The sequence below is a fragment of the Ruegeria sp. AB10 genome, assembly GCF_056542745.1.
In genome coordinates this window covers 335069-446875 of record NZ_JBQGAI010000002.1, presented here as the reverse complement: position 1 = coordinate 446875, position 111807 = coordinate 335069, and the positions used below count along the sequence as shown (strand labels likewise).

The window sequence follows — 111807 nt, the reverse complement described above, 5'->3', positions numbered from 1 at the left end:
CTCGGCTGTTTTGCCAGCATAGGTCAGGGCCGGACCCGCGAACAGGGTCAGCATGACAAGGCCCAGCACCAGCCCGAAGACGGACGTGAAGGCCAACCCTGCGTTGGGTTCGGGCGCGGGTTGGGCGGGAGCTTCTTCTTCGGCTTCTGGCGTTGGGTTGTGTTGCGCGTCGTGGCTTTTCCAGAAGATCAGTGAGCCCGCGCGTGCCAGCCCGACGATGGTGACAAACGACCCGATCAGGACAACGGCCCAGATCGCGTTTGCATCCGGCGCGTTGCGGGATGCGTCTAGCACCAGCAGCTTGCCGATGAAGCCCGACAGCGGTGGCATCCCCGCCAGCGCGATGGCGCCGACAAAAAACAGGGCCGAGATCAGACCGCTCTGCGGCATTGGCGCCTTGGGTTCGATTGCGCCACCCCGGCGCTCCATCACCAGATCGGCGACAAGGAACAGCAGTGCCGTCGCAAGGGTCGAGTGATAGATGTAGTAGAGCGCCGCAGCGGTGGCCGTTTCCGTGAACAGCGAAATCGCAATCAACAGCGTGCCCATCGACGCAATGGCGCAAAAGGCGACCATCCGCGCGATGTGCTGCGTTCCCAGAATGCCGATAACTCCAACGGCCAGCGTCACCAGCGCCGCCGGTTGCAGCCAAGCGCCCACCAGACCTTGCGTCGCCTCAACCTCGGGTCCGAAGCCCAGCGTATACATCCGCACGATCGAGTAGGCGCCGACCTTGGTCATGATGGCGAACAGCGCGGCCACGGGCAGGGGCGCGTTGGCATAACTGGCGGGCAGCCAGAAATGCAGCGGCAGCACGGCGGCCTTAATGCAGAACACCAGCAGCAACAGCACCGCGCCGACGCGCAGCAGCGCCGTATCGTCGGCGGGCAGTTCCGCCACGCGCATTGCCATATCCGCCATGTTCAGCGTCCCAGTCACCGCATAAAGCGTCCCCAGCGCAAAAAGGAACAGGGTCGAACCAATCAGGTTATAGGCCACATACTGAACGCCTGCCTTCAGGCGCACCGCCCCACCGCCATGTGTCATCAGGCCGTAAGATGCGATCAGCAGAACCTCGAAGAACACGAACAGGTTGAATGCGTCGCCGGTCAGGAAGGCGCCGCAGACCCCCATGAGCTGAAAATGGAACAGTGCGTGGAAGTGCTTGCCCCGGTCGTCCCAGCCTGACGCAATGGCGTAAAGCACTATGGGCAGGGCCAGCAGCGCGGTCAGCAGAACCATCATGGCCGACAGGCGGTCCAGCACCATCACGATGCCGAAGGGCGCAGGCCAGTTGCCCAGCTCATAGACCTGAATATCGCCGCCAGAGGCCTGCGCGGTGATGGTCAGGGCGATCCCCAACAGACCCACAACTCCGGCGACCGAGAAGATGCGCTGCAGGTCCAGGTGGTATCGCAGGACCATGATGATGAACGGGGCCAGGATCGCGGGCAGGACGATCGGCGCTACGATCCAGTGGTTCATGCGTCTTCTCCCGGCGCGTCCACGCTGTCCTGCGCGGTCATGTCGATATGGTCATCCTTCGAGGACAGATAGGCCGAAAGTGCGATCATCACGATCACCGCTGTCATCCCGAACGAGATCACGATGGCCGTCAGCACCAGCGCCTGTGGCAGCGGGTCGGTATAGGGCACCTCTTCGTATTTGTTCAAAACGGCGGGCGCATCCAGCGCCAGCCGCCCCGTGGCGAACAGAAACACGTTCACCGCATAGGTGATCAGCGACAGGCCCAAGATCACGGGAAATGTCCGGCGGCGCAGGATCAGGAAAATCCCGGCAGCGGTCAGAATGCCTACGGCTGAGGCTACGAGCGCTTCCATCAGGCCTGCTCCTTCTCTTGTTCTTCGCCCGGAGGATCGTCCCGCAGCGGGTTGATATCCATCGGGAATTCCTGTGCCATGCCCGGCTGCCACGCGAAGCGCGACAGACTGTCCAGCGCCAGCATCACCGCGCCCAGAACCGCAAGGAACACGCCGGTGTCAAACAGGATAGCGGTGGCCCATTCGAATTCTTCTAACGGTGGCCAGTGGATATAGCCGAAGTCGCTGGTCAGGAACGGACGTTCGTTGAACCACGCGCCCAGACCGGTCGCGGCGGCGATCAGCACACCCCAGCCGATTGTGCCGTGGTAGTAGAACCTCTGCCGTTCGATGGCCCAAGTATAGCCGCTGGCCATGTATTGCATCAGATAGGCAATGGCCACGATCAGACCGGCGATGAACCCTCCCCCCGGTTGGTTATGTCCGCGGAAAAAGATGTAGGCACCAACCATCAGCGCAATCGGCATCATCACGCGGGTCGCCACCACCATCATCAGCGGATGCGAGTCCCCCGATTGTGGCCAATGCGGTTTGCGGTTCAGCAGATAGGCGCGGACGTTCGAGCCCAGAACAGCTTCGGTCAGGGCAAAGATGATCAACGCGGCGATGCCCAGAACGATGATCTCGCCAAAGGTATCAAAACCCCGGAAGTCCACCAGGATCACGTTGACCACATTGGTACCGCCACCGCCTTTGTACGAGTTCGCCAGATGGAACTCGGAGATCGTCGGGAAGGCAAAGTCCCGCAGCATCAGCGCATAGATCAGCCCGCCAGAACCAAGACCTGCCACAACCGAGATCGCTGCATCGCGCCAGCGTCGTGCTGCGCTGCTGTCCCACGGTGTGTCCGTAGGCAGGAAGTTCAGCGACAGCAGCAGCAGGATCATCGTCACCACCTCAACCGAGATCTGCGTCAGTGCCAGATCAGGTGCCGAGAGATAGTTGAACGCCATTGAGACGATCAGGCCAACCACGCCGATCAGTACCAGCGACAGCAGGCGGTTACGGTGGAACCACATGATCGCCAGCGTTGCGCCGACCAGACAGATCCAACCGATGAACGGGATGATCTGTATCGGCAGGGGCTCGCGCGTCTCCGGGCCAATCGTGCCGGTCGTATAGGCGTAGTAGCCAAGCCCGACGGTGAACGCGATCAGGATAATCGCATAGCGGCTGATCACGCCGTTATGCAGCGTATCGGTCACCCAGCGGCTGAGCGCGGTCAGAGCGCCGATCACGGCGTCAAAGATCGTCTTGGCCTCGGGGCGGGGCAGGGCGTTCCACAGCGCCTCTCCCCGTCGGTGCAGCGCCAGCAGGAACAGGCCGCCAAGCGTTGCTACAGCCGACATATACAGCGCGGGCGTGAACCCATGCCACAGTTTCAGCGAGTAATAGGGCAGTTTCTCACCACCGATCACGGCGCTGGACACAACCGCAACCAAAGGCCCGACGATCGCTGCCGATTGCAGCCCGATCAGCACCACCAGCACCACAAGGAAGGCCGGGGCCAGCCACAGCCCGACAGGTGGGTCATGCGGGTGATGCGGATAATCGGTGCGCTGGGGGCCAAGGAACACATGGCTGACGAAACGGAAGGAATAGGCCGCCGAGAACAGTGCGGCCAGCAGCGCCAACCCCGGCACCAGATAGTGCGAATGCAGCCACGTGGTGTGGACCGTTTCCTCCAGCATCATTTCTTTGGACAGGAAGCCGTTCAACGGCGGCAGGCCTGCCATGGATAGGGCGGCAATCGTGCCGATGGTAAAGGTGATCGGCATCAGCTGCCGCAGCCCGCCCAGACGTTTGATATCGCGGGTTCCGGCCTCGTGATCAACGATCCCGGCGGTCATGAACAGCGCAGCCTTGAAGGTCGCGTGGTTGATGATGTGGAAAATGGCGGCCACGGCGGCAATCTTGGTGCCAAAGCCCAGCAGCATGGTCACCAGACCAAGATGCGATACCGTCGAAAACGCCAGCAGCGCCTTGAGGTCATCCTTGAACAGCGCAATGCAGGCGCCGATCAGCATGGTGACCAGACCGGTGGTCGCAACGATATAGAACCACGCATCGGTGCCTGCCAGAACCGGCCACATCCGCGCCATCAGGAACAGCCCGGCCTTCACCATCGTGGCCGAGTGCAGATAGGCCGACACCGGCGTTGGCGCGGCCATCGCGTGCGGCAGCCAGAAGTGGAACGGGAATTGCGCCGATTTGGTGAAACAGCCCAGCAGGATCAGGATCAGCGCGGGCATGTAATAGGGCGAGGCCTGGATCAGCTCTTTGTTCTGCAGGATCACGCTCAGGTCATACGACCCTACGATATTGCCCAGGATCAGCATCCCCGCAATCATCGCCAACCCGCCGGAACCGGTCACGGCCAGCGCCATACGGGCGCCCTGGCGGCCCTCGGGCAGGTGTTTCCAATACCCGATCAGCAGGAATGAGCTAAGCGATGTAAGCTCCCAGAAAATAAGCAGAAGAAGGATGTTGTCCGACAGAACGATACCGACCATCGCGCCCTGAAACAGCAGCAGATAGGTGTAGAACTGCCCCATCGGGTCCTCGCGCGACAGGTAGAACCGCGCGTAGAGGATGATCAGCAGCCCGATCCCCAGGATCAGCAGGGCAAACAGGAACCCCAGACCGTCCAGCATGAAATTCGCATTCAGGCCCAGCGCGGGTATCCATTCAAACCGGGCGGTCACAACCTCGCCGCGCATGACTGCGGGGATGTGGATCAACAGCCCCATGAGCGCCAGGAATGTGGTCAGGCCCGCCGCCGAGGCGGCTGCGTTTCGTCCTGCCCGGATCAGAAGGGCTGGGAATACAGCTCCGAGGAAGGGAAGGGCCGCGATGAGGAATAGGGACAAGTGCGATACTCCGGTCTGAGCGGTCAAAAGTAGTCCTGATTTTGTAAGGATAATTTTCTGACTGTCCAGCTATTGCAAGTATTTCGCTGCATTCTAGGGGGATGAAACAGGCGGCTGGTCAGGTGCGGATTAATGACGCGAACTTGATCTGCGGGCCGAATTTCACCACAGCGCCGACCTGGCGAGTATGGTAAAAACGGCCTGTCTGCGCAGGAGGACACTGTATGACAGAGACGGTGAACCGGACCCGAAGGTGGGTTTTGCTGGGCGGGGGCGCAGCCCTTGCCACCGGTTTCGCCGTTCGTGAATATCGCTTGATTCCTCCGGATTATGCGGGCGGCCAACTGAACGTTGCGGACGCGCACGCGCAGGCGTTGTCGGGCGATATCCTGCTGGTGGACATCCGGACTCCGCGGGAGTGGCGGGCCACTGGTGTCGGCGAAGGGGCGTACCCTTTGGATATGCGCCGCGATGATTTCGAACAAGCGCTGGCGCATCTGACCGGCGGAGATCGCAGCGCCCCGGTCGCGTTGATCTGCGCCCGTGGGGTGCGGTCGGCCCGTCTGAGCAACCGGTTGACCGAAGCCGGGTTTACAAATGTCCTGGACGTACCCGAGGGTATGTTGGGGTCGGCCGCAGGACCGGGATGGGTGCGCGCCGGATTGCCGGTTCAACGCAAAACGGGAGAGACTGGATGATCCGTGAATTGACGCTGGCCACCGGGTTGACGCTGGCGGCGCAAGCTGGCCTTGCCGCGTGTGCTGATCAGGACGGTATGTGCGGAACTGCTTCGGGCGGCTATCACATCGAACTGCCCGAGGCGGACAACCCGCCGCTGGTGGTGTTTCTGCACGGCTATGGCGGCACGGCTATCGGCACAATGAAAAACCGCAGCATGGTCGAGCCCTTGTTGGCGCGGGGTTACGCTGTGATGGCGCCGGAAGGGTCCGAGCGCAATGGCCGCCAAAGTTGGAATTTCTTTCCGGGATGGGAGGGGCGCGATGAAGCGGCTTTTCTGACTGAGGTTGTTCAGGACGCCTCGGACCGGTTCGGGGTGGATACGGGCCGGGTGGTGCTGGGCGGGTTTTCGGCGGGTGCGTTCATGGTCTATTACCTCGCCTGCGCCGCGCCGGATACGTTTTCAGCCTATGTGCCTGTCTCGGGAGGGTTCTGGCGTCCGCACCCCGAGGCTTGTGACGGCCCGGTGCGGATGTTCCATACCCATGGCTGGACCGACAACGTAGTGCCGCTTGAGGGGCGGCTGCTGGGCGGCGGCCGGTTCCATCAGGGCGACATCTTTGCCGGTCTGGAGATCTGGCGCGTTGCCAACGAATGCGCCGACACCAAACCCAGCGGCTTTTCCACCACCGGCCAATTCATGCGCCGCTATTGGACCGGATGCGCCGAAGGCAGCGCGTTGGAATTCGCGCTGTTCCCCGGCGGTCACGGAGTGCCCAAGGGATGGGCGGACATGATGGTGGATTGGTACGAAGGTCTGCCCGGCGGTTGATCCAAGCGCTTTGCGTATGACTTGCATCGAAATACGCTGCCTCTCCCTGCGGTCGAACGCGCATTTCGATACGAAACTCAAATGAAACGCAAGGCGCATTACTCCGCCGGGGTCATTGTGCCTTTGCCCTCGATCAAACGCTTTAGTTCTTTCCGATGGCGCCGGGCCGAACGGGTGATCGCGGGTTCGCGGAAATCTTCTTTCATCCCGACCATACGCCGTGCCGCACCAGCCGAGACACCGCTGAGCGCGGACAGTGGGATGGCCAGCGCAAGGCTGATCGCGATCGGGGCCAGCCAGACCGAGACGAGGCCGGACAGGATGCCAACGCTCAGCGCGACGCCGCTGATGGTTTCCAGCGTGTGGCACAGGATCAGGGTGCGCAGGCTGTAGGTGCCGCCGTCGCGTGCCTGCGGGGACCAGCCCTTTTGGATGCCGAGCGCGGTGCGGAACACCGCAATCATCTGCTGCACCATCAGGATCGGGGCATAGAGGATCGACAGGATCACCTCGGCCAGGAAAGAGGTCAGGAACTTGGACCCGCCGCCGAACTCGGCATAGCGCACCCCGCTCAGGGGCAGGGCCAGAACGCCCAGCACTTTGGGCGCCAGCAGCATCGCGTACATCACCAGAATGATCAGCACGTGGCGGGTTTCCGACATCTCGGGCCATTGCGGGAACATCGGGTTGTCGGGGCTGAAATAATGCAGGACCGACGCGTCCTCACCCTGACCAATCAGCGCCCACATCACCAGCAGCGCGAACCACAGCGGCGACATCAGATATCCGACCGCGCCGTGGAACATGTGAAAGCGCGACACGGCCCGGAACCCGGCAGACCCCAGCAGTTTCAGGTGCTGCAGGTTGCCCTGGCACCAACGGCGGTCCCGCAGGGCATGGTCGATCAGCGTGGGTGGAGTTTCCTCGTAAGAGCCACGAATACGTGGCAGGAAGCGCACGCCCCAACCGGCGCGGCGCAGCAGGCCGGCCTCGACGAAATCGTGGCTCATGATCAGCTTTTCCTGACCGTTATAGGCCCGCAGCTTCGGCAGACCCGCGCTTGTGGCAAAGGCCCGGGTGCGGATAATAGCGTTGTGGCCCCAATAGTTGCCTTCCTGCCCGCACCAGCGCGCAAGACCTTCGGCAAACGCAATTCCATAGACGCCATTGGCGAATTGCTGCATCCGGGCAAAGACTGACTGCGCGCCGATCAGTTGCGGGTAGCTTTGGATCAGGCCCGCACCGGGATCACGCGCCAGCGAATCCGTCAGTCGCAGGATGGCGCGCCCGGTCATCAGGCTGTCGGCATCCAGTACCAGCATCGCGTCCCAATCGGCGCCCCAGCGGCTGACCCAGTCGGCGATATTGCCAACTTTGCGGTCGGTGTTTTCCTCACGGCGACGGTAATACAGCTCAAGACCGGGGGCGAGGGTGGTGCGCAGCGCCTCGACACTGGCCTGTTCCTGCGCCGCGATCTCGGGGTCGCGGGTGTCGGACAGGATGAACATGGCATAGTGGTGCTGTCCGCCTCGCGCACGCAGGTCCTCGAGCATGGTGCGGGCGTTGCCCAGCACGTTCCACGGCACCTCGTTGTAGACTGGCGTCAGCAGCGCCACGCGCAGCGGCTGCGGGCGGGTTTCGCGTTTCGGCTGTTCCTGCCGCGACAGGGACACCATGCCCAGCAAGACGGTGCAAACTGTGAAAGAGATCCAGAAGAAGTTGAAAGAGATCAGAGCCAGCAGGATAGCTTCGATCAGGTTGATCCCTTCGGCGCCGAACCAATCGCTCATGACCCACAACAAGCCCAGTGTGGCCGCCATGGCCGGAGAAAACGCCAGCGTACGCCAGAACCCGGCCGAGGGGCGCTGACTCGCGGGCACCTGCGCATCCCGGAAATCCGCGCTGAAATCCTGCGCAGGCATGGCCAAAGGCGCCTCGGGGGGCATGATATGAAGGTCCTGGGTCATGCGGTCCAACGATAAAGCCAGACCTCAGAGGCCGGTTGTTTGTCTTTCAGCAACTGCGCGCGCAGTTCCACGTGGTTGCGGTCGCCCGGCTGGAACGAAAATGCCAGCCGCAGGCCGCCGGTATCCGGGTTGCGCTGCAGCACACCCTCGGAGGTTTCGGCATGGGGCGAGTCGACAAAGATCGTCATCGCCTCGGGGTTGTCGAACAGTTCGCTTTCCTCAAAGTCGATGACGGCCAGACGACCGTCGCCAAAGGTATTGTCGCCCATCGCCGTGTTGATCACGCGTGGCATCGGCGTGCGCTGCGGTTCCTCACCCCAAATCAGGCGATAGGACAGATCGACCTGGCTGCCCGCCGCGTAGGGTTCCATCGGGCGCCAATAGGCGACGATGTTGTCATAGATTTCCTGATCGGCCGGAATCTCGACCAGCGTGACGGCCCCTTTGCCCCAATCGCCATTGGGTTCGACCCACAGGCCCGGGCGCTTGTGGTAGTTGGCCTCAAGATCGGCGTAGTCCGAGAATTCACGTTTCCGCTGCATCAGGCCAAACCCGCGCGGGTTCATGTCGACGAAGGACGAGAATTGCAGCCGCGTGGGGTTGGCCAGCGGCCGCCACAGCACCTCTCCGGCGCCGTTGCGGATCAGCAGGCCGTCGCTGTCATGCACTGCAGGGCGGAAATCGTCGAACCGGCTGTGATTGGTCTGGTCGAACAGGAACATTGACGTACCCGGCGCGATGCCGACATGGGTCAGCTCTTCGCGCGGGAACAGAGTGGCCTCGATATCCATCACGCAATCCGCGCCGGCGGTGACGTTGAAGCGATAGGCTCCGGTCACGCTGGGGCTGTCCATCAGCGCGTGGACGACCATGTCGCGCCGGCCGGGTTTCGGGCGTTCCAGCCAAAAGCGGATGAACTCGGGAAACTCCTCACCATCCGGGTCGCCGGTTTTCAGCGCCAGTCCGCGGGCGGACAGGCCGTAGACCTCGTGCAGGCCGATGGCGCGGAAATAGCTGGCCCCTTGCCAGACGCAGAACTCGTCGGTCTTGCCGGGGCGGTGCATCTCGGTGCGCAGGCGCAGGCCGGAAAAGCCCAGCGTGTCGTCGACCGGCAGTTCCGGCACATCCTCGGATTTGTCGAACATGCCAAGGTCAAAGGCGACCGGCGCGGCCATGCCGTTTTCGACCGTCATCACTTTAACCGTGCGCGGGAAGTACAAGCCGGGCGTAAAGAAATCGACGTTGAAAGGCGTCTCGGTCTCATACCAAAGCGCGCGGTCCAGACGGAACCGGATCGAGCGGTACTGCTGATATGTCAGGTCCTGCCATTCCTGCGGCACCATCTCGCGTTCGGCATAAGGCTGGCTGGCCAATTCCCGGGCCATCGCGATGACGTCATTGCGGTCAAACGGGGTTTCCCCGCCCGTGGCAAAGGTGGCCGGCGCAAAGGCAAGCGCCGAAGTCGAGGCCAGAAATGCGCGACGTGTAAAATTCATTTTTTCGACTTCCAGGGTTGTGACTTGAACCAAGCGGCCATGTAAGCAACGCCGATGATCATGGCAAAGCCAATCATGTTTGCGATGAACACACTGGCAACATCCCGCCCACTCAGGTCCAGTCCGACGCCGATAAGCCGTGCTGCTGCCATGGAAAATACGAACACTGCCAGCGATTGCTGCCCGACCTTGGTGATCACGGTCAGCAGGAATTGCCAGACTTTGGCCGCAGCGCCGTGTCCGGTGGCGATCAGGCGGTGGCCGTGCTCACCTGCGATGACCCAGCCCAGATAGGCCAGCGACAGGAAGTGCAGGTAACGGAACAGGCCAAAGTCGGTCTTGTCGCGGAGCTCCTTGGTAATGGGCCAGACCTTGCGGATTTCCTCAGCCAGATCGGGGGCTGCCGCGTTGATCCAGGTGAACACTTTCCACGAACCGAACGGCATCGAGAAGATCAGGAACAGCGCCGCCGCCCAGATCAGCGTCTTCGACACCGGAGGCGCCGGTATCCAGCCGCGCATAAAGGCAAAGCCGGTAAAGAACAGCAGCTGCCAGCCGAAGGGGTTGAAGAACCACTGACGGTCCGACCACGGTTCGGCCGGCAGGTCCAGAACGTCGGTCTGTGCCACCAGCCACAGCGCGACCGAGGCCAGTGCAACCGCCCAGAAGCCGATCCGCGACAGGCCCATGACCAGCGGCATCATCGCAAGAACCACCAGATACATCGGCAGGATGTCGAAATAGTTCGGCACATACGTCAGCGTGAACATCCCGACGATCTGCGGTGCCGGGTCGTTGAAGAAGTGTTGCAGGTTCAGTGACGAGATATAGCTTTTCTCGAACAGCCCGCTCTGATCCAGCGCTGCCATGGTCATGGCAACAAAGAAGAACAGCGCGATATGCGCCCAGTAAACCTGCCAGATGCGGAAGCAGACACGGGCCGTGCCCATCCACCAACCCTTGCGCAGGAACGCCCCGCCGAATGCGATGGCCGAGGCCATGCCCGAGCAGAACACGAAAATTTCGGTCGCGTCCGAAAACCCGAACCGGGCCGGTATCCACTTGGCCCATGGGTCGTTAGGGATATGCGCGATCAAGATGATGAACATCGCGATGCCGCGATAGAAATCCAGCCGCGGGTCGCGCGTACGCGCAGGGGCGGCCGTCGAGGCCACCACAGGCGCAAAATCAGAAGCGGGCGAAGCTGTCGCCATACGTATTCTGTCCTTCTTGGTCTTTTTTGTTTTGTTATTCAGCCGGGACGCTTTGTGCATCCCGGTCATCGCGGGCCGCGTCTATCAATGCGCGGCGCGCCAGAGCGTAATTGTCCTCGCCTCCGGCGCGTTTGGCGCGGCGATCGTCCAGAATGCGCTCGACAGCATCCAGACGGCCCGCGCGCAGGCCGGAATCAATTGTGATGCGCTCGAAAACATCACGTTGGGCGTGGCTGCCCCCTGCCAGTTGCATACCACTGCGCGCGTTCGATAAAAAGTCGAATGCGGCGCCGTAGAGGCCTTCGCCAAAGGCCTCAAGCCCCTTGGCGGCTGCAATGCCTGGATCAGACATGCGGATCGGGGTGTCCCCCTGATTGCGCTGTGCATCCTTTTGAATGCGCTGCAACATCTTGTTGGTCGCGTCACTGCGGTTGTCGCCGGTCAGGGCCAGAAGATAGTGCAGATCGGCAAAGATCAGGCAGCCATCTTCGGTCCGTGCGGCGCTGAGGTCTGCCAGTTCTTCCCAGCGATTGCCGACATTGACGCCCTCAAGCTCAAGCCGTGACAGCAGAGACGTCGCGTTCGAGATATCGCGGTAATCGTCGGTTTTGTCCTGACGGATATAGTTGTCATACAGCTCCATCACCTGATCGACCTGACCCAGATCCAGATGCATCAACGCCTTGTGCCACCAGACGTGATAACGGAAGTTGTTGCAGTGGGTCCAGGCGTCCTCGCGCCCTGCCAGCCAGTCCAGGCCCAGCTGCGCGTTGCCTGTCATTTCATGCACGTGGGCCACCGCGTGCAGACCCCAGGCGTCGTCCGATACCATCCACAGCGCCTGGCGTCCGGCAATCTCGGCCTTTTCATAGGCGCCGGTTTCCTCCAGCGCGAAGGAATGGCAGCCCAGCAGATAGCCGCGTCCGGGATGATCGGGCGCATAGGCGGGCATCACCCGTTCGATCGAGCGGCGCATTCCGGCCGGGTCGCCCAGAACGAATCGGGTCGCGTGGCTGAGCTTCATCGCCAGCGTGTCCTGCGGATGGGCGCGCAGAATCTCTTCGAATTTCTGGATGGCCTGCGAGGGCAGGTCGGCCAGATACAAACCCAGCGCGTCGATATACAATTGTTCGCGCGCGGAAACCGGCTGCCGCTCTGCCGCGGCATTTGCGTCTGCCAGCGCCTCGACCGCAACCGCCGTCATCTCACGCCGACCCAGCAGAACCATGAACAGACCTTTGATCGCGTGACCCAGGGCAAAGTCGGGCTCAAGCTCAAGCACTTTGCCCAAATGCTGCGGGGTGCTGGCCGAATGCGCCATGAAGCCAAGCAGAACACCATTCCACGCCTCGACGCTTGCGGGCTGGCTCAGGGTGTTCATCTGTCCGAAAACATCTTGTTTCATGCGTGCGATCCGATCCAATTATGAATTTCTACAATATTCGATTTAGCAGAGGTTTTGGCGGCGTCGTATCAGTATCGCCGCTGCTCTCGAATTGGTGAAATGCCGTGTGTGGAAAACGTGAAAAAAACCGCCGATTCAACGGCATGTTTCAGCAACTTGCCGCCGAAATAGGCGCCGTGTTTCAATCTTCGAATGGATTTTCAGCGTTCAGAACAGCCTGAGTGTCCGCCCCGAACACCGGCGGAGCACTGCGATATGTTACAGGCGTGCGGGACAATTTCAGCGGATTCCCGATCAATCTCACCTCACCAGGTGCGGCCTGCATGGCGATCTGCATCTGCCGCGCGGCGACCTGTTTCGTGGCGAAAACCTGATCCAGCGTCTGCACCGGGCCGACCGGCACCTTGCGGGTTTCAAGCTCGGCGATAACCGTTGCAGTGGCGTGGTTCTGCACCGCCGGGCGCAGCACCGCGTTCAGGGCGTCCCGGTTTTCCAGCCGCGCCGGGTTGGTGGCAAAGCGCGGATCGTCGGCAAGCTCCGGGTGGCCGATGAACTCGCAAAAGCGGCGGAACTGGCCGTCATTACCTACGGCCAGAATGACGTGACCATCGGCGGTTTCGTAGACGTCATAGGGCACGATATTGGGGTGACCGTTGCCGCGCCGTTGGGGCACTTCGCCCGAGGTCAGGTAATTCACACCCTCATTGATCAGCCACGACACCTGCGTGTCGACCAGTGCCAGATCAATCTGCTGGCCTTCGCCGGTCTGATCGCGGTGGCGCAGCGCGGCCAGAATGCCGACCGTCGCGTACATTCCGCACATCACGTCAGAGATGCCGACGCCCACCTTCATCGGGGCCCCTTCAGGATCGCCGGTCAGCGACATGATCCCGCCATAGCCCTGCGCCATCAAATCGTAGCCGGGCTTGGACGCGTTCGGCCCGGTCTGGCCGTAGCCCGAGATCGAGCAATAGACGAGGCTGGGAAACTCTGGCGACAGGGTTGCGTAATCCAGCCCGTATTTTGCCAGACCACCGGGCTTGAAATTCTCGATCAGGATATCCGCGTGCGCGGCCAGCCGCTTGATCTGCGCCTGACCCTCGGGCGTGGTGATGTCAATGGCCACCGATTTCTTGTTACGGTTGGTCGACATGAAGTAAGCGCTCAGGTCCGAGCGGTTGCCGTCTGCGTCCTCAACATAAGGAGGACCCCATTGCCGCGTGTCGTCCCCGCCCGTCGCCGGGTTTTCGATCTTGATGACGCTGGCACCCAAATCGCCCAGCAACTGAGTGCAGGTCGGGCCAGCCAGAATGCGGGACAGGTCCAGTACTTTGACGCCCTTCAGCGGTCCCTCAGATGCGGCCATCATATCCTCCACGATCAATCTCGGCAGCGATCACGGTGAATGTGTCGGCCTTGACGGCTGCATTCAACGCGGCGCGCAATTCTTCCCGGTTGCGCACGGTGTGGCCGTTGCCGCCAAAGGCGCGGCCCATAGCGGCAAAGTCGTGGCGGTCGAAATCGACGCCCTTATTGCCCATCTGCCGCTGCCGCTGTTTCAACTCGATCAACGCAAGACTGGCATCGACAAAGACCAGAAAGATCGGGTTGCCGCCCATTTCGGCGGCGGTCGACAACTCTCCGGCGACCATAAGGAACCCGGCATCGCCCGAAAAGCTGATCACCGGGCGGTCCGGCTCGGCCAGTTTCAGGCCAATTGCCATCGGCACCGCGCAGCCCATGGTGCACAGCGCCGAGGATTGGATCAGCCCGCGTTCTTCATGGCAATCCCACATCTGGCTCAGCAGGATGCGATGCGCGCCGCTGTCGGCGGTTGCCAGCGTTTCGGCGGGCAGGGTGGCGCGGGTCTCGGCGATCACGGCGGCAGGGCCCCAGTCGTCGTCGGTGGGAAAGGCCTGCGCCAGGGCGGCCTTGACCCGCGCAGGCTCACCACCCGGCCATGTTGCGCGCGCGGGGTTGCCTTTGGCGATGGATTCCAGCGTGGCGCCTGTATGGGCGACCAGATGCAGCCCGGCCTGATGCATATAGTGGTCATTGACCACGGCAGAGATATCGATGACGCGCTTTTCCTCGGGATCCCAGATCTCGCGCCAGCCGGGGCGCATCTCGATCGGGTCATAACCCAGACACAGCACCAGATCGGATTGTTCGACCAGCGGCACCAGATGCTTGTCGGCCAGCGGTGACAGACCCGCGCCGCCAAGGCACAGGGGGTGATCCTCGGGCACCACACCCTTGGCCTTGTAGGTGGTCACGAACGGGATACTGAAATGTTCCAGAAACGCCTGCACCACATTGCGCGAGTCGTCATAGAGCACGTCCAGACCCACGATTGCGATGGGCCGCTCGGCCTCGGCCACCCAGCGGCGGGCTTTTTCAACGCAATTCCCCTCGGGTGCGACGGCGGCGGGCTTGGTGAGGCGGCGGCGTTTCACTCCGGATACGCGCGTATCCGCGACCGAGATCGGCACGTCGATATGCACCGGACCGGGACGCGGCTGGTTGGCCAGCGACACCGCCTTGTCGGCCACAATATCCGCCCCTTGCGCGGTCAGGGTGAACGTCCCCTTGGTGATCGAGCGATAGACCTGCGCATGATCCATGACCTGATGGGTATAGGTCAGCGCCTCATCCGCATCGACGCAGCCGGTCAGTGCGATCATCGGCACCCGGTCTTGCAGCGCGTTGGCGACCACGTTGATCCCGTTCATCGCACCGGGGCCTAGGGTCGCCACCAGAATCGCAGGCGCGCCGTCGCGGTGATGTACGGCCTCGGCCATGAACCCGGCGGCGTTTTCGTGTTTGGTCAGGTGAAAGGTAATCCCCGCCTGTTCCAGCGCATCCACCAGCGTCAGAACTTCTCCGCCCGGCATGCCAAAGGCGTGGCGGCATCCGGCCTCGTAGAGACGTTGGGCCAAAAGGTCAGCCGCGCGGGGGGACAGGTCCTGCATCAGTCAAGCTCCGAAATCGTGTTTCACAGGAGATTGCGGAGGACGCGCCCGGACGCAAGCGGGTTCACGTCAGTGTGACTATTTGACTGCGGATTCCGCAACCGCCTGAAACTTTGTGTCCAGTTCGGCGGCAATGTCGCTCAGCGGCTCGCCGCCCTCATATACGTAAGGCGCAAACAAAAAGCTGGGTGTTTTGTAGGACAGGGTCGCGGTGCCGTCCTCATTTTCAGTGATGTAAAACCGGATCGGGGCTTCGATCATCGCCTGAACCGAGGTTTCCAACACCCGCACGGCGTAGTCGTTGTTAAAGGCGCCGATCACCAGATTGCCGGGAATGATGATGCCCCGCGCAGCCGCGGCCTTGGTCGGCCCGGCCTGAGTGACCACGATCAGCCCGTTTTCCTTCACCGCAGATTTGGTATCGGCCACGAGGTCTTCGTAGCTTTTGTCCGTCGGATAAATCGCCCAACCGGACAGGGGTTCTTCGGCCCAGGCAGGCACGACCAAACAGCAAAGCAGAGCCCATAGAAAGCGCATTCTTGACACCTCCATCACCACGATTGGCTTTATTGATGACAGAGAACCGGGTGTGGTGCACTCACAATCCTGTGCGTTTTTGCAGCAGATAGATATCCATGATCCAGCCATGATCGGCACGTGCGCGGGCGCGGCTGTCCAGAATCTGCTGCGCCACGTCGGCCAGAGGCCCCCTGACCAGCAGTTCCTCTTTCATGCCTACATAAGCGCCCCACCAGATGTCATAGTCCTGCATCTCAAGGCTTTGGAACGAGCATTCACCGTCCAGCATAACCGCCACTTTCGAGGCGTTTACCGGCCAACCCTCATCCCGGATACGCCGGCCAGTGGTGACAACATAAGGCGCGCCCAGATCGTTGATCGGAATCGCGTGGGCCGCTGTCAGCGCCTGCAGCGCTGTGATGCCCGGTACCACGCGGGTTTTCGGCTGAGGGTTCAGTCGCGAGGCGATCCGCAGCGAGCTGTCGTATAGCGACGGGTCGCCCCAGATCAGCAAGGCCACATGTTGCGCCTCTGGGTGGGCTTGGATCGCCGCGTGCCAGCGCAGGGCAATCGCGTCGTGCCATTCGTCCACGCCACGCAGGTAACCATCGTCCGAACGGCGCTTGGGAATGTCAAAGTATGCAATCCGGGGCGGCGTGTCGGTCACGGCCCCGATGATCTCTTCGCGCAGCCCGGCCAGATCGGCCTTGTTCTCACCTTTGCGGGGGATCAGGATCAGATCCGCATCGCGGATCGCCTGCGCGCCCTGAAAGGTCACGTGATCCGGGTTGCCGGTGCCAATGCCGATCAGGGTCAGGTCAAACATCTTCAAACTCTGCCAGCGGGCCATAAAGGATCAGCGCCGGGGCGTTGCCGACCTCGTTTGCCAGTTTTTCCGACAATGCGCCGATGGTCGCACGATGCAGTTTCTGGTCAGGGGTCGAAACAGATTCAGCCATCAACGCGGGCGTGTCCAATGGCAGGCCATACCCGTGCAAGGTCTTTACCAACAGGGGGAACGTCCGCTTGCCCATGAACACTACGGTTGTCGCATCCGGATCGGCCAGCGCGGGCAGGTTCAGGTCTTCGGGCAGTTGGCCGCTGACATCATGGCCAGTGACGAATTGCACCCGGCGGGCGGTCAGGCGCCGCGTTAGCGGAATGCCTGCCGCTGCCGCTGCGGCCACGGCCGAGGGGATGCCGGGGATGATCTCGTAGTCTATCCCGGCTTCACGCAGGGCGACCAGTTCTTCCTCAAGCCGGCCGAACAGCCCGCCATCGCCGGATTTCAGCCGCACGACGCGCGCGCCCGTCTTGGCATAGTCTACCAGCAGGCGACTGACATGATCCTGCTTGGGCGAGGGCCGCCCGGCGCGTTTGCCCACGCCCACCAGATCCGAATCTTTGCGCGCGTGCTCCAGAATTGGGCCGCTGCTCAGGTCGTCAAAAAGAACTGCATCGGCCTTTTGCATCCGGTCGACGGCTTTCAGCGTCAGCAGTTCCGGGTCGCCGGGGCCAGAGCCGATAAAGGAAACGAAGCCGCTCATGCCGTGGCCTCCGCAATCAGGTGAAAGAATGTGCCGGTGACGTTGCCACGCACCGATCCGGTCTGCGGACCCTCGGCCCCCTCGGCGTCGAAAACCCGCGCCAGCGGCGCATCCGGTTGCTCGACAATCGAGGAATAGTGGAACTCATGCCCGCGCAGAGCCGCACCGGACGCATAGCCGGGCATCGGCGCCAACAGTTCCGCCTTGCGATAGCCAAGGTTGAACTTGCGCTTCTCATACGAGGTCACCAGCCCCAACAGGCCAGCCATCTGGTGCTGAACCCCTTCTTTGTCGATCAGAGCCTGACCCAGAGCCATATACCCGCCGCATTCTCCGTGAACGGGTTTGGTTTCGGCGTGTTTGCGCAGCCCGTTCCGGAATGTCTCTGCCGCGGCAAGCGTACCGGCGTGCAACTCGGGGTATCCACCGGGCAACCAAATCAGATCGGCATCCTCTGCCGGGGCTTCATTGGCCAGCGGCGAAAACGGCAGAATCTCGGCTCCTGCGGCGCGCCAGCCTTCCAGCAAATGAGGATAGGTAAAGGAAAACGCGGCATCCCGGGCCAGCGCGATCCGTTGCGCCGGAGGGCGCGGCAGCGCGGCTGACGATGGCCCCATAGGGCCTGAGGAAGCCGCTGTCTTGATCGCTTCCAGGTCCACATGTTCGCGCAGAAACGCCGCGTAACCGGCAATCGCGCTTTCCAGATCGGGGTGCTCGATCGCCTGAATCAGGCCCAGATGGCGTTCCGGCAGGGTCAGGTCTCCACGGCGGGGCAACACACCCAGAACCGGCAGGCCCGCACGCTCCATCCCCAGCCGCGTCAGGCGTTCATGCCGGGGGCTGGCGCAGCGGTTCAGGATCACACCTGCGAATGGCAGATCCGGGTTATACATCCGGAACCCCAGCGCCGTGGCCGCAGCCGATTGCGCCTGACCACCCACATCCAGCACCAGAACTACGGGCCATCCCATCCGCAACGCGGTCTCGGCGCTGGACCCATGTCCCAGCTCACCGGGTTTGGCGACGCCGTCAAACAGCCCCATTGAGCCCTCGGCGACCACGATATCAGCCCCTTCGGCCTGCGCCGAGATAGCGCCCAGCAAAGGATCACCCATCGCCCAACTGTCGAGGTTGAACGAGGCCCGCCCCGCTGCCGCGTGATGGAAGGCCGGGTCTATATAGTCCGGTCCGCTCTTGAACGGCTGAACATTCAACCCATCCTCGGCCAACGCCCGCAACAGTCCCAGCATGACGGTGGTTTTGCCCGTGCCAGAAGAGGGCGCGGAAATCAGAAGACCCGGAGGGTTAGTCATCACCATGGCTCCAGCTCGACCACGGGCTGTCGGCGCTTTGCGGGCGATAGCGGCGGTCGTAATCCTTGGAATACAGGCAGCTTTCGTCAAAGCCTTCACCGGCCAGCGCAGGTCCGACCATGATCAGGGCTGTGCGCGAAATGCTCTCGTCCAGCGATTCTTTCAGCGTGGCCAATGTGGCGCGGATGATCCGCTCATCCGGCCAACTGGCACGGTAGACCACAGCCACCGGGCACTCCGCGCCATAGGCCGGAGTCAGGTCGGCGATAACCTTGTCCAGATTGCCGATTGACAGGTGGATCGCCAGCGTCGCCCCGGTGCGGGCAAAGTTTTCCAGTGTCTCGCCCTCGGGCATAGATGATGCGCGTCCGGGCGTCCGGGTCAGAACCACCGATTGCGCCAGCCCGGGCAGGGTCAGTTCAGTTCCCAGCGAAGCTGCGGCAGCGGCGAATGAGGGAACACCGGGTGTCACGCTGACCGGAATGCCCATCTCTTTAAGACGGCGAATCTGCTCGCCCATCGCCGACCAAACCGACAGATCACCGGAATGCAACCGGGCCACATCCTGACCGGCCTTATGTGCGGTCTCGATCTCGGCCATGATCTGATCCAGATCCATCGGCGCGGTGTTGATGATCTTTGCGCCCTCGGGGCAGTGGCCCAGAATCTCCTCGGGCACCAGTGATCCGGCATAAAGGCACACGGGGCACGAGGCGATGATGTCGCGCCCACGCAGGGTCAGCAGGTCGGCGGCGCCCGGTCCGGCGCCGATGAAATGAACGGTCATGTTTGTCCTCCGATGGCGATGGCGCAGGTGGCGAGCCGGTCGTCCGAAATGTGTCTGGGTGAGGCCAGCCGCGCGCCGGGACCGGCGGCGGCAAGGGCAGATGCTTCGGCCACGCTGCCGGTGCCATAACTGGCGCGGCTGCGGTTCGAGCAGGTGAGCGTGCGCTGTCCGGCCAGATCGGCGGGTGCGATGAAATGCAAGGGCAGGGCGGTGGACGCCGCGAATTGGGTCAGGGCGGCGTGACCGTCTTTGTCGGCGACAGTGGCCAGCGCGTCGATGGCCTGACCCGCGCTGGCCCGATCGAAGGCTGCGCGTAGGCTGTCCACTGTAGCCGCTGATGAAAATCCCAAACCCGCGACGATCATAAGGTGACGCTCCATTGCACGACCGGGTAGGCGGATTTCCAACCGCGCCGGGGACCAAGGGCCGCAACCTGAGCCAGTTCGATCCGCAACAGCTCACCTCCCAGCTGTTCGTGCCATTGCGCCAGCAGCGCCTCGCTTTCCAGTGTCACCGCATTGGCGACCAGCCGGGTACCTGCGGGAAGTGCATCGCGGAGCCATTTCAGCAAATTGGCGCTGAGCCCGCCACCGATGAAGACAACATCCGGGAGGGCCAAACCATCCAGCGCATCCGGCGCGGTACCATGGACCACGTTCAGCCGGTCCTGTCCCAACGCATCGGCGTTACGGCGAATACGTTCGGCGCGGTCTGCGCGAGGTTCGATGGTGGTGGCCGTCAGGGACGGGTCGCACATCAGCCATTCAATGCTGATCGAGCCGGTGCCGCCGCCGATATCCCAAAGATGCTCGCCCCGTTGTGGTGCCAGCGCCGACAGCGTCAGCGCCCGCACCGGGCGCTTGGTGATCTGGCCATCGGTTTCAAAAATCTCGTCCGGTTTGCCCGAGGCTTTGGGGAAAGCCCGCCCTTTGCCTGCGACCTCAAGTCCGACACAGACAGGATGGTCGAATCCGCCCAGAAGCGCTTCGGTCAGCGACACCGAACGCGATCTCTCGCGAGGTCCGCCGAGCGCCTCCATCACGTGCAGACGTGTTTCAGCGAAACCGGTCTCGGTCAGATAAGTTGCCAGTTCTGCCACCGCTGCACCGTTGCGTAATAACAGGATGGCGCGCAGGCCGGGCGACAGATGGGGCCGGAGCCGGGTCAAAGGCGCTGCGTGCAGGCCAAAGGTCAACGTGCTTTCCAGCGGCCAGCCCAGCCGCGCAGCGGCCAGAGAAAAGGTCGACTGTCCGGGCAGGGCCGCCCATTCCCCGGCCTCGAAATTGCGCGCGATGACGGAACCCGCACCGAACCAGAACGGATCGCCGGACGCCAGAACAACGGTCGGTCGCCCGCGAAATTCGGTCAGGATCGGCAGGCCGTTAGCGAAAGGCACAGGCCATTCGACCCGCTGTGCGGTGGTCTCAGGCACCAATGACAAGTGACGCGGTGGCCCCATGATGATTTCAGCGCGTTCCAGTACTTGACGGCTTGCGGGTGGCAGGCCATCCAGTCCATCTTCGCCCAAGCCCAAAACGGTCAGCCACGGAGCTTTATGCATGACACATCTCCTGATCCTTGGCGGCACGACCGAGGCTAATGCCCTGGCCAAAACTGTAGCCGAACAGGGTATTCCAGCCACCTACTCCTACGCCGGGCGCGTGGAAAATCCGCGCCCGCAGCCCTTGCCGGTGCGTGTCGGAGGATTCGGCGGTGCCAAGGGGCTGGTGAGCTATCTGCGGGACCACGCAGTGACCCATGTGGTTGATGCCACCCACCCCTTTGCCGCGCAGATGAGCGGCAACGCTGTCGCGGCGTGCCGCGAAGCCGGAGTGCCATTGGCTGCACTGACCCGCCCTGCATGGGAAGCGCAGGGCGGCGATCAATGGCACCGCGTCGCGGATATCGATGGCGCGGTGGCCGCGTTGTCCGGTGCGCCGCAGCGCGTCTTTCTGGCCGTCGGTCGGATGCATCTTGAAGACTTTGCTGCCCAGCCCCAGCACCGTTACCTGCTGCGGTTGGTCGATGAACCGGATCATCTGCCGCTGCCGCATTGCGACGTGGTTGTCTCGCGCGGGCCGTTCTCGGTTGCGGAGGATCAGGCGTTGATGCAGCAGCATGGGATTGAACTGGTGGTGTCCAAGAACGCAGGCGGCACCGGCGCGCGCGCCAAGCTGGACGCCGCGCGGGCGCTTGGCGTGCCGGTGCTGATGATCGACCGTCCGGCCCTGCCGCAGCGGACCGCGCTGTCGAATGTCGCACAGGTTCTGGACTGGCTGGCTCATTCTGGCGTGAACCTCGGGGTGTAGACGATCGGGGTCGTGTCCCGCTCGATCACGCGGGTCAGGGATGAGCCGACGATCACCACGGTCTGCATATCGGCCATGTCCGGCGTCGCCTCGGCCAGTGTTGAAATCCGGATCGCCTCATCCGCGCGCGATACGGCGCGGGCGAACAGGATCAGGCGTTCGGGCTCACATTCCTCGCGCAGAATTTCCAACGTTTTCACAAAGCCTTCAGGGCGGGACTTTGAGCGCGGGTTATAGAACGCCATCGCGAAATCGCCTTGGGCGGCAAGGCGCAGGCGTTTTTCGATCAGAGACCACGGTTTCAGGTTATCGCTGAGATTGATGGCGCAGAAATCATGCCCCAGAGGTGCGCCCGCCCGTGCCGACGCCGCAAGCATCGCGGTGATGCCGGGCAGCACGTCGATGGGGATAGTGCGCCACTCTGAGGGGCCGTTCTCCAACGCCTCGAACACCGCCGCCGCCATGGCGAACACGCCCGGATCCCCCGAAGAGACCACGACCACGCGCTTGCCTTCGGCCGCCATCTGCAACGCGTGTTGCGAGCGGTCGATTTCGACCCGGTTGTCGCTGGCGTGCAGCGTCAGACCGGGGCGTTCGGCAACGCGCGCAACATAGGGGATATAGCCAACGATATCCGTGGCCTCCGCCAACGCGGCGGACACCTCGGGCGTCACAAGGTCTTCGTTGCCGGGCCCGAGGCCCGCGATCTTGACCCAGCCGCTCATGGCCGCCGCCCCTGACCATGCACGATGATGATCGAGAAATAGGGGGTAACCTTCTCACAGGCCTCGGACAGTTTCGTCACGGTCTGGTTCGGCATTTGCGCGAATTCCACGATCCAGGCGCGATCATACAGACCGGCCGTTTTCAGCGCTCGTTTGACCTTGTCGATATTGCGTCCGATCTTCATCACGACCAGAGCGTCGGTCTGCGCCATGCGCTCGGCCAACGTTTCCTCGGGCAGAGTGCCGACCAACACGGTCAGCACATCGTCGCCCCATGTGATCGGGTCACCGGTTGCTGTCCAAGCGCCGGACATGCCGGTGATAGCGGGTACGACCTCAATATCAGCTTCGTCGCGCAAGCGGCTGTAAATATGCATGAAAGAGCCATAGAAGAACGGGTCGCCTTCGCACAGGACCACCACGTCCTCACCCTGATCCGACAGGGTTTTCAGGTGGGCGGCGCAGTCCTTGTAAAAGGCCGAGAGCAGCTCGTTATAGCGCGGATCGGTCACCGGAATTTCGGTGGTGACAGGGTATTCCATCGGGAATTCCACCGCATCGCCGGGGATCATGCCGTTGACGATCTTACGCGCCTGGCCACTACGACCCGGTTTGCGGAAGAAGGCCACGTGGCGGGCATTGCGCAACAGGCGGTCGGCCCGGACGCTCATCAAGTCCGGGTCACCGGGGCCGAGACCCACACCGTATATCTTACCCGCGTTCATTCGGCGCGGCTCGCGATGGCGTTGACGGCGGCCACGGTGATGGCGCTGCCACCCAGACGGCCCTTGACGATGCAGGACGGCACCGGTTGCGCCTCCCACAGGGCGTCTTTGGATTCAACCGCGCCGACAAAGCCCACCGGGCAGCCGATGATGGCGGCGGGGCGCGGGCAATCGGGGTCTTCCAGCATGTTCAGCAGGTGGAACAGCGCAGTCGGCGCGTTGCCGATGGCGACCAGCGCACCTTCCAGATGCGGACGCCACAGTTCCAGCGCCGCGGCCGAGCGGGTATTGCTCATCTCGGCGGCCAGAGGGCGCACGCGTTCGTCATGCAGGGTGCAGATCACCTCGTTATCGGCAGGCAGGCGAAAGCGGGTCACGCCTTCGCTGACCATGCGCGCGTCGCACAGGATCGGCGCACCGTTTTCCAGTGCGGTGCGGGCTGCTGCCACGAAACCCGGCGAGAAATGCACGAACTCTTCCAGCCCGACCATCCCGGCGGCGTGGATCATGCGGACGGCGACCTGCTCTTCGTCGGCGTCGAACCGGGCCAGGTCGGCCTCGGACCGGATGGTGGCAAAGCTTTCCTTATAGATCGCGGCGCCGTCGGTTTCGTATTCATAGGGCATCAGGTGAAGTCCATGGTCATAAGTGTTTCTTCGGTCAGGCCGTGCTGGCAGGGCTCATCCCCCGCACGGCCCTGTTTGACAAGATCAAATCGTCCGTTGTGGCCGACTAAAGTGATGTCCGCCACGCCCATCCGGGCGCAGCCCTTGGCGCAGCCCGAGACATGCAGGCTGCCGCTGACGCGCGGTGCCAGCGCACGGGCGATGTCGCGGGTTTCCACCTGAGCCTGCGGGCAGAACGGTGCGCCGGGGCAGGCGTCGGTGGTCATAAGCGGGTCGGTGCCGTCTGTGACGAAGGCCGGGGCGGGTATTGCCGCCCCGCCTTCCAGCAGGATCAGCCGCCACGGGGTCACCCGCAGGGCCGATGCGCCGCTGTTTTGTATCAGTTCAAGAAGTTGGCGCGCAGGCAGTTGCCCGAAAGCCGCGCCATACAGAGTACCGAGCTCACAACCGCCGGGTTGCAGCAGCGCGCCTTCGGGGTCGGGGGGGCTGCCTTGCCATTCCGGCGGCAGGCCTTTCGCGGCCACCACTCGCGCCATGCGGCGGGTCTCGGGCGTGTAGGTTTCAGAGAACCACATCGCCAGCGCGATCAGTTGGTCGATTGCCTCTGTCTCGGACACTTTACGCCCTGTCTCGGCCCCATCTGCGCGCAGGATCAGGCCATCGGCGGCGGTTTCCAAACGGATGTCCGCCGAGTCACCAGCCAGCAGGCGTTCAGGTCCTGTATCGATGGCAAAGCCGAACTTTGCGGGCAAGGCAGGGAGGTCAGCCAGACGGTCGATCAGCTCTTGCGCCAGTCGTGCGGTCAGGTCGCCGACCTGATAGAGCGGTGAGGTCAGTATGTTGCGACGCACCTCGATGCCCGGTTCTGCATCCAGCAAGCCCAGCGCTGAAAGTTCGGCGAGCAGCGGCTGGTGGTCGGCTTCCTGCACGCCGCGTAGCTGCAGGTTTGCGCGGTTGGTCAGGTCGATGGTGCCATTGCCGAACCGTTCCGCCAGTTCGCACAGGCCAAGCGCCTGCGCGGCGCTTAGCCGAGCCAGCCGAGGCCGCACCCGCACAACCAGCCCGTCGCCCGACATCATCGGACGGTGTGCTCCGGGGCACCAGCCTTGGACGATGGGCGCGCTCATCTCAAACCCTCCAGATCGGCACGGATCGAGTTTCGACGCGTGTTCCAGAGCCCGGCCTCCAACAGCGCCAGAAACCTGTCCTTCATGGCCTGATACGCCTGCGGGTTTGCTTCTTGCAAAAAGGCATCGACCTCTTCGTTGCCAAGGGTGGCACCGTGGTAGAGGTCGAAAAGGTGCGGCGCGACGGTGCCGGACAGATGTGCAAACGAGGCCATGTGATCCAGCGTGGCCGCGATCTCGGCAGCCCCCCGGAAGCCGTGCCGCTGCATCCCTGCGATCCAGCCGGGGTTGGCAGCGCGGGCGTGGACGACGCGGCTGATCTCTTCGGGCAGGGTGCGGGCGCGCGGGTTTTGCGGGTTGGTATTGTCCAGATGATACAGCTGCGCACTGCCGCCGGTGATCTTCTTGGCCGCCGCGAACCCGGCCTCATGGGTGGCATAGTCATTGGCCAGAAGCAGATCGGTCTCGGTGAGGTCCTGCAGGTGGACAAAGCTGTCTGCATTGGCGACGCGCTGGGTGATACCGTCTTTGTCCTGCGCGATATGCTCGCCCTCCAGCGCGAAGGAACTGGCCTCAAGCCACGCCTCGCCCGCCTGCGTGCGTGCCTCATCCGTATAGGTCTCGGACAGGTGGGTCATGTTCAGGCCGTAACTGCCGGGGGCCGGACCATAGACGCGGGCGGCGGGGGCCTGACCGGCATAGGGGTTCCAGTCGGGTGCTTCATCGCGTTCGGACAGCGCACGCACGGCCTGACCGAACAGCGCCGAAAGCGTTGGGAACACATCGCGGAACAGGCCCGAGACCCGCAGCGTCACGTCCAGACGCGGGCGGCTGAGGTCGGTGATCGGCAGGACTTCGATTCCCGCTACCCGCTCGGACCCTTTGTCCCAAACCGGTTTCACGCCCAGCAGGTGCAGCGCCATGGCAAATTCCTCGCCCGCCGTGCGCATGGTGGCCGAACCCCACAGGTCGACGATCAGGCCTTTGGGGTAGTCGCCCTCTTCCTGCAAGTGGCGCCGCACCAGTTCCTCGGCTAGTTTCACGCCCTGCGTGTAGGCGGCGCGGGTCGGAACCGACCGCGGGTCGGTGGTATAGAGGTTCCGCCCCGTTGGCAGCACATCGGACCGGCCGCGATAAGGCGAGCCGGAGGGGCCAGCCTCGATCCGTTTTCCGGCCAGCGCGTCGATCAGGGCGCGGCGTTCGGCATGGGCCGAGGGCGCGGGGTCGAAATTGCCGGTCACGTCCGGCACCCGGCCAAAGATGTGCAGGCCGTCGCCAAACTGGCTTTCCTTGATGTCGCAGACAAAGCGGTCGATGCGGGTGATTGCCTCGGCGGTACAGGTGGCCTGATCGAGGCCAAGGTCGCTTTCCAGCCCGATCGCCTGCGCCTCGTCGCGGATGTCTTCCTGCAGCCGGTCGCGGCGCTTGGGGTCAAGTCCGTCGGCATTCGAGAATTCATCCAGTAGCGATTCCAGCCGCACCATCCGGTCCGGCGTGCCGCTTTCTTTCAGCGCAGGGGGGATGTGCCCCAGCGTCACGGCCCCGATGCGGCGCTTGGCTTGCGCGGCCTCGCCGGGATCGTTGACGATGAAGGGGTAGATCACCGGCAGGTCGCGGATCAGCGCCTCGGGCCAGCAATCGCGGGACAGGGCGACCGACTTGCCCGGCAGCCATTCCAGCGTGCCATGCGCGCCGATATGGATCAGGGCGTCCGCGCCGAGGCCTTGGCGCAGCCACAGATAGAACGCGACATAGCTGTGGCGCGGGGTGCGCGACAGGTCGTGATAGTCGTCATCGCGCAGCTCGGGCGTTCCGCGCTCGGGCTGCAGGGCGATTAGGGCCTTGCCACGGCGCAGGGCGGTAAAATGGAACGCGCCGTCCGAGAAGGTTGGGTCATCCTCGGGGGTGCCCCAGACGGTTTGCAGATCATCGCGCAACTGTTCGGGCAAAGCCGCGAGCGCCGTCCGGTAGTCCTTCAGCGGCCATGAAATCCGTGCGTCCAGCAGCGCTTCGGAAATCGGTTCGGCGGGCGCGGTGTCATAACCCTCGGCCTGTAGATCGGACAGCATCGCCTCAGCCGAGGCCAGCGCATCCAGACCTACCGCATGGGCCATCTGCCAGTCCTTGCCGGGATATGTCGACAAAACCAGCGCCGGGATCTGGTCTGCCTTGGGTGTGTCGTGCAGGTTCAGCCAGCCGGTGACCCGGTCGATGATGGCTTCGATCCGTTCGGGCTCGGCCCGATGGGCAAAGCGGGAATATTCCAGATGCGGGTCGCGCTTGCCCGGTTCCTTGAACGACGCGATGCCTGCAGAAATCCGCCCGTCCACCTCGGGCAGCACCACATGCATGGCGAGGTCGGCGGGCGAGAGGCCGCGTTCCGCCTCGGCCCACGCTTTGCGGCGGGATGTGGCGAGGGCGACCTGGAACACCGGTACATTGGCCGCGTCCAGAGGGGACGTGCCCGACGCGCCTTTTCCCGAGAAGGAAGTGGCGTTGATGATGGCTGACGGGTTCATGGCCACGATGTTTTCGCGTAACCAATCGGCGGCTGCAGGCGCTTTCAATGAGGGGGCGAACAGGCCCACGGCCTCCAGACCCCGCGCGCGCAGGCTACGGATCAGGGCCGCGACGGGGGCGGTATCGGCTGAGGTCAGATAGGCGCGATAAAAGGTCACGACGATGCGTTTCGCGTCGCCCGTGAAAGCCGTGTCCACGGGGATCACGCCACGATCCGGGCACCATGCGCCGCAATCCGGCAGGGTCTTCGCCCCCATCACCGGACCGGCATAGAGACCCGCCGCCAACGCCATCTGGGCCAGCGCAGCCTGCGCCGCGACTTCGCCGCCTGTATCACACAGATGGGCCAGCCGCCGCAGGGTCGAGACGGGCAGGGTGGAATAGTCATCCAGCCGCGTGTCCTCGCGCCCATCCGCAGGCAGGACGGCCAGCGCAATGCCCTTAGCCTGCGCCAGCGCCAGAACCTGCTGCAACCCGTAGGACCAGTAAGGAACGCCGCCGATCAGGCGGATCAGGATGCCTTTGGCGCCCTCCAGCGTCTGCTCGACATAGGTGTCGACGGACAGTGGATGTTTCAGCGCCGTCAGGTTGGCCAGCCGCATCGTCGGCATCCGCCCCTCGGCGCCGCCACCGCGATGCCAGCCCGCCGCGAAAGCGCCAAGGTCGCTGTCAGAGAATGACAGCACCACCAGATCCGCCGGGCTCTGGCCCAGGTCGGTCGGGGTCTCGGTTTCCTCGAGCCCGTGGCTTTCGCGGAAGACGACGTGCATGGCTTACTCGGCGGCCTCGGTCACACCAACAAGGATGTCGCGGATCGCGGCTTCTTTGATGTCGTCATGCTCGGCGATGACCACCAGACGCGAGCGGCGCTCTTCACCCGGCTCCCACGGACGGTCGTATTGGTGACGGACACGGGCGCCGACGGCCTGCACCAGCAGACGCATCGGTTTGCCTTCAACAGCGGCATAGCCTTTGACGCGCAAGATGTTCAGCTCATTGGCCAGGCGTTCGATTTTCGCGACCAGATCGACGGGGTCGGTCTGTTCCGGCAGTTCGACGATGATGCTTTCGAAATCATCATGCTCGTGATCGTGGTGGCCGTCGTGATGGCTGGGACGGGCGTCCATGTCATCCTCTGCTGCGGCTTCCAAACCCAGAACGACGCGCACGTCCACGGCACCTTCGGCCACTTCGACCACCGGCAGCGGGCGCGGAGCTTCGGCTGCGATGATCTCTTTGGCCTTGGCCACACCCTCGGGACCGGCCAGATCGGGCTTGGTCAGCAGGATGATGTCGGCGCAGGAGATCTGATCCTCGAACACCTCGGACAGGGGCGTTTCGTGGTCGATCGAGTCATCGGCCAGGCGCTGGGCGTCCACGGCCTCGACATTCGGGGCGAAACGACCGGCGGCAACGGCCTCGGCATCGGCCAGCGCGATCACACCGTCAACGGTGATCTTGGACCGGATATCCGGCCAGTCGAACGCCTTGAGCAGCGGCTTGGGCAGGGCGAGGCCGGAGGTTTCGATCAGGATGTGATCCGGGCGCGGCTCCAACGCCATCAGCGCCTCGATGGTGGGGATGAAATCATCGGCAACGGTGCAGCAGATGCAGCCATTGGCCAGTTCCATGATGTTTTCCGCCGGGCAGTCCGGGATGGCGCAGGATTTCAGGATGTCGCCATCGACGCCGACATCGCCAAATTCATTGACCACAACGGCCAGACGTTTCCCTTGCGGGTTCTGCATCAGGTGGCGCACCAGTGTGGTTTTGCCCGAGCCCAGAAAGCCGGTGATCACAGTGACGGGGAGTTTCTCGAGGTTCGACATATCAAGCTCCAATCGGGGGAATGCGGGCCGCACAGTTTTTGCGGAAATGTTCGGGGCGCTCGCGCCATTTGACCAAACCGTCTTCGGTGGCGAGATACTTGGTGGCACCTTCGACGATGGTTTCGACATGGTCGTTTTCGTTGAGGTGTTCATAGACAAAGGTCCAGCGATCCGGCCCACCGCGCAGCACGATGGAACAGCCTTCATCACAGTTTGACAGGCATTCCACGGCTTTCAGAGTGATGCCCTCGGGCAGATCCGCCTGTTCCAGCGCTTTGTGAAGCAAGGTGCCGGGTCGTTGCGCGTCGTCCTCAACGGGCAGGCCGCGGCGGCACGTGGTACAGACCAGCAGCTCGACGGGTGCGGTCTCGGTCATGTCTCTCATCCCCCCAAATCCTCATTGCGGGGGACGGGGTTTCATGCGGGCCACGTGTTGCGACATGGACCCGACACCGGAACACCCCGCCCGGTTTCATCTTCGGGTGCTGGCAGGTCTCCCGGCTTGCGGATGTCAGAGGTGGGCCTCTGTCGGATGTCCCGCCTTCCCGGCCTTTTGGGCCAGTGGCTGTGGGCACCCTCTCCGGTCACGGTCGCGGGGGCGGCTGCGTTTGACGGATGACCGCTGACGCATTCCCTTTTCATCCATCCGGGGATGGACACCAACCCAAGCGACATGCGGCACGGGCAGGGGCCTTGTCAAGCGCCAGACCGGGGCGGAAAACCCTGGGGACGAAAAAGCGACCAGCTTGTGTCAATCCGCGGCATCCGCTGCCAGCCGGTCCCGCAACCACGCACAAAACAGACCTGCCGCTGCTGTGGATGGCACAGCCTGCTGAGCACTGACGATGTAATGCGACTGGGCAAAGGGAATCGCCGGACCCGCAATCGCAATCGGCGCACCCTGGCGGATCGCGTTTCTGGCGAACCGTTCCAGGATCGTTGCATATCCCGCACTGGCCATCACAAGTTGCAGCGCCGCCACCGTCGTATCCACCGAATGTCGGGGCGGCTGGCCGGGGGGCGCAGTGCCGATGGCTTGAAAATACTGCGCCCAGTTGTCCTCGTACCCAAGTATGTGAATCAGCGGCCCGTTATTCAGATTTGGCGAACCGTGCCCGGCCCGGCAGACCGGAACCAGCTTTTCATCGCTAAGCTTCTCGGACCGCACCCCCGGCCAGTCGCCATACCCCAGCCGGATTTCCACATCCACATCGCCGGGCGTCCTGCTGTCGTTCCAGATGTGCGAGACCAGACGGACCGGAATATCCGGATGCCGGGTGGAGAAGTCCGGCAGTTCGGCGGCTATCCAGTAGGTGGCGGTCGATATGGCAGCGCGGACGGTCAGGGTCTGCCGTGAGGCCGGGCCAAACAGGCTGTTGGTGGACAGCGCGATATCTGACAACGCCCGCCGCACCGTCAGCGAATAGGATTGCCCCAGCTCGGTCAGTTCCAGCCGCCGCGCATTCCGGGTGAACAGCTTTTGCCCCAACTCGGCCTCGAGGGATCGAATATGCAGCGAAACCGCCGTCTGCGTCAGGCCAAGCTCTTGCGCGGTTGTGGTGAAATTCAGATGGCGCGCGGCGGATTCGAAGCTGCGTAGCCATGCGGGGTTTGGAAGGCGGTCCATCTATCACCAAAAAATTTTGCCCATAATGCGTGTTATTATTCATTTTCACTACAGGCAAGCAACAGGGATACTTGGCGCGAACAGCGAGCTTCGGGAGGGTGAAATGAAAGTCGGATTTACCGGTCTGGGGAATGTCGGCGGCAAACTGTCGGGCTCGCTGCTGCGGAACGGAATTGATCTGACGGTCCATGACCTCAATCCCGATCTGGTGGCCGAATTCGTGGCCCAAGGCGCCAAAGCGGCCGAAAGCCCAACGCAGATGATGCGGGATTGCGATGCGGTTATCACCTGCCTGCCGTCCCCTGCCGCTTCGGATGCCGTCATGCAGCAGATGCTGCCCGAGGTCGGTCCGGGCAAAATCTGGATGGAGATGTCGACAACTGACGAGGCCGAGGTCAAGCGTCTGGGTGCGATGGTGATCGAGCGCGGAGGCGCCGCCGTCGATTGCCCCGTGTCCGGCGGGTGTCACCGGGCCGCGACCGGCAATATCTCGATCTTTGCAGGCTGCGACCGCGCAACCTTCGAGCGGATTTTGCCGTTTCTGACCACGATGGGCCGCCGCGTTCTGCATACCGGAGACCTCGGCACCGCCTCGGTCCTGAAGGTGCTGACGAATTATCTGGCCACCGCCAACCTGATCACCTGCGCCGAGGCACTGGTGACCGCCAAGGCCGCCGGGATGGACCTCAACACCACTTACGAGGCGATCAAGATCTCGTCCGGTACCTCGTTTGTGCATGAAACCGAAAGCCAAGTCATCCTGAACGGCTCGCGCGATATCTCTTTCACGATGGACCTTGTGAAGAAGGATATCGGGTTGTTCCAGGATGTCGCCGACCGTGCCGGAGTGCCGCTTGAGATCAACCCTGTGATGATCGAAATCATCGATGACGGCATCGCCCGTTTTGGCGAACGCGAACTGTCACCAAACATTATCAAGCGGTTAGAGGAAGCCACCGGCCTGAACATCACGGCCCCCGGTTTCCCGCCCGAGATGCTGGACGACGAGCCGGAAGAACCGGGTTACGAAGTGATCCCGCAGGGCCGACGGGCGGAATGACGCACCAAGCGGCGCATCTCAACAAGTTGCCAACGTAGAGGAGTGGAGGCGAGTACCGGACACGCACCATATTTGGCCAAGGCATTGAAAACGCTTCGTAAATCCATCTAGCGTTGTCCGGATTGCATGTTGTCCGGCCCAGACAACAGTTATCACGCCGCTGAACCTGTGGCAACGGGCCGACGCCCCGCTCGCCCAAGTGTCGCTGTGTAGGGAATACATGACTTTGATAAGCAATATTGTTTGATTACATACGGTTGCCGGATGGATCGTCAATTACGGCGAAGGCGTGGGGCGGATTGGGTGCCACCATCGATTAAAGTCCGAAAAGCTCGGGCAGAACCCCACGGAAACCGGAAAGGCTTATATGGCAGAAATTGATTTGGAGAACGGCGAACATCCAGTGAGCGAACTGGCGGGGCCGATGTGCACGGCGCTGGGTAATCTGTCGCTGGGCCGGGAGGTTGAAGCACTTATGAATACCCATGTCCTGCTGGCCATAGCGTGATGGCTTACGACCAGCCAACCGCTAGGGACGCAAAACGAAACCAAGTACCGAGGCAAGAAACCCAGCTACGACAGGGAAGCGCTGACAAACGTCGTAGACATGCTGGCGAAGGGCGCAGGGGCGTCGGAGATCGCCAAGACGGTTGAGGTCAAGGTGAAAGAAGGCAGGGTTTGGAAAGTGAAGAAGCTCACCAGACAGACCGTTCTGCGCATCAGAAAAGACCCAGCAGCAGCAGAGGCGGCTTTGACCAAGTGGGGTCTGTGATCTTATGTTTGTCTTCTGATTTGTTTTTCAAGCTACAGAAAGCTCACGGGTCGCTCGTTTCCAAGGCTGCGTTCCTTAACGCGATGTCCTGATACACTTGAACTCTTTTGTACCACAGCAAAAAACCTACAGTTGCCAACACCAGCCCTATAATGGCACAAAACACCCCACCGCTCCGAACCAGAGCAGACCATTTGTTTTCATTTTCCAGTCGGAGAATACCCTCTGCGCTTTGATGTAGGCGGTCGTTTTGCTGTTTGAGGATCGCATCGAGCTTCATATATTTTGCCAGCCTGTCTTCAGCTTTCTGTAGTTCCGCTGCCGCCTCCGCTCGACCTTCTACATCCGCGTTAACTGGGTTTTCAGCATTGATACGCGCAATTTCTCTAGCAACCCACTCTTGCTCGCGTTCGATAGTGCGGGCTTCTGACCCGAATTGCCAGATTGCCGTTTGAGTTTCCCTCAGACTGGTAAAGCTGGTGTAGGCCCCGAAGATGAACAGAACCACCCCGGCTATCGCCATGAATTTGTAGAGATTATCCGTCGGCAGGTTGGAATTTATCAATTTTGTCTCCAGCGCTCTAGCGTTTCACAAGCAAGAGTTGCATGTTTGCTCGTGCTTACAACAAAATGACAAACTCAGATCAAGCACATGGACCCATTTGACCCCGATTTCTTTGTCTCGCCAGAGAACCCTATAACTCAGCTTGTTGCCCTCGTTATCGCAGTAGGCCTCCTTACCCTGCTTGGGTCAGCCTTCAGGTCAACTGTCGGGAAAGCTGGGCTAGCCAAAGCCGTCTTTTTCTGGGCTTGGAATGCCGCGTTTTTCCCTGTTGTCTTCGTGGTGACTAAGAGTTTTGGCTGGTGGGTGCTGGCGGTGATTGTTGTCTGGTTCATCCCACTATCGGCCTTTGACCGACATTTAGTGACCACCGGAAACAGAAACCGTACAGCGCCAACGGATCAAGCCACGAATTAGGGCGAGAAAAGCAAGAACTTCCCAAACCCCACAAGCTGTCTACGAATGAGTACTCTAATGAAACTGTTTCCACCCGAAAATGACATCGCTATCTACCAAGAGGGATTTGAGGGCAACGATCTGCTGGAGCGGACAGCCGATAGTAAACGCCTCTCCGAACTTGTTGAAAAGATAGAGGACCCGCTGGTGGTCGCGGTTGATGGCGATTGGGGAACTGGGAAAAGCCATTTCCTAAAATGCTGGGTTGGGGCGCATTCGCTTGAGAATGATGGTGACGCGCTCACTATCTACGTGGATGCGTTCGAGAGTGATTTTCTGGATGACCCTTTGGTCGCGTTGACTTGCGCTTTACAAGAACGATTCGATAACGCAGGTGACCCGCCTTCCGGGTGGGAAAAGGCGAAGAAGGCGGGGGCGCTGCTCTTTCGCCCCGCGTTAAGGGTTGGTGTCGCTGCTCTGACCGCTGGCATAGTTTCTCGGGCGGATGATGTTGTTGATGCCGCCGTTAACAAAGCTGCAGAGCAAACGAATGATCGTATTGACCAGTTTTGGGCGCGCGAGGCCGACAAACAGCAAGCAATCAGGGACTTTAGGGAAGCGCTAAGTGAAGTGACGAGCGCATCCAATTCCAATGGCAAAGCCAAACGGTTGGTTCTCGTCGTAGACGAACTAGATCGCTGCCGACCTGATTACGCCCTCGCTATGCTGGAAGTTATCAAGCACTTTTTTGCGGTACCCAATGTCCATTTTGTTTTGGGCGTAAATCTGAACGAGCTACAGAATAGTGTGCGGGCAAGGTATGGATCGAAAATCGACGCACGTAAGTACCTCCAGAAGTTTGTCACTCTTTCCTTCCATTTGAACAGTCACCTATCGGACCCGAACCAAACGGCGGTGGCACATTCCTACTTTAACCAAATGGCAGAACAAATGAGTATACCTGAAGGTCGGGTCGACTTGGCCAAAAGATACCGACCGTGGGCAGGTACAGAACAGAACATTTCCATAAGAGATTGCCAACGGGTTCTTTCTGCGCTGGCTATGATGCCAGATATTGAGCGGAAAGTGGATGGAGTTGGAGTGTTGGCAATTGGCCTCGTACTCCTAAGGCAATTCCATCCTGTCGTTTACCAAGCAGCAATTAACGGCAGAGCAACGCTGAAAGACATATGTGATTGCCTTGGCATTGCCTTCCTTACCGACGATACCGACTTCTACGAAGTAGATACTTATTTGGCTTATGTTTGGGGGAGCGCTTTAGGGCACGCTCTACCCGATGCGTTCAGCGCAAGAGACTACGGGTATCCTTTCGGACATCACGGGATCAGGAACGAGGACTTGGTGCAGCGCGTCAACAGAGACTTTGTCAGTAAGTTTACCCTTGAAACAACAAGAGAAAACACTGTTGCCTAACCGACCGTAACACGGGCGACATTCCGGCCTCTCGCATCGAACTAGAGTTAGGCTGTAGGTTGCTCTGGTGCGTCACCCAATGCCAGCAGCAAAAGGATGGCCAGTATGGGCGATCCGACAAGACCGATCAGAAACCATATCAGACCTGACCGGTTACGCCGTCCTGCCATTGTGATCGGGAGAATGTAGAGCCAGATCACAAATACCGCGCCGATCAGAAAACTGATCAGAATGATTGCACTTTCCATGGGTAATAACCTTCGGTTCAGTTATCGGCATTCAGCGTGGGGCGATGGGTGTAGCGCAAGAACGCTTCCAACATTTCACGCCCATCACGGCGCGACAAATCTACTGGGCGTCCGTCCAGCATAGCGCTTGTAATGATACTAACAGTGCCACTATTGGACTTGAGCGCATCGAACAGCCTTGGGTTGTCGTTGCTCTTTTTCCAGTGACGGTAGCCTTTCATACGTTTGCGCAGATTAGTGGCTTGACCGATGTAGGTTTGACCGTCTGGCCACGTGAACAAGTAAACACCACTCTCAGGAGGCAGGCGTGGAAACACCGGCTTGCCGTCGTATGTGATCGACCCAACTTCAGACCATGAGCCTACTGCAAGTTGCATGGTGTTCCCAACGCTGCAATTTTCCTTCAACGAGACTTTATTATCCTATTCCTGCTGAGTTGTTTCTGCACGAAAGCCAACCATCTTCTTGAGGTTGTCTCAATCGCCATAGCCAAAGTGCCGGTCCCGATACTCTTGGCAAACCCCTTCAATACCGGGGAACAACGAACCCGGAGAAATCCCCATCAGCCCCAATTGCTGAAGTACCTCAGACCGGTCTTCCACTGCCAAGTCAAACACTTTGAGATACTTTTTCCCAAGCTCTCTTTCGCGGTGTTGAATGTAAATCTCAATATCGTCGATGTTTGTAATTGCTGCTATCGACTGCTGCGGCAACGCCCGATCATTCCCCAAAGCCAACGGCTCCATCAGTGAAAAATGCGGTGGGCAGTGGGTCATGTGATAGATTTGGACGTGATCCTCGATCCACTGTTTCTTGTCAAACATGAAAACCCGAACAGGTTGCAAGGGATAAGAAGTAGGGTTAGCGAACGGGTAGCCAGAGCGGGACGCGATGCGGTTAAATTGTCGCAGCTTCTTTCGAGGTTGCCCACGGCTCTCTGCGGCTTCGAGTGCGTTGCTCATAGCTAGCTCAAGTCCCTCCGCAGTCTTGCCGGTCGGGTCCTTCGCGTCGGCTTCTTGCAGCTCCTGACGGAAAGCTAAGGCCATGTCAGCGTCGTATTTTGAGGCGTCGGACGCGTCGTATTCCATTTGGCGCAGCTGACCTACGTAAATGTCTCTGAGCCGCCTTGCTTCGCTAAGGTACGGTGTTCCAAGGCCCTTTCCAATTGTCTTCCTAAACGGCTTACCCGTCCAAGGGTTGGTAATCCCGATCAGTGCAGCAGGTGTATCCATACGCAGCACCCAACTTGTACCGGGGCCACGGGGTTGCTTCAGCCTATACATGCCTTCGTCCTTGCTTCCCGAATTGTTGTACGGGTCGGACAACGCGTGTTTGGACAACGTCAGGATTTTCCCTTGATTTTCAATGTCATGAGTCCGAGTGGAGGCGAGTACCGGAATCGAACCGGTGTACACGGATTTGCAATCCGCTGCGTCACCACTCCGCCAACTCGCCTTTTCAAGTAAAATCAAATACTTGCCGTGGTGTGGCAGGCGTTTTAACACCTTTCGTCTGGGGCGTCCAGTGGGTTGATCGGAAAAATCCGTTCCTACCTGCTGCGACATGGCGCAGTGCGACACCAAGTTCCTGCGATCCGGCGAAACTTTCGACGCCAAGCCGTTGCCGGTTTCGTCTGGATATGGCACAAGCCGGACATACTTGGGACTAACATGAGCGATCCAATGACAGATTTCGCAACTCGGCGCCGTACGATGGTTGATACGCAGGTTCGACCCTCGGATGTCACGAAATTCCCCATCATTGATGCCATGTTGACCGTCCAGAGAGAAAACTTTGTGCCGGACGCGCAGCGCGAGGCCGCCTATGCCGAGGGCGTGATCGAACTGGGCAACGGGCGCTGCCTTCTGGAGCCGCGGACGCTGGCCAAGATGCTGGACGCGCTGAACATCTCGAATGACGAGGTCGTTTTGGATATCGCCCCCGCAATGGGGTATTCCACTGCCGTCGCGGCGCGCATGGCGCAGCTGGTTGTGGCCGTGGAAGAGGACGAAGCCCTCGCGGCCGAGGCGCAGACGATCCTGATGGAGGCCGAGGCCGACAACGCGATCGTACATGTCGGCCCTCTGGCGCAGGGCGCGACCGAGCATGGCCCCTATGACGTCATCATGATTCAGGGCGGGGTCGAACAGGTGCCCGAGGCGCTGATTGCACAGCTCAAGGACCATGGGCGCATTGCCTGCCTGTTCGTGGAAGGAGAGCTTGGGACTGTCCGGATCGGGCACAAATCCGGTGGCCGGGTGACCTGGCGTCACGCCTTCAACGCCAACGCCCCGGTTTTACAGGCGTTTTGCTCTGAGTGTGCATTTTCGCTATAATTCCTTCTCATATTATTCTGTTGCCTTGATTAGTTGAAAACAAACGCGCAAACTATACTCAGGGCAGCGTAATTTTGGTTTGAGAAGGATTTTGTTATGCGTTCACGGACGGGGGGGAAGTTTGTAAAGGCATTGGCACTGACCGCGGGAATCGCGCTGAGTGCCTTGCCGGGACGTGCGGTCTGGGCGGACAACCTGACTGACGCGTTTATCGGGGCTTATAACACCAGCGGCTTGCTGGAACAGAACCGCGCGTTGCTGCGTGCGGCTGATGAAGACGTCGCGATCGCGCTTTCCGCACTTCGCCCGATCATCAACTGGGCGGTCGAAGTCAGCCAAGACTACACGCGGTCCTCAACTGACACTGGCGTGGTCAGGAATGAACCATCCAACTTTTTTACAGGACTCACGCTGAGCCAGCTGATCTATGACGGTGGCTTCTCGGTGTTGGGCAAGCAATCGGCGCAGGAAACGGTTCTGGCGACACGGCAGACCCTGCTGGATGTCGAACAGCAGGTCCTGTTCCGCGGTCTGAACGCCTATTTGGGTGTTTTGCTGCAGGAAGAAACCGTACAGATTCGCCTGAACAACGTTGATGTGTCGGCCGAGGAACTGCGGGCCTCGCAGGACCGTTTCGATGTGGGTGAGGTAACCCGTACGGACGTCGCGCTGTCAGAGGCGCAATTGGCCAGCTCGCAAGCGGACCTCGCGGTCGCGCGTGGTAACCTGAGCATTGCGCAGGCAGAGTATGTCAACGCGGTCGGTAAAGCTCCGGGGCGCACAGCCGGTCAGCCGAGCCTGCCGAATCTGCCGCGATCCGAAGGCGAGGCCGTCAGCCTCGCGCAACGCAACCATCCTGCCATTCAGGCAGCTCAGCACCAGGTGCGTGCGCTGGACCTGTTCGTGCAGCAGCAGCGTGCCAATCTTGGTCCCAATGTCAGGCTGAACGCTGATGCGGGTATCCGCGAAAGCTATGACAACGATGACAGCCTCGAGGATGCAACCATCGCACTGCGTTTCGAGCAGCCGATCTATGCTGGTGGCCGACTGGCTGCCACGGTCCGCCGGGCAATGGCAACGCGGGACGCGTCGCGCGCCAACCTGCTGAACGTGCAGAAAGACATCACTCAAGGTGTCGCCGACGCCTACGCCGCATTCCAGGCCGCGACTGCCAGCCTGAGAGCGTCGACCGAACGGGTCCGCGCCTCGCAGGTTGCGTTTGACGGCATCCGGGAAGAGGCAACGCTGGGCGCGCGGACAACTCTGGACGTGCTGAACGCTCAGCAAGACCTGCTGGATGCACAACTGGCCGAGGTCGCATCGCGCACCGAACGGTCCCGTGCGGCGTATCAGCTGCTGCAGGCGCAGGGTCTGCTGACGGCGGAACGTCTGGGTCTGGCCGTGCAGATTTATGATCCGACCCTCTACTACAACCTGGTGAAGAAGGCTCCGGCGCAGATCAGCCGGCAAAGCAGGGATCTGGATCGGGTCCTCAAAGCGTTGCGTCGCGACTAAGGGCCAATACTACCTGTTGTGAGGTCCGGTTTGTTTGGCTACACTCGATCCTGAGGATAGAGCGGTAGAGAACAATGACGGATAAAGTCGTAAAAGCGGGAATCGAGGACGTCCTGTCCTCGATTAAACGCCTGGTCACCGAAGAAGACCGAAAAGCGCCGGGAATACTGGCGACGTCCCTTTCAAAAAAACCTGGCAGGCTGGTTCTGACCGACGCGCTGCGGGTCAATGAAGCGGCGGTGCACGAGCGGCCTCAGCCCGGAAAAAAGGAATCGGCCTACAAGGCCGAGGATTCCGTCAAGCCGATGCTTCTGCGGGCGTGTGATATCGTTAAACACGCCGAACCTGCTGTCGAACAGCAAGCAAAGACCGAGCCCGAGGACGGCCTTACCGACAGTCTGAGCGCCAAGATTGAAGCGTTGGAAGCTGCGATTGCCCGAACCGAGGATCAGTGGGAGCCAGACGGTGACAGTGAAGACGCCTACTCTGGGACACCGGCCATGTCGCTCAAATGGCACTCGGAAGACCAGTTCGTTGTTGCGAATAGTAGCGACCTGACAGCGTCTGACCCGGAACAGCATGAATCTGCCACGACTGCGGCCTTCGCACGGAATTCGGAACCCTCAACCGCGGAGCAGACACAGTCCGCCAAGGAAGCCGGCGAAAAATCGGCGCTGGTCATGGATGAAGATGCACTGCGCGGTCTGATCGCTCAGGTCGTACGGGAAGAGCTGCAAGGCGTTCTGGGCCAGCGCATTACCCGCAATGTCCGCAAGATGGTGCGGCGCGAGATTTACCGGGCACTGGCCGAGCGGGAACTGGATTAAAACTCAGGGCCGTTTCGGCGGCCGGGCCAGGGTCAACAGGCGGTCCAGATCCATGTTCCGTTCCAGATGATCCGCCAGCGCGTCCAACGTCTCTTCAACTCCACCCTCGTATGACAAATCCGAGGTTGCGCCCAACTGCTCCAGGTAGCGGGCGCGGAACGTGTCGGACGAGAAAATACCGTGCAAATAGCTACCCCGAATGCGGCCGGTTTGGTCGGCAGCGCCTTCGGGACGGTTTTCGATCTCAAGCCATGAGCGATCGCAATCGGGGCCTTCGGTGCGTCCCATGTGAATTTCGTATCCGGTGACCGGCTCGTTCTCGGGGACCGTGCGCGCGGTACGCAGGGTGACCTGTTTCTCGCCTGCCATGGTGGTGGTCACATCCAACAACCCCAGACCCTCAACCGTGCCCGGGCGACCGTCCACGCCACCGGGATCGGCGATGATCTTGCCCAGCATCTGGTAGCCGCCGCACAGGCCCAACACATGGCCGCCCCGGCGAACATGGGCATAAAGGTCGATGTCCCAGCCCTGCGCCCGGAAATAGGTCAGATCGCCGATGGTGGATTTGCTGCCCGGCAACAGCACAAGATCGGCATCGCCGGGCAGAGGGCGTCCGGCGGGGATGATCTCGACCGTGACACCGGGCTCGGCGGACAGCGGATCGAGATCGTCGAAATTGGCCATCCGTTCCAGTTGCGGCACGACAACCTTGCATGCGCCACCGCTGTGGGACCGGATGTCCATCATGTCCTCGGCGGGCAGTTTCCAGGCGTCGTGGAACCATGGCACGACTCCCAGGCAAGGCCAGCCGGTGCGCGCAGCGATGTCATCACGCCCTTCGTCGAATAGTGAGACATCGCCCTTGAACCGGTTGACGGCAAAACCGCGGATCATCTCCAGATCACCGGTGTCCAAAACCGCCTGCGTGCCCACGATCTGAGCGATCACGCCGCCGCGGTGGATATCGCCGACCAGAACGACCGGCACGTCTGCGGCACAGGCAAAGCCCATATTGGCGATGTCGCCCTTGCGCAGATTGGTCTCGGCCGGGCTGCCCGCACCTTCGATCAGCACCAGATCAGCGTCGCTGCACAACCGGTCAAAACTTTCCAACGCCGCGCCCAACAGTTTGGATTTGTCCTTGCGGTAATCGCCCGCCTTCATTGTTCCCGCGCGCTGGCCTTGCACGATGATTTGCGCACCGGTATCGGTTTCCGGTTTCAGCAGGATCGGGTTCATGTCGGTGTGGGTGGGACGCATGGCGGCGCGCGCCTGCAGGGCCTGTGCGCGCCCAATCTCGCCCCCGTTTTCGGTCACGGCGGCATTGTTCGACATGTTCTGCGGCTTGAACGGCGCCACTTTCAGACCGCGTCGGGTATAGGCGCGCGCCAGTCCGGCGACCAAAACCGATTTTCCGACATTGCTGCCAGTGCCCTGAATCATGATGGCGCGAACCATGGCCGTCTCCTATACGTTGGCGCGCAGATGACCTGATTTGAGCCCAAAGGGAAAGCCCGGATGAACACGCCCGCACATCTTTTGATTGGTGCCGCCGCCTTTGCCCGGCCTGCGCGGGGCCGAATCCTTGCGGCGGCCGTGCTGGGGTCGTTGCTGCCTGATCTGTCACTGTACGTGATGGCGGGCGTTTCGCTGTTCCTTTTGGGCATTCCCGAGCATGTGGTTTTCGATCAGCTCTATTTTTCACCCGCATGGCAGACGGTTTTTGCCATCGACAATTCGTTCTTTCTTTGGGGGCTGCTGCTGGCCGCCGGGCTTTGGCGCAAGTCGCGGGTTCTGGCCGTCGCAGCCTTGGCAGGCCTTCTGCATCTGGCGATGGATTTCCTGCTGCACGCTGGCGACGGGCGGCCTCAGTTCTGGCCGCTGAGCGATTGGGTCTTTCACAGCCCGGTCAGCTATTGGGACAGTGCGCACCACGCCCTTTGGGTGGCACCGGTTTCAATGGCGGTTTGCGCGGGGGCCTATGTTGTTCTGTGGAACAGGGGGCTATCCGTATCCGCAAAACTGTTTTTTGCCGCCCTGTTAGGGGCCGAAATCTGGGTCATCCGCCAATGGCTGCTGTTCTTTTGACAGGGTAAAAGAAAAACGCGCCCCGGAGTGCGGAGGCGCGTTTTTTCCTTCAGAAGTCGCCTGATTTATGCGGCTTCTGCCTGCTGAGCGGCATTGCGGCGTTCGCTTTCTTCACGCGACAGCGCGACCGAGGTCCGCACGCCACGACCAACGAACTCCATCAGTCCGCTGACAACCCGTTCGTTCGGGTCAATACCCGCGCAGGACAGCACTTCGCGACCATCGCGCGAGCGCGCCCAGCGGGCGATTTGTTCGGGGCCATTGCCGTATTTCTTGTCATCGGCGATAGCGTCATCGAGTGCAGCCAAAACAACGGCCGCGAAAAGTTTGCGTGCACGATTGCCTTGCTCGTTATTAAAGGCAGTGCCGTCAACGAAATCTCTCATCTCGTCTTCCTTGTTGTTCTTGCTCTTGCATTTTCGGCGTGACGGTTCTTATGACCTATTCGACGTGATTCGGATACAGCTAAAATGCATAGTTGCGTTGCGTCATGTGCATGGCTTGCTGCAAGTGCAGCACTAGGTGTCGTTGTCTTGTCAGGTGATGTCCTGCCAGATATAGGGACGGGAACTGACGCATCAACCGTTTGTGAAGGAATTGTGTAATGCCCAAGATAAATGGGAACGAAATTCGCCCCGGCAATGTGCTTGAGCATAACGACGGGCTGTGGGCCGCAGTTAAGGTTGACCACGTAAAGCCCGGTAAAGGCGGTGCTTTTGCGCAGGTCGAACTGCGCAACCTGCGCAATGGCTCGAAGCTGAACGAACGTTTCCGCTCGGCGGACAAGGTCGAGCGTGTACGCCTTGAGCAGAAGGATCAGCAGTTCCTGTACGAATCCGACGGGATGCTGGTGTTCATGGATTCCGAGACCTATGAGCAGATTGAACTGCCCGCCGAACTGCTGGGCGAGCGCCGCCCGTTTCTGCAAGACGGCATGACAATTGTTGTCGAGTTTTATGAATCCGAGGCGCTGAACGCCACGCTGCCGCAAAAAGTGACCTGCAAGATTGTCGAGACCGAGCCGGTCGTCAAAGGTCAGACTGCTGCGAACTCGTTCAAACCGGCGATTCTGGACAACGGCGTCAAGGTCATGGTGCCGCCGTTCATCGGCCAGGATGAGATGATCGTGGTGAACACCGAGACGATGGAATATTCCGAGCGCGCGTAACCCCGCGTCTGTTCGAAACAGGAAAGACCGCGCAGGCACCCGCCGCGCGGTCTTTTTTTTAATGCCGGTTCTTCAGATACCGGTAGCGCTCGGGGTGGGGGCCGAAGAGTTCCATCATCAGCTCATATTTGATGCGGTTGGCGCTGACCTGCCGGTAGAAGGCGATCAGAAAGGCGGTAGGCCCCTGAATGCGGCTGAGGCCGCTGGTGGCCGCAACCACGGTGCCGACATCCGTTCGCCCCTGCAGAACCAAATACCCCCCCAGCATCAGGACACCGACCGTACCCGCGCCATTGATGACGCTTAGCAGAAATTTGGCCGACAGTTTCCACAGGAACATGCGGCGACGGGTTTCAAAGATTTCGTCGAAATGGGCGTCGATATCGCGCACCACATCGTTGATATCCTCGATCGTCAGCTTGTCGGTGGCGTTGCGCAGAATACGGACCCGCTCGGCCACGAAGATGTTCACCTTGCGCTGTGAGAACAGCACGATGACGATCTGCGGCACGATCATGGAAAAGGCGATCATGCCCAAGCCGGGCTGGGTTGATGAGATATAGCCGATCACGCTGATCAGCGTGCCGATCTGCACCACCGGGTCCGAGAACGCGCCCCCGGCGAATTTACCCAACTCTTCAGCCTCGGCCGAGATGGCGGTGGTCATCGTGCCCTTGCGGACGGTCTCGCCCGTTTCACCTATGTCCGATGCGCGCACCAGAAGCCGCTGGCGGATCATGCGGATCATATCCTCGCCCAGCGTACCCGCACGATAGCCCAACAGCCATTTCAGGGCGAGGCTCAGGAGGATGACCGCCATCATGCCCGCGCCCAGATAGATCAGCCGTTCGGTGGCGATATCGTCTGTTGTGAGGTGGTTGATGATGTCGCGCTGAAACTCCAGCGGGACCGCAGCCAGACCCGCGATGGCGATGGACAGGATAATAAGGACGATCTGCCGCCCGGCGCTGGCGCGCCAGATCGCTCGATACAACTTGAACATTTGCGCATCCGGGTCTTTGAACTGGCGTCAGTGTGGCAGCGCCAAGGATCTTGTTCAAACGGTGCCGGTCGCGTTGGCGCCTCAGCCGTGCCGGAATGGCAACATGTTACGTGGTCAGGCTGACCGCGGCCCCATTCGCCCGCATCTCGCCGGTTGCGCGATCAAGGCGCAGATATGCGATTCCGTGGCCGTTCGACTGGGTGAACAGCGTGCCTGCCGGTTTGCCGTCGGACGTGATTTCCGTTCCGACAGGGGCCGAGCCTTCAACCCGAACGTGTCGCAACCCTTTGCGCAGCTCGGTCTTGTGCTTCATCCGGGCGGTGACTTCCTGCCCGACATAACAGCCCTTTTTGAAATCGACGCCGTTCAGCGCTTCGAACCCGGACTCGAGGATATAGCTGTCGGGCGTCAGCTCGATGCCGGTTTCCGGGATGCAGTGCTGCACACGGATGGCGTCCCAATCGGTGCCGTCGTCCGCTTCGGCTTCGGTCGTATAGATCCGCCAGCCCATATCCGGGTGACGCGGATCGGGCAGGGCGCCCTCGGGCGCCGGACCGGTGCCGCGTTGCAGGTTCAGGCCGCTGTCTTCGATCACAACATCGGCGCGCAGTTTGTACATGCTCAGCCGTTTGACAAAGCCGTCGGCGATGTCCTCGGAGACATCCAACAGCACCGCATCTCCGTCGCGTTTCAGAAAGAAATCCGCCAGATACTTGCCCTGAGGGGTCAGCAAGGCCGCATAGACCAGCCCTGTGTCCAGCCCGGAAATGTCATTGGTCACCAGCCCTTGAAGAAAGCTGTCAGTGTCCGACCCGCTAAGGCGCAGAATACGGCGATTGGGCATCGGGTGGTCCTCGTCATTTCCCTCGGCCCCGTGATATAGGAGTTCCCGCCGCCATGACCAGAGGGTATCCGCCTTGCCAGCACCGATCAGCATCGTCATTCCGACCCTGAACGCGGGCGAGGCCCTGTCTGAAACCCTGCCTGCCCTGATGGAGGGGCTGCATACCGGGCTGATCCGCGAACTGATTGTGACCGATGGCGGATCAACCGACCCGACGCTTGAAATCGCAGATGAGGCCGGGGCCGAGATCGTGACCGGCGCGCCCTCACGCGGGGGACAGTTGCGGCGGGGCTGCGCGGTTGCCAAGGCCGAGTGGTTGTTAATCCTGCACGCCGATACCGTGCTGCAGGCGGGGTGGAGCAAAGAGGTGGGCGAGCACCTCGCCACTGGCAAACCGGCGGCATTTCGTTTGGCCTTTGGGGCAAAAGGATTTGGTCCTGCATGGGTCGCGGGATGGGCCAATCTGCGCAGCCGGGTGTTTGGTCTGCCTTATGGGGATCAGGGCCTTCTGGTGCCGCGCCGCATGTATGAGAAGGCCGGAGGTTACCCCGATCAACCGCTGATGGAAGACGTGGCACTGGTCCGCGCCTTGCCCCGCGTCGCCATGCTGAACACTCGCGCGGTTACGAGTGCGGACCGCTATGCGCGGGCGGGGTGGCTGCGTCGGGGGGCTCGGAATCTGTGGACGCTGGCGCGGTATTTTCTTGGGGCCGATCCAGAGCAACTGGCGCAGGCCTATCGGCGTTAAGGGTCGTTCGCAGCTCGACAATGGATTTGCCCAGACGGAACGGCGCGGCAAAGCTGACCAGACACAGGGCGATAATCTGCAGCACCAGAATATGCGCGTTGGCCTGCAGGTATTCCCATTCGTCTTTCAGCTTGCCGACCTGTTCGACCAGATCATCATAGCTTTGCGCAAGGATCAGATAATCTCCGGCAATCGCGGGCACCTTGCGACGCATGTTGTCGATGGCGGCCTGAGTTTTTTCGTCCAGAGTTGCAAAGACCAGAAACTGGTCGATATTGAACGCATCCGCCTTGGCCGCCATTTGGCCCATCTCGTCCTTTTCCTGCCGCCCGAACAGGAAGTGCAGGCCTTGCAGCGGGGCGACCTCATTGGTCACGGCGATAAACAGGGGCAGATCGGCATTGCTGGCGGTTGAGGCGGACAGGAACTCGACCCGGTCGCACAACACGGCGGTGTCAGGGTCATAGGCGGGATCGCAGAACCGCAACCGGAACCGTGCAGCATCGCGGTCGAAGGCCAGCGTTGCCGCATAGGCCACGTCGATCTGGCGATCCAACCGGGAACTGTCCGAAGTATAGAGCCCGGCCAGAACTGCCACCAATGCACCGATGCCACCCAGCACGACCCAGACCAAATCCGCCAGTTTCCACGCCCGGTGCTTCGCCGGTTTGCGAAACAGGAACGCGGTGCCAATCGACCCGGCCAGAAAGAACAGGATCAGCAGCGGCAACTGGTTTTCGGTCACAAATGTCATGACACCAAAGTGACCACCTGCCGGCGTGCTGGCAACACTCTTCACGGGCAGTTGTAGTTATGAGCCAGGGCTTTGGCCGAATTTCCGGAACAGCATGGTGCGATCATCGACCCATCCCGCGGCGGTAACCGGATCGAACTGATCGAAGCCACCCTGACCACCCTGTTCATGGCCGCCCTGTAACGGGCTTGCCGAACCCGTCCCACAGCTCTCATACTGATCAGAGGTGAGGGAGATTTTCATGACCAACGAGATTGTTCTGATCCACGGGGCCTTTGCCGGGCCGTGGTGTATGGAGGATTACGCGGGCTTCTTTCGCGACCGCGGCTGGACGGTGCACACCCCGGCGCTGCGCTATCATGGCGGCGACCCCAAGGCCGAACCCGACCCCGGCCTGACTGATACCAGCGTCATGGACTATGCCAATGATATCGCCGAATTCGTGCAGGGTCTGGACAGTAAACCCGTTCTGCTCGGCCATGCCATCGCAGGCGTGGTGGCGCAGCAGGTGGCGTCTCGTGGGCTGGCCAACGCCATCGTTCTGATCAACCCGAACGCCCCGTGGGGCACCTTACCTGAAACCGACGACGAACGCGCCATTCCCCGCGCATTGATGGAGGGCGGGGCGTTCTGGAAACAGCCCATGCGGGTCGAGTTCGACCTGATGGCCCCCTTCGCGCTGAACAAGATGCCCGAGGCACAGCAGCATGCGGTGTTCGACCGCCTTGGCGCCGAAAGCGGGCGGGTGATGTTCGAGATGTTCTTCTGGATGTTCGATGACCACCACGCGATGAAGGTCGACATCGACAAGGTCGACTGCCCGGTTCTGATCGTCTCGGGCACCGAGGACCGGGCCGTGAACCCCGACACCTGCCGCGCGCTGGCCGATCTGTACGGAGATCGCGCGACCTTTATGCCCATCAAAGACCACGCGCATTTTCTGTTCATGGAGCCCGGCTGGGAAAAAACAGCCGCGCAGATCGCGGACTGGCTGGAGGATAAGGTGGGCTAGACCGCCCACCCCAAGCGATCAGTTGTTGGTCGAAAACGTGCTTTGCGGTTTCCATTTCAGGGTGCCGTCACTATCTCGATGACAGCGCAGCAGGCGTTCTTGCACGGTGCTGACCGTAGAGGTGACGGTGTTGTCGCCCACCAGCAGAACAAAGGCGTCCTCGGAATAGGCCATGCCCTTGTAATAGCAGAACCTGTTCTCGGCCCCGCCAGGTATCGGCGATGCAAGGCTGAGCGTCTGCTGCGCAGGGGCTTGTGTGGCCAGCAGGGCAAAGGCCAGCCCGAGGGTTAATGTTTTCATGTCGTCCTCCCGTTCGAATATCTGTTGGTCTTATTCGGTTTTGGACGCTCGGAACCTCAAATGTCGTTCTTGAATGACGATTTGAGGGTAAGTGTGAACGAGATCAACGGGTTAGGCAATTGTTTTCTGGCATTTTCATATGCGGTCATATACGCAAACGCAATGCTATACTTGCTACCTGCATTCATTTTAGTTCTCTCGATTGTCCCTAATTTCGACCCCAGCACTGGTAGCCAATTGTTCTATGTCGTTCCTTTTCGAAAGTGCGTTGAGGAAATCAATTGTCTCTGCTTTCATGCGTTGGAAATTGTTGTCAAAAGCCTCTCTGAAGTATCGTTCAGGGTCACTAATTATCATTGTATGGCGAAAAAAACCTGCCGCGGAAGGTAACTTGCCTAAAGAATCATGGGTGCGCAGTAGTGCTTCTGCATCATTGTTGTTGATCAGTTCTTGCAGTTCGGTAATTGAGTTTACGCCAAATCTAGACAATTCTGATACTACTTTATCTGCTAGCTTTTCGTCGCCAAAATTGATGTTCTTGAAGTGGTACCCGTTCTTTTTCAAGGTTTTGTTGTAGGTAGCTATTAGAGCAATTGCATTTATTGGGTCACTTGCTACATTTTCATTTTCTTGTTCAACTTCAGTGGCATATAATTCAGCGTCTTTGGCAATGTCGGAAAACACTTTGTCCAGAATCTCCAGTGTACCGGCAGCTGTCATTAACCGCCGTTGCAATTCTTGAGGGAGTGTCGATTTTCCTTTGTAGTTTCGCTTATGTTCAATTTCCGCCCAAGCATGTTGCAAAACTGTTCGGATTTGTACTTCAAACTTTAACTCAGATAAGCCATCATACTCCGGTAGCTGTGCCCTTCCGCTGCCTAAGGAGCATACGAGGTGGTAAGAACGATACCCCACTTCGTTAACCTTTTCTGGCGTTAATTTGTCGATGCTATTTTTGACGTCAATTTCAAAAAGGTCTGATAATGTTTTGGAAACCTTCACGATGTCCGATTCTAGATAAACAATCACACGAAACGCAACCCAATCGGTCATTTCTTCGATCGGATTATTGTATTTTTTCTTAGCAATTTTCTCTAGGCAGCTATCCACTTTTTTCACTCTGCTTTCTATTGGCAGGTGTTCTAGATTGCCGTTTTTTAAGGCGTTTTGAATTATTCCAAATACCGTTGTTCTCAGCTGCTCAAATTTGCTTTCGTTTTGTTGGTAAATCTTTTTAACTTCGTCAGACTTCAATTCTATTTTCCTTAAACATCCAACTCTTCCACAAACCGCGCGTTCTCCTGAATGTATTGGAACCGCAGTTCGGGTTTTTTGCCCATCAGGCGCTCGACCAGATCGCCGGTCTCGCCGGGTTCGTCCTCGTCGATGGTGACCCGGATCAGTTTGCGCGAGGCCGGGTCCATCGTGGTCTCTTTCAGGTCCTTGGCGTCCATCTCGCCCAGACCCTTGAAGCGGGACACGTCGATCTTGCCCTTGCCGCCCAGACCTTTCTCAAGCCACTCATCCCGCTCGGCCTCGTCCAGGCAATAGACGCGTTTCGCGCCCTGCGTCAGGCGATAGAGGGGCGGGCAGGCGAGGTACAGGTGGCCCGCGTCGATCATCGGACGCATCTGGGTGAAGAAGAACGTCATCAGCAGCGAGGCGATATGCGCCCCGTCCACATCCGCGTCGGTCATGATGATGACCTTGTCATAGCGCAGATCATCGACGTTGAACTTGGTGCCAAGGCCGACACCCAGCGCCTGCGTCAGGTCGTTGATCTCGGCATTGGTGCCCAGTTTCGAACTGGCCGCGCCCAGCACGTTCAGGATTTTGCCGCGCAAGGGCAGCAGCGCCTGTGTCTTGCGGTCACGGCCCATTTTGGCAGAGCCACCGGCCGAGTCGCCCTCGACGATGAATAATTCCGTGCCGTCGCGTGTTGAACTAGAACAGTCCACCAGCTTGCCGGGAAGACGAAGTTTCTTAGTGGCGGACTTGCGTTGTGTTTCCTTCTCGGCCCTGCGGCGCAGGCGTTCTTCGGCCCGCAGGATGAGGAAGTCGAGGATCGCACCGGCAGATTTCGTGTCTGCGGCCAGCCAGTTGTCGAAATGGTCGCGGACCGAGTTTTCGACCAGCCGCTGCGCCTCGACCGTGGCAAGGCGGTCTTTGGTTTGGCCGACGAATTCCGGTTCGCTGATGAAACAGCTGACCAGTGCGCACCCGCCGGTGATCAGGTCGTCGCGGGTGATCTGACCGGCCTTTTTATTGTTGATCAGTTCTCCGTACGCTTTGATCCCCTTGAGGACCGCAGCCCAGAACCCGGCCACATGGGTGCCGCCTTCGGGGGTGGGGACGGTGTTACAGTAGGACTGGATGAACCCGTCGCGCGAGGGCGTCCAGTTGATCGCCCATTCGACCTTGCCGGGCGTTCCGAATTTCTCGTTGAAGTCCACGGTGCCGGCAAAGGGCTGTTCGGCGTAGGTCGAGGAGCCGTTCATCGTCTCCTTCAGATAATCCGACAGGCCACCGGGGAAGTGGAAGGTCGCCTCGGTCGGCGTCTCACCGTCGTCGATGTGGGACTTCCAGCGGATTTCGACGCCGGAGAAAAGGTACGCCTTGGAGCGGATCGATTTGAAAAGCCGTGCCGGTTTGAACCGGTGATGGCCAAAGATTTCTTCGTCCGCGTGGAAGGTGACGGTGGTGCCGCGCCGGTTGGGGGCTGCGCCGATTTTCTCGACCGGTCCCAATGGAACACCGCGCGAGAAGCGCTGTTCGAACAGCGTCTTGTCGCGCGCCACCTGCACGACCATCGAATCCGACAGCGCGTTCACGACCGATGCACCCACACCATGCAGACCGCCCGAGGTCTGATAGGCTTTGCCCGAGAATTTACCGCCCGCGTGCAAGGTGCAAAGGATGACTTCAAGCGCGGATTTGTCCGGGAATTTGGGATGCGGGTCGATCGGAATACCGCGCCCGTTGTCACGCACGGTCAGGGCATAGTCGGCGTGCAGCTCAACCTCGATCCGGTTGGCGTGACCAGCGACCGCTTCGTCCATCGAGTTATCGAGGATTTCGGCCACCATATGGTGCAGCGCGCGCTCATCTGTGCCGCCGATATACATACCGGGGCGTTTTCGGACCGGTTCCAGCCCTTCAAGCACCTCAATCGAGGAGGCGTCGTAGGTGGCGGTCGCGCTGGGCGTCAACAGATCGTCGGGCATCGGTGCTGCTCTTGTTTTTGGGTTGGGGGCCATTATGGCAGGTGATGTGGTCCGGGGGAAGAGGGGCGCGAGGTGTTGTGGGCATTTGGCCGTACGGAACGCGCAAAGCACACTGCCCGGCGCCTGCGGTCACAGAGGTATTGGCACCGATCTTTGCGGGGTTATTTAGGTTTTTCAGCGGTTAGGCGCACGCCGCCGATGCGCCGTTGCTGCACATCGCCGACAAATTTTGCGTACATCTTCAGGAATTCATCCCCTTTCGAGGGGTTGCCCGCGCGTTCGGCCTCGGCGTCCAGGGTTTGATACATACTCAGACGCCGCGCCAGAATATCGCCCCAGGGTCCGGTGATGTCATCGGCCGAGACGACCTCGAATCCGGCTTGCCCAAGCTGGGATTCGTATTCGGGAATGCTCAGCAGGGACTGGCAGGCAAAGCGCTGGCGGTATTGTTCCATCTCATCGTCGGGCAAAGGTGTATGCATCACCCAGTCGGTAAAGGCAAAGCGACCGCCGGGGCGCAGGACCCGAAACACCTCGTGCAGGGCCTTTGGTTTGTCGGGGATATGCAGGAATGATTCCTGACTGACTGCGGCGTCGAACTGCGCATCGTCAAAGGGCATTTCCGTCGCACTGGCCAGAACCGGGTGAATCCGGTCCTGCAACCCGACCAGCGCGTTCAGCTCTTGCGCACCGTCGACACGGTTGGGGCTGATGTCGACACCGGTCACCTGAACGCCGCGCTCGGATACGTACCAGCGCGCGGGGCCGCACAAACCGGCGCAGACATCCAGAACACTGTCACCGGCGTTCATCCGGGCCTTGTCAGCCAGCCGGGCATTCGCCTCGAGCCCGTCATAGTGATCCTGGTCATAGGGGTAGAGATCCTGCGGGGTCAAACCCTCGAGCGACCCACGGAGGTTCTTCAGCTTGGTCAGAATATGCGGTGCAGAAATCGGGTGACTGGCGTACCAGTCCGCGACTGTTTTTTCTGCCATTTCCATTGGATACTCCCCCCTTGCCTTACGTCAGCTTAGCCTGACATGGTTGGTCAATCCAGTTTCGTCTTGTCGATGGTAGGGGCAAGGCCGGAGCGGGGACGGTGCGACAACAGGAAGGGAAACCGCATGAGCTGGATCAAGACTGTTCCATTCGACGAGGCCAGCGGCAAGCTGCGGAAGCTGTACGAACGGGTCACGGGGCCGGGCAACAACGTGGACAACATCATGATGGCGCATTCCCTGCGGCCACATTCGATGGAGGGCCACATGGCGTTGTACAAGAACGTCCTGCACCATTCGGCCAACAAAATCCCAAAGTGGTTTCTTGAGGTGCTGGGCGTTTGGGTCAGTTCGCTGAATCAGTGCGGGTATTGTGTCGAGCATCATTTCAACGGCCTGCAACGGTTGTTGAAAGACCCGGATCGGGGTCAGGCCATCCGCAGCGCGATTGAGGCGGAAACGCCAGGCGCCGCTCCGTTGGATGGGGCGCAGATCGCGGCGATGAACTATGCGCGCAAGCTTACCGAAGCTCCGGCAGAAATGGTTAAGGCGGATATTCAGGCCCTGCGGGACGCCGGCTGGGACGACGGCGAAATCCTCGAGATCAATCAGGTCTGCGCTTACTTTGCCTATGCGAACCGTACGGTTCTTGGGTTGGGGTGTTCGACCCAAGGTGACATTTTGGGCCTGTCGCCCAACAACTCGGATGACCCCGAGGATTGGGGGCATACCTGAACGGTCAGTCTGCGATCCAATCCAGAATGGCTTGTGCGACCGCTTCCGGTTTCTGGTGATGCAGCCAGTGGTCAGTGCCGGGGATCACGACGCGGGTCAGGTCGGGTGCGAACTTTTCCAGCCCCGCAGTGGCCTCGGGCAGCAGGGCTTTGTCATCCGGCCCCCACAACAGCAGGTGCGGGCAGCGGACCATCAGACGATCCAGCGGCAAGTCGGGCAGATCGGTGCGCGGTTCTCCGGGTTTGGCGACGACCAGAGGCGAGGCGCGGTACCAGTTCAGCATCGCCTCAAGCCGCCCGGGGCGGGCCCACTCGATGCGATAGTCCTGCATACGCCGTTCTGACAGCCAGTCGACGCCCATGCCGAACCGAAAGAACTGCTTGAGCCTTGCAAAATTGTACGCTGAAAACTGCGCGAACGCATGCGGAGCGCGCAGGGCGTTGATATATTGTGACGCCTCGGACTGCGCGCCGCCAGAGGCCATGGCGCGTTGAAACGGCACCGGGTGAACGCCGTTTGCGATGATCAGGCGGTTGACCAGATCGGGGCGGAACATGGCCAACCCATAGGCCACCGACGCACCCCAGTCGTGACCAAGAACGCAGATCGGACCTCCAACCTGTTCGATCAGCGCCGCCATGTCCGACACCAACTGAGACAACTTGTAATTCCCCGCACCCTCTGGGCACCAGCTTTGCCCATAGCCGCGCTGGTCTGGCGCGATGCAATGAAAATGATCTGCCAGATGCGAGGCCAATTCGCTCCAGGCTCCGCCATATTCAGGAAAGCCGTGCAGCATCAGAAAGGGCGGCAGGTCAGGATTGCCCCAGCGCCGCAGAAAGAAAGACTGGCCGTTCAGGTCGATGATGTCCGTTTTCATTGTGACCTTCCTTCTGATCCTCGAAATGATGGGTTTTTCAGGCATCAATTTGACACCAATCAAAGCGAAAAACTGCGTCTTCTGCTAGCCGTGTCCGCGGATAGTGAGAAAAGGAAAAACTGAATGGACGCTGTGGCAAAAATCGAAGAAAAACAATCCCCCGTAAAACCCTCTCCGACGCAAAATCTCGAACCCGCTCAGCCCAGCCCCGAGAAAATCCGGCAGGCGTTTGAAAGCGGCAGATACCCCTATGGCCGCAAGATGGCGCGCAAAACCTATGAGGCGCAAAAGGCCGAGTTGCAGGCCGAATTGCTGAAGGTTCAATTGTGGGCGCAGGAGACCGGTCAGCGTTTTGTACTGCTGTTCGAAGGCCGTGACGCGGCAGGCAAGGGCGGCACGATCAAACGGTTCATGGAGCACCTGAACCCCCGTCAGGCGCGCGTTGTGGCGCTGAACAAGCCGACCTGGGAGGAGAAGGGCCAGTGGTATTACCAGCGCTATGTTCAAGAGCTGCCGACGGTTGGCGAAATGGTATTCTACGACCGGTCCTGGTACAACCGCGCGGGCGTTGAGCGGGTCATGGGGTTCTGTTCGCCCAATGAATACCTCGAATTCATGCGTCAGACACCGGATCTTGAGCGGATGCTGGTCCGGTCGGGCATACAGCTTTACAAATACTGGTTCTCGGTAACGCAGTCCGAGCAACAGCGCCGGTTCAAAAGCCGTGAGACCGACCCGCTGAAGCAGTGGAAACTGTCGCCGATCGACAAGGCCAGCCTCAACAAATGGGACGATTATACCGAGGCCAAAGAGGCGATGTTCTTCTACACCGACACCGCCGATGCGCCCTGGACCATCGTCAAGTCGAATGACAAGAAACGCGCCCGTCTGAACTGTATGCGCCACTTCTTGTCGACGCTGGATTACCCGGACAAGGATCACGGTATCGTGGGGCAACCCGATCCTCTGATCGTGGGGCAGGCGCATCACGTGATCCACAGATCCGAGCATATTCTGGGCAATACCCTGCACCCGGAAACATAATAACCGGCTAAGCCACCTGGCCGCGCTCGGATAGTCTCAACCTGAAATTTCCTTTATCACCTCTTGTCCCGGCCTCTGGCCGGGCATAAGGCTGATGGGATGAATAAGGTGATGACATATCGCGGCCATTTTCAGGCCATCGCTGTGCTGGGCCTGCCGCTGATCGGCGGGCACCTGGCACAGTTTGCGATTGGCCTGACCGACACGATCATGCTGGGTTGGTACGGGGTCGAGGCGCTGGCCGCCGTGACGCTGGCCAGCAGCTATTATTTCGTGCTGTTTCTGTTCGGGGCCGGGTTTGGCTGGGCGGTGATGCCCATGGTGGCCACGGCCGCCGCCGAAGAGGATGAGACCAGCATTCGCCGCTCCACCCGCATGGGGCTGTGGTTGTCGCTGATCTATGCGACGCTGATGATGCCCTTGTTGTGGTGGTCTCAACCCATCCTCATTGCCTTGAAGCAAGACCCGCAAGTCGCTGAAACCGCGTCGCAATACCTGCGTGTGGCAGGATGGGGGCTGTTCCCGGCGCTGTTGGTGATGGTGTTGAAATCCTATCTGGCCGCGTTGGAGCGAACGCAGATCGTGTTGTGGATCACCGTCACCGCCGCAGTGGTGAATGCGGTGACGAACTATGCCTTGATCTTCGGCAACTGGGGTGCGCCCGAACTAGGGGTGATGGGGGCGGCCATCGCCTCGGTCGTGACGCAGATCGTGTCTCTGGTTTTTGTCGTCATCTACGCCGTGCGGGTGCTGCCGGAACACAGCCTGTTCCAACGCTTTTGGCGCCCGGATTGGGAGTTCTTTTTCAGCGTCCTGCGCCTTGGCGTGCCCATCGGTCTGACCACCTTGGCCGAGGTCAGCTTGTTTGCCATGTCGGCCATCATGATGGGTTGGCTGGGGCAGGTGCCGCTGGCCGCGCATGGGATTGCGCTGAACCTAGCCTCGGCCACGTTCATGGTGCATCTGGGCCTGTCCAACGCGGCGACGATCCGGGCGGGGAATGCTTTGGGGCGCAAAGACCGCGCGCATCTTGAAAAGGGTGCTATCGCAGTGACAGGCATGTCGCTGGTCATGTCGGTGCTGACGGTTATCCTGTTCCTGACATACGCCGAGCCGCTGATTTCACTGTTCATGGAATCTGACGATCCGCAGCGCCCGCAAATCCTGGCGATCGGCACCGGGTTACTGGCCATGGCCGCTCTGTTCCAACTGGTGGACGGGGCGCAGGTGATTGCGCTGGGCCTGCTGCGTGGATTGCAGGACGCCAAGATACCGATGGTGATGGCCGGGCTCAGCTATTGGGTCGTTGGGATACCGGCGTCGTACTATTTTGGCTTCGTGCAGGGCATGGACGGGATCGGCATCTGGCTGGGCCTCGTGCTGGGCCTTGCCTGCGCCGCCGTTTTGTTGATGGCACGGTTCTGGATGCGGTCGGTTCGCGCCGTTGGCGTTCCGGCGGAATAACCGTCAGATCACCCCCTGTTGAGCCGATCCGCCTTTTTGCGCACCAGAACGGTACGCAGATCGTGCATCGCCAGCAGTAACCGGTCGGTCACATCCTCCAGCTGATCATCCGTCGCCTTGGACTGTGCCCATTGCGTCGTCAGGTTCATGTAATCGACCGCGCGGTGGATGTCGTCGATATCGCGCTGCGCCAGCAGGGCTTTGCGGTCCTCCACCCAGCGCGCAATTTCTGCCTGATCGGCCTCGGTCAGGGTGCGTTGGCCTTGCGGTTTCACCTCGCCGTTGCGGATGTTGATGACCGCGATCTGATCCATTTCGATCCGCCGCTGGCGGTTTTCGGTGTCGATCCTGAAAACCACCGCGCCGTTCTCGCGGATACGGAAATAGTATTCTGGCAGTTCTGCGGTCATCGGTTCCTCCGGCTCAGGTCAGGGACGCGCAGAAGCGCTGAATGCGGGTGCAGGCTTCGGACAGGGCCTCGTCCGAGGTTGCATAGCTGACGCGGAAGTTCGGCGACAAGCCGAAGGCGGCGCCGAACACGACGGCGACGTCTGCCTCTTCCAGCAGGGCGGTGGCGAATGCCTCATCCGAGTCGATCACGGTGCCCGCCGGGGTTGTCTTGCCGATCAGACCGGCGATCGATGGGTAGACATAGAACGCGCCTTCGGGCGTGGGGCAGGTGATGCCGTCGATTTCGTTCAGCATCCGTACGACCAGATCGCGGCGACGTTTGAAGGTCTCGTTGTTCGGGGCCAGAAACGCCTGTGTGCCGTTCAGCGCCTCGACCGCCGCCCATTGGCTGACCGAGCAGGGGTTCGAGGTTGATTGCGACTGGATCTTACGCATCGCCGCAATGATCTCGACCGGGCCGGCCGCATAGCCGATGCGCCAGCCGGTCATGGCATAGGCTTTGGACACACCGTTGCAGGTCAGCGTGCGGTCATAGAGGCCGGGCTCGACCTCGGCGGGGGTACAGAATTCGAACCCGTCATAGGCGAGGTGCTCATACATATCGTCGGACATGATCCAGACATGCGGATGGCGCATCAGCACATCGGTCAGGGCTGTCAGTTCCGCGCGGCTGTACCCGGCACCGGTCGGGTTCGACGGAGAGTTGAAGATGAACCACTTGGTCTTTGGCGTGATCGCCGCCTCAAGCTGATCTGCGGTCAGCTTGAAACTGTTCTCCAGCGTCGTTTCGACCACAACCGGAGTTCCCCCGGCCAGCAGCACCATATCCGGATAGCTGACCCAATAGGGCGCAGGGATGATAACCTCATCACCGTCGTTCATCGTCGCCATCAGCGCGTTGTAAAGCGTCTGTTTGCCACCGGTGCCGACCGAGATTTGCGCGGGCGTGTAGTCCAGCCCGTGGTCGCGTTTCATCTTGGCGCAGGCAGCCTGTTTCAGTTCGGGGATGCCGTCGGGCGCTGTGTATTTGGTTTTGCCCGCTGCGATGGCGGCCACAGCTGCGTCCTTGATGTTCTGCGGTGTGTCGAAGTCGGGCTCACCCGCGCTCAGGCCGATCACGTCGCGACCGGCGGCTTTCAGCTCAGCCGCTTTTGCTGTCATCGCAATGGTCGGAGAGGGTTTTACGCGTGACAGTGTCGCAGACAGGAAACTCATGGTCGGCCTCGGTTTGTATGTTCAACCTGACTGTCATAGGGTGCGCCTGAATGACGATCAAGCCGTATGAAAAACTGAATTAGGAGACCCCGATGAACGAAGAAAACGACTGGTACGGAGCAGACGCAGCGACATTCGGGGACAGGCTGGCAGGCGCGCGTGAAGCCGCCGGTATGTCACAGTCCCAACTGGCCCGGCGCCTGGGGGTCAAAAAGGCGACGATCGCGGCTTGGGAAAACGATCTGTCCGAGCCGCGCGCCAACCGGTTGTCGATGATGGCGGGCATGATCAACGTCTCGATCATGTGGTTGCTGACCGGCGAAGGTGAGGGCATGGAAGCCCCGGTTGAAGAGGCTGGGGGCGATTTGGAACTGGTGGACGCGGTTGCGGAACTGCGCGCCATCCGCGGCGAGATGCGCGCAAGCGCCGAACGCGCCGCGCGGCTGGAAAAGCGGCTGCGGTTGATGTTGGAGCAGGCCCAGTGACCGAAACACGAGAGGTCCGGATCAAGCGTATGCAGATGCGGTCGATGCGGCGTGGGATCAAAGAGATGGACCTGATCCTTTCGGCCTATGCCGCGCGCAACTTGGACAAGATGGATACAGCCGGTCTGGATCTGTACGACGCCATGCTGCGTGAAAACGATCAGGACCTCTATCAATGGGTTACGGGTCAGGTGCAACCGCCCGGAGTTTTTTCCGACCTTATCGCTGACATTGCACAGACCTTTCAAAAATAAAGAAAATCCGGCTTAACCGATTTTTCGGGATTTCGATTCATGCTGCCTGAAACAGCGCGACTGAATCGGAGGATCGGATGAGTATGGAAATGCAGGTCTCCGCGCCGGAAACCAAGGGTTTTATGACCAGCTATCTCGAGGCGCTCGCTTTGGTCGAGCGGCTGCACCGGCTGCTGCTGGACGTCATCAAGGATGAGTTCGAGCGTGTCGGGGTGTTGGAGATCAACGCTGTTCAGGCCCTGCTGCTGTTCAACATCGGCGATCATGAGGTGACCGCGGGCGAATTGAAAAGCCGCGGTTACTATCAGGGCAGCAATGTCAGCTACAACCTCAAGAAGCTGGTGGAAATGGGCTATATGCATCACCAGAGATGCGAGATCGACAGACGCTCGGTCCGGGTGCGGTTGACGCCACGCGGGCGGGAAATCCGCGATATCGTCTCCAAACTGTTCTCGCGCCACGCCGAAGGGTTGCAGACCCGCGGCGTGCTGGGGTTGGAAGGGATCGACGATATCACCACCTCTCTGCGCCGGGTCGAGCGGTATTGGACGGACCAGATCCGGTATATCTACTGATCAGGGGTGCTTGGTGGACTTGCGCGGGGCCTGTCCCCGCGTTCCTTCCTGCAGCGCGCCGATTTGCAATCCCGTCAGTTCCCGTTCCAGCTTGCGCCGCATCGCGCGTTCGAAATCCTCGAACCCTTGCGCGATTTCCAGAAAGGCTCCGGGTCCGTGCAAGACGTTGTTTTCGAAAAAGGGGATCAGGTAAAGTTCGCCCTCGAAATCGGCGGCATTGATGACCAGCCCGTTGACCACAGTGTTCTGAAAGGGAAAGTGCCGATAGGCCGAATCCGGCCCATAGCCGTCATTGTTTGACCCGTCCCCCGACAGATCGATGGTCTGGAACAGACAAGGTGGGGCCTGCTGCATCAGGGTCGCCCCGAAGGCCAGCGCATACCCCATCGCCGTGGCCGAGCTGCTGTCGGACCGAACCGATTGCTGCACGGTTGCTGCCGCCGCAAGCAGGTCGGCCTGCGTGTTGATCATCGTCCAGTTCAGAATGACGCGCTGCGTGGATCGACCGCTCCATTCATACACGGCCAACGCCACCGGCATGGGCGAGGAAAAGAAGGCCTCGGTCACCTCGGGCGCAACCAGGGCGGCGGCGAGCCCCTGCCGCTGCAGGGCGTCTTCGTCTGCATCCACCGAGGTTGAGATATCCATGGCCAAAGCCAGGGCCAGACGGCAGGTTTCGGCCCGAAGCGGGCTGGCCAAGGCGGCCAGCCCCAGTGCTGTCAACGAGCGGATCACCAGTGGCCGGTGCTGTCCATGCTGGCCCAAGGCTCAGCAGGTTCCAGCGCATCGCCATTCTGCAGCAGCTCGACCGAGATATTGTCGGGCGACCGCACAAACGCCATGCGGCCATCGCGCGGCGGGCGGTTGATCACGATGCCATTGTCCTGCAGGTGCTGGCAGACCTCGTAGATGTTATCTACACCGTAGGCCAGATGCCCGAAATGGCGGCTGTCACTGGGCAGGGTGTCGTCGCCGTCCCAGTTATGGGTCAGCTCGATCGGCCGATCCTCTTGCCCCGGGGGTGCCATGAAGATCAGTGAGAACCGTCCGGATTCGCTGTCGTAGCGGCGTGTTTCCTTCAGTCCCAGCAGCTCATAAAACGCAATCGACTTCTCCAGATCCTTCACGCGGACCATGGTGTGAAGATATCTCAGCCCCATGTGTGGCTTCCTTTCCGTTCAGGTGATGCGCAGCAGCTTAGCGCGCAGGTTATGCAAGTCGAGGGGCAGCACGGACACATTTTGAAAATTGCGGAAATGAGCGCACATATCGCGGTTCCGGTCGGTGAGTTGTCGAGATATAGTGGTGCACGACTCATTGCTGGAAAGGAAATTTCATGCCGCTGTCCTCTGACCAACTGGCCGAGATCGAAGCGCAACGGGCGCAATCGCATCAAACACGCCGCGTTGTGGCTGCGGGTATGGAAGAGCATCTGTATACCGCGCATCAGGTGCTGGACCACGGCTTTGTGCGTGTGATCGACTATATGGGCGATGACGCGGCGATCTGCCAGGCGGCGCGGGTGTCCTATGGCAAAGGTACCAAGTCGGTGCAGAACGATGAGGGCCTGATCCGCTATTTGATGCGTCACTGGCATTCGACTCCGTTCGAGATGTGCGAAATCAAGTTGCACGTCAAACTGCCCGTGTTCGTGGCGCGGCAATGGATTCGCCACCGCACGGCAAATGTGAACGAATACTCCGCACGCTATTCGATCCTGGACCGGGAATTCTACATCCCCGCGCCCGACCACGTCGCCGCGCAGTCCGAGGTGAACAATCAGGGCCGCGGCGACGCGCTGCAAGGCGAAGAGGCCGCGCGCGTTCTTGAAATGCTCAAGGCCGACAGCGCGCGGTGCTACGACAACTATGAGGCGATGATCAGTCAGGATGGTCAGCAGGGGCTGGCGCGTGAACTGGCGCGAATGAACCTGCCCGCGAATATCTATACGCAATGGTACTGGAAGGTCGATCTGCACAATCTGTTCCACTTCCTGCGCCTGCGTGCTGACCCGCATGCTCAATACGAAATCCGGGTCTATGCCGACACCATGTGCAAGATCGTCGCCGATTGGGTGCCCTTTGCCTACAAAGCTTTCGAGGATTATCGCCTGGATGCGGTCAACCTCTCGGCGCAGATGGTCGACAGCCTGCGTCGGATGCTGGCGGGTGAGACGGTCACGCAAAAGAACTCGGGCATGACCGCGCGGGAATGGCGCGAGTTCGAGGCCGTCATCCGCGAAGGCTGATCGCGCATAGCGCTTGTCTATACAGTGCGTCATGAAGTTGTTACATTCAACTCATGACGCTTTCTGCCTTAGTCCGAACCACTTTCCTGTGCCTTGTGCTGGCACCGGCCGCGCAGGCCAAATCCCCGATCGCCGAGGTGATTTGCGAGCCGACAGACCGGATGCACGAAAAGCTTGAACGTCAGTTCGGCGCGGAACGTGCGGCGACCGGTATTCGTGGGCCAGAGCAACTGATGGAGGTCTGGACCAGCAAATCCGGTGACTGGACCATGGTGGTCACCTATGCGACCGGGATGTCCTGCATCGTTGCGATGGGCGAAAACTGGTACACTCATGCCAAGGTTGACCCAGCGCGAGGGTAAGGTTCGCTAACCTTTGAAAGTCGGCCAACGGCCGGTAATTGGCCGTTGGCCTGTTTTGATAACCCGCAGAATGCGGTTGTTTTACAGTGGCTTCAAATCAGCTGCCATTTGGCGGCCGTCACGTCCGTCTTGCAGCTCGTACGAGACTTTCTGATTGTCAGCGAGCCCGGTCAGACCGGACCGTTCAACGGCCGAGATATGAACAAATACGTCCTTGCCGCCTTCATCGGGGGCAATAAACCCGTAGCCTTTCGTGGTATTAAACCATTTCACGGTGCCAGTTGGCATTTCCCGTGTCTCCTTCTACTTTCACGTTGTCCCACAAAATTGGTGGGGGTAGTGGTTGACGCCACCGCAACACATCACTGTATCGCCCACACGATACAGCCCGGATTGCGTGTTTCGTCTTTTTCAACATTGCACGGTGAAGTAAAAAATCAAGAATTACCGAAACAATCAGGCAAAATTGCCAAAAATTGAACCAGATACAGGAGACCCCCGCAGATGCGCCTTTTTGGCCTGAAGACCTGTGATACTTGCCGCAAGGCTTTGAAATCACTTCCAGATGCAGAATTTATCGACGTTCGGGTCGACGGCGTACCGGATTCCGTGCTTGCGCGGGCTTTTGATGCCTTCGGCGAGGCTTTGCTCAACACCCGTTCCACAACCTGGCGTGGATTGGACGATGCGGAACGTGCGCGCCCGCCCTTGGATTTGATCGCCGACAATCCGACCCTGATGAAGCGCCCTCTGATCGAGCATAACGGCACGCTGTATCTGGGCTGGCGCGCGGAAACGAAAGAGGGGCTTGGCGTTGCGTGACCGGGTAACTATGTGAATTGACGCAAGTTAGAGGGTTTTGAATGCGCAACGCAGCTATGATTCTGGGCGTCATTGCCGGTCTGATCGGGATGATCGTGGGCTTTGTCGGCTATGGCTATGTCGAACTGATCGACACTTATGGTGAGATTGAGGGCCTGGCCGAGCAAGTGGACAACGCGCAGGTCATACAAATGGCCTCGATCATCGCGCCTCTGCTGGCCATTGCCGGTGGTGCGATGGCCCATGCAAGGGCCTTGGTCGGAGGCGCGTTGCTGCTGATCTCAGCCGCCGGAATGTATTACGCCTTTGGCTTTAACGTGTTCACCATGTTCCCGGTGGCGTTTGCGGCCGTGGCGGGCCTGCTTGGGCTGGCCGCGGGTAAACCGGACGAGCCCAAAGCACATTTCTAAATCACTTGATGCGCAGGATACGGTCCAGCGACAGCGGTCCTGCACCGTTGATCACGATCACCAGCAGCAGGAAAGTCCACAGCGTCCGGTCGTCCAGCAGACTCACGGCGTTGGTAAAGTAGCTGCCCAGTTCAGTGCCGTGCCCGTTGACGTCCACGATGGTTTGAACCCAGACAAATGCGACCATGCCCAAAGCGGCAAACCGCGACAGCAGGCCGATCACGATCAGCGCGGGCAGCAAAAACTCGGCCCAGGTACCCGCAACGGCAATCGCCCAGTGAATGACGCTCAGTTGCGAGCTGTCATAGCTGACCGCTTCCATCGCTTTGGGGAAGATCTGGACGTAGGCGCCGTCTGACGGGGAAAGAAAGCCAAAGAACCCGCTACCCAATTTGGTTTTCGCCGAGTTCCAGTAGTACACAAGCAGCGTCGCCGCAAAGACCACCCGGGCCAGAGTTGGTGTCAACCAGCCGGCGGTCATTTCCAACCGTCCCAGGGTGTTGTTGTGCAATGAGATCAGGGCAGTCATGTCGCCAGCCTTTCGATAGTCACAGAGGTTATTGCGCCGCCTTCCAAAAGCAGCGCCAGAGTGGCCCCAAGGTCAAAATCGGGGAAATTGGTCGCGGTTTCTTCAAACGCGTCACCAATGGTTTGTCCGGCCTGAAGGCCTGCAATCCAATGCGCGCCGCCAGTGGGCAGCAGATGCGGGATCGGGTCATAGTCGGGCCGGGTAACCAGAACGGCCTCGGGGCCGGGCGCGGGTTTCGGCGCGTCCTCTTCGGTGTTGAAGCGCCAGATCGAGTAGATCGGCCAGTCCGAACCCAGAACCTGCATTGAGGGGGCAAACCCCAGCCGGGCCCGCATGATATCTTCTGGCGGCAGGGCCAGCGCATCCGCCGGGGCGGGTGTGCTGTCGGCCGCGTGGTACGACCGGCGCAGCGACAGCTCCAGCCGCGCGACGTCGGGCAGGTAGCCCAGATGGGCAAGTTGCTCCATTCCAGTCAGGAAATCCGGAAACGCCTCTCCATAGAACATCATCAGGGGCGAAGAGGGGGGATGTTTGCGCAGGAAAATCCCCGACAGGCCATCCATGTTCTGGGGACCCAAAAGCTTGGTGATAACCGGAAAGGCCTGATGCATCGCCTCGGTCAGGGACACGGCCACGTTGTTGCGGTACACGCTGAACCGGCGTCCTGCGGGTTGCGCGGCGGCGTCCAGCAACCCCTTGGGGATAGCTGCCGCCGGGTCCAGCAACGCCGAATGGAAGGTTGTTTGCGAGACGCTCATGCCGGGATGCGGTCCAGGGCCGCCTGTGCGCGCTCTGCCTCGGTCCGCAGAATGGGCCAGTCGGGGACGTCCGTGTCCCACTCGATCAGCACCGGTTTCGGGCCCGAGCGTTCAAGCACGTAATCCAACAGAGACCAGACCGGATCGACCACTTCGCGCCCGTGGCTGTCGATCAGCAGCGGGTGACCGTGATCATCTTCATCCTCATCATGGCCGCCAAGGTGAATCTCACCCACCTTGTCCAGCGGATAGGCGTCGATATAGCCCTGCGGTGAGAAATCCAGATTGGTGGCCGAGACAAAGACGTTGTTCACGTCCAGCAGTAGGCCGCAGCCCGTACGACGCGCAATCTCGCGCAGAAAATCCGGCTCGGACCATGTGCTTTCCTCGAATGCCAGATAGCTGGAGGGGTTTTCCAGCAGCATCTGCCGTCCGACGGTGTCCTGTACCTGATCGATATGATCACAGACGCGCACCAAGGTCGCATCTGTATAGGGCAGGGGCAGCAGGTCGTTCAGGAAATGGCTGTCATGGGTAGACCAGGCCAGATGTTCCGAGAAACTGGCAGGGTTCAGCCAGCCGACTAGGTGTTTCAGACGGGCCAGGTGATCCGCATCCAGCGGACCTTCGCCGCCGATCGACAGGCCGACACCGTGGACGGAAATCGGGAATTGCTCGGACAGGTGGCGCAGCTGTGCAATGGGACGGCCACCGTCGCCCAGGTAGTTTTCGGCGTGAATCTCAAGCCATGCGACGGGGTTGGCGTGGTCCAGAATCTGCGTAAAGTGCTGGGGTTTGTAGCCGACGCCCGGCGCGGCCGGCAGATTGTTCGGTCTGGTCGTATGGTCCAACATGTGCGTGCTCTCCGATCACGAAAAAGAGGCGGGCGATATGGCCCGCCCCTTCGGTTCCTGAAAGCCTGGACTTATGCCGGCAGGTCGCGATCCAGCGGTTCCAGCGAGCCCTTACGGTTGTCCGGCAATTCGATATCGGCGCAGGTGCCCGCGTCGACCAGGGTCCATGCGTTGCCCTGATAGTCCACGGTCGAGGTGCCCGCGCAGGTGGTGCCGGGGCCAGCGGCACAGTCATTCTGACCGGCCAGCGATACGCCATAGCATTTCTCTTTGGCTTGTGCGGTGGCAGTGGTTGCGGCGCCCGAAACGGCGGCTGCGACTGCGCTTGCGATAACCAGGGTTTTTGCGGTGTTCGACATCTCGGTAATCCCTTTTGATGACTGCGTATGTCTGCTTGTGACAATGACAAAGGTAGTGCTTGCAGGGCTGCAGTTGAATTCACGAGCCCGTGTCTCACAACCCCGTCAGGACATGACATGCCCCCTTGAAGGTTAACAAATTGTTTTTGAAATGAAAAATGGTAATTGTTTCAATCCGGCCCCAATATCGGGGCCGGATTGTCGGCAATATGGTGCCGAATGTTACAGCAGGTCGGGCGGGGTGGCCGCCCGCGACAACTCATTTGTTACAACGTCAAGCGGTTGAACCTGCGTCTGTTTTTCGCCCAGACGCCGGACGCTGACGGTGCGTTCTTCCACCTCGCGGTGGCCGACGGCCAGAATGACGGGCACTTTACCGACCGAGTGTTCGCGGACCTTGTAGTTGATCTTCTCGTTGCGGATATCCGCCTCAGCGCGGACACCAGCGGCCTTGAGAGTTTCGACCACTTCCATGACATAGTCATCCGCCTCGGACGTGATTGAGGCGACAACGACCTGACGCGGGGCCAGCCAGAACGGCAGCTTGCCCGCGTGTTCTTCGATCAGGATCCCGATGAAGCGTTCGAACGAACCCAGCGTTGCGCGGTGCAGCATGACCGGACGGTGTTTGCCGCCGTCGGCGCCGATATAGGTGGCGTCCAGACGTTCAGGCAGAACGAAGTCCACCTGGAAGGTGCCGCACTGCCAGTCGCGACCGATGGCGTCTGTCAGGACGAACTCCAGCTTTGGACCGTAGAAGGCGCCTTCGCCCGGGTTCAGTTCCGGCTCGATCCCGGCTGCTCGGGTTGCAGAAAGCAGGGCGGATTCGGCCTTGTCCCAGACCTCATCCGAACCAGCCCGCGTTTCAGGACGGTCCGAGAATTTCACCGCAAACTTTTCGAAACCCAGATCCTTATAGATCACGCTGAGGAAACGGATGAATTCGGCGGTTTCGGCCTCAATCTGCTCTTCGGTCGAAAAGATGTGGGCGTCGTCCTGCGTAAAGCCGCGCACGCGCATGATGCCGTGCAATGCACCCGAGGGTTCGTACCGGTTGCACGATCCGAATTCGGCCATGCGCAACGGCAGATCGCGATAGGATTTCAGGCCCTGTTTGAAGATTTCAACATGACAGGGGCAGTTCATCGGCTTGAGTGCGTTAACGGCTTTCTCGCGGGCATGTTCTTCGTCCACTTCGACGATGAACATGTTTTCCTGATACTTGTCCCAGTGGCCGGACCGTTCCCACAGCTTGCGGTCAACGACCTGCGGTGTGTTCACCTCGACATACCCGCCCTTGCGCTGCTGTCGGCGCATGTAGTCCTGCAACAGGGTGTAGATGGTCCAGCCGTTGGGATGCCAGAAGATTTGGCCCGGAGCCTCTTCCTGCATGTGGAACAGGTCCATCTCGCGGCCTAGCTTGCGGTGGTCGCGTTTGGCGGCCTCTTCCAGCATATGCAGGTAAGCTTTCAGCTTTTCCTTTCCGGTAAAGGCCACGCCATAGATGCGCTGCAACATCGCGCGGTCGCTGTCGCCACGCCAATAGGCGCCCGCGATGGACATCAGTTTGAACGCGTCGCCGGGCAGTTGGCCGGTGTGCTGCAGGTGCGGGCCACGGCACAGATCCTGCCAGTGGCCGTGCCAGTACATGCGCAGTGGCTCATCGCCCGGGATGGCTTCGATCAGCTCAACCTTGTAGGGTTCGTTATTGGCCTTGTAGAACTCGATCGCGCGGTCACGGTCCCAGACCTCGGTGGTGACGGGGTCGCGCTTGTTGATGATCTCTTTCATCTTTTTCTCGATGAGGCCGAGATCTTCGGGCGTGAATGGTTCCTCGCGATCAAAGTCGTAATACCAGCCGTTTTCGATCACGGGGCCGATGGTGACCTTGGTGGCGGGCCAGATTTCCTGCACCGCGCGTGCCATGACATGGGCCAGATCGTGGCGGATCAGCTCATTGGCCTGCTCTTCATCCTTCATGGTGTGGATGGCGATGTCGGCATCGGCTTCGATGGGCCATTGCAGATCCCAGTGCTTGCCGTTTACCGTGGCCGAGATTGCCTTTTTCGCCAGCGAGGTTGAGATATCGGCAGCCACCTGCGCGGGCGTTACGCCTGCGTCATAAGAACGTGCATTGCCATCGGGAAAAGTGAGAGAGACGGATTTTGAATCCAGGGCCATATCGGCTCTCCTCGTCGGTTTGGCGCCCACTGAACGCCCGGTTGCGGGTTATATGTGTCGGGCTGCTTTGGCAGGTGGTGGTGCGCGTGTCAAGGGTCGGAGCGAGGGGCGCTGCCCCTCGCGCTCCCCGGAGTATTTCGGAAAAGATGAAGGTCGCGGAATTGCACTTGGGGGTGCGGCGTGCATGATGCTGGAAAAGGAAAGAGGATTTCATGGCAGCGACGGACTTTCTGGAAATACCGCAGGGGCGGCGGTTGGCCTATCACAAGAGCGAAGGCACTGGCCCGACCCTTGTTTTTCTGGGTGGCCTCAAGTCGGACATGGAGGGCACCAAGGCGGTGCATCTTGAGGCCTGGGCGCAGGCGCGGGGGCAGGCTTTTTTGCGGTTCGATTATTCCGGCCATGGCGAAAGCTCGGGGGCGTTCGAAGAAGGCTGCATCGGCGACTGGCATCAGGACACGGTGGCCGCCGTTTCAGAACTGACCGAGGGGCCGCTGATTGTCGTCGGGTCGTCGATGGGCGGGTGGCAGGCGCTGTTGCTGGCCAAGGCGATGCCCGAGCGGATTGCGGGGATGGTCACCATCGCGGCTGCGCCGGATTTTACCGAAGACGGCTATTGGGCCTCGTTTAGCGATGAACAAAAGGCGGCACTGGACACCGTCGGTCATGTCGAATTGCCCTCGGATTACATGGAGCCCTACATCATCTCCAAGCGGATGATCGAAGACGGGCGGCAACAGTTGGTATTGCGCGATGCGCTGGACCTGCCTTTTCCGGTCCGGTGCCTGCAGGGCACGGCGGATACGGCGGTGACCACCGAAACGGCTGTGCGGTTGCTGGATCATGCCAGCGGGGATGATATGCGCTTGTTGCTGGTCAAGGATGCCGATCACCGTTTCTCGGACGGTCCCTGTCTGGGACTGATCGAAAATGCGGTGCTTGAGGTTATGGAGCTATCCTGATGCAGCGCTTTGGATGGGTCCTTGGTCGCCTGCTGTTGGTGCTGATTGTCCTTGGTGGGCTGATCTACTGGCTCGGGCCGCGTGAAGAGGTCGATCTGCATCCGCGCTTTGATCCCCGCAAATTCGGCGAGGGGGTTCAGGTCTATTTCGAAAGCACGGAATCCGTCTTTGACGACATCGTTCCCGGGGTTGAGAAACGGGTTATCTGGCAGGACGGATTCTACGAGCAGCGCACGCCGGTTTCGGTTCTGTATGTGCACGGCTTTTCGGCATCGTCCGAAGAAATTCGCCCTGTGCCGGATCGGGTGGCCGATGCGCTGGGGGCCAATCTGGTCTACACCCGGTTGCAGGGTCATGGGCGGGTCGGCAGCGCGATGGGCGAGGCAACCGCGACTGGCTGGATGCAGGACATGGCCGAAGGATTGGCTGCGGCGCGGGCGGTCGGCGACAAGGTTGTGGTCATGTCGACCTCGACCGGTGGCACGCTGGCTGCCGCCGCCGCGTTGGATGCGGAACTCAGCAAGGACGTGGCGGCGATGGTCTTTGTCTCACCCAATTTCGGAGTGAACACGCCCGGCGCGTGGCTGCCCGGCCTGCCCTGGGCGCGCGAATGGTTGCCGTTGGTAATGGGCGAGAAGCGGGACGTCTCGGGCCCGGACCCCGAACAGAACACCTATTGGACGTCGGTCTATCCGTGGGAGGCGGTCGTGCCGATGACTGTGCTGGTTGAAACTGTCTATGCGCTGGACTTCTCAGACGCACAGGTGCCGGCGCTGTTCTGGTTCTCGGATGACGATCAGGTGGTGCGGCCCGACCGGACGCATAAGGTGGCCGAAAGCTGGGGTGGTCCCTCAACCGTCAATCTAGTGACGATGGGGCCGGGGGATGATCCCGCGTCGCACGTGATCGCCGGGCGGTTGATGTCGCCGGGTCAAACAGATGCCGCAGTGACCGGCATTCTGGGCTGGCTCAAGGGAATAGGTGTAGAGTAGCGATGCGTAAGCCGGGCAGCATGTGGAGCCTTGAGACGCTTGGCCGCGTGCGTTTGTCCCGGCATTTCTTCATGCGGGATTTCCTGTATTCCGAGATCGGGAATTTCCATGAAAAACAGAACCTTCCGGACAATCCCGATCTGGCCATCGAAACCGGCCGCGCGTTTTGCCAGATCCTGCTGGACCCGCTTGAGGAAACCTTTGGGCGCGTCGCGGTTCGGTCCGGTTATCGCTCGCCTTCGCTGAACCGGTTCGGGAATGAAAACCGGCTGAACTGTGCCCGGAACGACAACCCTCTGGAATGCCACATCTGGGACAGGGGAGAGGGTGATGCGCGGATTGCGGGCGCCTCGATCGTCATTCCGTGGTTTGCCGATCAGTACGGTTCCGGACGGGACTGGCGCGATCTGGCGTGGTGGATGCACGAGCATCTGGCCTATTCCGAGATCTGGTTCTTTCCCAAACTCTGCGCCTTCAACCTTGTCTGGAGACCCAAACCGCTCCGTCGCATAGACAGTTATATTGTGCCGCGCGGCTGTCTGCTGCGTCCTGGGGCCGAGCCGGACGAGGATTTGTCGGCGCGACGCCGGAGATACGCGGATTTTCCGACCTTCCGAGGCATCAATTATCCCTGAAGTTTAACTTGCCCGAAGCAGTAAAACGTCTCATCCTGTAATCAATGAGTACAGGCCGAAAAGGTCGAATTTTACGAGGCCCCGCGTGATCGAGCCGCTGGTTTTATTGCCCGAAATGATGTGCGATGCACGGATTTTTGAACCCCAGATCAACTGTCTGTCGCGTCAGCGCGCGGTGATGGTTGCGCCGGTTTCAGTGGGGGAGCGGATCGAAGAAATCGCCTCGGCCCTGCTGGATCAGTTACCGCATCGCTTTGCGCTGGGCGGGCTGGGAATGGGCGGTGTGGTGGCGCTGGAACTTATCCGCCGCGCGCCGGACCGGGTGTCACGCCTTTGCCTGATGGCGGCGGATGCGCAGGCCGATACGCCGCAGCTGGCGGTCGCGCGTGAGGAGCTTTTGGTCGGCGCAAAGGCAGGGCGGCTTGAGGACGTGATGCGGCGGATCATCGGGTCCGACACGCTGGCCCCCGGACCAAAACGCATTCCCATTCTGAACGGCCTGATTGAAATGGCGCTGGATTTGGGGCCTGCGGTGTTCGAACGTCAGATACGCGCCCTGCAACGGCGCCCGGATCAACAGGGCGAGCTGCGGCGCATCCGGGTACCGACGCTGGTTCTGTGCGGTGCGCATGACACGTTGATACCGCAGCGAAAACACGCATTCATGGCGGATATGATCCCCGGCGCGGAATTGAAAGTTGTCGATGGGGCAGGGCATCTGCCGACGCTGGAAGCACCCCGATTTGTGAATGACGCGTTGGCTGAATGGCTTACCGCGCCAGCACGGGCGGCCTATGTGTAGAACTTCTTGCGCTCGGCCTTGCTGAGGATCATTGGCGGCACCACGGGTTCACCAGTGTCGGTGTTGAAGAACGGCGTGTTTCGCCAGCTGCCCGAAACCCAGGATTTCGTCAGGCGCGTCAGCAGCCCCACCGCTGCAAAGCGCAGTTTTTCGTGTGACTGCTTGCCATCCGGCTGTGGAACAAAACCACGGGTGGTGACCGGACCAAGCCTGTCGGGATCGGCGATGCGTTTGACGATGAAACCGGCGAATGGGAACTTGGCTGTCCGTGATGTCGTCGCAATCGGGGCATTGCAGCAATCCGCGTACCATCGCAGCATCCCCTTGGGGCTGAGCTGCATCAGCGCAAGATGTTCTGCGCCGCTGTCGATGCGGACGTCTTCCGGGTTCATTTGCAGGACGTCGACGGGGCCGGGGGCAGGATCCGGCTGTCCGAAATACAGCTGAGCCGCGCGGCAGTCATGGCAATAGCAGGCGACATGGGTGCCACTTTGGACACCAGCAGCGGTGATATGCCCGGTCAGGGTGCTGCAAGTGCAGGAGAAGGGCATTCCCTCTGCCGCCCTCCTGCGCATGGTGGTCAGGCCACCTTGTTGCTGTTGGCGGCGCGGCGTGTGGATTTGCGCGAATTGGTGTTCATGAAGTCGATCACCAGCGGCCGGATATTGTCGCGCCAGCTGCGCCCGGCAAAGATGCCATAGTGTCCGGCACCGGGCTCAACATGGCTGGCCTTTTTCGACTCCGGCAGGCCGGTGCACAGATCGAGCGCTGCGATGCACTGGCCGGGGGCCGAAATGTCATCATTGGCGCCTTCGACCGTCTTGACCGCAACATCGGTGATCTTGCCGATATCGACCTTGTGACCGGCGACCACGAATTCATTCTTCGCTATCTCACGGTTTTTGAAGATACGTTCGACCGTGGACAGATAGAACTCGGCAGTCATATCCATGACGGCCAGATATTCGTCGTAGAACCGGTTATGGGCATCGTGATCCGACGCTTCATTGCGCATCACACGCTGAATTTGGTCCGAGAACGCCTTGGAGTGGCGGTCCGCATTCATCGACATGAACGATGCCAGCTGCAGCAGGCCGGGATAGACCATGCGGCCAACACCCTTGTACTTGAAGCCGACGCGCTGGATCATGGTTTCTTCCAGCTGGCCCATGGTGACACGGCGGCCAAAGTCGGTCACGTCGGTCGGGGTGGCATCGGGATCGACCGGGCCACCGATCAGGGTCAGGGTGCTGGGCTGCGCCTTGGGCTCGACCTCGGCCAGATAGGCGGTCGCGGCCAGCGTCAGCGGAACCGGTTGGCAGACGGCCACAACATGAGTGTCCGGACCAAGCTCTTTCATAAAATCGACAAGGTAGAGGGTGTAGTCCTCAACATCGAACTTGCCTTCGGACACGGGGATGTCGCGCGCGTTATGCCAGTCAGTGATGTAAACTTCGCAATTGACCAGCAGGCTTTTCACGGTCGACCGCAGCAGCGTCGCGTAGTGCCCCGACATCGGCGCAACCAGCAGAACCTTGCGGGGCTGTTCCTCGCGGCCGTTTACCCGAAAATGGACCAGATCGCCAAAGGGGCGTTCGACAACGGTGGTCACATCGACCAGATGGTCCTTGCCGTCCTCGCAGGTAAAGGTGCGGATACCCCAATCAGGTTTGACGATCATTCGCTGGAATGTCCGTTCGGTCACCTCACCCCAAGCTGCCATCATGCTGAAAGCGGGGTTGGGAACCATCGAGAAGACGGGGTAAGATGCAATGGCGCTGGCAGTTGCGCCCATCCACTGGTTGGTGTTGCGCATCGTTTCCATCAAGTCGTAAGTCATCATGTAGCGCATGAAAAAGGGGCCTCCTGCGTGTCAGCCTGGGTGTTCGGACCATTCGCCGCTTTGCCCCCTGAGACCTACGACGTTATTCTGCATAGCAGCGAGATTAAGCGGGAATTGTTAAAATGACAACAAGTGACGGCCAGATGCCTGAAGTGACCGAAGAAAACATTGAACGCCTTAAGGAAAATATGGAAAAGGTCGAGCAATTGTCGAAGCGCTTGATCGAAGTGATGGCTGTGAAAAAGCCGCATACCGCTGCATTGGACGGCCCGAATCAGGAGCTTTTTGCAAAGGCAGCAACGGCATATTGGGCCGACGCATGGCAAAATCCCGCAAAGTTGCTGGAGCGGCAAATAGAATTCTGGGGAAAATCGGTTCTGAACTTTGCCGAAGCGCAGCAGGCGCTGACCAAGGGCGAGGTCGATGACGAAGAAGCCAGACTCGGTGACAAACGATTTTCCAACCCTCTTTGGGAAACCAACCCCTATTTCCGCCTGATCCGCCAGCAATACCAGACCAATTCCGAAGCTATCGCCCAGGCCGTTGCCTCGGTCGAGGATCTGGATGCAAAGGACAAACAGCGTCTGGGTTATTTCTCGCAGCAGATCATCGACATGATGGCCCCCACGAATTTTCTGGCGACCAACCCGGACGCGCTGCAAAAGGCTGTCGAAACCGAAGGCCAGTCGCTGATCAAGGGGCTTGAGAACCTCGTTTCGGACCTTGAGGCCAACGATGGCGAATTGGTGGTGAAGCTGGCCGACGAAAGCGCGTTTGAAGTGGGCGGCAACCTGGCGACGACGCCCGGTGACGTGGTTTTTCGCAACCGCATGATGGAACTGATCCAGTACAAGCCAGCGACAGAAACGGTCCATGAAACACCGATTGTCCTGTTCCCGCCCTGGATCAACAAATTCTACATTCTCGACCTCAAGGCACAAAACAGCCTGATCAAGTGGGTGACCGAGCAAGGCTATACCCTGTTCGTCGTCAGCTGGGTCAACCCGGATGAAAGCTATGCGGACACCGGGATGGAGGATTACATTCAGGACGGTTTCCTGACTGCAATTGAAGAGGCCAAGAAGATCTGCAAGGTCAAGCAGGTGAACGCGATCGGATATTGTATCGCGGGCACCACGCTGAGCCTCACTTTGGCGCTGCTGAAACAGCGCGGCGATAAATCGGTCAAGTCGGCAACACTGTTCACTGCACTGACGGATTTCTCTGAACAGGGCGAGTTTACGCCTTTCCTGCAGAACGATTTCATCGACGGGATCGAGGAAGAGGTGAACAAAGAGGGCGTGCTGCGGTCATGGATCATGGCGCGCACCATGTCCTTCCTGCGCTCGCGCGATCTGGTCTACGGCCCGGCGATCCGCAGCTATATGCTGGGTGAGGTGCCGCCCGCCTTTGATCTGTTGTTCTGGAATGGTGACGGGGCCAACCTGCCAGCCAAGATGACGGTCGAGTATCTGCGTGGCCTGTGCCAGCGCAACGAATTCGCCACTGACGGGTTTGAGCTGTTCGGTCACAAGCTGAAACTTAGCGACGTGGATGTGCCGTTGATGGCGATCACCTGCGAGACGGACCATATCGCGGCGTGGAAAGACTGCTATCGCGGCGTGCAGAAGATGGGGTCGCGGAACAAAACTTTTGTGGTCTCCGAGTCCGGCCATATCGCGGGCATCATCAATCCACCCAGCAAGAAGAAATACGGTCACTACACCAACCCGGATATGAAGGCGGATGCGGACACCTGGTTGAAAGAGGCTGAATTCCACGAGGGTTCGTGGTGGCCCCTGTGGGAGGCATGGCTGAAGAAACGTTCGGGCAAACAGGTCCCGGCCCGCGATACCGGTGATTCGGATCATCCTCGTTTGGCCCCGGCACCTGGCACATATGTGGTGGCCAACCCAAACGGCTGATTTCATTTTGAAACTTAAAAATTCTGCGTCGCAGCAAGAAAAAACTTGAAATGCTGCGGCGCAGCATTCATATTACCCTCAAGCTGATGAAAACCGGGGTGGGCCCGGTTCGGCAAAAAGGATTAAGACAATGGCAAAGACCCAAGACTTTACCGCGACCATGAAAGAAATGATGGGCGCGTTCCCCGTTGACACCACCGCTCTGGAAGGTGCCTTCAAATCGACCGCTTCGCTGAACGAAAAGCTGTCGGGCGTTGCTCTGGACGCCGCCGAAAAATCGGCTGAAATCTCGAACAAATGGACCAAGGACACCCTGTCCAAGCTGACCGAGATGTCGAAAGCAAAGGCCGAGCCGGCTGACTACGCAAAAGCGGCAACCGATTTCGCAAGCGCTTCGGCCGAAGTTGCTGCTGAAAACATGGCTGCATTCGCTGAAATCGCGAAAAAACTGCAGACCGAAACCGTCGAGCTGCTGATGGCTGCAGGCAAAGAAGCTGCTGAAGACGCAACTGCTGCCGTCAAGAAAGCAACCAACGACGTGACAGCTGCTGCCAAGAAAGCCGCAACTGCAAAATAAGTAAGGCCGCGAGGCGCACCCGTTCCTCCCATCTGGTGCAATCGCGTCGGGCAGGTCTTTTGACCTGCCCTTTCTTTTTGTGCTGCGCTCGCATAATCTCTGCTGCAACGCATCATCCTTGGGGAGGGCAAACGGTGTCGGAACAAGAAAAACCACTGTTGATCAAACGCTATGCAAGCCGCCGGCTGTATAACACCGAGACCAGCGACTATGTCACGCTGGAAGATATCGCGGCCTTCATCCGCGACGGGCGTGAGGTGCAGATCATCGATCTGAAAACCGGAGACGACCTGACCCGGCAATACCTGCTGCAGATCATTGCCGAACATGAAAGTCGGGGCGAAAACGTGCTGCCGGTGAATGTGCTGAACGATCTGGTGCGCAGCTATATGATCCCGGGTGGTGGGATGATGCCGCAATTCCTGCAAAGCTCGTTCGAAATGCTGCGCGAAAGCCAAAGCAAGATGATGGAAAACATGAACGCCATGAACCCGATGTCGCAGATGCCTGGGTTCGAAGCGATGCAGGCGCAGCAACAGGCGTTTCTGAAGGCGATGACGGGTGGTCTGTCGGGCAATTGGTCCGGGCCGGACAAGGATGACGAAGGCAAGCCGGAATCCAAAGAAGACCTGGACGACATCAAGAAGCAGCTTGCCGAGTTGCAGAAGAAACTCTCCAAGCTGAACTGACCGCGTCAAGGATGCGTTGGCTGTTCCTGAGTATCGCATTGCTTTGGATGCAGCCCGCGCTGTCGCAGGGCGTTTATTCGGAAAACTGGTCTCCGGTCTGCAGGCTGGGGACCCAGTCCGGGGCCGGGTGCGATGCAATCCGTAGCCGCGAGATTCTGGATGCGGGCCAGACCCCGTGGCGCGCCATCGGGCGGATCAACTTTGCCAGCCGCGATCAGAGGTCCCATTGCACTGGTGTTTTGGTGGCGGAAAGGTTGGTGCTGACCGCTGCGCATTGCCTCTATAACGCGCCTCGGCAACGGTGGATCCCGCCCTCCAGCATCCGGTTTGCCGCCGGGTATCAGCGTGGATCAACCGTCGCAGTGTCTGACATAGCGGGGTATCGGGTGCATCGCGATCAGGGCAAAGACGGCGTGTTTGACGATCGTGCAGGCCTGGATTGGGCGGTTCTGGAACTGAGCGAGCCGATCGGTCAGCAGGTCGGGTATCTGCCGCTTGCGGATACCAATGCTGTTTCGGCTTTTGTCGCTGGATATCCCGGGGTGCGGCCACATATTCTCAGCCGAACTGAAACCTGTCCCCCGCGTCGGTATCAGGACGGGATTCTGTTGGCGGTTTGCCCTGTGATGATGGGGGATTCCGGTGCGCCGCTCTTGGTTGAAACGTCTTCCGGTCCGCAGGTTGCCGCGATCCTGTCTCGGGTCGCCGCAACCCCCGAGGGGGTCACGGCGCTGTTTCTATCGACCGAGTTGTTCGATATCGGCCCGCAATAGCTGTCAGGTGCCGTAGACCGGGACCGGGCCGGTCACTTCGCCGACCGAGGCCAGCAGGATGTCGGCGATGATATCCAGTTCTTCGCGTGTCAGGCGCACCGGCAGGCGGACGTCACAGGCCTTCATCAGCATGTCGCGGGTCTGCGGCAACTCGAACTTCTCCGGCAGGAATTGCCAGTTCCAGAAGGCGCGGGCGTTGTCCTCGCTCAGGCCAAAGACCTGAACCTTGACACCGCGCGATTCAGAGGCGGCAGCGAAGGCGCGGATCTCGACCTCGTCCATCCCGACCAGGTTGAACTGGATCGAATCCGGCGCACGGCGCTCGGGTGCCAGCGGGGCAGGGACGTCGATGTAATCCGAGGTATTCAGGCGCTTGGCCACATAGTCGTGGTTCGCCAGCCCGTCACGCACGCGGCGTGCCAGTTCCGGGATCTGCGGCCGGATCACGGCGGCGCTCAGGTTGCTCATACGCAGGTTATAAAGCGGCAGTTGGTTCTGCCAGCGGGCAAAGGCCTGTTCCAGCTCGGGCGAGTTGTCGCCGTGCGGGCCTTTGTGTTTTTTCCAGTTGTGCTCATAGGCGCCCGACATGATCACGGCGCGGGCCACCAGATCGGCGTCGTCAGTGATCAGGATGCCACCTTCGCCCGCGTTGATCATCTTGTAGGACTGAAACGAGAAGCAGCCGACCTTGCCGATGGTGCCGATGTTCTGGCCGTGCCAGGTGGTGCCCAGCGAGTGCGCCGCGTCCTCGATCACCGGTATGTCACGCTCGTTGCACAGGGCCATGATCGCGTCCATGTCGGATGTGTGGCCGCGCATGTGGCTGATGATCACCGCCTGCACGCCGTCCAGCTTGGCGGCGAAATCCTCCATGTCGATACGATAGTTTTCGGCCACTTCGCACAGCACCGGAATGCAATCCGCGTGCACGATCGACGACGGCACCGCGGCGAAAGTAAAGCCGGGGATCAGAACCCGCGCGTCCCGCGGCAGGCCCAACGCTTTGAGCGAAAGGAACAACGCTGCCGAGCAGGACGACACCGCCAGCGCGTATTTCGTGCCCAGCAATGCGGCGAATTCGCTTTCAAGCAGTGCCACCGGCGCATCCTGCGGCGCGGTATAGCGGAACAGGTCGCCTGATTGCATCAGGGCGTCGATGGCTTTGCGGGCGGCTGCGGGGATGGGTTCGGCGTCATGAACGTTTGGAGGAAGCGTCATATTTGATTTTCCCAAATTCTATCTTTGGGAAAGATAAAGCTAATTATTGGCCAGTTAAACCCCTCAATCGCCTTGTGGGCGAAAATTCACCAATCTGTTGCAATTCCTTAAGGTCAGACCCCGAGGCGATCCCGCAGGGCAAACCACGTCATCGCCAGCACCAGCAGCGGGCTGCGCAGCGCGGGGCCGCCGGGAAAGGGAAGGGCGGGAACGCGGGCCATGGTGTCGAACCCCTCGGCCTGCCCCTGAATGGCCTGTGCCATCAGCTGCCCGGCATGGGTCGCGGTGCCGACCCCGTGGCCGGAATAGCCCGAGGCCGACAGGATGTTCGGCGCAACCCGTGCCAGATAGGGCATCCGCCGCATGGTAATGGCCAAAGTGCCGCCCCAGGCATAGTCGATCTTGACGTCGCGCAGATGCGGGAAAATCTCGACCATCGGTTTGCGGACCTTGGCGGCGATGTCAGTGGGGAAGCGGTAGCCATAGCTTTCGCCGCCGCCGAACAGCAGCCGGTTGTCGGCGCTGAGGCGGAAGTAGTTCACCACGAATTTTGTGTCAGCGACGGCCACGTCGCGGGTCAGGACGCGGGCGGCCTCCGGGCCCAGAGGCTCGGTCGCGGCGATGAAGTTGTTGATCGGCATGACGCGTGAGGCGACTTTGCCGTTCAGGTTCCCCAGATATCCGTTGCAGGCCAGAATGACGTGGTCGGCGGTCACTTTGCCTTGTTCAGTGCGCACGGCGACGGGGGTGCTGTTCTCAACGCCTGTGACCTCGGTGCTTTCATGGATGCGCACACCAGCCTTCACCGCAGCGTCCGCCAAACCCAGTGCGAAGTTCAGCGGGTGCAGATGCGCAGCGCCCATATCCAGATAACCGCCGCGATAGGCGGGCGACGGGCACAGCGCGTGGCCTGCGCTTTCGTCCAGCAACTCCATCTGGTCATAGCCGTATCGGTCAGACAGATGTGCCGCGTGGTCATGCAGTTCGTCCTGTTCCGCATTGCTCAGGCCCAGAACCGCCACGCCGGGTTTCAGGTCGCAATCAATCTGGTGTTTGGCGATCAGCGACTTGACCAGATCTTTGGCATCCTCGGCCAGCTCCCACAGCTTTGCTGCATCGTCATTCCCGACCAGCCGCTCGAGGTCTTTCTGATCCATCCGCTGTGCGCTGCCCAGTTGGCCACCATTGCGGCCCGATGCGCCGAACCCCACCCGGTGCGCCTCAAGCAGAACCACGTCGAATCCGGCCTCGGCCAGATGTAGGGCGGCAGAGAGGCCGGTATAGCCTCCGCCCACCACGCAGACATCTGCTTTCACTTCCCCCGTCAGCGCGGGAGACCGGTCGATCGGATTGGCCGTCGCGGCATACCAACTCGCCGGATACTCGGCTTTGCGGTCATTGGAATAGAGCAGGTTCATCGCGTGCCTCAGACGTTCATCAGCAAGTGCTCACGCTCCCACGGAGAGATGACCTGCAGGAATTCCTCATACTCGGCGCGTTTGACGATGCCATAGACGCGGGCGAATTCGGGGCCGAGAACTTCGTGCAGGGCAGTGGCCTCATCGAACAGGTCCAGCGCGTTGCCCATGACCTGCGGGATATCACCGTCGCCCTCATAGGCGTCGCCATAGAATTGACGGCGCGGGCGCTCTTGCTGGACCAAACCCAGATAGCCACAGGCCAGTGACAGGGCGATGCCCAGATAGGGGTTGCAGTCCATCCCGGCGATGCGGTTTTCGACCCGGCGCGCCTCGGGGCCTGACAGGGGCACACGGATGCCGGTGGTACGGTTGTCGCGCGCCCATTCCAGATTGATCGGGGCGGCGTGGTCTTTCACATAGCGGCGGTACGAGTTCACATAGGGCGCCATCACCGCCAGACCGGCGGGCAGGTGGTTCTGCAGCCCGGCGATGAAGTGATAGAACGCGTCCGTCTCACCGCCTTGCGGGCCCGAGAAGATGTTCTGCCCCGTCTCGATATCGATGATCGAGTGGTGGATATGCATGGCCGAGCCCGGCTCATCCTCGATCGGTTTCGCCATGAAGGTGGCAAAGCAGTTGTGACGCAGGGCGGCCTCGCGGATCAGGCGTTTGAAATAGAACACCTCATCGGCCAGCTTGACCGGGTTGCCGTGGCGCAGGTTGATCTCCAACTGACCCGCGCCGCCTTCCTGCGTGATGCCGTCGATCTCGAACCCCTGATGCTCGGCGAAATCATAGATGTCGTCGATCACCGGGCCGAACTCGTCCACCGCGGTCATCGAATAGGCCTGACGCGCGGCCGCCGGACGGCCCGAACGGCCCATCATTGGCTTAATCCCTTGCGCCGGGTCGACGTTGGGGGCGACCAGAAAGAACTCCATCTCGGGCGCAACGACCGGCTTCCAGCCCTTGTCGTGATACAGCTGCACGACGCGTTTCAGCACGTTGCGTGGGCTGAAGGGGATCGGGTTGTTGTCCCGGTCATAGGCGTCATGGATCACCTGCAGCGTCCAGTCCCCCGTCCAGGGTGCAGCCGACGCGGTGGTGAAATCGGGCTTTAGGATCATGTCGCGTTCGATGAACCCGTCCTCGCCCGCGGCCTCGCCCCAGTCACCCGTGATGGTCTGGTAAAAGATGCTGTCGGGCAGGTGGAAATAGGTCTGCTTGGCAAATTTTGACGCAGGCACCGCCTTGCCCCGCGCAATGCCGGGCAGGTCCGAGATGATGCACTCGACCTCGTCCAGTCGCTGGCCTTCGATATAGGTCCGGGCTGCCTGTGGCAGCTGATCTTTCCAGTCGGCCATCAGGCCCTCTCTTTCTTCAGAAAATCGGCCATGTGCTGCGCGATCTTCGGATTGTCATCTTTGGTGGGCAGGCGGTTGGCCGCGTCCTGCATCAGGGCATCGGGCACCACGCCCTTGCCGCGGGTTTCCATCAGGCCCTTGATAAAGCCGTCGCCGTATTCCGGGTGCGCCTGAACGGTCCAGATCGTATCGCCATAGGCGATCATGGCGTTGTGGCAGAAGTCATTCGAGCCAGTGACCTTGGCGCCTTGGGGCAATTCGACAACCTGATCCTGATGCCAGGCATTCAGGGTCACCGTCTGCCCGTCATAGTCATAATCCGTCCGCCCGACGGCCCAGCCGCCCGAGAACTTTTCGACTTTGCCACCAAGTGCCTGCGCAATGACCTGGTGGCCGAAACAGACGCCGATCAGAGGCTGCCCGCTTTTCCCGATCTCGCGAATAAGGTCTTCCAGCGGAGGAATCCACGCGTGGTCCTCATACGCCCCGTGGCGCGAGCCGGTGATGATCCAGCCATCGGCCTGATCCGCGCTGTCGGGGAACTGATTGTCGACCACAGCATAGCTTTCGAACTCAAAGCCGTTGCCGTCCAGAAGCGTGCGAAACATCGCGTCATAGGCGCCGAACTGGTTGTGCAATTCGTCGGGCGGGTGGCCGGTCACAAGGATGCCGATTTTCATGGGTCACCAAATTTGATCAAATTTATTCTAGCCCACCGCATCCGGTCGGGCAAGGGGGGTCAAACCGCTTCGAGATAGCTGAGCCAGTGCTCATCCGGCGGACGTTCACCAAAGCGCCGGATTTCCTGCCGCTTAGTCATGGCGAAAAAGCGGATCAAATCGGCGGGAAAGATGCGCGCGACCAACGGGTCGGTTTCAAAGGCGGCAATTGCCGAAGCCCAGTCGCTTGCCAGTTGCGGCAGGCCGTCGATTTCGTAAGCGTTGCCCGCGATCGGAGCGGGCGGTTCGGTCTCATCCTCGATCCCGTTCATCGCGGCGCCCAGCACGGCGGCCAGCATCAGATAGGGGTTGATGTCGCCGCCCGCAACGCGGTGTTCGATTCGTCGCGCGGCGGGCGCACCTCCGGGAATGCGGATCGCAGCGGTGCGGTTTTCATAGGCCCAGCTTGCGCCGGTCGGGGCGTGTGCGCCGGGCACAAGCCGCGTGAAGGAATTGCCGTGCGGAGCAAAGACCAGCGTGCAGCCCGGCATCGCGGCCAGACATCCGGCAACCGCCCAACGCAGCAGATCGGTGCCCTCAGGCCCGCCATTATCGAACACGTTGCGGCCCTGGTCGTCCACGACCGAGAAATGCACATGCATCCCATTGCCCGCATCGTCTGCATAAGGCTTGGACATGAACGTGGCCGTGAACCCGTGCTTGCGGGCAAGGCCGCGCGTCAATGCCTTGAAAAGCCACGTATCATCGGCGCAGCGCAGGGCGTTCTGATGGTTCAGGTTGATCTCGAACTGGCCAATGCCGCTTTCTGAGATCGCCGTCTGTGCGGGGATGCCCATCGCGGCACACCCATCATAAAGCTCGGTGAAGAAGGCGTCGAACGCGTCCATTTCGGCCATGGAGAGGACTGATTCATCCGCCAGCCTGCGCCCGGTCGCCGGGTTAATCGGAGGCTGCGGGTGCGTGCCCGAGGCGTCGAGCAGGGTGAATTCCAGCTCGGTTGCCGCGATCACGGACCAGCCGCGCTGGGCGTAGCGCTGCAACACCGCAGCCAGAGCATGCCGCGGGTCTCCGGCAAAAGGTGCGCCCGCGTCATCATACAGGCACATCGGAACCAGCGCCGTGTCCGCCGTCAGCCACGGCATCGGCACCGGGCCGCGATCCGTCGGCAGCAGCATCCCATCCGCATCACCAGATTCAAAGACAAGGGGACTGCCGTCGATATCCGCGCCCCACAGGTCCACGTTCAGCGCAGAGAACGGCATCCGCACCGTGCCTTTGCTCAGCTTGTCGGCATAAGAGGGCGGCACACGCTTGCCCCGCATCTGACCGTTCAGGTCACAGGCGGCGACGCGAAAACTGTGCAGGGCGCTCAGGTCCATCGGGGTCTCCATCACTCGGGATGTCCGAGATGTAATCGAGACTGTGCGACTTGTCACGAAATTTGATCAAATTAATTGGCTGCAGGATGCAGGCGAAGGGCTCCGCGCCAGAGGGGGATGGCGCGGAGCGAGAGGACGTCAGACGAAATTGACGCCGTTATCTGCCATCGGCAGCGAACTGACCTTGACGCCCGAAAGCGCCCGGATCGCATTGGCAAGGGCCGGGGCCGAGGGCGGCGTGCCGGGTTCGCCGACACCAGTCGGCGCTTCAGCGGACGGCACGATATGGACGTCGATCTCTGCGATATCACCGATGCGCAGAGGCTCGTAATCGGGGAAGTTGAACTGGTCCACGGCCCCTCCGGTCAGCGTGATCTGATTGCGCATGACGTGGCCGATACCGTAGCCGATACCGCCTTCCATCTGCGCCCGCACCACGTCGGGGTTCACGGCGATACCGCAATCCACGGCACAGGTGACCTTTTCGATTTTGATGCCGTTTTCCGGATCGCCCGAGACCTCGACAACTTGCGCAGCATAGGACCCAAAGGACTTGTGCACGGCAATGCCCTGCGCCCGACCTGCAGGAACGTTGCCCCATCCCGCCTTTTCAGCGACCAGTTTCAGCACACCTGCTTTGCGTTGCTGATCCGCGTCACTGGTATCGGCCAGATGCGCCAGGCGGAACTCGACCGGGTCACGGCCTGCGGCCTCGGCGACCAGATCCATCATGGTTTCCATCGTATAGCCGGTATGGGTGTGACCCACCGAGCGCCACCACAGAACCGTTGTGGCCTTGGGTGTGTCGGTCAGCCCCACGGCCATTCCGGGGATTTTATACGGGCTGTCGGCAATCCCTTCGACCGAGCTGTGGTCGATCCCGTCATGCACCAGAACCGCTTCGAACGGAGTGCCTTTGATAACCGATTGTCCTGCAACCTGGTGCTGCCATCCGACGATGTTGCCGTCAGCATCCAGACCAACGCGGACCTTGTGGCCGAACGCGGGACGGTAGTATCCGCTGCGGATGTCATCCTCGCGCGTCCAGACCAGCTTGACCGGGCGGGACTGGTCGGTGACCGCAAAAGCCAGCGCGGCCTCGACCTGATAATCCGCGTCGGGGGTCGCACGACGACCGAACGAGCCACCGGCCAGCATGGTCTTGATGTGGATTTTCTCGGGCGGCAGCTGGAAGATCTGCTGATAGGCCATATGCGGGCCGGTCGGCATCTGCGCGCCGTCATGCAGCACGATGTCGCCTTCGGCGGTTTGCTCAATGGTGCAGTTCAGTGGCTCCATCGGCGCATGGGCCAGAAGCGGGAAGTAGAAGGTCTTTTCGACAACCTTGTTCGCCGCGTCTATGGCCGCCGACACCGCGGCCACATCCGTCTTGTTCACGTTATACGCAGGCTCGGCATCCAGCGCGGCCATGATCTCGGCCTTGATCTGGTCCGAGTCGCGGGTTTCCGCAGCGGACATGTCCCATTCGACCTCAAGCGCGTCGCGCGCCTGGATTGCGGCCCAGGTGTTTTCGGCATAGACCGCCACGCCCGCCTGATTGGGCAGAACGGCGGCGTTGATATAGCCTTTGACCTCTTTTGATGCGCTGTCGTCAAAACCCTTGGCAATACCGCCTTTCGATTCCGGGCGCTTGATCATGGCAACCATCTGGTTCGGCAGGTGAACGTCCATAGCGTACATCGCCTGACCGTTGCCTTTGATCGCCGAGTCCTTGCGGCGCACGGCCTCATTGCCGATCAGGCGGAATTCGGACGGGTCCTTCAGGCGCGGCTCAGCCGGGGCCTCCAGTTGGGACGCAGCGGCCACGAAGTCAGCAATCGGGGCCGATTTGTCACCGGCCTTGACGATGCCTTCCTCGATGGTGATGCCGGATGCATCCACGCCCCAGCTTTGGGCGGCGGCGTCGATCAGCATCTGGCGTGCAGCGGCCCCGGCCTGACGGTATTGCAGCCACGAGTTTGCCATCGCGGTTGACCCGCCGGTGCCCTGGAACGGACCGAACAGCAGGTTGTTGTAGATGTTCGGATCAGAGGGCGCGAATTCGTATTCGATCTGATCCATGGTCAGGCCGATTTCCTCGGCGATCAGCGTGGGCAGGCCGGTCGCTGGCCCCTGACCCTTTTCGAAATGCTTGACGATGGCGGTCACGGTGCCATCAGCATCGATCTTTACGAATGAGTTGAACTGAGCGGTCTCGGTCGATCCGGCAGCCAACACGCCATCGGGGCGCGCGCCAACCAACAGGACGGCACCGGCAGCAGCGGCACCTTTCAGAAACCCTCGGCGGGAGGTGTTGATGGTCATGGATCAGGCCTCCAGAATCTCGGACGCGCGCTGGATACCGGCGCGGATACGTTGATAGGTGGCGCAGCGACAGGCATTGCCGGACATATAGCTGTCGATGTCCTCGACGCTCGGCTTCGGGTTTTCGGACAGCAACCCAACGGCCGACATCACCTGACCCGACTGGCAGTAGCCGCATTGAACCACGTCCAGTTCGACCCAGGCCTGCTGGACGGCCGCGCCGATCTTGTCGTCACCCACCGCTTCGATCGTGGTGATCTCGGCGTCTTCGACGTCTTCGATAAAGGTCTGGCACGAGCGCACGGGCTCACCGTTCAGGTGCACGGTGCAGGCGCCGCAGGATGCGACACCGCAGCCAAATTTGGTTCCGGTCAACTTAAGTTCATCCCGGATTACCCACAGCAGGGGGGTGCCGGGTTCGGCGTCGACCGAGTGGGTCTTGCCATTCAGGTTCAAGGTCAGGGCCATGAGGGGACTCTCCATGTTGGGCTGGTTACCTGAGTCGGTAAACTGGCGGGTTTACTGTATGTGACACCCCTGTCCGTGTAAACCCGCCGGTTTACCTAGTGTTTGACCTTGCTCTGTCAATGGGTCTATAGCTTTGAAACATGAGCGATTGCTGCGCACCGAACGCGTCCAAACAGGCCCAGATCATCGAAGCCGCCGTAGCCGAATTCCAGGAAAAGGGATTCGCCGCGGCCAGCATGGACCGTATTTCCGCCCGCGCCGAAGTGTCCAAACGCACGCTGTATAAGTACTTCGAAAGCAAGGAAAACCTGTTTCGTTCGATTGTGATCGAGCTGTCCAACCGGTTCGCTGCCGTGCGCGATATCAGGTACAAACCGGGCCGCGACATCCGCGAGCAATTGACCGAGCTTGCCTGGGCCGAAGGGCGGATTCTGATGATGCCCGAGGTTATCGCCATGGCGCGGATGGTGATCAGCGAAACTTTGCGCAACCCGGAAATGGCGGCGGCGGCGCAGGGCAAGCTGGACAAGACGTCGATCTTTGTCACCATGCTTAAAGATGCCGCAGATGACGGGCAGTTGCAGATCGAAGATCCGGAACGGGCCGGGCAGGAGTTCATCGGCCTGATCAAGGCCAAGGCGTTCTGGCCGATGATGTTCACTGGCGGTGTGCTGAGCGAACAGGACATGACCGCAACAATCGACAGCAGCGTCGACCTGATCCTCAGCCGCTATGGCACACGGGCGTCAGACTAGGTGCCGGATCGTCGGTTCGGGCCTTTCATGTTGCGATATCGATCCGTTTCTAAACCAGAGGACGCGTAGTCTTGCCGCGGTTGTATGACGAGATCTACCCGTCCGCCCCACTGCTGAGCAGCGAAGACGCCGCGCATATGTCGGCGGCGGCACTGATGTCGGTTCGCTATTTTCAGGCTGATCCCGGCAGTATGCCCGAGGATGCGTTCGACGAGCATCACATCCTGCTGAACCTGCAGCCGGTGCCGCATCGGGTGCAGAATATGCGCAACGGAGAGCTGCGGGATTTCACCTTCAACCTGCATGACATCATCGTCACCCCGGCGGGCACGCGGTCGGGCTGGCGCTGGTTCGCGAAATCGAATGTCATCGTGATCACCATCGACCCGCAAAGGGTCGAGAAGTTCGCGCAATCCGAGCTTGGGCTGCTGCTGGAACCGAGGCAGTTCGAAGACCTGCCGCAATTCTCGGACCCCGATCTTTGTGCGGCAGGCGTCATACTGCGCGATGCGCTTGAGAATGACGACATGTCCTCGGCCGTGATGTTCGAGGCGATGAGCCGTGTCTTTCTCGTCAAGCTGCTACAGAAATACGGCCGCCGCCGACCCGAGGACGTGGCACTGAGCGCGCGGTTCACCTCGGCCCATTACAACAGGGTTCTGGCCCATATCCGCGCGCATCTGGATCAGACGATCACTGTTGACGATCTGGCGGCCGAGGCGGCGATGAGCAAATCTCACTTTAACCGGGTGTTCAAAGAGACGCTGGGCACCACCCCCATGCAATACGTCATGGCCTACCGGATCGAGCAGGCGATCCGGATGCTGTCTGAGCCGGACCAGAGCTTTGCCGAGATCTCTGCCGCATGCGGGTTCGCTGATCAGGCGCATTTCTCGCGAAGTTTCAAGAAGATCACGGGGCAGACCCCGAAACAGTTTCGCGGCCAACGCGTTTCAGACAAGAAATAGCGCGATCCTTCAAAACTCAGGCTGTATGTTTCAATCAAAACCCCAAGGGCGCGCGTAATTTCTGGTCATCAGGTGAGGTTCTCACCACATGAGATCAGGAGATACGGCAATGACGAAAACTGCCCTTGGAACCGCCGCACTGCTAATGGCCTCAACCGCTGCTATGGCGCAGGTTGAAACCCGCATCGTGACGTTCGAAAACGAAGGTGCGACGCTGTCGGGCACACTCTACCTGCCCGAAGGGTATGGCGGCCAGAAGCTGCCCGTCGTCGTTGTGACCGGCGCCTGGACCTCCGTGCAGGAACAGATGCCCCGCGTCTATGCCGAGGAAATGGTCGGGCGCGGCTTTGCGGCCTTCACCTTCGACTTCCGCGGCTGGGGCAAATCCGGTGACTTGCCGCATCATGTGCGTTTCGTCGAAAGCCCCGAGGCCAAAACTTCGGACATCCGCGCCGCGTTTGAATTCGTCGCCACGCTGCCGGAAGTTGACGCGGCGCATATCAACGCTTTGGGCATCTGCGCCTCGGCCGGGTACATGGTCGACGCGGTGGCCGGCAATGATCTGGTGCAGCGGATCGGTCTGGTCGCCCCATGGCTGCAGAACGCCGAGATCGTCAAGGCCGTATATGGCGGGGCCGAAGGTGTGTCAGGTCTGATCGAGGTCAGCCGCGCCGCCGAGGCCGCCGGTGGCCAGATCATCCCGGCAGCCGGTCCCGAAGGGGCCGAAGGCGTACTGATGCCGATCGGCGGTTATTACTATGAGCCCGAACGCGGGGCGATCCCGGAATATGACAATCAGTGGAACAATGCGGGCTGGGAAGGCTGGCTGACATACTATCCGGCGGACAACCCCAGCCGTCTGACGCAGCCTCTGGCGGTTGTGCATTCCGAAGCCGCCGCCATCCCGCAGGGTATGCGTACCTTTCTGGAAGGGTTCGCAGGCGACGCGACGCTGAAGATGCTCGAGGACGTCACGCAGTTCGATTTCTATGACAACCCCGAGGACGTAACCCGCGCCGCCGATACCGTTGCCGCGCATTTCGCAGCCGGTTGCGCACAGGGCGACTAAGCCGAATAGAGCCCATCGCGGCGCCCAAGCGCGGCGCGATGGCCTTACCCCGAGGACTTTGTAGGAGATGAGCATGAAACTCTTGCCGATTTTGGCCGCCGCAACCACCGTCGCAGCTTTGCCGTCCTTTGCGGATGATACCGCCCGGATCAATGCTGCGATCACCAGCATCGCAGCGGGTGCGGACCGTCATGACTGGGATCGCGTGCGGGGTGCATTCGCAGATGAGGTCACGCTGGATTACACCAGTCTGTGGGGTGGAGAACCAGCCACCGAAGCGGCGGACGACGTGATCGCGCAATGGTCCGGCTTCCTTCCGGGGTTCGAGGTGACGCATCACATGGTCACTAACGAAACGATCACTTCGATTGACGGCGATCGCGCCACCGCACAAGCGGATTTCACCGCGACGCACAGGATTGGGCAGGATTTCTGGGTTCTTGGTGGGCGGTACGACTATAGATTGATCCGCGATGCCGAGGGCTGGAAGGTCTCAGGTCTGACAATGACGGCCTTATGGGAAACCGGTTCCCGTGATCTGGTTGCCGTGGCCGCCCAGCGGGCAGGGAGCGGGAACTGATCAACGGCCCCGCAATGCAAAAGGCCGGGCAATGGTCCCCTTGATCAATGTCCCAAGCCCCAAAGACGGAGAAGAATGAAGTGATTTCGATATCCGAACGCAACAAAGCCACCGTGCGCGCCTTTTTCACGGCATTGGAAGCCGAGGATGCGGCAGCTGTTGCTGCCCTGTTCGCCGCAGGGGGCGTGCACATCAACCCTTATCATTGCGGGGTTTTCCCAACCGGCGCCGAAGGTCGCGACGCGATTGAGGCCTATTGGGCACCGACCTTTCCGAACTTTGATGGTATGACCTTCCTGATCCACGAGCTCTGCGCGATGGAGGGCGGGCAGGGGGTGTTCGCTCGCTACACAGGCCGGATCAAGCTGAGGGATGGTGCGGGCTGGTACAACAACGACTACTACTCGACCTTTGCGTTCAACGAATCCGGTGAGATCACGGAATACGTCGAAATCTTCAATCCGGTTGTTGCCGCACGCGGCTTTGGTCTGATGGGCCAGTTGATCGCGCAGGGCTGATCGTTTTTCGTCTCGGGTTCCCGGCTATTCCTTGCCGCGCCGCGTTTTGCCTGTTGATGAAGGTCGAAAAGCGTTGGCGCCACCGCGCAATTGGCAATCGACCGGCGACGGGTTGCAACCCGCTGTCCGTTCCCTACGGATATGCTACACCCTAGCGCACTCGAATCAAATGCCTTTGGACAGACGCGAGCAGCCGGGAAGGGCCTGTTGCACCGCCCCGGCTGAAAACGGAGCTGACGCTGTGAAAGACACCACACAAAAAGCAGCGCGTTTAAGCGTGGCGCCTATGATGGACTGGACCGATCGGCACTGCCGCTATGTGCACAGGCTGCTGAGTGGGCAGGTGTTGCTCTATACCGAAATGGTAACGGCTCCGGCGTTGGTGCGCGGTGGGGCGATGCATCTGTTGGACTACAGCCCGCAAGAGCACCCGGTCGCGCTGCAGCTTGGCGGCTCTGATCCGGAAGAACTGGCGCAGGCGGCGCGGTTCGGGGCGGATGCGGGGTACGACGAGATCAACCTGAACTGCGGCTGCCCCTCGGACCGTGTGCAATCCGGCACGTTCGGGGCGGTGTTGATGAAAGACCCGGGGCGGGTGGCGGAATGTGTTTCCGCAATGCGCGAAGCGGTGGACGTTGAGGTCACCGTGAAATGTCGCATCGGCGTGGATGAACAGGACCCCGAAGAGGTGCTGCCCGCGTTTCTGGAACAGATCCGGGCTGCGGGGTGCCAACGGGTGACGATCCACGCGCGCAAGGCCTGGCTGCAAGGGCTCAGCCCGAAAGAGAACCGGGATATTCCGCCGCTGGATTATGACCTAGTGCACCGGATGAAGGCGGCATTTCCCGATCTGCACACCTCGATCAACGGCGGTATTGCCTCGCTGGATGAGGCGCGCACGCATCTTGAGGCCGGGCTGGACGGCGTCATGATCGGGCGCGCGGCCTATCACCAGCCAACAGATATTCTGGCCACCGCTGACCCGGTTATTTTTGGAACCGGGCAGGCGACCGACCCGATTGAAGTTGTTCAAAAAATGGTGCCCTATGTCGAACGTCACCTTGCCGAAGGGGGACGCTTGCACCAGATCACCCGTCATATGTTGGGCCTATTTGCCGGGCGTCCCGGCGCGCGGGCGTGGCGGCGGGCCTTGTCCGAAGGTGCGGTACACGAAGGCGCAGGCCCCGAGGTGATGCTGCAGGCGCTGGAGCGCGTAGCGCCTCTCGCCGAGGCTTGAACGAACGAAGATCGGTAAGGGGGAACAATGCCCGAGACGATGTTGCTGGCCCAGATGCTGGGCCTTTTGCTTGTGATCGGGGCGCTGGCCGGTGTGCTGGCCGGATTGCTGGGCGTGGGCGGTGGTATCGTGCTGGTGCCCGCGTTTTTCTATGCGTTCCAGACGCTTGGCTATGGTGGCCCGCAGTTGATGCAGCTGTGTCTGGCGACCTCTCTGGCGACGATCATCGTGACTTCGATCAGATCCGTGCTGGCGCATAACAAGAAGGGCGCAGTGGATTGGGATATCCTGCGCGGCTGGGGGCCGGGGATTGCGTTGGGGGCAATTGTCGGAGTGCTGGTCGCCTCGGCGCTGCGGACCGAGGCATTGCAGGCGCTGTTCGGCCTACTGGGAATGGTCATCGGCGTCTATCTTGGGCTGGGTAAATCCGAATGGCGGCTGGGCGATGCCATGCCCAAGGGTATCCGCCGCGCGGTGCTGTCGCCCTCGGTGGGCTTTCTGTCGGTGCTGATGGGGATCGGAGGCGGCAGTTTCGGGGTGCCGCTGATGAGCCTGTTCAACACGCCCATTCACCGCGCCGTTGCCACCGCAGCCGGGTTCGGCGTGATCATCGCGGTGCCTTCGGTCTTGGGCTTTCTGTTTCTGGATATCGCACCGGAACACCGCCCGCCGCTGACCATCGGGGCGGTCAATCTGGTGGCCTTCGCAATTGTCGTCGCCATGACGATGATCACCGCGCCCTGGGGGGTAAAGCTGGCCCATGCCATGGACCCCAAGCCGCTCAAGCGCGTCTTTGCGGTGTTCCTGACGCTGGTCGCCCTGAACATGCTGCGCAAGGCGCTGGGACTATGAGCGATTTTCACGATAAGGGCTGGATAAGGTTTCCCTATGATCCGGTGCTGGCCGGTTGGGTGAGGCACGCTGTACCCGCGGCACGGGCGTCGATCACCGACCCGGCCCACGCCGAATGGCTGGATTGCGAAGGCACGTGGTTCATAGGTGTCGACGCCTTGGACAACGACCCGCAAGGCCGGGTCGGACAGTCAGGCGCGCTGTCCGGGCAGGCCATGGACTTTATCACCCGGCAGTACGGAAAGCTGCCGCTGCACAAGGGGCAGGTCTCGGTCATCTACCCCGGCTATCCGCGTCCACGGCGGGGCGAAGGCGACAGTGCCGCGCGATATCGTCTGAAACGTGACGCCGCACATGTGGATGGGTTGCGGCCGATAGGGCCGGATCGACGGCGGCGTGTGGATGAGCCTCATGCCTGGATACTGGGCATCCCCCTGACCGAGGCCAGCGCGGATGCTGCGCCAATGGTGTTATGGGAGGGCAGCCACAAGATTCTGCGCGCCGCGTTCGAACACGCACTGGGCGGGCATCCCCGCGACGCCCTGCATCAGGTGGACATAACGGATATCTATCAGGCCGCCCGTCGTGAGGTATTTGAAACCTGCCCGCGCCTGGAACTGCCTGCCAAACCGGGCGAGGCCTATCTGTTGCACCGTCACTGCCTGCACGGCGTCGCCCCGTGGGGCGAGGGGGCCTCGACCGGGCCGGATGGACGTATGATTGCCTATTTCCGCCCCGAATGCGCCGGGGGAGTAGCCGAATGGATCGAAACCGCCTAACGTCCTGCCATTGTTAAGGTTTGGAGGTTTTACCCGATGATTACGGTCCACAGGAATTCTCACGGCGCGCTGCTCGAAGTTGAGCTGTCCGGTGAGGTGACCAGCAGCGATTACAGCGACACGCTGGTCCCCGCGATTGAGGCTGCACTGGCCGAACATGACACGGTGCGCCTGCTTGCGGTCGTTCAGCCAGAGTTCAAAGGCTACGATCTTGGCGCGGCCTGGGCGGACACCAAGCTGGGCCTCAGCCATTGGCGCGGGTTCGACCGGATTGCCGTGGCGGCGGATCAGGGCTGGGTGCAGACCGGTATCCGCCTGGCCTCTCCGATCCTGCCATGCCCGGTGCAGGTTTTCGAACTGTCCGAACTGGAGGCCGCGCGCCGTTGGATGCGTGAATCTCTGGGCGCCATCCATGTGATCGATCTGGGTGGCCCCTGTGTTCAGGTCAGCCTGCTGGGCAAGCTGGACCCCGAAGAATATGCGCGGGCCGAGGTGGAGCTGGACAACCTGCTGGTGGGCAAAAGCGGGTTTCGGTTGTTGGTTGATCTGCGCGAATTTGATGGCTGGCAGGGGCTTACGGCGCTGGCGTCGCATTTCCAACTGGTGCGCAAACATGTCGGGCTGCTGAACCGTGCGGCCATCGTGGGGGACAAAACCTGGCAGCACATCGCGCAGAAAGCGGCCAGCCATATTCTGGGAACCCGCACTCAGTTCTTTCCCTCGGAAGAGATCGAAAACGCCAAATCCTGGCTGGCCGCCGGGTAGGGCGTTAATGGGCGGCTTAAGCTGACGTCAGGGTAGGCCGGGTTATTCTTGATTGATCGATCAAGAAAAGGTTAAGAAGGGCGTGTTCTTCCGCTGTACCACTTCGGAGGAACGCAAATTCTGAAGCGCGCCGCTGTGGACTGCCACTCACTCACCGCACGTGTTCGAACTTGACCCCCTCGAAGTTCACACCAGCCTGCAGCGGCGCAGGTTCAGTCCAAATTGGTTTTCGGGAAATGGGTTACGTGTTGTTCGTCCGCGCGGAACGACCACCGCGGCGCTTGGCCAGACGGGGTTTGCGCGAGGGCAGATCGTCCATGATTTCTGTACGCTCGGTGCTGTCCATTTTGGACCAGCGCGAAATCTCGTCGATTGTGCGAAAACAGCCGGTGCAGATCCGCTCGGTCGGATGCACGACACAGATCTGGACGCACGGGCTTTCGACCTCGTTCCTTTTCCAAACCATGTTTGTCATCGGCCCACTCCGTCCGTTACAGAAAGCGCAGCCTGTCCAGCGCTCCTTGTAGAATATAGCCTGCGGCGACGTGATCGATAACCTCTCCGCGACGTTTTCGTGTCGTATCCGCCTCTAAAAGCGCCTTTTCGGCCGCAACGGTGCTGAGTCGTTCGTCCCAAAAGCCGATCGAAACCTCGGTCAGGCGGGACAGGTTGCGGGCAAAGGCGCGGGTCGATTGGCAGCGGGGGCCTTCGGTTCCGTCCATGTTTTTCGGGAGGCCGAGGATGACGCCGCCGATCTCGCGGTCGGCGATGATTTCAAGCAGGCGGGCGGAATCCAGCGTGAATTTCTTGCGCCGTACGGTTTCCAGAGGGCTGGCCACGCCGCGCATCCGGTCCGAGACCGCCACGCCAATGGTTTTTTCCCCCAGATCCAGCCCCATCAGTGCGGTCATCGGCGGCAGCGCGGTTGCGAAATCCTCGAACGCGTCGTGGATCATTGTGCGATCCCGGCCTGCATTGCGGCAGCGTCGATCAGTTCAATAGCCTCGGCGTTACCTGCAAAGACTTCCATCGCCTCGTTTTTTATATCGATGGCGCGTTGACCCTCGCCCAAAACGCCAAGGGCTGCGATCAGGCGGGCCCATTCCTCGGGCGAGCCACCTTCGCTGGCAAGGCGTTCAGACAGTTGGTCGACCATGCCCCTGATCATCTCTTGCCGCTCTTCCGGAGTCAGCGCGGCGGCGGCATCGACGTCATCCTGACTGGGTCCGGTGGCAGCGGGGGCGGGGATGTCCGGCGCGTTAAAAACGCCCGCGCGGAAGGCCAGCTCGTCCAGTTGCGCGCGGATGGCACCCGCCCACGGCGCACCGGCCGGGGCATCGCGCAGGGCATCGACCCAGATTCGGTATCCAACGTCGGGGCGTCCAATCTGAACCATCATCTGCCCCAGGTAATACTGCGCCGGGCCATGGCGCGGGTCACGCTGAAGCGCCTGCTTCAAGGCCTCTTCTGCCTCGGGTGAGACATAGCCGCCTGCGGACAGGATCATCATCTCGGCCAGATGAGAATAGGCATCGGCAGGGGCCGCATCGCCTGACAGTTCTATGACGCGCTGCTGCGCTGTGTAGGCGGCCTTGAAATTGCCCGCGTTTGCCTCGTGCTGCGCCAGCAGGATGTGGCCTTGCAGGTCGTCCGGGCGTGCTGCAACAGTATCGCGCAACTGTGCCAAAAGATTGGCGTAACTCTCATCCAATTGCGGTGCCTCGGCGGGCTGTGCCGCAGCTTCGGCTTCGGCCTGGCTGGGGCGCTCGGCACGCAGGGCTTCGGCCTGTTCCTTGCGCAGCGACAGGGGTTGATCCGGAAGCCCGGCGGCCCCCATCTGACGGTACAATTGAGCCCCGCCGCCAACCACGATTGCAGCGATCACGACAAAGGCGGCAATAGTGGCCCACATCGGCGCCCCGGCCTGTTTGGTCCCGGCCTGCATCTGCGCGTCGGCGGCCAGAATGCGACGTGAGATCTCTGTGCGGACCCGCTCAGCGTCGGCCTCGCCGATCACACCGCGCGCCAGATCCTTGTCGACGCCGGCCAACTGCTCGCGATAGACGCGCAGGTCATAGGCTGCGGCAGGCTCGCGCGTTTTGCGACCACGCAACAGCGAAAGGCCCAGGATCAGCGCCGTCAGCAGCGCGGTTAGGATTGTGACGACCAGGAACGACATGGTATCTCCGATATGGCTGCCCTGACTTAGACCTCTCGGCAGGGCGAAAAAAGGGGCAAATGGCCGCGCGAGGACGTCTTGTCGCAATAATCGGGCGGATGTCGCAATAGTTCTATATTGTGGCGTTGCGTGGCAGGGCTAAACTGTCCGCACGCGGCATACCTGCGCCAATCACCGAACCGGATGGATTCGCTCATGAAACACTACTCAGCCTTTGCTGTGGCGCGGGAGGCCCTGCGCTATCACACCGGGTGGGAGCGCGCGTGGCGCTCGCCCGAACCCAAGAAACGCTATGACGTCATCATCATTGGCGCTGGCGGACATGGTCTGGCGACCGCCTATTACCTTGGCAAGAACTACGGCATCCAAAACGTCGCTGTCATCGAAAAAGGCTGGCTGGGCGGCGGTAACACCGGTCGGAACACGACCATCATCCGGTCGAACTACCTGCAGGACCCGTCGGCGGCACTGTACGAAAAAGCACGCAGCCTTTATGAGGATCTGAGCCAGGACCTGAACTACAACATCATGTTCAGCCCGCGTGGTGTGATCATGCTGGCGCAGACTCAGCACGAAATCCGCGGCTATCAGCGCACGGCTCACGCCAACGCTTTGCAGGGCGTGAAAACCGAGTGGATCGGCCCTGAGCGCGTAAAACAGCTGGTGCCGATCATCAATCTGGATGGCCCGCGCTATCCGGTTCTGGGCGGTCTCTGGCAGGAACGCGGTGGCACCGCCCGCCACGACGCCGTGGCCTGGGGCTATGCGCGTGCATGTTCGGCCATGGGGATGGACATCATCCAGCAGTGCGAAGTCAAAGGCATCCGGTCGGAAAACGGTCGCGTCGTCGGCGTCGACACGACCAAGGGCGCCATCGATTGTGATAAGCTGGGCATCGTCGTCGCAGGCCATTCCGGTCAACTGGCCGAGATGGCGGGTTTCCGTCTGCCGCTTGAGGCCGTGGCCCTGCAGGCGCTGGTTTCCGAGCCGATCAAACCCTGCATGGACGTGGTTGTCATGGCCAACACCGTGCACGGTTACATGTCTCAGTCCGACAAGGGCGAGATGGTGATCGGCGGTGGTACGGACGCCTACAATAACTTCACCCAGCGCGGCTCGTTCCATCATATCGAGGAAACGGTGCGTGCTCTGGTCGAGACTTTCCCGATGATCTCGCGCCTGAAGATGCTGCGCCAGTGGGGCGGTATCGTGGACATGACCGGCGACCGCTCGCCCATCCTGTCGACGACGCCCCTGGGCAACTGCTTCATCAACTGCGGATGGGGCACCGGTGGCTTCAAGGCGATCCCGGGGTCCGGCTGGGGCATGGCACAGCTGATGGCCACCGGCCATTCACCGCTGACCGAGGCCTTCACGATGGACCGGTTCAAACAGGGCCGCTTCATTGACGAAAGCGTTGCCGCCGGGGTGGCGCACTGAGGGCTCTGCCCGAAGTCGCCCGCTAACAGAATTCTGGTCGGCCACCGCGCCGACCGACCGCCAAAAAGGATGACCATATGCTGATCCTGAATTGCCCCTATTGTGGCGTCGACGCCGAAGAAACCGAACTGGCCGCGGGTGGCGAGGCGCATCTGAAGCGTTTCGGCCCAGGCTCGTCGGATGACGATTTCCACGACTATCTGTTCATGCGTGAAAACCCCAAAGGTGTTCACTTTGAACGCTGGCGCCATGTGAATGGCTGCGGCAAGTGGTTCCACGCCGCCCGCTGCACGAACACGCTGGAAGTGTTCGGCACGTACTCGGCCCAGACCACCGAGCCACCGCAAGAGATCAAGGACGCCATCACCGCCAAACGTCCGGGATGGACATGGAGAGAGTTCTCCTGATGCTTCATCTTTTCAAAAATACTCCCGCCGGAGGCTCTGATGCCTCCACCTGCGAAAGGTCCGCAAAATGAGCACCCGTCTCGCAAAACAGGGCCGGCTGATTAACCGGTCGAAACAGGTCACCTTTACCTTCAACGGCACCTCGATGCAGGGGTACGAGGGCGACACGCTTGCCTCGGCCCTGTTGGCCAACGATCAGATGATGGTGGGCCGGTCGTTCAAGTATCACCGTCCGCGCGGCGTTGTCGCCAGCGGCGCCGAAGAGCCGAACGCTCTGGTCGGTCTGGGGCAGGGCAACCGGTTCGAGCCGAACCAGCGCACCACCACGACCGAGCTGTTCAACGGCCTGACCGCGATCTCGCAGAACCACTGGCCGAACCTCGAGTTCGATATCGGCGCCGTGAACACCGCCTTTGCGCGCTTCTTGCCCGCTGGTTTCTATTACAAGACGTTCATCCATCCGAAACCGTTCTGGAAACACGTCTACGAGCCGTTCATCCGTCAGTCCGCCGGTCTGGGCAAAGCGCCCGACAAGGACAGCCGCGACGCGGACACCTATGAACACTTCTATGCCTTCACCGATGTGCTGGTTATCGGCGGCGGTGTTGCTGGCCTGCAGGCCGCGAAAGTTGCGGCGCAATCCGGTGCCAAGGTCATGCTGATCGAGCAGACCGCGCATTGGGGCGGCCGCGCTCCGGTTGATGGCGGAACCGTTGATGGCGAGCCTGTGGATAAGTTCGTGGAACAATTGGTTTCCGAACTCGAAACAATGGACAATGTCACCCTGCGCAACCGCTGCATGGGGGCAGGCGTTTATGACCACGGTTATGTGCTGGGGTATGAGCGTCTGACCGACCACACTCCGGGCGTGCAAGGACCACGTCACCGCCTGTGGCGCATCCGCGCGAAACAGGTCGTGACCGCAACCGGTGCAATCGAACGTCCGCTGTCTTTCGCAGGCAACGATGTGCCCGGCGTGATGCTGGCCGCAGCCATGCGCGATTACGTGGTGAACTGGGGCGTGACCCCGGGTGAGCGCGTGATCGTCGCCACCAACAACGACGACGCCTACCGCACCGCGATCACGCTGAAACAGGCTGGCGTGGACGTTCTGCGTATCGTTGACGCACGGGCCGCGGCTGGCCCTCTGGCCGAAGAGGCACGTCAGCTTGGCATTCAGGTCGATCCGGGCAAAGCGATCGCCAAGGTCAAGGGCGGCAAGCGCGTCAAGAAGGTCGCGTTGTGTAACCAGGAAGGCATCGGTGGCGCTCGCGAAGAAGTTGAATGCGATGCGGTTGCCATGTCGGGCGGCTGGTCTCCGGTCGTTCACATGTGGTCGCATTGCGGCGGCAAGCTGATCTGGGATGAGGCGAACGCCCATTTCCGTCCCGATCCCGAACGTCCGCCGCTGGGCGCGAATGGCGAAGGCTTTGTGGTTGCCGCCGGGTCCGCCAACGGTCCGCTGGCGCTGGGTGATGTGCTGGCCGACGCGCAGACCGCAGGTCAAGCCGCGGCTGCCGGCGCGGGTTTCAAACCCAAGACCGCTGAGGCTCCTAAAGGGGAAACCACCGCCGAGGCGGCGATGGAGCCGGTCTGGCTGATGCCCTCGAATGCCGAGATCAGCCTGCGCATGAAGTCCTGGCTGGACTTCCAGAACGACGTTAAAGTTTCCGACGTCCAACTGGCTGCGCGTGAGGGCTATGAAAGCGTCGAGCACACCAAGCGTTACACCACGCTGGGTATGGCGACCGATCAGGGTAAGTTGAGCAACATCAACGGCCTGGCGATCCTTGCTGATGCGTTGGATGCGGAAATCCCCAAGGTGGGCACCACCACCTTCCGTCCGCCCTATACGCCCATCTCGCTGGCGTCGATCGGTGGCGAAGCGCGCGGTGAGGTGTTCCAGCCGATCCGTCAGACCCCGATGCACAACTGGCACGACAAGAACGGCGCCGATTGGGAGCCGGTCGGCCACTGGCGCCGGACCTATGCCTATGTCCGTCCCGGTGAATCCGTGCATGACGCCGTGAACCGCGAGGTGAAGAACACCCGCGAAAACCTCGGCCTGCTGGATGCTTCGACACTTGGTAAGCTGATCGTCAAAGGCCCGGATGCCGGCAAGTTCCTGGACATGCTGTATACCAACATGATGTCCACGCTGAAGGTCGGCAAGTGCCGCTATGGCCTGATGTGCTCGGAAAACGGCTTCCTGATCGACGACGGCGTGGTCGCCCGGATCGACGAGGACACCTGGCTGTGCCACACAACCACCGGCGGAGCCGAGCGTATCCACGCCCATATGGAAGAATGGCTGCAGACCGAGTGGTGGGACTGGAAAGTCTATGTCGCGAACGTCACCGAGCAATACGCTCAGGTCGCTGTGGTCGGCCCCAACGCCCGTAAGGTGCTGGAGAAGCTGAACGCGCAAGCGGGCGGCGGCATGGATCTGTCGAAAGAGGCGCTGCCCTTCATGGAATGGCGCGATGGCAAGATCGGTGAGTTCGATGCACGCGCCTATCGCATCTCGTTCTCGGGCGAGCTGTCCTATGAGATCGCGGTTCCCGCATCGCAGGGTCAGGCGTTCTGGGACGCGCTGATTGCGGCAGGGCAGGAATTTGGTGTCATGCCGTACGGCACCGAATGTCTGCACATCTTGCGGGCCGAAAAGGGCTTTATCATGATCGGGGACGAGACCGATGGCACCGTGATCCCGCAGGATCTGGGGCTGCACTGGGCGCTGTCGAAAAAGAAAGAGGACTACCTCGGCAAACGCGCCCACACGCGCACCCATATGGCCGATCCAGAACGCTGGAAACTGGTGGGTCTCGAGACTGTGGATGGTTCCGTCATTCCCGACGGCGCTTACGCGGTGGGCGAGGGCGTCAACGCCAACGGTCAGCGCAACATGATCGGGCGGGTGACCTCGACCTACTATTCGGCCAATCTGGACAAAGGCATCGCCATGGGTCTGATCAAGCACGGTCCCGACCGCATGGGCGAGATCGTCGAGTTCCCGGGCACCGACGGTAAAATCTTCAAAGCCAAGATCGTGGACCCGATCTTCTTCGACAAAGACGGGGAGAAGCAGAATGTCTGAACCCATCAGCGCACTGAACCACGCCAGCTATGAAGGCATCGCCAAGGTCGAGGAATGCGGCCTGCAGGGTATGATCACCCTGCGCGGCGACCTGTCCGACAAGGTGCTGGCCAAGGCCGTCAAGGACGCAACCGGGCAGAAAGTGCCAGGTCAGCGCGAAGCGCTGGTCAACGGTGATACCGGCGTCTGCTGGATGTCCACCGATGAGCTTCTGGTGCTTGTTCCGTACGCCGAGGTCGAGGCTAAGCTGGCCGCGATGACCAACGCGCTCAGCGGCACACACGCGCTTGCCGTCAATGTTTCGGACGCGCGGGCCGTGTTCCGCATCTCGGGCGCAAGCGCGCGTGAGGTGATGGGCAAGGTGTCGCCTGTCGATCTGTCGACCGAGGCGTTCCAACCCGGCCAAATCCGCCGCTCACGTCTGGCGCAGGTAGCGGGCGCGTTCTGGATGGACGATGCCGAAACCTTCCGCGTGGTCTGTTTCCGCTCGGCTGCGGACTACGCGTTCAAACTGCTGACGGTTGCGGCGCAGCCGGGCAGCGAGGTTGGCGTTTACTAACCTGATGACCTTTCTGGACGAACAGGCCGCCCGTATGAACGGGTGGCCTTTTTTTCTCTGCGTGTGTTGCCGAAGCCTCAGTGGTTTCAATCTCGTGAACATGTTGACGTTACGTCAATGTTGAGGGGGATATTACCGTTGGAATAGATGCAAATTGAAACTAAATTCGCGTCAAACGGGTGTGGCAATTTAAGTTTGCATAAGCAACTTCCAAGCCTGTCGAGATTAAGAAATACCAAGCTACTGATGAGAAAAATAAAGACTTTGGCGGTTTGCCTTGCCGCCCTTTCTATCGCGCCCCAAGCTGCAATTTCCGAGGTCTATGAAGAAAGCTTCGAGTGTGTTTTCAGTAGGGGGGTGGCCAACCGCCCGTCGCCTTCGCGGATACTTTTTTCAGTCGACGAATATGGCCGGTCGGCCCTCCTGCACGAGGTTGAGATACCTGGCGTTGACACTGTGAAAGGCTCTGGTTGGATCAGCCGAGACAGTATTCGACGCTTGTCGATCAATTGGGTCGGTCAAGCTTACAGATATTCCGAAACCGGTCGCAGTACCGCGAAAAGAGAGTCGCGGGGGTTTGTGACTGACTTGCGACAAACTGAATTCTCGCTGTTCCTGGATCGAAGAACCATGAGGGCTATTGCCCGGGCTACGACAAGGGGCGGTGATAAATCTTGGCATAGCAGTGCCAACGGGTCGTGCAGTGAAACTACTGCGCCAAAAACTAACTAATCCGGAGTACTGGAATATGAAACTAACAATCCTCGCGCTGGCTTTGGCTGTTGCGGCTGGAAACGCTCAGGCTGAAGTCAAAAACTATGACTGCCAACTTCACAGCATGGAAGACCAGGGTTGGATTCCTCCCAGAGTTCTACTGAGTGTTGATGCCGATGCCAAACGGGCTCGTGCTTATGATGGGGCGATCCGGTCTGCGAACGAACTGGCAAAAATTGATGAAGAAACACCCGCCGATGCAAAACTCAAGCTAACGCGAAAGGGCGAGTATCGCATGTCATGGCGTGTGACGTTGTCATCCAACAGCAAGCGCCAGTACCGCGTGTCTTACACGGCGACCGTTGATCCCAAAACAAACTTCTTCAAGATGACCGCGAGTTTTGCGCAGGCCAATCTTTCGAACCGTCCCAGCGGCACTGGTTCGTGTAAACCGGTGTCTTCGCCCAACCTATTTTGAGGCAACGACTGACTGAATGGCCATTTTGGCCATTCAGTCAGTCAGCAAAAAGGTCTGGAATCCCGACAGCGCGGCGTTTCTGGAGAGATTCTTGAGCCCTTCACTGGTTCCGTCACTGCCCTGGCAGGACCCATAAAAGGACAAAAGATCTGCAATTCCGGACATGCAATCCTCGCGTCGGCTGGCATCGAGAAGAGGCGCGTGTGTGGATAAATAGAGCGCGGGACGGTGTTTCTTCAGAAACGGGATGAGAGTGGGCAGAACGGCGTATTCCGCCCCCTCAATATCCATCTTGACCAGCGATACGCCAGACAGATCATTCGCGGCCTCGAACTGATCCCATGCAACTGTCAAGGCATCGGATCCATGCGCGCCGTCATGAAGCAGGGAACTGGTGGAATCGCCCGGTTCTCCGCGGACCGAGGCCATGCGGGCCACGCCGAATTGATCCGACAACGCCACGCCAAAGGCCGAGACGTTGTGGATGTCGTTCAGGTCCAGATTCCACGCCAGATGCCGGAACGCGGTCGGGTCGGGTTCGAAACACCAGACATGGCGGGCCTTGCGGGCACCATACAGAACCGTGGGGCCGATCCAGGCGCCGATGTCCAGATAATCGCTGTTCGGTGACAGATATTTGTCGAGTACCGCGAAGGTCTCGGGTTCCCAGGCACCGGCAGAGGCCTTGCGCCAGAATTTCGAATGATAGGGGTCCAGCCGAAATGGCTCTCCGTTGAGGTTGCCCGCATAGTATCCGCGGGCGCGGTAGAACATCTTGCGCGCCTGTGTCAGCATCGCGGGCCTCCGGGTTTTGTCATCTCTGCCCTTGACCTGCGGCGCTTGCCAAAGCATGTAACCTTTGGAAACCGCAACATTCATTTTCAACAGGGGGCCGAGATGGCTTTTGAACTTCCTGATCTTCCTTATGCACATGACGCGCTGGCAGCCAAGGGTATGTCCGCGGAAACGCTGGAATATCACCACGACCTGCACCACAAGGCCTATGTCGACAACGGCAACAAGCTGATCGCCGGCACCGAGTGGGACGGCAAGTCTCTGGAAGAGATCATCGTTGGCACCTATGACGCAAATGCCGTCGCGCAGAACGGCATCTTCAACAACATCAGCCAGCTGTGGAACCACAACCAGTTCTGGGAAATGATGGGCCCCGGCGGCAACGCCATGCCCGGTGAGCTGGAGAAGGCTCTGACCGAAAGCTTCGGCTCGGTTGACGAGTTCAAGTCGCAGTTCAGCGCCGCCGGTGCTGGCCAGTTCGGCTCGGGCTGGGCGTGGCTGGTCAAGAACGCGGACGGCTCGCTGGCCGTGACCAAAACCGAAAACGGCGTGAACCCGCTGTGCTTCAACCAAACCGCTCTGCTGGGCTGTGACGTGTGGGAGCACTCGTACTACATCGATTTCCGCAACAAGCGCCCGGCGTACCTGTCGAACTTCCTCGACAATCTGGTGAACTGGGAAAACGTTGCATCGCGGATGTAATCAATGACCCGATGAGGGGTCATCTAGGGCCTGCTGGCGGTGACGCTGGCAGGCCTTTTTGCTGCCGGACGCACGTGCATTTGATCGCAATTCGAAATCTCTGAGCAGGTGCTGGCATGACAGGAGAAAACCCGCCGATGAAGAAAGTTTCATCCTGAGACGGGATTGCACCCAGCCCCGCAGTGCTTACCTTAAGTGAGGCGGAGGGAGAGACCGCCAATCAACTGAAACACAATCAGGCAACGCACCGGATCGCTCTGGTCGCGTCACGGTAAACCTTTGCCTGATGGATGAGGATGGCCGTAACAGCCATTACAAGGAGAGCACGATGGTCGCACTTGAGCAGGGAACCTGGGTTGTCATTGCAGATGGGGAAAAGGCGTTGTTTGTCGAAAACATCACCGATGCCGAAGACCCCAATCTGGTTGTTGTCTCGGTTGAAGAGCAGGACGCTTTCACTGGCCCGACCGATCGGGCAGGGCGGCGGTTCGATGGTGGGCCAAACCAGAAATCGGCGGTTGAAGAGCCGAACTGGAAAACCCATGCGAAATCTCTGTTTGTTCAGGATGTTGCCAATCTACTGAACCGCAAGGGGCTGAAGGGCGCGTTCAACCGTCTGGTTCTGGTCGCCAGCCCGCATGTTCTGGGCCTTCTGCGCCGCCGTCTACACAGCGAGGTGCTGGCCAAGGTTGTGGCCGAGGTCGACAAGACCCTGACCAACCACCCCATTCACAAGGTTGAAAAGCTGTTGACCAGCCGCCTGAGCCCGGCCACTTAAGCGATTTCACCAAAACGGGCGGTCAAGAACCGCCCGTTCCGCCATCAGGTCAGGACACTGCGCAGGGTGGACATTGCGTCTGCCGGGCTGTCGACCCAGGTGATGAAATCCGCCAGCGATCCGTCGGCGAACCCCTGACCGATGACCTGCTGCAACAGATCGTGCAGCGTATCCCAGTAGCCGTCCACATTCATCACCAGAATGGGCTTTTCATGCAGGCCCAGTTGGCGCCATGTCAGGGCTTCGAACAGCTCGTCCAGCGATCCCGGACCGCCGGGCAGGACCACCACCGCATCCGCATTCATGATCATCACCTTTTTCCGTTCGTGCATCGTCTCGGTGATCACAAACCGGGTCAGGTCGGTTTTGCCGACCTCACGTTGCAGCAGGTGAACCGGGATCACGCCGAACGTATCGCCTCCGGCGGATTGGGCGGCGCGCGCGACCTCACCCATCAGGCCAACATCCCCGGCGCCGTAGACCAGACGCCAGCCTTCCTGCGCCAGCAGGGTGCCAAAGGTTTTCGCGGCGTCCGAATAGGCGGAATTGGTGCCGTTGCGTGACCCGCAATACACACAAACAGATTTCTGAGTCATCGTGAACGCTCTCCGGGGTTGTGCCTGAGGTTTTGACCCCTGATAGCGGGATTGATAGATTGGCTCAACCGTCAGGCAGAATGTGTTATTGTCAAAGCACTTGCGCTGCGGAGTGAAAGGAAAAACATGAAGGCCGAGTCGGGAGAGACAAGCTCTGGCAATGTCGTCTGGGGGGTGATCGCCGGTATCGTGGTTGCGGTCGGAGCGGGCGGGTTGCTGCTGTCCGGTATGCGCGGTGACGCGCCCGAAGAACCCGCGCCGCAGGTCGAGGTTGCGGTTCAAAGCACCGAGGACAGCACTCCCGATGAACCAGTCGAACAAGCGCCCGAGGCCGACGCGCCCAGCGGCGAAGAAGACAGTACGGCAGAGGTCGCACCCTCGCTGGATCAGATATATGTCGCGCCGGACGGCAATGCGGTCCTGTCGGGTTCGGCCGCGCCGGGCGCCGAGATAAACGTGCTGCTGGACGGAGAGTCGGTGCACAGTTTCACGGTCGATCCCAGTGGTCAGTTTGCGGAATTCGTGTCGATCCCGTTTTCCGACACCGCGCGTGGCCTGACGCTGGAAACGCAGGGCGATCTGCCGGTGCGTTCGGATGACTATGTTATCGCGGCCCTGCCAGAGCCGGAACCGGTGGACGAACCTGCAGCGCCTGCCGAACCGACTGAAACCGCAAATGCTGAGCCGGAGAGTGCGGAAATCGAAGAGGCTGCGGCAACCGAAACAGCAGTCGCGCCCGCGCCGGAACCAGCAACCGAAACAGCCGCCGCGTCCGCGCCAGATGCTGAGCCCGAACAGACGGCGCAAGCCGACGGTGAAGATGCGCAGCCCCAGGGGGTTGCCGTCCTGCGGTCCGGTGAGGATGGCGTCGAACTGGTGCAGGCGCCCACAGCGCAACCGCAGGCGCCGGATCAGGTTGCTCTGGACACGATCGGCTATTCCAATACCGGCGATGTCGAACTGACGGGCCGGGTGCCGGACGGATCGGTTGTACGCCTTTATCTGGACAACCGGCTGGTGGATGATCTGACCCCCGCCGAAGACGGAAAATGGCGCAGTGAGTTGGATGGGGTCGAACCCGGCGTCTATACCCTGCGCGTGGATGAGGTCGGCGCGGATGGCACGGTGGTCAGCCGCCTGGAAACCCCGTTCAAGCGCGAACCGCAAGAGGTTCTGCGCGCGGCCGAGGCGACCGACGAACCGGAACTTGATTCCGACACGCCTGCGATCCGGTCCGTGACCGTGCAGAAAGGCGACACGCTCTGGGCCATTTCGCGCGAACGGTTCGGCGACGGTGTTCTGTATGTCAGGCTGTTCGAAGCCAACCGGGATGCGATCCGTGACCCTGACCTGATTTATCCCGGTCAGATATTCACGATCCCTGAATAAACCTTTTGCCTCTGGCCCTTTTCGGGGCAGGGGCTATCTCTGACCGCAGATCAGGTACGTGATGAGACGAACAGCCCCGATGCATTCCGATGACATGCCCAAAACAGACGAGCGCCGTTCCGGCTGGCGCACGATCCGCAAGGTTGCGCCGTATCTCTGGCCCGAGGATGAGCCCTGGGTCAAACGCCGGGTGGTTCTGGCGCTTGGGATGTTGGTGCTGGCCAAGTTGATCGCGGTCTACACGCCGATCCTGTACAAGGGCGCGGTTGACGCTTTGGCCGGAGAGGGCGTACCGCCGCTGGCCTTGGGGGCCGTAGGGCTGACCGTGGCCTACGGCGTGGCGCGGATGATGACCGTTGGTTTTCAACAGCTGCGCGATGCGGCCTTTGCACCGGTGGGGCAGCGCGCCTTGCGGGCCTTGGCGCTTGAGACCTTTCAGCACATCCACCAGCTTTCGATGCGCTATCATGTGACGCGCCGCACCGGGGGGCTTAGCCGGATCATCGAGCGCGGCGTGAAAGGCGTGGAATTCCTGCTGCGATTCCTGCTGTTCTCGATCGGGCCGCTGATCCTGGAACTGCTGCTGGTGGCGATCATCCTGATGTGGCTGTTCGATGTCTGGTATCTGGTCGTTGTGGCGGTGACCATCGGCTTCTATATCTGGTTCACTTTCGCCGTCACTGAATGGCGCGTGAAGCTGCGGCGTGAGATGAACGATCAGGATACCGAGGCCAACCAACGGGCCATCGACAGCTTGCTGAACTTTGAAACCGTCAAATATTTCAACGCCGAACAACGCGAAGCTGCACGCTATGACGTTTCGATGAAGGCCTATGCTGGGGCGGCGCTGAAAACGGCATACTCGCTGGCCTTTCTGAATTTCGGCCAGTCTTTCCTGATCACCTGCGGGCTGATCGGAGTGATGGTTCTGGCTGCTATCGGGGTGCAGAATGGTTCGCTGACCGTGGGTGATTTCGTCATGGTCAACGCCTACATGATCCAGATCACCGTGCCGCTGAACTTTCTGGGCACGGTGTACCGGGAAATCCGCCAGTCGCTGGTGGATATGGGGCAGATGTTCGACCTGCTGGAACAACCCGCCGAGGTCACTGATAAACCCGACGCGCCGGACCTTGTGGTCAATGGCGGAGAGGTCACGCTGGAGAAAGTCCATTTCGGCTATGACTTGGACCGGGAAATCCTCAAGGGCGTGTCGCTGACGGTGCCGGCAGGGCAGACCGTGGCCATCGTTGGGGCAACGGGTTCGGGCAAGTCCACCATCGGGCGGCTGCTGTTCCGGTTCTATGACGTGACCGGCGGCGCGTTGAAGATCGACGGGCAGGACGTGCGCGACGTGACGCAGAACAGCCTGCATTCCGCGATTGGCGTGGTGCCTCAGGACACGGTGCTGTTCAACGACACCATCCGCTATAACATCGCCTATGGCCGTGATGGCGCCAGCCAGGAAGAGGTCGAAGCCGCTGCGAAAGCCGCCCAGATTCACGACTTCATCGTCACGCTGCCCGAAGGGTATGACACCAAGGTTGGCGAGCGGGGACTGAAGCTGTCGGGTGGCGAAAAACAGCGGGTCGGCATCGCCCGAACGCTGCTCAAGAACCCGCCGATCCTGTTGCTGGACGAGGCGACCTCGGCGCTGGATACCGATACCGAACAGGACATCAAGGACGCGCTGGCGCGGGCCGGGGAAGGGCGCACCGTACTGACCATCGCGCACCGGCTCAGCACCATCGCTGAGGCTGACCGCATCGTCGTGCTGGAACAGGGAGAAATCCTTGAGCAGGGCACCCATGATGAACTGCTGCAACGCGAAGGCCGCTATGCGCAGTTGTGGAGCCGCCAGCAATCGGATGCACAGGCCGCCTGACATACGCTGCGCGGGGATGTGCTATGATAGCCGGGTATAGGAGGAGGTGGTGTGATGCGAAAACTCGTTCGACTTGCAGCTATTGCAGCCGCGCTCGCCCTGTTGGCGCCAGCCCTTGCGGCGGCCGATCCCATCGTGGGCGTCTGGAAAACCGAACCGGACCGGAAAAAGCTGATTTCTCATATCAAGATTTCGGCCTGCGGAGACAAGTTTTGCGGCCAGATTCAGTCGGCCTATGACACGTCCGGCAAAGAGGTGCAGACCCCGAATATCGGCAAGAAACTGTTCTGGGATGTGGCTGCCGAAGGAGGCGGTAAATACGGCGGAGGGGATTTCTGGATTCCCATGGTCAATGTGGACGTCGTGCCGCAGATGACGCTGGACGGGGATACCCTGCGCGTACGCGGTTGTGATCACGCGATTTGTGGGCACCAGACCTGGACCCGTTTGTCCAAGTGACTGACCACGCAAATTGAAAAAAGGCGAGCTTTCCGGCTCGCCTTTTTCCTATTCCGCAGCTTTCAGCGGTGATGTGGGCCGGGGACCCGGGTCTTGTCCGGGGTCTTTGTCTTGGTCCGCCGGGGGGGTCTCGTCGTCCCAGACAACCTCGGTTGCCTGCGCCTGACGGGCGGCCTTGCCGATGGCCATATCCTGCGCAATTTGGCTGGACCGTCCTCTTGTTGCGCGAGCCAGAACTCTGCCCAGCCATACCAGATAGGTTGTCACCCACACCCGCAGCGCCAGCAGCGAAGGCGTAACGATCAGCGTCAGGACCGTGGCGATGCCCAAGCCAAACACCACTGCCGTGGCCAGCTGTTTCCACCACAGCGCCGTCGGGCTGTTGATCGAATAGCCGCCATTGATGAAGTCCAGCGACAGGCCGAACATCATCGGCGTCAGACCGGCCATCGTGGTCAGGGTGGTCAGCAGAACCGGACGGATACGCGCCTCGGCGGTGCGGACGATCGCCTCGATCCGGGGCATGTAGCGGCTGTATTCCTGATAGGTGTCGATCAGAACGATGTTGTTGTTCACCACGATCCCCGCCAGCGCCACGATGCCTGTGCCGGTCATGATGATCGAGAACGGCTGTTGCATGACGATCATCCCGATCAGAACCCCAGTGGTCGACAGCACAACCGCCAGCAGCACCAGCACCGAGTTATACAGCGAGTTGAACTGCGCCAGCAGGATCACGAACATCAGACCCAGTGCGCCCAGGAAGGCGCTTTGCAGGAAGGCTCCGGATTCCTCCTGATCCTCCTGGTCGCCGGTCCATTCCCAGCTGACGGTGTTGTTGAAGGGATTGGTTTCAAGCCACTTGGTCAGAAGAGCGATACGTTCGTTCGGGTTAATTGGCCAGAAATTCGAAGAAGTGGCTTTCTCCTGCAATTCCTGAATGTCGGCAGCACCGGTGAGCTGCATGACCTCAAAGATCTTTCCGTTTTTGTCGGAAATCGTTGGTAGTGTAGAGGAATTGCCTTCCTCTACTGCTCGAACAATGGCCAGCCGCTTTTCCTTAAATTCTGTGTCTATGCTCTCATCTCTATGATCAGCACTTATATGCACGACGTCGATCAACCCCGGTTCGACATCCGCCTTCACGTCGTAGTACCGCTGCTGGTCGATCCGGTTGATCTCGGCCAGTTTGGCCACCGGCTGGCGGGTGACGAAGTTGGACAGCGGCACCAGCCCGTCGGGCGTGCGTACCTTAAGCGAGTCGAGTGTCGACAGAACCCGGTCGTCTTCGGGCAGGCGGACGCGAATCTCAACCTCTTCATCGGTGCTGTCGGGGCGCATTTCACCCAGCAGGATGCCGCGCGTGACCAGTTGCACCATCGCGCCGACAGTGGCGACGTCGGCGCCGAACCGGCCAGCCTTGGCCACGTCCACGTCGATCTGCCAGTCGATGCCGGGCAGGGGCATGGTGTCTTCGACCTTGATCAGGCCGGGCGTTTCGTCGAACACGGCGCGCGCCGATTGGGCGGCTTCGGTCAGGTCTTCCCACCCGTCGCCCTTGATGCGCAGATGCACGGGCTTGGCCCCGGCCGGACCCTGTTCCAGCGGCAGGATTTCCACGATGAAGCCGGGCAGCTTGGCGAGTTCCGCGTTCAACTCGTCCAGAACGAAATCACCATCGTATTCCGGGGCGATGGTTTCGCGGTCGAACAGCCCGAACAGGGCGGGTTCGGTCTGCTTGGGTCGGTCTTCCCATGGAGTGATTTCGAACTGCACACGGCCCACGGTATCGGCAGGCGCCTGCGCGCCACCGTTGTTCTGGTTCAGACCTCCTTCGCCAGCAAAGGCGAACACGTTGGTCACGGCCGGGTGTGCGCTGATCACCTCTTCGGCGGCCAGCACCATCGCGTCTTTTTCGTGCAGCGACAGGTTGCCCCGCGCACGGACATAGGCAGTGGCCTGTTCCGGTTCGGTTTCGACGAAGAACTCGACACCACGGTTGTTGTTCATGAAATAGGTCATCACCCCCATGACACCGAGGGCGACGACAGCAATGGAAACCACCGGCATGATCGGGTTGCCGACGAGGAATTTGACCACGTAACCGAACGGGGTATGCTCACGCGCGGTGTGGACTCGTTCTTCGTGGTGGCGCTCGATCTTGGCGGCGCTCAGGGTCACGGAACCGGCAAAGCCGCCTGCGATGAACAACAGCGCACCCGACACCACGCCCCCGGGCAACAGGTAGTCCGGGTTCAGCATCTGCATTGCGCCAAGGAAGATCATATACAGCGACGGCGGCACCAGCACGGCCCGCACCCACCACGGAGCGACACCGCGCAGCCAGTTTGAGGTGTGATCGAAAGTCCGGCTGAGGCGGCCCGAGACACCACCCACGACGGGTAGGTAGATCAGCGCGACGATCAGCGACGAGGACAGCACGAAAATCAGTGTGATCGGCAGCATCTTCATGAACTCGCCCGGAACACCCGGCCAGAACAGCATCGGCAGGAAGGCGCACAACGTTGTCGCGGTGGACGATACGATGGGCCAGAACATCCGCTGTGCCGCCTCGACATAGGCGTGCATCGGGCCGATGCCTTCCTTGATGCGTTTGTCGGCGTATTCCACCACCACGATGGCCCCATCGACCAGCATCCCCACGGCCAGGATCAACCCGAACATCACCATGTTCGAGATGCTGACGCCCATGATGGCCAAAAACGCAAAGCTCAGCAGGAACGAGGTCGGGATGGCAAAGCCCACCAGCAGCGCGGCGCGGGTGCCCAGCGAGGCCAGAACCACGATCATCACCAGCGCGATGGCGGTCAGGACCGAGCCCTCAAGCTGGCGCACCATCGAGTCGACGATGCGGCTCTGGTCATTCGAGGTTCCGACATCGACGGCGGCACGCAGCTCGGCGGGCCATTTTTCCTGCGCAACGGC

General features: G+C 60.5%; 113 protein-coding genes, 1 tRNA gene, 1 pseudogene and 1 riboswitch (2 of these 116 only partly in view). Of the genes and pseudogenes, 51 read left to right on the top strand and 64 right to left on the bottom strand.

Features of this window, described 5'->3' with window-relative positions:
* The 3 genes in view from ACR0NT_RS07200 to ACR0NT_RS07190 are tightly spaced (each overlapping or abutting the next) and all read right to left on the bottom strand, a layout consistent with a single transcriptional unit that may run on beyond the window.
* Positions 1-1485: the 5' portion of a monovalent cation/H+ antiporter subunit D gene (locus ACR0NT_RS07200; RefSeq protein ID WP_170672107.1), read on the bottom strand. The gene continues 54 nt to the left of window position 1, outside the view; the window shows 1485 of its 1539 coding nt (coding positions 1-1485); its start codon is at positions 1483-1485; its stop codon lies beyond the left edge, outside the window.
* On the bottom strand, positions 1482-1841 hold the full coding sequence (locus ACR0NT_RS07195; protein ID WP_170672104.1) for a Na+/H+ antiporter subunit C: 360 nt from the start codon (positions 1839-1841) through the stop codon (positions 1482-1484). Before ACR0NT_RS07195 ends, ACR0NT_RS07200 begins: the two co-directional genes overlap by 4 nt.
* A complete protein-coding gene (locus ACR0NT_RS07190; RefSeq protein ID WP_170672102.1) occupies positions 1841-4711 on the bottom strand; it encodes a monovalent cation/H+ antiporter subunit A in 2871 nt (956 codons plus the stop codon). The genes ACR0NT_RS07195 and ACR0NT_RS07190 overlap by 1 nt, the downstream gene beginning before the upstream one ends.
* 224 nt (positions 4712-4935) lie before the next feature.
* Here ACR0NT_RS07190 and ACR0NT_RS07185 point away from each other — a divergent pair, with 224 nt between their 5' ends.
* Positions 4936-5409, top strand: a complete 474-nt coding sequence (locus ACR0NT_RS07185; protein WP_170672100.1) for a rhodanese-like domain-containing protein — start codon at positions 4936-4938, stop codon at positions 5407-5409.
* Positions 5406-6221, top strand: a complete 816-nt coding sequence (locus ACR0NT_RS07180) for a PHB depolymerase family esterase (RefSeq protein ID WP_170672098.1) — start codon at positions 5406-5408, stop codon at positions 6219-6221. Before ACR0NT_RS07185 ends, ACR0NT_RS07180 begins: the two co-directional genes overlap by 4 nt.
* Positions 6222-6319: 98 nt before the next feature.
* Here the strand turns inward: ACR0NT_RS07180 and mdoH are convergent, their stop codons facing one another.
* The 13 genes from mdoH to cbiE form a co-directional block, all read right to left on the bottom strand.
* A complete protein-coding gene (gene mdoH / locus ACR0NT_RS07175; RefSeq protein ID WP_170672096.1) occupies positions 6320-8188 on the bottom strand; it encodes a glucans biosynthesis glucosyltransferase MdoH in 1869 nt (622 codons plus the stop codon).
* Complete coding sequence (locus ACR0NT_RS07170; protein WP_170672093.1) at positions 8185-9684, bottom strand: glucan biosynthesis protein G; 1500 nt, start codon at positions 9682-9684, stop codon at positions 8185-8187. The genes mdoH and ACR0NT_RS07170 overlap by 4 nt, the downstream gene beginning before the upstream one ends.
* On the bottom strand, positions 9681-10898 hold the full coding sequence (locus ACR0NT_RS07165) for an OpgC domain-containing protein (protein ID WP_170672091.1): 1218 nt from the start codon (positions 10896-10898) through the stop codon (positions 9681-9683). Before ACR0NT_RS07165 ends, ACR0NT_RS07170 begins: the two co-directional genes overlap by 4 nt.
* A gap of 34 nt (positions 10899-10932) precedes the next feature.
* Positions 10933-12303, bottom strand: coding sequence for a tetratricopeptide repeat protein (locus ACR0NT_RS07160; RefSeq protein ID WP_170672089.1), 1371 nt, complete (start codon positions 12301-12303; stop codon positions 10933-10935).
* 181 nt (positions 12304-12484) lie between these two features.
* Positions 12485-13669 carry a CoA transferase gene (locus ACR0NT_RS07155; protein WP_170672087.1) on the bottom strand — a complete coding sequence of 395 codons (1185 nt, stop codon included), beginning with the start codon at positions 13667-13669 and terminating at the stop codon, positions 12485-12487.
* Positions 13656-15275, bottom strand: a complete 1620-nt coding sequence (locus tag ACR0NT_RS07150) for a thiamine pyrophosphate-binding protein (RefSeq protein ID WP_170672085.1) — start codon at positions 15273-15275, stop codon at positions 13656-13658. The genes ACR0NT_RS07155 and ACR0NT_RS07150 overlap by 14 nt, the downstream gene beginning before the upstream one ends.
* 78 nt (positions 15276-15353) lie before the next feature.
* On the bottom strand, positions 15354-15812 hold the full coding sequence (locus tag ACR0NT_RS07145) for a DUF302 domain-containing protein (protein ID WP_170672082.1): 459 nt from the start codon (positions 15810-15812) through the stop codon (positions 15354-15356).
* Positions 15813-15873: 61 nt separating this feature from the next.
* Positions 15874-16620, bottom strand: a complete 747-nt coding sequence (gene cobF, locus ACR0NT_RS07140; RefSeq protein WP_170672080.1) for a precorrin-6A synthase (deacetylating) — start codon at positions 16618-16620, stop codon at positions 15874-15876.
* Positions 16613-17341, bottom strand: a complete 729-nt coding sequence (gene cobA / locus ACR0NT_RS07135; RefSeq protein WP_170672078.1) for a uroporphyrinogen-III C-methyltransferase — start codon at positions 17339-17341, stop codon at positions 16613-16615. The genes cobF and cobA overlap by 8 nt, the downstream gene beginning before the upstream one ends.
* A complete protein-coding gene (locus ACR0NT_RS07130) occupies positions 17338-18660 on the bottom strand; it encodes a cobyrinic acid a,c-diamide synthase CobB (protein WP_170672076.1) in 1323 nt (440 codons plus the stop codon). Before ACR0NT_RS07130 ends, cobA begins: the two co-directional genes overlap by 4 nt.
* Positions 18647-19441 (bottom strand): precorrin-4 C(11)-methyltransferase, encoded by a 795-nt coding sequence (gene cobM, locus ACR0NT_RS07125; RefSeq protein WP_170443089.1) that lies wholly within the window; start codon positions 19439-19441, stop codon positions 18647-18649. Before cobM ends, ACR0NT_RS07130 begins: the two co-directional genes overlap by 14 nt.
* Positions 19438-19806, bottom strand: coding sequence for a cobalamin biosynthesis protein (locus ACR0NT_RS07120; RefSeq protein ID WP_170443867.1), 369 nt, complete (start codon positions 19804-19806; stop codon positions 19438-19440). The genes cobM and ACR0NT_RS07120 overlap by 4 nt, the downstream gene beginning before the upstream one ends.
* The gene (gene cbiE, locus ACR0NT_RS07115; RefSeq protein WP_170672074.1) at positions 19803-21002 is read right to left on the bottom strand and encodes a precorrin-6y C5,15-methyltransferase (decarboxylating) subunit CbiE; all 1200 of its coding nucleotides are present in this window, start codon (positions 21000-21002) and stop codon (positions 19803-19805) included. The genes ACR0NT_RS07120 and cbiE overlap by 4 nt, the downstream gene beginning before the upstream one ends.
* Between cbiE and ACR0NT_RS07110 the strand changes: the two genes are divergently transcribed.
* On the top strand, positions 21001-21750 hold the full coding sequence (locus ACR0NT_RS07110; RefSeq protein ID WP_170672072.1) for a cobalt-precorrin-6A reductase: 750 nt from the start codon (positions 21001-21003) through the stop codon (positions 21748-21750). The genes cbiE and ACR0NT_RS07110 overlap by 2 nt on opposite strands.
* On the opposite strand, the gene cobJ is transcribed toward ACR0NT_RS07110, so the two are convergent.
* The 8 genes from cobJ to ACR0NT_RS07070 all read right to left on the bottom strand — a co-directional run bounded on the left by cobJ (position 21723) and on the right by ACR0NT_RS07070 (position 30929).
* Positions 21723-22475: a precorrin-3B C(17)-methyltransferase gene (cobJ, locus tag ACR0NT_RS07105; RefSeq protein WP_170672070.1), complete on the bottom strand. Its 753-nt coding sequence runs from the start codon at positions 22473-22475 to the stop codon at positions 21723-21725. The genes ACR0NT_RS07110 and cobJ overlap by 28 nt on opposite strands.
* A complete protein-coding gene (locus tag ACR0NT_RS07100) occupies positions 22472-23200 on the bottom strand; it encodes a precorrin-2 C(20)-methyltransferase (RefSeq protein WP_170672068.1) in 729 nt (242 codons plus the stop codon). The genes cobJ and ACR0NT_RS07100 overlap by 4 nt, the downstream gene beginning before the upstream one ends.
* Entirely contained in the window at positions 23197-23826 is a 630-nt protein-coding gene (locus tag ACR0NT_RS07095; protein ID WP_170672066.1) for a precorrin-8X methylmutase, read from the bottom strand. The genes ACR0NT_RS07100 and ACR0NT_RS07095 overlap by 4 nt, the downstream gene beginning before the upstream one ends.
* The gene (gene cobG, locus ACR0NT_RS07090; protein WP_170672064.1) at positions 23826-24953 is read right to left on the bottom strand and encodes a precorrin-3B synthase; all 1128 of its coding nucleotides are present in this window, start codon (positions 24951-24953) and stop codon (positions 23826-23828) included. The genes ACR0NT_RS07095 and cobG overlap by 1 nt, the downstream gene beginning before the upstream one ends.
* A complete protein-coding gene (gene cobN / locus ACR0NT_RS07085; RefSeq protein ID WP_170672062.1) occupies positions 24950-28243 on the bottom strand; it encodes a cobaltochelatase subunit CobN in 3294 nt (1097 codons plus the stop codon). Before cobN ends, cobG begins: the two co-directional genes overlap by 4 nt.
* A 3-nt stretch (positions 28244-28246) precedes the next feature.
* A complete protein-coding gene (gene cobW / locus ACR0NT_RS07080) occupies positions 28247-29302 on the bottom strand; it encodes a cobalamin biosynthesis protein CobW (protein ID WP_170443106.1) in 1056 nt (351 codons plus the stop codon).
* Between the two features lies 1 nt (position 29303).
* Positions 29304-29678, bottom strand: coding sequence for a DUF1636 domain-containing protein (locus ACR0NT_RS07075; protein WP_170443108.1), 375 nt, complete (start codon positions 29676-29678; stop codon positions 29304-29306).
* A 94-nt stretch (positions 29679-29772) separates the two neighbouring features.
* A riboswitch (cobalamin riboswitch) is annotated at positions 29773-29981 on the bottom strand.
* Positions 29982-30053: 72 nt separating this feature from the next.
* Positions 30054-30929 (bottom strand): LysR substrate-binding domain-containing protein, encoded by an 876-nt coding sequence (locus ACR0NT_RS07070; protein WP_170443110.1) that lies wholly within the window; start codon positions 30927-30929, stop codon positions 30054-30056.
* A gap of 103 nt (positions 30930-31032) precedes the next feature.
* Between ACR0NT_RS07070 and ACR0NT_RS07065 the strand changes: the two genes are divergently transcribed.
* From ACR0NT_RS07065 to ACR0NT_RS07055, 3 genes are all read left to right on the top strand, one after another.
* Positions 31033-31989, top strand: coding sequence for an NAD(P)-dependent oxidoreductase (locus ACR0NT_RS07065; protein ID WP_170443112.1), 957 nt, complete (start codon positions 31033-31035; stop codon positions 31987-31989).
* 367 nt (positions 31990-32356) lie between these two features.
* Positions 32357-32497 (top strand): hypothetical protein, encoded by a 141-nt coding sequence (locus ACR0NT_RS07060; RefSeq protein ID WP_170672060.1) that lies wholly within the window; start codon positions 32357-32359, stop codon positions 32495-32497.
* A gap of 99 nt (positions 32498-32596) precedes the next feature.
* On the top strand, positions 32597-32761 hold the full coding sequence (locus ACR0NT_RS07055; RefSeq protein WP_480442806.1) for a hypothetical protein: 165 nt from the start codon (positions 32597-32599) through the stop codon (positions 32759-32761).
* A gap of 43 nt (positions 32762-32804) precedes the next feature.
* On the opposite strand, the gene ACR0NT_RS07050 is transcribed toward ACR0NT_RS07055, so the two are convergent.
* Positions 32805-33326 carry a hypothetical protein gene (locus ACR0NT_RS07050; RefSeq protein WP_170443120.1) on the bottom strand — a complete coding sequence of 174 codons (522 nt, stop codon included), beginning with the start codon at positions 33324-33326 and terminating at the stop codon, positions 32805-32807.
* Positions 33327-33797: 471 nt separating this feature from the next.
* On the opposite strand from ACR0NT_RS07050, the gene ACR0NT_RS07045 reads away from it, so the two are divergent.
* Complete coding sequence (locus tag ACR0NT_RS07045; RefSeq protein WP_170443122.1) at positions 33798-35153, top strand: P-loop NTPase fold protein; 1356 nt, start codon at positions 33798-33800, stop codon at positions 35151-35153.
* Positions 35154-35200: 47 nt separating this feature from the next.
* Here ACR0NT_RS07045 and ACR0NT_RS07040 read toward each other — a convergent pair whose 3' ends face one another.
* The 4 genes from ACR0NT_RS07040 to ACR0NT_RS07025 form a co-directional block, all read right to left on the bottom strand.
* A complete protein-coding gene (locus tag ACR0NT_RS07040; RefSeq protein WP_170443124.1) occupies positions 35201-35401 on the bottom strand; it encodes a hypothetical protein in 201 nt (66 codons plus the stop codon).
* A 17-nt stretch (positions 35402-35418) separates the two neighbouring features.
* The gene (locus ACR0NT_RS07035) at positions 35419-35778 is read right to left on the bottom strand and encodes a GIY-YIG nuclease family protein (protein WP_170443126.1); all 360 of its coding nucleotides are present in this window, start codon (positions 35776-35778) and stop codon (positions 35419-35421) included.
* 99 nt (positions 35779-35877) lie between these two features.
* Positions 35878-36816 (bottom strand): hypothetical protein, encoded by a 939-nt coding sequence (locus tag ACR0NT_RS07030; RefSeq protein ID WP_170672058.1) that lies wholly within the window; start codon positions 36814-36816, stop codon positions 35878-35880.
* Positions 36783-36856, bottom strand: a tRNA-Cys gene (locus ACR0NT_RS07025). The genes ACR0NT_RS07030 and ACR0NT_RS07025 overlap by 34 nt, the downstream gene beginning before the upstream one ends.
* Positions 36857-37083: 227 nt before the next feature.
* On the opposite strand from ACR0NT_RS07025, the gene ACR0NT_RS07020 reads away from it, so the two are divergent.
* The 3 genes from ACR0NT_RS07020 to ACR0NT_RS07010 all read left to right on the top strand — a co-directional run bounded on the left by ACR0NT_RS07020 (position 37084) and on the right by ACR0NT_RS07010 (position 40079).
* Positions 37084-37737, top strand: coding sequence for an rRNA adenine N-6-methyltransferase family protein (locus ACR0NT_RS07020; RefSeq protein WP_170443130.1), 654 nt, complete (start codon positions 37084-37086; stop codon positions 37735-37737).
* A gap of 96 nt (positions 37738-37833) precedes the next feature.
* Complete coding sequence (locus tag ACR0NT_RS07015) at positions 37834-39252, top strand: TolC family outer membrane protein (RefSeq protein ID WP_170443132.1); 1419 nt, start codon at positions 37834-37836, stop codon at positions 39250-39252.
* Between the two features lie 74 nt (positions 39253-39326).
* On the top strand, positions 39327-40079 hold the full coding sequence (locus ACR0NT_RS07010) for a hypothetical protein (protein ID WP_170672056.1): 753 nt from the start codon (positions 39327-39329) through the stop codon (positions 40077-40079).
* 3 nt (positions 40080-40082) lie between these two features.
* On the opposite strand, the gene ACR0NT_RS07005 is transcribed toward ACR0NT_RS07010, so the two are convergent.
* Positions 40083-41540 (bottom strand): cobyric acid synthase, encoded by a 1458-nt coding sequence (locus ACR0NT_RS07005; RefSeq protein ID WP_170672054.1) that lies wholly within the window; start codon positions 41538-41540, stop codon positions 40083-40085.
* 60 nt (positions 41541-41600) lie between these two features.
* On the opposite strand from ACR0NT_RS07005, the gene ACR0NT_RS07000 reads away from it, so the two are divergent.
* The gene (locus tag ACR0NT_RS07000) at positions 41601-42170 is read left to right on the top strand and encodes a cobalamin biosynthesis protein CobQ (protein ID WP_170672052.1); all 570 of its coding nucleotides are present in this window, start codon (positions 41601-41603) and stop codon (positions 42168-42170) included.
* Positions 42171-42235: 65 nt separating this feature from the next.
* Here the strand turns inward: ACR0NT_RS07000 and ACR0NT_RS06995 are convergent, their stop codons facing one another.
* On the bottom strand, positions 42236-42556 hold the full coding sequence (locus ACR0NT_RS06995; protein ID WP_037310273.1) for a DUF6280 family protein: 321 nt from the start codon (positions 42554-42556) through the stop codon (positions 42236-42238).
* 218 nt (positions 42557-42774) lie between these two features.
* On the opposite strand from ACR0NT_RS06995, the gene efp reads away from it, so the two are divergent.
* On the top strand, positions 42775-43338 hold the full coding sequence (efp, locus tag ACR0NT_RS06990) for an elongation factor P (RefSeq protein WP_170325421.1): 564 nt from the start codon (positions 42775-42777) through the stop codon (positions 43336-43338).
* Between the two features lie 58 nt (positions 43339-43396).
* Here the strand turns inward: efp and ACR0NT_RS06985 are convergent, their stop codons facing one another.
* Positions 43397-44341, bottom strand: a complete 945-nt coding sequence (locus ACR0NT_RS06985) for an ABC transporter ATP-binding protein (RefSeq protein WP_170672050.1) — start codon at positions 44339-44341, stop codon at positions 43397-43399.
* A 106-nt stretch (positions 44342-44447) separates the two neighbouring features.
* A complete protein-coding gene (gene ygfZ, locus ACR0NT_RS06980; RefSeq protein WP_170672454.1) occupies positions 44448-45185 on the bottom strand; it encodes a CAF17-like 4Fe-4S cluster assembly/insertion protein YgfZ in 738 nt (245 codons plus the stop codon).
* Positions 45186-45258: 73 nt separating this feature from the next.
* Between ygfZ and ACR0NT_RS06975 the strand changes: the two genes are divergently transcribed.
* Complete coding sequence (locus ACR0NT_RS06975) at positions 45259-45933, top strand: TIGR04283 family arsenosugar biosynthesis glycosyltransferase (RefSeq protein WP_170672049.1); 675 nt, start codon at positions 45259-45261, stop codon at positions 45931-45933.
* Positions 45934-45940: 7 nt separating this feature from the next.
* Here the strand turns inward: ACR0NT_RS06975 and ACR0NT_RS06970 are convergent.
* A pseudogene (locus ACR0NT_RS06970) lies at positions 45941-46687 on the bottom strand (hypothetical protein); the annotation flags it as partial.
* Positions 46688-46928: 241 nt separating this feature from the next.
* Here ACR0NT_RS06970 and ACR0NT_RS06965 point away from each other — a divergent pair.
* Positions 46929-47699 carry an alpha/beta fold hydrolase gene (locus ACR0NT_RS06965; RefSeq protein ID WP_170672047.1) on the top strand — a complete coding sequence of 257 codons (771 nt, stop codon included), beginning with the start codon at positions 46929-46931 and terminating at the stop codon, positions 47697-47699.
* 18 nt (positions 47700-47717) lie between these two features.
* On the opposite strand, the gene ACR0NT_RS06960 is transcribed toward ACR0NT_RS06965, so the two are convergent.
* From ACR0NT_RS06960 to ACR0NT_RS06945, 4 genes are all read right to left on the bottom strand, one after another.
* Positions 47718-47999: a DUF1496 domain-containing protein gene (locus ACR0NT_RS06960; protein ID WP_170443147.1), complete on the bottom strand. Its 282-nt coding sequence runs from the start codon at positions 47997-47999 to the stop codon at positions 47718-47720.
* Positions 48000-48188: 189 nt separating this feature from the next.
* The gene (locus ACR0NT_RS06955; protein WP_170672045.1) at positions 48189-49253 is read right to left on the bottom strand and encodes a nucleotidyltransferase family protein; all 1065 of its coding nucleotides are present in this window, start codon (positions 49251-49253) and stop codon (positions 48189-48191) included.
* 11 nt (positions 49254-49264) lie between these two features.
* Complete coding sequence (parE, locus tag ACR0NT_RS06950; RefSeq protein ID WP_170443151.1) at positions 49265-51223, bottom strand: DNA topoisomerase IV subunit B; 1959 nt, start codon at positions 51221-51223, stop codon at positions 49265-49267.
* A gap of 161 nt (positions 51224-51384) precedes the next feature.
* Positions 51385-52218 (bottom strand): class I SAM-dependent methyltransferase, encoded by an 834-nt coding sequence (locus tag ACR0NT_RS06945; RefSeq protein WP_170672043.1) that lies wholly within the window; start codon positions 52216-52218, stop codon positions 51385-51387.
* A gap of 129 nt (positions 52219-52347) precedes the next feature.
* Here ACR0NT_RS06945 and ACR0NT_RS06940 point away from each other — a divergent pair, with 129 nt between their 5' ends.
* Positions 52348-52956, top strand: a complete 609-nt coding sequence (locus ACR0NT_RS06940) for a peroxidase-related enzyme (RefSeq protein WP_170672041.1) — start codon at positions 52348-52350, stop codon at positions 52954-52956.
* A 4-nt stretch (positions 52957-52960) separates the two neighbouring features.
* On the opposite strand, the gene ACR0NT_RS06935 is transcribed toward ACR0NT_RS06940, so the two are convergent.
* Positions 52961-53836 (bottom strand): alpha/beta fold hydrolase, encoded by an 876-nt coding sequence (locus ACR0NT_RS06935; RefSeq protein ID WP_170672039.1) that lies wholly within the window; start codon positions 53834-53836, stop codon positions 52961-52963.
* A gap of 123 nt (positions 53837-53959) precedes the next feature.
* Here ACR0NT_RS06935 and ppk2 point away from each other — a divergent pair, with 123 nt between their 5' ends.
* Complete coding sequence (gene ppk2 / locus ACR0NT_RS06930; RefSeq protein WP_170443159.1) at positions 53960-54880, top strand: polyphosphate kinase 2; 921 nt, start codon at positions 53960-53962, stop codon at positions 54878-54880.
* Between the two features lie 99 nt (positions 54881-54979).
* Complete coding sequence (locus ACR0NT_RS06925; protein ID WP_170443161.1) at positions 54980-56344, top strand: MATE family efflux transporter; 1365 nt, start codon at positions 54980-54982, stop codon at positions 56342-56344.
* Between the two features lie 8 nt (positions 56345-56352).
* On the opposite strand, the gene ACR0NT_RS06920 is transcribed toward ACR0NT_RS06925, so the two are convergent.
* The gene (locus tag ACR0NT_RS06920) at positions 56353-56754 is read right to left on the bottom strand and encodes a hypothetical protein (protein WP_170672037.1); all 402 of its coding nucleotides are present in this window, start codon (positions 56752-56754) and stop codon (positions 56353-56355) included.
* Between the two features lie 13 nt (positions 56755-56767).
* Positions 56768-57970, bottom strand: coding sequence for a pyridoxal phosphate-dependent aminotransferase (locus ACR0NT_RS06915; protein WP_170672035.1), 1203 nt, complete (start codon positions 57968-57970; stop codon positions 56768-56770).
* A gap of 92 nt (positions 57971-58062) precedes the next feature.
* On the opposite strand from ACR0NT_RS06915, the gene ACR0NT_RS06910 reads away from it, so the two are divergent.
* The 3 genes from ACR0NT_RS06910 to ACR0NT_RS06900 all read left to right on the top strand — a co-directional run bounded on the left by ACR0NT_RS06910 (position 58063) and on the right by ACR0NT_RS06900 (position 59284).
* Complete coding sequence (locus ACR0NT_RS06910) at positions 58063-58455, top strand: helix-turn-helix domain-containing protein (RefSeq protein WP_170672033.1); 393 nt, start codon at positions 58063-58065, stop codon at positions 58453-58455.
* Positions 58452-58709, top strand: coding sequence for a succinate dehydrogenase assembly factor 2 (locus ACR0NT_RS06905; RefSeq protein ID WP_170672031.1), 258 nt, complete (start codon positions 58452-58454; stop codon positions 58707-58709). Before ACR0NT_RS06910 ends, ACR0NT_RS06905 begins: the two co-directional genes overlap by 4 nt.
* A gap of 77 nt (positions 58710-58786) precedes the next feature.
* On the top strand, positions 58787-59284 hold the full coding sequence (locus ACR0NT_RS06900; protein WP_480442798.1) for a MarR family winged helix-turn-helix transcriptional regulator: 498 nt from the start codon (positions 58787-58789) through the stop codon (positions 59282-59284).
* Here ACR0NT_RS06900 and ACR0NT_RS06895 read toward each other — a convergent pair whose 3' ends face one another.
* Positions 59285-60019 (bottom strand): DUF1194 domain-containing protein, encoded by a 735-nt coding sequence (locus ACR0NT_RS06895; protein ID WP_170672029.1) that lies wholly within the window; start codon positions 60017-60019, stop codon positions 59285-59287. It abuts the gene before it with no gap.
* Entirely contained in the window at positions 60016-60444 is a 429-nt protein-coding gene (locus tag ACR0NT_RS06890) for a VOC family protein (RefSeq protein ID WP_170443172.1), read from the bottom strand. The genes ACR0NT_RS06895 and ACR0NT_RS06890 overlap by 4 nt, the downstream gene beginning before the upstream one ends.
* Positions 60445-60620: 176 nt before the next feature.
* Here ACR0NT_RS06890 and thyX point away from each other — a divergent pair, with 176 nt between their 5' ends.
* A complete protein-coding gene (gene thyX / locus ACR0NT_RS06885) occupies positions 60621-61532 on the top strand; it encodes an FAD-dependent thymidylate synthase (protein WP_170672027.1) in 912 nt (303 codons plus the stop codon).
* A gap of 53 nt (positions 61533-61585) precedes the next feature.
* A complete protein-coding gene (locus tag ACR0NT_RS06880; protein ID WP_170672025.1) occupies positions 61586-61894 on the top strand; it encodes a hypothetical protein in 309 nt (102 codons plus the stop codon).
* 81 nt (positions 61895-61975) lie between these two features.
* Here the strand turns inward: ACR0NT_RS06880 and ACR0NT_RS06875 are convergent, their stop codons facing one another.
* A complete protein-coding gene (locus tag ACR0NT_RS06875; protein WP_008758035.1) occupies positions 61976-62182 on the bottom strand; it encodes a cold-shock protein in 207 nt (68 codons plus the stop codon).
* A gap of 216 nt (positions 62183-62398) precedes the next feature.
* Between ACR0NT_RS06875 and ACR0NT_RS06870 the strand changes: the two genes are divergently transcribed.
* Together ACR0NT_RS06870 and ACR0NT_RS06865 are read left to right on the top strand one after the other, a co-directional pair.
* Complete coding sequence (locus tag ACR0NT_RS06870; protein WP_170672023.1) at positions 62399-62716, top strand: ArsC/Spx/MgsR family protein; 318 nt, start codon at positions 62399-62401, stop codon at positions 62714-62716.
* A gap of 41 nt (positions 62717-62757) precedes the next feature.
* Positions 62758-63126 carry a hypothetical protein gene (locus ACR0NT_RS06865; protein ID WP_170672021.1) on the top strand — a complete coding sequence of 123 codons (369 nt, stop codon included), beginning with the start codon at positions 62758-62760 and terminating at the stop codon, positions 63124-63126.
* 1 nt (position 63127) lies between these two features.
* On the opposite strand, the gene ACR0NT_RS06860 is transcribed toward ACR0NT_RS06865, so the two are convergent.
* The 5 genes from ACR0NT_RS06860 to thrS all read right to left on the bottom strand — a co-directional run bounded on the left by ACR0NT_RS06860 (position 63128) and on the right by thrS (position 67807).
* Positions 63128-63655, bottom strand: a complete 528-nt coding sequence (locus ACR0NT_RS06860; RefSeq protein WP_170443182.1) for a DoxX family protein — start codon at positions 63653-63655, stop codon at positions 63128-63130.
* A complete protein-coding gene (locus ACR0NT_RS06855) occupies positions 63652-64413 on the bottom strand; it encodes an HvfC/BufC family peptide modification chaperone (protein WP_170443184.1) in 762 nt (253 codons plus the stop codon). Before ACR0NT_RS06855 ends, ACR0NT_RS06860 begins: the two co-directional genes overlap by 4 nt.
* Entirely contained in the window at positions 64410-65267 is an 858-nt protein-coding gene (bufB, locus tag ACR0NT_RS06850; RefSeq protein ID WP_170672019.1) for an MNIO family bufferin maturase, read from the bottom strand. The genes ACR0NT_RS06855 and bufB overlap by 4 nt, the downstream gene beginning before the upstream one ends.
* A 71-nt stretch (positions 65268-65338) precedes the next feature.
* Complete coding sequence (locus ACR0NT_RS06845) at positions 65339-65626, bottom strand: BufA1 family periplasmic bufferin-type metallophore (RefSeq protein ID WP_170325388.1); 288 nt, start codon at positions 65624-65626, stop codon at positions 65339-65341.
* Between the two features lie 222 nt (positions 65627-65848).
* Positions 65849-67807 (bottom strand): threonine--tRNA ligase, encoded by a 1959-nt coding sequence (gene thrS, locus ACR0NT_RS06840; RefSeq protein ID WP_170672017.1) that lies wholly within the window; start codon positions 67805-67807, stop codon positions 65849-65851.
* 212 nt (positions 67808-68019) lie between these two features.
* Here thrS and ACR0NT_RS06835 point away from each other — a divergent pair, with 212 nt between their 5' ends.
* From ACR0NT_RS06835 to ACR0NT_RS06820, 4 genes are all read left to right on the top strand, one after another.
* Complete coding sequence (locus ACR0NT_RS06835) at positions 68020-68769, top strand: alpha/beta fold hydrolase (RefSeq protein WP_170672015.1); 750 nt, start codon at positions 68020-68022, stop codon at positions 68767-68769.
* Positions 68769-69761: an alpha/beta fold hydrolase gene (locus ACR0NT_RS06830; protein WP_170672013.1), complete on the top strand. Its 993-nt coding sequence runs from the start codon at positions 68769-68771 to the stop codon at positions 69759-69761. The genes ACR0NT_RS06835 and ACR0NT_RS06830 overlap by 1 nt, the downstream gene beginning before the upstream one ends.
* Before the next feature lie 20 nt (positions 69762-69781).
* Positions 69782-70396 carry a hypothetical protein gene (locus ACR0NT_RS06825; RefSeq protein ID WP_170672450.1) on the top strand — a complete coding sequence of 205 codons (615 nt, stop codon included), beginning with the start codon at positions 69782-69784 and terminating at the stop codon, positions 70394-70396.
* 85 nt (positions 70397-70481) lie between these two features.
* Positions 70482-71198, top strand: a complete 717-nt coding sequence (locus ACR0NT_RS06820; RefSeq protein ID WP_170672011.1) for an alpha/beta fold hydrolase — start codon at positions 70482-70484, stop codon at positions 71196-71198.
* Here the strand turns inward: ACR0NT_RS06820 and ACR0NT_RS06815 are convergent.
* Together ACR0NT_RS06815 and phaZ are read right to left on the bottom strand one after the other, a co-directional pair.
* Positions 71189-71749: a DUF6151 family protein gene (locus ACR0NT_RS06815; RefSeq protein WP_480442791.1), complete on the bottom strand. Its 561-nt coding sequence runs from the start codon at positions 71747-71749 to the stop codon at positions 71189-71191. The two genes, ACR0NT_RS06820 and ACR0NT_RS06815, sit on opposite strands and share 10 nt — an antisense overlap.
* Positions 71750-71778: 29 nt before the next feature.
* Entirely contained in the window at positions 71779-73050 is a 1272-nt protein-coding gene (gene phaZ / locus ACR0NT_RS06810) for a polyhydroxyalkanoate depolymerase (protein ID WP_170672007.1), read from the bottom strand.
* 113 nt (positions 73051-73163) lie between these two features.
* Here phaZ and ACR0NT_RS06805 point away from each other — a divergent pair, with 113 nt between their 5' ends.
* The 4 genes from ACR0NT_RS06805 (at position 73164) to ACR0NT_RS06790 (ending at position 77005) form a co-directional block, all read left to right on the top strand.
* The gene (locus ACR0NT_RS06805; RefSeq protein WP_170672005.1) at positions 73164-74966 is read left to right on the top strand and encodes a class I poly(R)-hydroxyalkanoic acid synthase; all 1803 of its coding nucleotides are present in this window, start codon (positions 73164-73166) and stop codon (positions 74964-74966) included.
* Between the two features lie 130 nt (positions 74967-75096).
* Positions 75097-75543, top strand: a complete 447-nt coding sequence (locus tag ACR0NT_RS06800) for a phasin family protein (protein ID WP_170443204.1) — start codon at positions 75097-75099, stop codon at positions 75541-75543.
* Between the two features lie 134 nt (positions 75544-75677).
* On the top strand, positions 75678-76232 hold the full coding sequence (phaR, locus tag ACR0NT_RS06795; RefSeq protein ID WP_170443206.1) for a polyhydroxyalkanoate synthesis repressor PhaR: 555 nt from the start codon (positions 75678-75680) through the stop codon (positions 76230-76232).
* Positions 76233-76243: 11 nt separating this feature from the next.
* The gene (locus ACR0NT_RS06790; RefSeq protein WP_170672003.1) at positions 76244-77005 is read left to right on the top strand and encodes a trypsin-like serine protease; all 762 of its coding nucleotides are present in this window, start codon (positions 76244-76246) and stop codon (positions 77003-77005) included.
* Between the two features lie 3 nt (positions 77006-77008).
* On the opposite strand, the gene ACR0NT_RS06785 is transcribed toward ACR0NT_RS06790, so the two are convergent.
* From ACR0NT_RS06785 to ACR0NT_RS06755, 7 genes are all read right to left on the bottom strand, one after another.
* Positions 77009-78223, bottom strand: coding sequence for an aminotransferase class I/II-fold pyridoxal phosphate-dependent enzyme (locus ACR0NT_RS06785; protein WP_170672001.1), 1215 nt, complete (start codon positions 78221-78223; stop codon positions 77009-77011).
* Positions 78224-78336: 113 nt separating this feature from the next.
* Entirely contained in the window at positions 78337-79641 is a 1305-nt protein-coding gene (locus ACR0NT_RS06780; protein ID WP_170671999.1) for an NAD(P)/FAD-dependent oxidoreductase, read from the bottom strand.
* An 8-nt stretch (positions 79642-79649) separates the two neighbouring features.
* Positions 79650-81008: a glutamine synthetase family protein gene (locus ACR0NT_RS06775; RefSeq protein ID WP_170671997.1), complete on the bottom strand. Its 1359-nt coding sequence runs from the start codon at positions 81006-81008 to the stop codon at positions 79650-79652.
* Positions 81008-81688 (bottom strand): type 1 glutamine amidotransferase, encoded by a 681-nt coding sequence (locus tag ACR0NT_RS06770; protein ID WP_170671995.1) that lies wholly within the window; start codon positions 81686-81688, stop codon positions 81008-81010. Before ACR0NT_RS06770 ends, ACR0NT_RS06775 begins: the two co-directional genes overlap by 1 nt.
* A 59-nt stretch (positions 81689-81747) precedes the next feature.
* A complete protein-coding gene (locus ACR0NT_RS06765; protein WP_170672448.1) occupies positions 81748-83067 on the bottom strand; it encodes a glutamine synthetase family protein in 1320 nt (439 codons plus the stop codon).
* Positions 83068-83205: 138 nt separating this feature from the next.
* Positions 83206-85392 carry a xanthine dehydrogenase family protein molybdopterin-binding subunit gene (locus ACR0NT_RS06760; RefSeq protein WP_170671993.1) on the bottom strand — a complete coding sequence of 729 codons (2187 nt, stop codon included), beginning with the start codon at positions 85390-85392 and terminating at the stop codon, positions 83206-83208.
* Positions 85393-85395: 3 nt separating this feature from the next.
* Complete coding sequence (locus tag ACR0NT_RS06755; RefSeq protein ID WP_170443222.1) at positions 85396-85860, bottom strand: (2Fe-2S)-binding protein; 465 nt, start codon at positions 85858-85860, stop codon at positions 85396-85398.
* A 140-nt stretch (positions 85861-86000) separates the two neighbouring features.
* Here ACR0NT_RS06755 and ACR0NT_RS06750 point away from each other — a divergent pair, with 140 nt between their 5' ends.
* The 9 genes from ACR0NT_RS06750 to ACR0NT_RS06710 all read left to right on the top strand — a co-directional run bounded on the left by ACR0NT_RS06750 (position 86001) and on the right by ACR0NT_RS06710 (position 93383).
* A complete protein-coding gene (locus tag ACR0NT_RS06750) occupies positions 86001-86615 on the top strand; it encodes a TetR/AcrR family transcriptional regulator (RefSeq protein ID WP_170443224.1) in 615 nt (204 codons plus the stop codon).
* A gap of 71 nt (positions 86616-86686) precedes the next feature.
* Complete coding sequence (locus ACR0NT_RS06745; RefSeq protein ID WP_480442784.1) at positions 86687-87583, top strand: helix-turn-helix domain-containing protein; 897 nt, start codon at positions 86687-86689, stop codon at positions 87581-87583.
* A gap of 88 nt (positions 87584-87671) precedes the next feature.
* Positions 87672-88652: an alpha/beta hydrolase gene (locus tag ACR0NT_RS06740; RefSeq protein ID WP_170671991.1), complete on the top strand. Its 981-nt coding sequence runs from the start codon at positions 87672-87674 to the stop codon at positions 88650-88652.
* Positions 88653-88725: 73 nt separating this feature from the next.
* Entirely contained in the window at positions 88726-89232 is a 507-nt protein-coding gene (locus ACR0NT_RS06735; protein WP_480442781.1) for a nuclear transport factor 2 family protein, read from the top strand.
* An 80-nt stretch (positions 89233-89312) separates the two neighbouring features.
* Entirely contained in the window at positions 89313-89750 is a 438-nt protein-coding gene (locus tag ACR0NT_RS06730; protein WP_480442779.1) for a nuclear transport factor 2 family protein, read from the top strand.
* Between the two features lie 241 nt (positions 89751-89991).
* Entirely contained in the window at positions 89992-90987 is a 996-nt protein-coding gene (gene dusA, locus ACR0NT_RS06725; protein WP_480442777.1) for a tRNA dihydrouridine(20/20a) synthase DusA, read from the top strand.
* Between the two features lie 27 nt (positions 90988-91014).
* On the top strand, positions 91015-91839 hold the full coding sequence (locus ACR0NT_RS06720) for a sulfite exporter TauE/SafE family protein (protein WP_170671985.1): 825 nt from the start codon (positions 91015-91017) through the stop codon (positions 91837-91839).
* Positions 91836-92618 carry a hypothetical protein gene (locus ACR0NT_RS06715; RefSeq protein ID WP_170671983.1) on the top strand — a complete coding sequence of 261 codons (783 nt, stop codon included), beginning with the start codon at positions 91836-91838 and terminating at the stop codon, positions 92616-92618. The genes ACR0NT_RS06720 and ACR0NT_RS06715 overlap by 4 nt, the downstream gene beginning before the upstream one ends.
* Positions 92619-92654: 36 nt before the next feature.
* Positions 92655-93383 (top strand): SpoIIAA family protein, encoded by a 729-nt coding sequence (locus ACR0NT_RS06710; RefSeq protein ID WP_170443236.1) that lies wholly within the window; start codon positions 92655-92657, stop codon positions 93381-93383.
* A 241-nt stretch (positions 93384-93624) separates the two neighbouring features.
* On the opposite strand, the gene ACR0NT_RS06705 is transcribed toward ACR0NT_RS06710, so the two are convergent.
* From ACR0NT_RS06705 to ccmI, 3 genes are read right to left on the bottom strand one after another with little or no spacing between them, the layout of a single operon-like run.
* Complete coding sequence (locus ACR0NT_RS06705) at positions 93625-93858, bottom strand: DUF1289 domain-containing protein (RefSeq protein WP_170443238.1); 234 nt, start codon at positions 93856-93858, stop codon at positions 93625-93627.
* Between the two features lie 16 nt (positions 93859-93874).
* Positions 93875-94339 carry a Holliday junction resolvase RuvX gene (ruvX, locus tag ACR0NT_RS06700; RefSeq protein WP_170671981.1) on the bottom strand — a complete coding sequence of 155 codons (465 nt, stop codon included), beginning with the start codon at positions 94337-94339 and terminating at the stop codon, positions 93875-93877.
* The gene (gene ccmI / locus ACR0NT_RS06695) at positions 94336-95562 is read right to left on the bottom strand and encodes a c-type cytochrome biogenesis protein CcmI (protein ID WP_170443242.1); all 1227 of its coding nucleotides are present in this window, start codon (positions 95560-95562) and stop codon (positions 94336-94338) included. Before ccmI ends, ruvX begins: the two co-directional genes overlap by 4 nt.
* A gap of 195 nt (positions 95563-95757) precedes the next feature.
* Between ccmI and ACR0NT_RS06690 the strand changes: the two genes are divergently transcribed.
* The 5 genes from ACR0NT_RS06690 to ACR0NT_RS06670 all read left to right on the top strand — a co-directional run bounded on the left by ACR0NT_RS06690 (position 95758) and on the right by ACR0NT_RS06670 (position 102257).
* Positions 95758-97002, top strand: coding sequence for a sarcosine oxidase subunit beta family protein (locus tag ACR0NT_RS06690; protein WP_170443244.1), 1245 nt, complete (start codon positions 95758-95760; stop codon positions 97000-97002).
* Positions 97003-97079: 77 nt separating this feature from the next.
* The gene (locus tag ACR0NT_RS06685; protein ID WP_170671979.1) at positions 97080-97409 is read left to right on the top strand and encodes a sarcosine oxidase subunit delta; all 330 of its coding nucleotides are present in this window, start codon (positions 97080-97082) and stop codon (positions 97407-97409) included.
* Positions 97410-97476: 67 nt separating this feature from the next.
* A complete protein-coding gene (locus ACR0NT_RS06680) occupies positions 97477-100506 on the top strand; it encodes a sarcosine oxidase subunit alpha family protein (RefSeq protein ID WP_170671977.1) in 3030 nt (1009 codons plus the stop codon).
* Positions 100499-101065, top strand: a complete 567-nt coding sequence (locus tag ACR0NT_RS06675) for a sarcosine oxidase subunit gamma family protein (RefSeq protein ID WP_170671975.1) — start codon at positions 100499-100501, stop codon at positions 101063-101065. The genes ACR0NT_RS06680 and ACR0NT_RS06675 overlap by 8 nt, the downstream gene beginning before the upstream one ends.
* A gap of 703 nt (positions 101066-101768) precedes the next feature.
* Complete coding sequence (locus ACR0NT_RS06670; RefSeq protein WP_170671973.1) at positions 101769-102257, top strand: hypothetical protein; 489 nt, start codon at positions 101769-101771, stop codon at positions 102255-102257.
* A gap of 33 nt (positions 102258-102290) precedes the next feature.
* On the opposite strand, the gene ACR0NT_RS06665 is transcribed toward ACR0NT_RS06670, so the two are convergent.
* Positions 102291-103052 carry an FkbM family methyltransferase gene (locus ACR0NT_RS06665; protein ID WP_170443254.1) on the bottom strand — a complete coding sequence of 254 codons (762 nt, stop codon included), beginning with the start codon at positions 103050-103052 and terminating at the stop codon, positions 102291-102293.
* A 102-nt stretch (positions 103053-103154) separates the two neighbouring features.
* Between ACR0NT_RS06665 and ACR0NT_RS06660 the strand changes: the two genes are divergently transcribed.
* Positions 103155-103754 (top strand): superoxide dismutase, encoded by a 600-nt coding sequence (locus ACR0NT_RS06660; RefSeq protein WP_170325347.1) that lies wholly within the window; start codon positions 103155-103157, stop codon positions 103752-103754.
* Between the two features lie 328 nt (positions 103755-104082).
* Positions 104083-104532 (top strand): host attachment family protein, encoded by a 450-nt coding sequence (locus ACR0NT_RS06655; protein ID WP_170443256.1) that lies wholly within the window; start codon positions 104083-104085, stop codon positions 104530-104532.
* A 44-nt stretch (positions 104533-104576) separates the two neighbouring features.
* Here ACR0NT_RS06655 and ACR0NT_RS06650 read toward each other — a convergent pair whose 3' ends face one another.
* Positions 104577-105128: a TIGR00730 family Rossman fold protein gene (locus ACR0NT_RS06650; protein WP_170671971.1), complete on the bottom strand. Its 552-nt coding sequence runs from the start codon at positions 105126-105128 to the stop codon at positions 104577-104579.
* 126 nt (positions 105129-105254) lie between these two features.
* On the opposite strand from ACR0NT_RS06650, the gene ACR0NT_RS06645 reads away from it, so the two are divergent.
* From ACR0NT_RS06645 to ACR0NT_RS06635, 3 genes are all read left to right on the top strand, one after another.
* A complete protein-coding gene (locus ACR0NT_RS06645) occupies positions 105255-106517 on the top strand; it encodes a LysM peptidoglycan-binding domain-containing protein (RefSeq protein ID WP_170671969.1) in 1263 nt (420 codons plus the stop codon).
* A gap of 79 nt (positions 106518-106596) precedes the next feature.
* Entirely contained in the window at positions 106597-108402 is a 1806-nt protein-coding gene (locus ACR0NT_RS06640) for an ABCB family ABC transporter ATP-binding protein/permease (RefSeq protein WP_480442833.1), read from the top strand.
* Between the two features lie 54 nt (positions 108403-108456).
* Positions 108457-108861, top strand: coding sequence for a DUF2147 domain-containing protein (locus ACR0NT_RS06635; RefSeq protein WP_170671965.1), 405 nt, complete (start codon positions 108457-108459; stop codon positions 108859-108861).
* Between the two features lie 48 nt (positions 108862-108909).
* Here ACR0NT_RS06635 and ACR0NT_RS06630 read toward each other — a convergent pair whose 3' ends face one another.
* Positions 108910-111807: the 3' portion of an efflux RND transporter permease subunit gene (locus tag ACR0NT_RS06630; protein WP_170671963.1), read on the bottom strand. Its footprint extends 906 nt past the window's final position; only the last 2898 of its 3804 coding nucleotides appear in the window; its start codon lies beyond the right edge, outside the window; its stop codon occupies positions 108910-108912.

Coding starts and splice junctions, on each gene's coding strand:
- ACR0NT_RS07195 (WP_170672104.1), bottom strand. CDS start 1,841: ATGGAAGCGCTCGTAGCCTCAGCCGTAGGCATTCTGACCGCTGCCGGG.
- ACR0NT_RS07185 (WP_170672100.1), top strand. CDS start 4,936: ATGACAGAGACGGTGAACCGGACCCGAAGGTGGGTTTTGCTGGGCGGG.
- ACR0NT_RS07180 (WP_170672098.1), top strand. CDS start 5,406: ATGATCCGTGAATTGACGCTGGCCACCGGGTTGACGCTGGCGGCGCAA.
- mdoH (WP_170672096.1), bottom strand. CDS start 8,188: ATGACCCAGGACCTTCATATCATGCCCCCCGAGGCGCCTTTGGCCATG.
- ACR0NT_RS07170 (WP_170672093.1), bottom strand. CDS start 9,684: ATGAATTTTACACGTCGCGCATTTCTGGCCTCGACTTCGGCGCTTGCC.
- ACR0NT_RS07165 (WP_170672091.1), bottom strand. CDS start 10,898: ATGGCGACAGCTTCGCCCGCTTCTGATTTTGCGCCTGTGGTGGCCTCG.
- ACR0NT_RS07160 (WP_170672089.1), bottom strand. CDS start 12,303: ATGAAACAAGATGTTTTCGGACAGATGAACACCCTGAGCCAGCCCGCA.
- ACR0NT_RS07155 (WP_170672087.1), bottom strand. CDS start 13,669: ATGGCCGCATCTGAGGGACCGCTGAAGGGCGTCAAAGTACTGGACCTG.
- ACR0NT_RS07150 (WP_170672085.1), bottom strand. CDS start 15,275: ATGCAGGACCTGTCCCCCCGCGCGGCTGACCTTTTGGCCCAACGTCTC.
- ACR0NT_RS07145 (WP_170672082.1), bottom strand. CDS start 15,812: ATGCGCTTTCTATGGGCTCTGCTTTGCTGTTTGGTCGTGCCTGCCTGG.
- cobF (WP_170672080.1), bottom strand. CDS start 16,620: ATGTTTGACCTGACCCTGATCGGCATTGGCACCGGCAACCCGGATCAC.
- cobA (WP_170672078.1), bottom strand. CDS start 17,341: ATGAGCGGCTTCGTTTCCTTTATCGGCTCTGGCCCCGGCGACCCGGAA.
- ACR0NT_RS07130 (WP_170672076.1), bottom strand. CDS start 18,660: ATGGTGATGACTAACCCTCCGGGTCTTCTGATTTCCGCGCCCTCTTCT.
- cobM (WP_170443089.1), bottom strand. CDS start 19,441: ATGACCGTTCATTTCATCGGCGCCGGACCGGGCGCCGCCGACCTGCTG.
- ACR0NT_RS07120 (WP_170443867.1), bottom strand. CDS start 19,806: ATGATCGTCGCGGGTTTGGGATTTTCATCAGCGGCTACAGTGGACAGC.
- ACR0NT_RS07110 (WP_170672072.1), top strand. CDS start 21,001: ATGACACATCTCCTGATCCTTGGCGGCACGACCGAGGCTAATGCCCTG.
- cbiE (WP_170672074.1), bottom strand. CDS start 21,002: ATGCATAAAGCTCCGTGGCTGACCGTTTTGGGCTTGGGCGAAGATGGA.
- cobJ (WP_170672070.1), bottom strand. CDS start 22,475: ATGAGCGGCTGGGTCAAGATCGCGGGCCTCGGGCCCGGCAACGAAGAC.
- ACR0NT_RS07100 (WP_170672068.1), bottom strand. CDS start 23,200: ATGAACGCGGGTAAGATATACGGTGTGGGTCTCGGCCCCGGTGACCCG.
- ACR0NT_RS07095 (WP_170672066.1), bottom strand. CDS start 23,826: ATGCCCTATGAATACGAAACCGACGGCGCCGCGATCTATAAGGAAAGC.
- cobG (WP_170672064.1), bottom strand. CDS start 24,953: ATGAGCGCGCCCATCGTCCAAGGCTGGTGCCCCGGAGCACACCGTCCG.
- cobN (WP_170672062.1), bottom strand. CDS start 28,243: ATGCACGTCGTCTTCCGCGAAAGCCACGGGCTCGAGGAAACCGAGACC.
- cobW (WP_170443106.1), bottom strand. CDS start 29,302: ATGTCGAACCTCGAGAAACTCCCCGTCACTGTGATCACCGGCTTTCTG.
- ACR0NT_RS07075 (WP_170443108.1), bottom strand. CDS start 29,678: ATGACCGAGACCGCACCCGTCGAGCTGCTGGTCTGTACCACGTGCCGC.
- ACR0NT_RS07070 (WP_170443110.1), bottom strand. CDS start 30,929: ATGGACCGCCTTCCAAACCCCGCATGGCTACGCAGCTTCGAATCCGCC.
- ACR0NT_RS07065 (WP_170443112.1), top strand. CDS start 31,033: ATGAAAGTCGGATTTACCGGTCTGGGGAATGTCGGCGGCAAACTGTCG.
- ACR0NT_RS07060 (WP_170672060.1), top strand. CDS start 32,357: ATGGCAGAAATTGATTTGGAGAACGGCGAACATCCAGTGAGCGAACTG.
- ACR0NT_RS07055 (WP_480442806.1), top strand. CDS start 32,597: ATGCTGGCGAAGGGCGCAGGGGCGTCGGAGATCGCCAAGACGGTTGAG.
- ACR0NT_RS07045 (WP_170443122.1), top strand. CDS start 33,798: ATGAAACTGTTTCCACCCGAAAATGACATCGCTATCTACCAAGAGGGA.
- ACR0NT_RS07040 (WP_170443124.1), bottom strand. CDS start 35,401: ATGGAAAGTGCAATCATTCTGATCAGTTTTCTGATCGGCGCGGTATTT.
- ACR0NT_RS07035 (WP_170443126.1), bottom strand. CDS start 35,778: ATGCAACTTGCAGTAGGCTCATGGTCTGAAGTTGGGTCGATCACATAC.
- ACR0NT_RS07020 (WP_170443130.1), top strand. CDS start 37,084: ATGACAGATTTCGCAACTCGGCGCCGTACGATGGTTGATACGCAGGTT.
- ACR0NT_RS07015 (WP_170443132.1), top strand. CDS start 37,834: ATGCGTTCACGGACGGGGGGGAAGTTTGTAAAGGCATTGGCACTGACC.
- ACR0NT_RS07010 (WP_170672056.1), top strand. CDS start 39,327: ATGACGGATAAAGTCGTAAAAGCGGGAATCGAGGACGTCCTGTCCTCG.
- ACR0NT_RS07005 (WP_170672054.1), bottom strand. CDS start 41,540: ATGGTTCGCGCCATCATGATTCAGGGCACTGGCAGCAATGTCGGAAAA.
- ACR0NT_RS07000 (WP_170672052.1), top strand. CDS start 41,601: ATGAACACGCCCGCACATCTTTTGATTGGTGCCGCCGCCTTTGCCCGG.
- ACR0NT_RS06995 (WP_037310273.1), bottom strand. CDS start 42,556: ATGAGAGATTTCGTTGACGGCACTGCCTTTAATAACGAGCAAGGCAAT.
- efp (WP_170325421.1), top strand. CDS start 42,775: ATGCCCAAGATAAATGGGAACGAAATTCGCCCCGGCAATGTGCTTGAG.
- ACR0NT_RS06985 (WP_170672050.1), bottom strand. CDS start 44,341: ATGTTCAAGTTGTATCGAGCGATCTGGCGCGCCAGCGCCGGGCGGCAG.
- ygfZ (WP_170672454.1), bottom strand. CDS start 45,185: ATGCCCAATCGCCGTATTCTGCGCCTTAGCGGGTCGGACACTGACAGC.
- ACR0NT_RS06965 (WP_170672047.1), top strand. CDS start 46,929: ATGACCAACGAGATTGTTCTGATCCACGGGGCCTTTGCCGGGCCGTGG.
- ACR0NT_RS06960 (WP_170443147.1), bottom strand. CDS start 47,999: ATGAAAACATTAACCCTCGGGCTGGCCTTTGCCCTGCTGGCCACACAA.
- parE (WP_170443151.1), bottom strand. CDS start 51,223: ATGCCCGACGATCTGTTGACGCCCAGCGCGACCGCCACCTACGACGCC.
- ACR0NT_RS06945 (WP_170672043.1), bottom strand. CDS start 52,218: ATGGCAGAAAAAACAGTCGCGGACTGGTACGCCAGTCACCCGATTTCT.
- ACR0NT_RS06940 (WP_170672041.1), top strand. CDS start 52,348: ATGAGCTGGATCAAGACTGTTCCATTCGACGAGGCCAGCGGCAAGCTG.
- ACR0NT_RS06935 (WP_170672039.1), bottom strand. CDS start 53,836: ATGAAAACGGACATCATCGACCTGAACGGCCAGTCTTTCTTTCTGCGG.
- ppk2 (WP_170443159.1), top strand. CDS start 53,960: ATGGACGCTGTGGCAAAAATCGAAGAAAAACAATCCCCCGTAAAACCC.
- ACR0NT_RS06925 (WP_170443161.1), top strand. CDS start 54,980: ATGAATAAGGTGATGACATATCGCGGCCATTTTCAGGCCATCGCTGTG.
- ACR0NT_RS06920 (WP_170672037.1), bottom strand. CDS start 56,754: ATGACCGCAGAACTGCCAGAATACTATTTCCGTATCCGCGAGAACGGC.
- ACR0NT_RS06915 (WP_170672035.1), bottom strand. CDS start 57,970: ATGAGTTTCCTGTCTGCGACACTGTCACGCGTAAAACCCTCTCCGACC.
- ACR0NT_RS06910 (WP_170672033.1), top strand. CDS start 58,063: ATGAACGAAGAAAACGACTGGTACGGAGCAGACGCAGCGACATTCGGG.
- ACR0NT_RS06900 (WP_480442798.1), top strand. CDS start 58,787: ATGAGTATGGAAATGCAGGTCTCCGCGCCGGAAACCAAGGGTTTTATG.
- ACR0NT_RS06890 (WP_170443172.1), bottom strand. CDS start 60,444: ATGGGGCTGAGATATCTTCACACCATGGTCCGCGTGAAGGATCTGGAG.
- thyX (WP_170672027.1), top strand. CDS start 60,621: ATGCCGCTGTCCTCTGACCAACTGGCCGAGATCGAAGCGCAACGGGCG.
- ACR0NT_RS06880 (WP_170672025.1), top strand. CDS start 61,586: ATGACGCTTTCTGCCTTAGTCCGAACCACTTTCCTGTGCCTTGTGCTG.
- ACR0NT_RS06875 (WP_008758035.1), bottom strand. CDS start 62,182: ATGCCAACTGGCACCGTGAAATGGTTTAATACCACGAAAGGCTACGGG.
- ACR0NT_RS06870 (WP_170672023.1), top strand. CDS start 62,399: ATGCGCCTTTTTGGCCTGAAGACCTGTGATACTTGCCGCAAGGCTTTG.
- ACR0NT_RS06865 (WP_170672021.1), top strand. CDS start 62,758: ATGCGCAACGCAGCTATGATTCTGGGCGTCATTGCCGGTCTGATCGGG.
- ACR0NT_RS06860 (WP_170443182.1), bottom strand. CDS start 63,655: ATGACTGCCCTGATCTCATTGCACAACAACACCCTGGGACGGTTGGAA.
- ACR0NT_RS06855 (WP_170443184.1), bottom strand. CDS start 64,413: ATGAGCGTCTCGCAAACAACCTTCCATTCGGCGTTGCTGGACCCGGCG.
- bufB (WP_170672019.1), bottom strand. CDS start 65,267: ATGTTGGACCATACGACCAGACCGAACAATCTGCCGGCCGCGCCGGGC.
- ACR0NT_RS06845 (WP_170325388.1), bottom strand. CDS start 65,626: ATGTCGAACACCGCAAAAACCCTGGTTATCGCAAGCGCAGTCGCAGCC.
- thrS (WP_170672017.1), bottom strand. CDS start 67,807: ATGGCCCTGGATTCAAAATCCGTCTCTCTCACTTTTCCCGATGGCAAT.
- ACR0NT_RS06835 (WP_170672015.1), top strand. CDS start 68,020: ATGGCAGCGACGGACTTTCTGGAAATACCGCAGGGGCGGCGGTTGGCC.
- ACR0NT_RS06830 (WP_170672013.1), top strand. CDS start 68,769: ATGCAGCGCTTTGGATGGGTCCTTGGTCGCCTGCTGTTGGTGCTGATT.
- ACR0NT_RS06825 (WP_170672450.1), top strand. CDS start 69,782: ATGTGGAGCCTTGAGACGCTTGGCCGCGTGCGTTTGTCCCGGCATTTC.
- ACR0NT_RS06815 (WP_480442791.1), bottom strand. CDS start 71,749: ATGCCCTTCTCCTGCACTTGCAGCACCCTGACCGGGCATATCACCGCT.
- phaZ (WP_170672007.1), bottom strand. CDS start 73,050: ATGCGCTACATGATGACTTACGACTTGATGGAAACGATGCGCAACACC.
- ACR0NT_RS06805 (WP_170672005.1), top strand. CDS start 73,164: ATGACAACAAGTGACGGCCAGATGCCTGAAGTGACCGAAGAAAACATT.
- ACR0NT_RS06800 (WP_170443204.1), top strand. CDS start 75,097: ATGGCAAAGACCCAAGACTTTACCGCGACCATGAAAGAAATGATGGGC.
- ACR0NT_RS06790 (WP_170672003.1), top strand. CDS start 76,244: ATGCGTTGGCTGTTCCTGAGTATCGCATTGCTTTGGATGCAGCCCGCG.
- ACR0NT_RS06785 (WP_170672001.1), bottom strand. CDS start 78,223: ATGACGCTTCCTCCAAACGTTCATGACGCCGAACCCATCCCCGCAGCC.
- ACR0NT_RS06780 (WP_170671999.1), bottom strand. CDS start 79,641: ATGAACCTGCTCTATTCCAATGACCGCAAAGCCGAGTATCCGGCGAGT.
- ACR0NT_RS06775 (WP_170671997.1), bottom strand. CDS start 81,008: ATGGCCGACTGGAAAGATCAGCTGCCACAGGCAGCCCGGACCTATATC.
- ACR0NT_RS06770 (WP_170671995.1), bottom strand. CDS start 81,688: ATGAAAATCGGCATCCTTGTGACCGGCCACCCGCCCGACGAATTGCAC.
- ACR0NT_RS06765 (WP_170672448.1), bottom strand. CDS start 83,067: ATGGACCTGAGCGCCCTGCACAGTTTTCGCGTCGCCGCCTGTGACCTG.
- ACR0NT_RS06760 (WP_170671993.1), bottom strand. CDS start 85,392: ATGACCATCAACACCTCCCGCCGAGGGTTTCTGAAAGGTGCCGCTGCT.
- ACR0NT_RS06755 (WP_170443222.1), bottom strand. CDS start 85,860: ATGGCCCTGACCTTGAACCTGAATGGCAAGACCCACTCGGTCGACGCC.
- ACR0NT_RS06750 (WP_170443224.1), top strand. CDS start 86,001: ATGAGCGATTGCTGCGCACCGAACGCGTCCAAACAGGCCCAGATCATC.
- ACR0NT_RS06740 (WP_170671991.1), top strand. CDS start 87,672: ATGAGATCAGGAGATACGGCAATGACGAAAACTGCCCTTGGAACCGCC.
- ACR0NT_RS06735 (WP_480442781.1), top strand. CDS start 88,726: ATGAAACTCTTGCCGATTTTGGCCGCCGCAACCACCGTCGCAGCTTTG.
- ACR0NT_RS06720 (WP_170671985.1), top strand. CDS start 91,015: ATGCCCGAGACGATGTTGCTGGCCCAGATGCTGGGCCTTTTGCTTGTG.
- ACR0NT_RS06715 (WP_170671983.1), top strand. CDS start 91,836: ATGAGCGATTTTCACGATAAGGGCTGGATAAGGTTTCCCTATGATCCG.
- ACR0NT_RS06710 (WP_170443236.1), top strand. CDS start 92,655: ATGATTACGGTCCACAGGAATTCTCACGGCGCGCTGCTCGAAGTTGAG.
- ACR0NT_RS06705 (WP_170443238.1), bottom strand. CDS start 93,858: ATGACAAACATGGTTTGGAAAAGGAACGAGGTCGAAAGCCCGTGCGTC.
- ruvX (WP_170671981.1), bottom strand. CDS start 94,339: ATGATCCACGACGCGTTCGAGGATTTCGCAACCGCGCTGCCGCCGATG.
- ccmI (WP_170443242.1), bottom strand. CDS start 95,562: ATGTCGTTCCTGGTCGTCACAATCCTAACCGCGCTGCTGACGGCGCTG.
- ACR0NT_RS06690 (WP_170443244.1), top strand. CDS start 95,758: ATGAAACACTACTCAGCCTTTGCTGTGGCGCGGGAGGCCCTGCGCTAT.
- ACR0NT_RS06685 (WP_170671979.1), top strand. CDS start 97,080: ATGCTGATCCTGAATTGCCCCTATTGTGGCGTCGACGCCGAAGAAACC.
- ACR0NT_RS06680 (WP_170671977.1), top strand. CDS start 97,477: ATGAGCACCCGTCTCGCAAAACAGGGCCGGCTGATTAACCGGTCGAAA.
- ACR0NT_RS06675 (WP_170671975.1), top strand. CDS start 100,499: ATGTCTGAACCCATCAGCGCACTGAACCACGCCAGCTATGAAGGCATC.
- ACR0NT_RS06665 (WP_170443254.1), bottom strand. CDS start 103,052: ATGCTGACACAGGCGCGCAAGATGTTCTACCGCGCCCGCGGATACTAT.
- ACR0NT_RS06660 (WP_170325347.1), top strand. CDS start 103,155: ATGGCTTTTGAACTTCCTGATCTTCCTTATGCACATGACGCGCTGGCA.
- ACR0NT_RS06655 (WP_170443256.1), top strand. CDS start 104,083: ATGGTCGCACTTGAGCAGGGAACCTGGGTTGTCATTGCAGATGGGGAA.
- ACR0NT_RS06650 (WP_170671971.1), bottom strand. CDS start 105,128: ATGACTCAGAAATCTGTTTGTGTGTATTGCGGGTCACGCAACGGCACC.
- ACR0NT_RS06645 (WP_170671969.1), top strand. CDS start 105,255: ATGAAGGCCGAGTCGGGAGAGACAAGCTCTGGCAATGTCGTCTGGGGG.
- ACR0NT_RS06640 (WP_480442833.1), top strand. CDS start 106,597: ATGCATTCCGATGACATGCCCAAAACAGACGAGCGCCGTTCCGGCTGG.
- ACR0NT_RS06635 (WP_170671965.1), top strand. CDS start 108,457: ATGCGAAAACTCGTTCGACTTGCAGCTATTGCAGCCGCGCTCGCCCTG.